The sequence below is a fragment of the Flavobacterium piscis genome (assembly GCF_001686925.1).
GTDB lineage: Bacteria > Bacteroidota > Bacteroidia > Flavobacteriales > Flavobacteriaceae > Flavobacterium > Flavobacterium piscis.
On sequence record NZ_LVEN01000001.1, the window covers coordinates 1 to 115343 of the forward strand.

Sequence of the window (115343 nt, forward strand, 5' to 3'; positions counted from 1 at the left end):
CCTAACAGGTTTTTAAAACCTGTTAGGTTTTGCTATTAACGACTTTCAATTTTTGTAAATGATAAAACCGTTTGGTTTCAGACTTTTTCCTCCCATTAATATTTTAGCATTAGTCGGTACTTTTATTTCTTTTTTGGTTCCAAAATTAATTATAATAGTAATTTTTTCTCCTTCAAAAGATCTGGTAAATGAGATTTGATCTTTTGATAATTCAAGAGTTTCATATGTACCGTATTGTAAAACTTTTTCATTATTTCTTAAAGCTATAAGTTTTTTATAATCGTTAAGAATGGATTTTTTTTGAGATTCCAAAACCTCAACATTTGTTTTTTTAGAATCCGGATTAATTTTAATCCAACTTCTTTCTTTAGAAAATCCCGCAAAAATAGCTGAATTCCATTGCATTGGGCTGCGTGATTTATCGCGATTGTGTTCGTTTCCTTCCAGAAGTGCTTCTTTTTGAGTTGTACCTTTTTCAAGTGCTAATTCATAATGTGTTCTTCCTTGTATATCGACCATTTCGTCTATGTTCTGAGCAATAATATTATGCATTCCAATTTCTTCTCCATAATAAATAAACGGAACTCCTTTTGCGGTAAGTATTAATGTTGCCAACGCTATCGCTCTATCTGGATTGCCGTTGGCCAATCGATCGATCATTCTGGGCATATCATGACTGCCAAAAAATAAGGTTGGATAATTGCTCATGTTTTTTTCCATGCTTTGCAATTCATCAAAAATACGCTGGCTCGAAAATTCTTTGATACTTCCAAAGTTGAAATTAAAAATAACATCTAATAAATCCTGCGATTGATATTGTTTTAAAACCTCAATTTTATCGCTTCCAATTTCTCCCACAATAAAACGGTTGTCATATTCATTTACGGTAGATTTTATTACTCGCATGGCGTCTTTTACACCTTTTTGATCAATATCGTTTATATGTTCTTGTTGTCCGTTTTTTACCGGATTATCTTTTGTGATTCCGTTGGTGTTTAAAAAATTGATTACATCCAATCGAAAACCATCTACACCGGCATCGAGCCAAAAGCGCAGTACATTTTGAACCTCAACAACTACTTTAGGATTCGACCAGTTAAGGTCGGCCATTCTTTTATCAAACTTATGATAGTAATATTGATTGGTCAAAGAATCTTTTTCCCATGCTGTTCCTCCAAAAAAAGAGTCCCAATTGTTGGGATCGTCTTTCCAGATATAATAATCACGATAAGGATTGTCTTTTGATTTTCTGGATTGCTGAAACCATTTGCTATCTGTAGAGGTATGATTAAAAACCATATCAATAATAACCTTTATTCCTCTTTTATGGGCTTCACTTAAAAATGTATCAAAATCGGCTTTATTACCATAAGTAGGATCTACCTCGTAATAATTAGCGATATCATAACCGTTATCAACTTTTGGTGAAGTAAGAAAAGGAGTCAGCCAAATACCTTTAATACCAAGATTTTTTAAATAATCTAATTTGTGAGTCATCCCTTTAAAATCACCATATCCGTCGCCATTACTATCGGCATAACTTGGCATATAGATTTGATAAAAAACAGATTCTTTCCACCATTTTTCATCAGCTACTTTTTTTTGAGCAATCGCCATGTTTGCATTTGTGATTAGGATAAAAAAGAATATAGAATTCAATACAGTAGATTTCATAAGATTATGGTCTGGTTATTTCTCATCAAGTATGTCATTTCGAAGGAGAAATCGCACTTGTAATTCGACAAAGATTAGAGTCTTTCTTTGCAGAGTTTCGAATGTGATTTCTCCTTCGTCATTGACAAAAAATGAGAATTTAAATTCAATAATTTACTTTTTTTGTTGAAACTTATAATCGACCACAATACCATTAACCAGCATTTTTTGACCTTCATAAGTTACTTTTCCATTAGCAGGAACACATACAATCACTACAGATTTTAAAGCTCCAATGTTTATTTTGGAAGAAGAAGAAACATTTCGAGCTATAAAACTCCCCGAAACAGTATTGTATAAATCTAATTTTTTACCTTTTTCAGTTTTTATAGTTACTGTTTTGCTTGCTGTATATGGATTGTAATATAAGTAAGTAGGATAGGTTTTATCGCTAAAAAAATCAGTAGCTAATAAATTCAATTGTAATATTCCGGCAACATTAGTTTCACGGATTATACTACCAAAGATCCCTACATGTCCGCTTCCGTAAACGCTAAACTGAGATTCTTTAGGATTTTCTCCAAGTACCCAAAGGGGACCATCGCCTTGCGCTACAGGACCTTTTAAGTCTTCATATTCTTTGTAACTTGATTGCTTAATAATACCTTCATATCCAATTACTCCTTTAGTAACTTCTGCAAGTTCAGGAATAGTCTGGTGTTCTTTTGGCATATATTGCGGATAAAAAAAGCGAGAAGCGTTTGCTGCATTCAGCATCCATTTTCCAATTGCAGTTGCATACGATTGATCGTATCGAACCATTGGTATCATTGGCCAGGCCATATCATAAGTATTCATCAAAAAACCATAGCCACCATGATCTACGGTACTACCAACAGTTCCAGAAATATCTATTCCGTTCCAATTGCCTACTAATACTCCCCAACCTTCACGACAAATGGCCGTTCCGTCAAAAGTCCAGTCTAACATTTTATCGGTATTAAATTGCGTTCCTTCTTCAGCATTTATTCTGGCTGCTAAATAGGCACCAAAGGGCATTAATAATTCGTAGGTTGGATTTGTTTTTTGCGATTCTAATGCAGATAACGCGCTCTTTGCGCCTTTTAAATATTTACGATCTCCAAATTTTTTATAAGCCATATATAAAACCCACGCATGTCCTGCCGCAGCATCTGGTTGTGCACAGATGTTATTTTTCATTGGCATCATTTTGTTATAATCAAAATAAGAATGATCATAGTTCCCGTTTAAGATTACATCAGCCTCATAAAATTTATCCGCAATACTTTTAGCAATTTCGGTAAAACCGGGTTCGTTTGGATATTTATCATAAACGGCATAAAACAAAACATTAGGATAAACATCATACCACCAATCGCGTCCATAACCGCCACCTAACAAAGCAACTTCCGGACAAGTATTATTCATCATAATATTCCAACCAGTATCTTTGTTGAAATAATTCTTTAACATGCCAACATAATTCAGATTTTGTTGTTTGCTTTTGTCAATTCCAACTAAACTTGCTCCTAAAGTGGCTCCCATTGTAGCCAATGCTTCATGAAACATTCCTCTATTATTTGATCCTTGTCTCACATCGGCTACAGCAGTGTACATTCCCACAACATCTTGCGGAAAATTTTTTTTGCTATTGTCCATCCACACCATTGGCCAGTATTTACCCTTGGCATTAAAATCAAAAACTGTTTGATCAAAAACTAACGCCAGTTTTTTATAATCGATAATTTTTAAGGGCTGTGGCAAATTAGGCATTTGATCGACACGAGATATCTGCTGCTGCTTTACTTGCGCTGTTGCTGCTAAACTTAAAACGAACAGGCACGAAGTTGTAATTTTTATAAATGTATTCATTTTGTAATTTTTATTTTTAAAGCAGATTTGCTGCCGTTGCTTCTAATACTTTAGGTTCTGTCTCTCCTTCTGGCGAAAGTTCTAATCCTTGTTTGATGATTTTTTTACTGATAAAAATTGAACATAATTGTAGTAAGGCGATGATTCCGATGGCATATCTTAAAGCAAAATCTTCAGAAACCAGATAGTATAAAGTTAAAAAGGTTCCTGCACCTAAAAGCCTGCCAACATACAATCCTGCTTCATGATTTAAGATATAAGTAAATTCGCCTCTTTTTTCTATACGAGATACAATATCAATTACTTTAAGTTGAATAGGGAAGTAGGCCAAATCCATTAAAGGTTTTGCAATAAGGAGTAATAACAAAAAGATTATCACGCCTGTTTTATCAAATAGTATTCCATTGAGACAAGCTCCCACCGCAAATAAAATTAGCCCTACTGAAAAGGTTTTGATTCTATCTGAAGGCTTTGAGAATCGGCCAATAAAATAAATGATGATGGCCGCCAAAATAGCACCAATCGATTGAGCTTGTCCCAGCGCACCTTCTTCTCCTAATATTTTAAAAATAAGCATTGCGGGCGCTGTTACCAGAAAACCTTGTGCTAAACCTTTGAATGTTGCAAGTGATAATAGTTTGTACCATAAAGGATGAAACTTGAAAAAGATATACTTTTTTTGCGCAGGATTTTCAAATTTACCTCTATAACAAACTATAGAAGCAGCAATGGTTATTAGAAAAACGATTCCGGTGATGATTAGATAAGCCTGATGTTTGTCTGCTTCGCCTGTTTTTGACTGTATAAACCAGCCAATTGTTGCAGGAACTGCAATTGCGATTATAGTATAGATAAATGTTTCTAAACCATAGTAATAATTTCTGTTTTGATCGTTTGTTATAAACAAAGCCAGATAATCTCTATTAGACCAATATAGACCAAAAGAAAGTCCCATAGTAATACCAGCGATACCAATTCCGGTTAAATCGAGTGTTTTTAATGACATCATGATAATCATGGAAACACCACTAAGCATCATTCCAACTGAATACAATTTTCGGATATTAAAGTGTTTCAACAAAAAGCCGTTTAGCAAAAAGGTAAGCGGAATCCCGGTATAAATGGCCAACTGATAAATCACAACTTTAGAAGTGTCATTTGAGTTTCTCATAATGTATGCGGCAACAAAAATGTCGATTACAGGTAATACCAGTGCATAAACCAAGTTGGTAAAAATCAGTATACGGAAATTATGGGTTTGGCTTTTAAAATGGTCAATTTCTGATATAAGTTTTTTTAACATTAGTTAGTTTTTAAAAGTAAAAGAATCTTTTTGATCGAAAATTGTGCACCACAAACAAATTCATCCGAAGCTCCGTAATAAATGCTAAGTGTATCTCCTTCCGGTTCTACAATATGGCCGTTGGTGAATACTACATTTCCAAAAAATCCGCTTAATTCATATTCTGTTGTAGGAACCATTATCGGCTCTTCGGTTCTTGCAATTACTTTCGAAGGATCATTCAAATCCATTAAAAAAGCACCTAAACAATATTGATGATTTTCATTGGCACCATGATAAATTTCTAACCAGCCTTTATCTGTTTTTATAGGAGCAGCTCCTGCACCAACGCGTTTACTGTCCCAAAGTCCTTTTCTGGTTTTAATAATGCAATGGTGATTTCCCCAGTGAATACCGTCAGGAGACGAGGCCAGCCAAATGTAATTTCCACCAATATCTACACTACTTGGGCGATGTAAAGCATAAAACAATCCGTTTATTTTTTCTTCAAAAATGGCGCAATCCTTATTGTGTGCGGGTAATATCATACCATGTTTGGTAAAGTTTTTCCAATTTGTAGTAGTACGTAAACCAACACCAACACCATTATCTGATACAGACGTAAAGGTTAAATAATATGTTCCTTCGATTAAAGCGACACGACAATCCTCTATTCCAAAAGTTTCCAACATGCCTTCACCAACCAGAGAAGGATAATTTTCAGGTTCATAAAAATGATGCCCGTCTTCGCTGCACAACAGGCGTAAGTGAGAAAGTGTTGTTAAGTAATCAACGCCTTTATAATTAATAACTCTTGCATCTGTCGCGATTAATTCAGGATCATCTTTTGGAATTTCAATGATTTTAATAGCGCCGGTTTCTGTTAATATTGGAAAAGAAATTATATTGTCTTTTTGCTCTGGTCTTTCGGCTACACGTACTACTAACCAGGTTTTATTTTCATATTGAAATACTCCCGGGTTTAATAAACAGGTAATTTCTAATCCTTCTCTGCTTGCAGGAATATCTTTAGGTGATAATAATGGATTATCTGCAAAACGTTTTGCTATATCTTTCATAATTTTAGATTCTGTTTTTATTATAGTTAAAGAGTAACCTAATTTTTATTAAAGTTAAAAAGGTTACTCTTTATAAATGTTTAGTAGCCAAGATTTTGTGTTAAAGTTCCTGCAGATGCATCAATTTCTGATTGAGGAATTGGATATAACATGTGTTTGTCCTGGAAATTTTTTCCGTGTGCAGTCATAACTTCTTTAGCAATTCCCCATCTTTTCAAATCACCCATTCTGTGGCTTTCAAAACCAAGTTCAGCTCTTCTTTCGGAGATTAACCAGCTTTTTATAACTGTTTTATCCCCAGAATTAGGTCTGTCCGGCAATGTTCCGGCAGGCGGCGGCGGTCCAACACTAGTAACTACAATCGTTTTGGTTGGGTCACTTGGAAAATCCGGATCTTGGCTCCTAACCGTAACAGTTGTTACTGTATTTCTTGCTCTTGCTCTAATTTGGTTTACAATGCCAATTGCCTCTGAATAATTGGTGGTTTCATTAAGTGCCTCAGCTTTCCAAAGTAAGACATCGGCATAACGAATTAATACTTTATTGTTTGGTGCGTCATCATCGCCTTTGTTTCCTCCATTTGTAGTGCCTAAAAGCTTATTGATCCATTGTTCAGGAACATTTACTGTATATAATTTTCTTGGATCATTTGGCTCAAATGACGCTAAAAAACCGGTGCTTGGAGCAAAAAATCCCCATCCAAGAGGTGCACAAATTCCGTTTCCTCGTCTTGGATCAGCTTGTTTAATGTGGTTGTAAGAAAAAATAACTTCGTTATCTGTGTATTCCGTATTCATATTAAAGTTATCAAAATAGTTGGCATCTAAATTATAAAAACCAGCTGTCTGTAATTCTGATACCAAGTTTATTACACCTGTCCAATCCTTGTTGTATAAAGCAGTTTTTGCCAGTAAAGCAATAACTGCTCCTTTTGAAACTCTCCAGGGTTCTTTATCAGATGAATATTTTGAATTTGGAAGAAGCTTTTTTGCTGTTTCCAAGTCGGTCTTAATTTGGTTCCATACTATTTCTTTAGGAGCTCTAACAGCTTTTTCGAAAGCTTCCTGATATGTTTTTATTGGAGACAGTATTAAAGGAACATCACCAAAATTAGTTACCAATGAAAAATAATAATAAGAGCGTAAAAAGTAGGTTTCACCTAATAATTGATTTTTTCTTTCGGGAGTGATTCCTGTTATAGATTCAATATCTGGGTTTAATAGAAAACTTAAAGCAATGTTTGTTCTTTTTATACCTTCATAATTATATTTCCACAGTCCGTTTGGACCTCCATTGGTAGAAGTAAAAGTAAAATTATTGATTTCATCCATCCATGGCTGATCTCCGTCAGGAGACCATTTCTTTTCCATATCATCAGATGCGATATCTTCTATTATAATATCATTTTGAAACACTAAACCCGCATTCCAATCCCAATTTGCTAACTGGTTTAACTTATTGGATAACATATCGTAAGATGAAGTTACTGAGGTTTCTACAGATTTTAATGTTGGTCTGGAATTAGATTGTTCCATAGTCTGTCCGCCTACAGGATCTGTAGTTAGTTCATCTTCACAGCTTGTGAATGTAAATAGCGAAATTATGATCGCTGTTATATATATGTTTTTCATGGTTAGTTTATTATATTTTAAATTTTAAACCCATTAGTATTGAAGTAGATTGCGGGTAAGTTCCCTGATCTATTAAAGAAGTTGATTCTGGATCTAAACCCGTATATTTTGTAAAAGTTAATAGGTTTTGCCCAGAGACATATAATCTTAAATATCTGTCACCAATTATTTTAGGGTCTAACGTATATCCAATTTCAAGATTTTTTAATCTTAAATACGACGCATCTTCAACAAATACGCTTGAAATTTGACTTCCACCATTATCATTCATTGTATTTCGGGGAGTTGTGTTACTCGTGCCTTCTCCATTCCAAGCGCTTAATACTGCGGTTGTTGAATTGAAAGGACGGCTGTCATAATCTAAAATTTGTTTTAAATCATTGTAGCGATCTACACCTGAAACTCCTTGAAAAAGAAATGACATATCAAATCTTTTATATTCTGCATTAAATGAAAATCCGTACGTTATTTTTGGAATCGGACTTCCTATAAATTTTCTATCATCTGCATTAATTTGTCCGTCTCCGTTTATATCTTTAAATTTAATATCACCTGGTTTTGCTCCGTTTGTATTTGAGTACAGAGTAGAATTTATTTCTGCCTGATTTTGATAAATACCATCAAATTTTAGTCCGTAATAAGAACTTATTGGTTGTCCTACAACTGTTTTGGTATGTGTTTTATCATCGGTAATCTCGGTAACATATTGCTGTAGTTTTTCAACATTATTTTTTAGAGTTGCAATATTTCCGCTGATTCCGTATTTAAATTCGTGATCATTGTTTTGAAAATTAGCTCCATACTCAAATCCTTTATTACTTACAATTCCTGCATTAACATATGTTTTATCAATTTGGCCAACTGTTGAAGATGGTAATCCTACCGCTAATAAAATATCATTTGTAGTTTTGTCAAAATAATCAACAGTAAAAGTCAGTTTATTTTCGAAAATACCTAAATCAAGACCTAAGTTGGTTTGTGTAGTAGTTTCCCATTTTAAATCTGGATTACCATAACGAACTACTTTAATGATTCCTCCAGTTTCAGTAATCAGAGTTTCGTAGGCATTGTTAGGGATTTCCTGATTTCCTGATTGTCCCCAGCTGGCTCTCCATTTTAAATTAGAAACCCATTTCGTATTTTCCATGAATTTTTCTTTAGACATTGCCCAGCCTCCAGATACCGAAGGAAAAAATCCCCATTTATTATTTGGTCCAAAACGGGAGGAACCATCTGCTCTTATAGTTCCTGAAACAAAATATTTATTGTTATATCCATAATTCGCAGAACCAAAAAAGGAAATAAGATTCCACATTTGGGCTGATCCTGAACTGTTTTTATCAGTATCACTTCCGTAATCAAGATAACGGAAAGGGTCTGTTGTATTATTATAATTTGTTCTGCTTCCGCCTACAGCAGATTGATTGTAACTAACGGTTTCTTCTCCTAATAACGCATTGATGCTATGCTTCTCTGCAATAGTTTTAGTGTAATTTAATGTATTTGTGAAAGTAAAAGTTGTAGCTTCTCCACGATTTTCGTTTAAGTTAGAAGGTCTGTTCTGCCTGCCTTGTCCTGGATACAATTCGTTTGGATCATTGTCATTATCATCGCCATAATTTTCTCCAAAAGCCTTGTTGTGGTCAAAAGTGATTTCTGCTCCAAAATTACTTCTGAATTTCAATGATTTATCAGCTAAAAAAGTATATTCTCCATATACATTACCAAATGTTTTAAATAAAGATCTTACATCATCTGTATAATTGACTATCGCAATTGGATTTGAAGTTAGTTCATAATTACGGCTCCAACCCCCATTAGGATTGTTGTTTAAGTAGAAAGGAAGATCGGTATAAGGATTATTTTCTTTATATGTTGGATCATTTACATCTTTATAAACTCCTAATACAGGAGGACGTAGTAAAGCATGTCTAATTACTCCCGGAGCGTCTCCGCTTGAAGACATTTTATCTTGTTTGCTGCTTGTAATTTGAAAGTTTGTTCCAACTTTAAAGCGATCAGTAACATCGGTATTGATATTAGCTCTAAAATTAATACGCTTATAAGTATCTTTATCGCCCACAACAATACCATTTTGCCCAAAATAACCACCAGATATTAAATATTGTGTTTTTTCTGAACCTCCACTAAAGGAAAGCTGTACATTGTCTGTTTTTCCTGCTCCAAACAATTGAGTTAACCAATTCGTATCTGATAATGGTATTCCGTTAACATTTCCGTTTGCTCTGTCGATACTATAAGGACTTGGACTATTTACAGGATTATTGTTAGTGTTATGCCAAGCTTGATCCATTACTGTTAAATACTGATTTGTATTTAGCATTTTAGGTAAGTTTGTGGCAAAACTGGTTCCAGAATAGTACTCTACATCAATATTCGATTTTCCTTTTAGACCACTTTTGGTAGTTAGGATTACTACACCTCCTGCAGACCTAGATCCATAAATAGCAGTTGCAGCAGCATCTTTTAAAACGGTCATCGATTTTACATCGGACATATTCAAGAAAGAAATATCGCGCGTGGCGACACCGTCTACAACGTATAATACTTCATTGTTTCCTAAAGTTCCTTCGCCTCTAATACGTATTTTAAGTCCATCCCCAGGCGCACCTGTATTGGCTGAAACCGAAACACCGGCAACCTGTCCTTGTAGTGCCTGACCAACATCAGATACTTTTGTTTTAGATAATTCAGCCATATCTATTGTGGCAACTGCACCTGTTATTGCCGATTTTTTCTCACTGGTATACCCTACAACAACCACCTCGTTTAAAGTATTTGTATCTGTAATAAGAGTAATATTAAGTTCTTTTTTACCCGCTACAGGCACTTCTTGAGTCTGATATCCTATGTAACTGAAAACCAAAATAGCATTTGGACCTACATTTGTAAGGGTATAATTACCATCAAAATCAGTTGTAGCATAATTGGAAGTTCCCTTTTCGTTGACATTTACTTGTGGCATTAAACCGTCGACATCCGAGACCGTACCTTTAACAGTTTGGGCATGCATAATGCTGCCCAACATAATCGTTCCGAATAGGAATAATTTGAATATAAATTTTTTCATCATCATAAAGAATTGTTAATTGAATTACTAGTTAGATTGTTTTTTTTGAGGTTAATTTTGTTTTGTGGTTTTACGATAACGTTTGAATTAATTATCAGTTATAAAATTAGCTTGTGGATATAAGAAAACGTGTACACTATTTCTTCAAAAGTGTACACTGTTGTTTTTGGTGTTGTTATTCAGTGTTTTAGGTAATTATTGGCTCTTTTATTTGTATTTGAGCTGATAATTTTTGGGAGTTAAATCATATAGTTTTTTAAACTCACGATAAAAATAAGACCGGTTATTAAAGCCCGATTGGTAGCATACTTCAGAAACTGTTAATTTGTTTTTTCTTAACAATTCAGCAGCATATTTTAATCGAATGGTACGAATTAAATCACCCGGCGTAAAACCAAAAAGTTGTTTGGTTTTACGATACAATTGCGAGTTACTGATGCCTAATTCTCTTTCGATAAATAAACTTTGTAAGTTTTCATTATCGATATTGTTACGAATAAGTTCAATTACTTTTTTTATAAAATCCTTTTCTTCCTTGTTTATATCAAGATGGGGCAGATTTTCTGTAAGAGTATCTTGTTTGAAATATCTTGAAATCAACTCCTTTTCTTCCAGTAACTTTTGTATTCTTATCAGGAGATGATCTGGGTAAAATGGTTTTGGGATATAGGAATTAGCACCGCTCTCTATCCCTTCAATTCGGTGTATAACCGAATCTTTTGCCGTAAGCATAATAAAAGGAATGTGGCAGGTTTTAAGATTAGTTTTAATTTTTTTACAAAGCTCAACGCCATCCATAAAAGGCATCATTACATCACTAATAATGATATCCGGCAATACATCCTCAATGATTTGCATCGCTTCCAGACCATTATAAGCAACAATAAGTTTGTACTTTTCACTAAGCAATTCATTAAGGAGAGTATGAATGTCTTTTTCGTCTTCTACAATTAAGATTACTTTTCTATTATCGGCAAGCTCTTCCAGCGATAAAACCTTATTTGGAGTATCTTCAATTTTAATTGTATTTTCTTCCAGAATGTTTTTCAAATGATGCGATATTAAAATTGGACTTATTGCAGTATCCAATTCTTTTTCACTATAAGCTTCTTTATTGCAAGGCAGCAGTATAGTAAAGGTTGTTTCTTTATTTAGAGTACTCGTAACCTGTATTTCACCTTTTAGTACACCAACTAATTTTTTTACATAAGCCAGGCCTATACCGGTTCTAAACATATTGTTATCTGTTTCTTTGGCATTTGTATCTGCTAAGAAAAATTGGGTAAACAAAGAGTCTAATTCCTCTTTTGGAATTCCTTTACCAGTGTTTGTGATCGTTATATTTAATTTTTTAGAATCCTTGTCCTGAATATAAAATTTAAGATCTATTTTTCCATTTGAAGGAGTATATTTAAAAGCATTCGACATTAGATTAAATACTATTTTTTCAATCTTATCCTTGTCGAACCATCCAGGCAACGTAGTGGGAATCTCGAGATGGTATTCAATATTTTTATCCAAAGCCCATTCATCAAATAATTCGGCAATTTGTTCGATTAGATTTACCAAATCAAATTTTTTCACCGTTACTTCCAGATAATTGTATTCGGCTTTTCTAAATTCAAGTAATTGTTGTGTTAAGAATAATAAACGAGAAGAATTTCGCTGAATCATTTGTATGAATTTCTGGTTTCTTTCGTTGAGGTTTGTTGCTTCAGAAAGTTTTTGGATGGGTCCAACGATTAGCGTTAGCGGAGTTTGAAATTCATGGGCAATATCAGTAAAAAAGGTAAGTCGGTTTTCGTGAAGCTCTTTTTCTCTTTGTCTAAAAAGAATATTTTGGGTTAATGATTGACGTTTTTTGTAATAACTAAGAACAAATAGTACAAAGCCCAGAAACAACAAAGAATAGATTATTAGAGCAAGATTCGACTGCCAGAATACAGGTTTCACACAAATATCAATCGCATGAACGGGTTTGCTCCAAACGCCATCACTATTAGACCATTTTATCCACAAAGAATATTTTCCTTTAGGCACATTGGTAAAAGAAATAATGCGTCGGTTATTGATGGTATTCCAGCCTTTATCAAAATTCATTAACCGATAAGCATATTGGCATTTTTCAGTATTAATAAAAGTTAACGCAGTTAACTTGATATCAAAAAAGTTCTGATTGTATTTTAAAACAATCGACGGGTGAGTATCTGAATTTGGAGTTATTACCAATCCTTGATAATAGGGGATTGGCTGATTTTGCCCACTTATTTTATCAATAAAAAGATCCGGAATTATAGTAGATTCTTTTATTTTTTGAGGCAGGAAATAATTAAAACCTTTAATTCCTCCCATAAAAATAAAATCAGATTTTAAGTCCTGATAAAAGGCACCATCTGCAAATTCATTATTTTGCAAACCTTCATTTCGGCTATAATTGGTAAATTTTAATTGATTAGGATTGAAGTTTGATAAACCAAAATTGGTACTCAACCAAAGATTGTTTTTTTTATCAGCAACAATTCCGTGAATTGTATTGTTAGGAAGTCCGTTTTTTACAGTAAAGTTTTGAAAGATTGCTGTTCTGCCATTTTTTGCAGGATCTAATAAATTAAGACCAAAACTGGTGCCAATCCAAAGTCTGTTTTTAGCATCAGTTTGCAAACACAAGATGTCATTATTAGAGAGACTTGTAGTGTCATTAGGATTGTTTTTATAGATATTAAAATGCTCTGATTTTTTATCGAATAAATTCAAACCTCCCAATCTGGTTCCTATCCAGAGTTGGTTTTTGTCTTTAGGAATAACAGAAAAAACAATATTACTACTTAAGGAGTTTTTGTTGTTGTTTGTTGCAATATATCTCTTAAAATCAGTAATTTTTAAATTCTCGCCAGACCGTTCAATCTTGCAACGAATCATCCCGTATCCGTTCGTTCCAAGCCAAATAAATCCATCAACGTCCTGATAGATAGAGTAGGTCGATTTAAAGTAGTCGTAAGCTTTATTTCCTGTAATAGCTGCCCAGTTTGTTAATTTATTTTTTTTTAGATCAAAAACAGAGATCCCTTCACCATCTGTTCCCACAAAAATTAAGTCATCCTGTCCTTTACATAGAGAAAATATGGCATTGTTAATGGCGCTATTATTTTCATTATAATTTTTATATTCCAGTGGTTTTTCAGGATCAAGATAAAATTTCGAAGAGAAATGGAATAAGCCTTTTCCTTTTGTCCCCACTAAAAAGGAATTTTCATCAACCTGAAGAAATGTTCTTACAATTGCTCCGTCTAATTCAGGAACCTGTGCTTTCGTAATAAGATTAAACGATTTCTTGAGCGGATATATTTTTATAATTCCGTCACCATCTGTTCCTGCCCAAAGAATATTTTCATTTCCTTTTATTAATGTGGTTGTTTTCTGGTTGTTCAAATATTTTAACCAATCGTTATTGATTACAGTACCATTTGTATCAATAATAAAATATCCGGATTTACTTGATACAATAAGCCCTTCAGGAATATTCCCGATTGTATTTTCAATATCTTTTTTGGTAAGTAATGTTTTCTTTTTAGTAGCAAGAGAATATAAATTACTATTTCCGGCGACAGATACGGTGCATATTTTTTCTTTCGAAATGATTCCAAATGTTCGAATATTATCTGATATTAATGCTGTTTTAGAGACAAAAAAATTTTCGCTTGGTTTGCTTTTAAAAGATAAACAATAGAGTTTATTATCTTCAAATAATACCAGTAATTCACCACTTAAAGTGAATTCCATTTTTTTTACTGCTTTTTTAGAAAGTTTTTCTGTGTTTAGTAATTGAAAATGATCACCATCAAAATAACCAATTCCCCAGTCTTTTATAGCGCAAAATACATTTTTGGAAGAATCAAGAGCCATATTAAATTCAGATTCAGATAATGGTGGAATGTTTTCTCTTGAAAAGTTATAATGTTCGAAGACACCGGTTTTTTTATCATAACGATTGATCCCGTGTATCGTCAATATCCAAATTCTGCCTGTATTGTCCTCATCTATTTTTAGGATTACCTGGTTACTCAGACTATTTTTATTGTTTAGTTCAGGTCTGAAAATTTCGAAGCTATTTCCATCATATCGATTTAAACCATCCCAGGTTCCTATCCAGAGTAAGTTTTCAGAATCTTGAAATATAGTATTGATAGAACTATTAGAAAGTCCTTTTGTATTGTCTAATTGTTCTAATGAATATTTTAAGTCTAATGATTTATAAGAATCCCAAATCAAATTATAATTTGCATTGTTAATTTTAGGTTGTTCACTTTTGGTTAACAGTTCAATTGTTGCAGTATTAACAGAAGCATTTTCTTCTTTAGTATTACAAGCAAGGAGAATGATAAATATCAAATAACAAAATATGTTTTTAATTTTCAATGTGATAATTCTTTAATAATTCTAAAATGAGTGTTGTCAATGTTCCGCTTCTATAGCATAAGTTATTTTATCCTTCCTAACATTATATTCCTCATTTTTTGGAATTTAAGAGATATTTGAATGTTTGCTAAGGTATTGTTATACAGCGTGTAAGGTATAAAAAAGGATATTGTTAATATGTGATTTTTATCATATTTTTTTTAAGATAATGAAAATTTATCTATGTATTTATTTTGAAATTTACAGTAAATGGCTTTAAAATCAATATATGTAAGAGAGGAGGTGTAAGGTTTAATTCTTTTAAAAATAGGCGATGAAGTAGGAGATCGAAAAAATAGGGATAAAAAAAAGCTGATACTTTATTTGTATCAGCTTTTTTGTTTATACCTTCTTGACCTTTTTGAGTGCTTCGATATAATATTCGTTTACTTTTTCCCAATTAATGTGTTCGTAAAAAGCATCAATATAATTTCCCTTTCTGTTTTGGTAATCCAGATAATAGGCATGTTCCCATAAATCGATTCCTAAAATTGGAGTTCCGGGAATCAGGGCATTTTTCATTAAAGGATTGTCCTGGTTTTCGGTTGTAGTGACTTGTAATTTTCCATATCGGTCTACTACCAGCCAAACCCAGCCAGAACCAAATTGTTTTGTTGCCTGACCTTTAAATTGAGTGGTAAGATTGTTAAATGAGCCAAATTCTTTGTTTATAGACCCTGACAGGGTGTCTTTCGGACTTTGTTCTTTCGGAGTTAGAATATTAAAATACAAAGTGTGATTGTAATATCCACCTGCATTTTGGCGAAGTTTTGCATTGCTGAGATCCATTTTTTTCAGGATGTCTTCAAGAGGCATATTTTCAAATTCGGTATTTACAATTTCTTTATTAAAATTGTTCGTGTACGTTAAATAATGTTTAGAGTAATGTGTTTCTAGAGTAAGTGTTCGTATTGCTGGAGCCAGCCCATCATACGAATAAGATAGCTTTGTCATCTCAAAAGAACCGGGATCTGCTTTTACATCATTTGGCGATCCTATAGTTATTTTTTCTTCTTTAGTTGGTAAAGGAACTTCTACAACTTCGGTTAGTTTGTTGCTGTCATTACATGAAAATAAAAGAAAAAATGAAGCTAAAATGCTGAAACGAACAATGTATTTCTTCATAATGTTAGTTATTTTGATGTTAGTGAATTAATGATTTCAATATAGCATTCTTTGGCCTCATCAACAGATATATGGCTAATTTGCATCCACGCATTTGTTTTGAATGCATCTCTCAAATCAAAATTTTCAGATTGATTGTAGACTGCAGTTCCAAAAGTAGCCTGTTTGTAATAAGCATACAGGCGTAGCTGCACATCTTGCGGCAATGAGGCCTGAGTCATTTTTAAAGCAGTTTCGACTGCCTCAGAAAAACGAGTATCTAAATCTTTTTTGCTCATTAAGCTTTTGTAGCAATAATGGTTTTACCGCCAATTGCTTTTTGGTTTAATACTACATTAATAGGAGTACCTAAAGGTAAAAATAAATCTACTCTTGAACCAAATTTTATAAATCCAGCATCAGTACCTTGTACTACTTGCATACCTTCCTGAGCATAATTTACAATTCTTCTTGCAAGGGCACCTGCAATTTGTCTGTATAATATTTGTCCAAAAGTTTCATTTTCGATAACAACCGTAGTTCTTTCGTTTTCTTCGCTTGCTTTTGGATGCCATGCTACTAAAAATTTTCCAGGGTGGTATTTACTGAATTTGATAATTCCATCCATCGCATAACGCGTAACATGTACGTTTATTGGTGACATAAAGATAGAAACCTGTAAACGTTTATCTTTAAAATATTCCCCTTCATAAACTTCTTCAATAACCACAACTTTTCCATCAACCGGAGCAAGAATCTGATCGCTGTTTCTAATTGCAATTCTTTTAGGATTTCTAAAGAACTGTAAAATAATAATCAAAACTACCACACCAGCAATCTGAACAAGCATTCTTAGCCAGGTAATATCAATAAATTTGTCAGCAATTAAAAGTACAGCTACTGCAAATGCAGTACCTAATAAAATGGATGGTCCTCCTTCTTTATGAAACATAGTATAAAATTTGATAAAATAAAAATATAATTGGTGCTACAAATATAACACTATCTAATCGATCTAGAATACCTCCGTGTCCAGGCATTATTGAACCACTGTCTTTTACGCCCGCAATTCTTTTGAATTTAGATTCAATCAAATCTCCAATTGTGCCAAAAACACTTACAATTAAAGCGATTATGGTCCAGATTAAGATTGACTTGCTGCTAAATTCAGGATTAGGCTGTATGTAAAATTTAGAAATTAAGAAACCGGCAAGAGCTGCAAAAACAACACCACCCAAAAATCCTTCGATAGTTTTTTTAGGAGAAACACGTTCAAATAATTTATGTTTTCCAATCGATTTTCCAACTAAATAGGCAAAAGTATCATTGGTCCAGATTAAAATGAATAAACCAAGAATAATCTTTGGATTGTAATTGTTTGTTCCGAAAGAAATTTTAACGATAAATATAAATGGAAGTGTAATGTATCCTAATAGATATAGGTATTTTGAAGAAGTGCTTACTTTTTGAACAGAATCATAAAATAAAAATAGAATACATTTTATTGATATAACAATAGTTACGGCAAGTAAGATTAGGTCTAATTCCTGAATATTGGTATTTAAATTTAATTCAGTATTAAATGTTTCATTTAAAAACTGAGTAGTCTGTTTGTTATAGTGACTAACTAATAAAGTTGCAGAATATAACAATACTCCAAAAAGAATTGAAAACACTTTATTAAGATTCGCTAAATTGCAAAACTCGTATATCGTAATAATTAGAAAAATGCCAAAAAGAATAATAAAGCTTTCGGTAGAAAACAGAATAGAAGTTAATAATAAAGCGATATAAACAGCACCAGAAATGGTTCTCTTGAGTGTTTCGTTCATCTTAAAGATCTTCTAGGAGCAATAAATATAGATTTTTTGCAACGCTTCCGTATTGTGTAAAATCTTCTTCCTTAGCTTTTTCGAAATATTTTATAGTGGTAATATTGGTTGGATAATCTCTTTCGTATTTTCTTTTGATAGCACTTAGACCATCACTCTTAATTAATTGCAGTTGACTTGTAGTGGCAATAATTACAATATTCGCCGGTAATTCGTTTGGTTTGTCCTGCCTGATTTGTTTTGATGAAAATAAAATAGAACCTTCGTCTGCAATTAGGTTCTCGCAGGTAGCCAATAAGAATTTAGGGTTTTTAGGCGAAATATAAATTAATTTATTTTCTTCTAATAAATGAAAAAGACCAGGCTCGTAACATAAAACTTCGCTTTCGAACCAATCATTTTCTTCTAATATGTTTTCAAACTGTTCAGCAACTTCTTGTTTGTTTTCACAGTATAAAAATTTACCGCCATTTTTTTTGAAATTAAAAATGAATCTTTCATCTATAGATAAATGACTATCAGCAGTATGATTTCCTCCATACTCGCTTTCATTTTCTTCATCAGAAGCGGCATCGCCAGACCCAAATATTTTTTTGAAAAAATTCATTTTATATGAAATACTTTACATGTTAATTGAAAACGTTCAAAGATAAAAAAATCTTAATTCAAAAGGCTATTTTGAATTAAGATTTTAAAAAATATTACATATTTACTGAATATTTACGAAACCACTTCTTCTAAATTTTTATCAAAAGTACGTTTTCCGAAAATAGTTTCTAAGTCATCTTTAAAAATAACTTCTTTTTCAATTAATATATCAGCTAGTTGATTTAGCTTGTCTTTGTTTTCTTCAAGAATTTGAATCGCTCTTTGGTATTGACCTTCAATTAATTCTGAAATTTCTTTGTCAATTACTTTGGCAGTTTCGTCAGAATATGGTTTAGAGAAGTTGTATTCGCTTTGACCGCTTGAATCATAATAAGTAACATTTCCGATTTTATCATTCAAACCGTAAATCGTTACCATAGCACGAGCCTGACGTGTAACTTTTTCTAAATCGCTTAATGCACCGGTGGAAATTCTGTCAAAAGTTACCTTTTCAGCAGCTCTTCCTCCCATAGTAGCACACATTTCGTCCAGCATTTGGTCAGTTCTCACGATTTGTCTTTCTTCCGGAAGGTACCATGCAGCTCCTAAACTTTGTCCGCGAGGTACAATAGTTACTTTAATAAGTGGTGCAGCGTGCTCTAACATCCAGCTTACAGTCGCGTGACCAGCTTCATGAATAGCGATTGCTCTTTTCTCTTCTGGAGTAATAATTTTATTTTTCTTTTCAAGACCACCAATGATTCTGTCAACAGCATCAAGGAAATCCTGTCTGTCTACTGCAGTTTTGTTGTTACGTGCAGCAATCAATGCAGCTTCGTTACAAACATTTGCAATGTCAGCACCAGAGAATCCCGGAGTTTGTTTTGCTAAGAAATCAAGGTCAAGACCTTCAACTTTTTTAATAGGAGCTAAGTGTACTTTGAAGATTTCAGCTCTTTCGCGAATGTCTGGTAAATCAACAAAAATTTGTCTGTCGAAACGACCTGCGCGCATTAAAGCTTTATCAAGAACATCAGCTCTGTTTGTTGCAGCCAGAACGATTACGTTAGAGTTTGTACCAAAACCGTCCATTTCTGTTAGTAATTGGTTCAATGTGTTTTCTCTTTCATCATTTCCGCCTGACATATTGCTTTTTCCTCTTGCTCTACCAACAGCATCGATCTCGTCGATGAAGATGATAGCAGGAGATTTTTCTTTAGCTTGTTTGAATAAGTCACGAACACGCGAAGCACCAACTCCTACGAACATTTCTACGAAATCAGATCCTGATAACGAGAAGAAAGGTACCTGAGCTTCTCCCGCAACTGCTTTTGCCAATAAGGTTTTACCAGTTCCCGGAGGTCCTACAAGTAAAGCTCCTTTAGGAATTTTACCTCCAAGATTCGTGTATTTTTCAGGATTTTTAAGGAATTCTACAATTTCTTGTATTTCTTCTTTAGCACCTTCTAAACCAGCAACATCTTTAAAAGTAGTTTTAATGTCTGTTTTCTCGTCAAACAATTTAGCTTTCGATTTTCCAATGTTAAAGATTTGTCCGCCACCGCCACCAGCGCCACCTGACATTTTACGCATAATGAAAATCCAAACACCAATAATGATGATGATAGGAAGTAAGCTAATTAAAATATCGCTCCAGTTATTTTTTTGCAAGAAATTAAAATCTTTCAGTTTGCCTTCGCCCACTGCTTTTTCTAATTTAGTTTGAAAAATCTGGTCGTTACCAATTTCTAATGTATAATGAGGGCCTTTGTTAGGTCTTTCAAAAATATCATTAGCTACTTTTTTATTTGCCGGGTCTTTAAGAGCGGCAGTATTTAAGTAAACTTCTGCTTCTGCTTTATTGTATACAATAACTTTTTCAATCTGACCTTTTTCTAATAATACATTGAATTTAGAAGAAGTTAATTGAGCAGGTTCGCTTAAGTTTGATCCTCCTGTTGCAAAACTTATAAATAAAAAAACTAGAAGTATTGCGGTATATATTAACCAAGGACTTATTTTAAATTTACTCGGATTTGGATTATTATCTTTAGCCATTAGAGAAAGTTTCTTTTAGTATTTGTTTTCGATTGTAGTTATTTTGGCGTCACCCCAAAGGCTCTCAATGTTATAGTATTCGCGGATATGTTTCTGGAAAACGTGTACAACAATGTGCACATAATCCATAAGAACCCATTCTGCGTTATCGGTTCCTTCTACGTGCCAAGGTTTATCTTTTAAGTCTTTAGATACTGTTTTTTGTATTGAGCTTACAATGGCGTTAACTTGGGTGTTGGAGTTTCCGTTGCAAATAACAAAATAGTCACAAACTGCCGTGTCTATATCTCTTAAGTCAAGAATATCGATGTCATTTCCTTTTACTTCTTCAATCCCTTTGATTATGTTCGCCAATAGAACATCATTATTAATAGTCTTTTTCGCCATGAATTATTTTATATGATTTTGTAAAGTTACCAAAATTTGTGATTATTTTTGAACCTTAACAAAATATTAAATTAAGTTAATTAAATTCGTTTAATGAAACTAATCAAACTCGATGCCATAGATTCAACAAATGACTTTCTTAAAGCATTAGCAAGTCAGGACGAACTCGATAATTTTACCGTAGTAACTGCTGAAAATCAGACAAAAGGAAAAGGGCAGATGGGCTCTAAGTGGCAATCAGAATCAGGTAAAAACTTAATTATGAGTGTCTTGGTGAAGGATTTTCTTTATGATAATGAACAAGTTTTTAACCTTAGCGTTATTGTCTCATTAGCAGTTATTGATACTTTAAAATCATTAAATATTCCTGATTTACGTATAAAATGGCCTAACGACATTATGTCATATAATAAAAAGGTTGGTGGCATACTTATCGAAAATACCATCAAAAGTGATGGCAGGATTGTGTCAGTCGTAGGAATAGGTTTAAATATAAATCAAACCAATTTTGATTATTTGCCCAATGCTTCTTCATTAGCTGTAATTTGCAAAAGAGAATTTGATAAAAATTCCTTAGTGTTACTCATCCGTGAAAAAATACAAGAAAAGATTAATTCATGGGAAAACAGTTCAGCTCATTTATGGAAAGAATATTTTAATTCCTTATTTCGTCAGGGAATACCAATGCCGTTTAAAAAACTAAGTGCTAAAGATTCCGGACAAAACTTCATGGGAATCATTAAAGGTGTATCTCCTGTTGGAAAAATACAGATTTTGTTAGAAGATGATTCAGTTTCTGAATTCGAAATCAAGGAAATTCAGATGTTGTATTAAAAAGTTGCTAAGATTCTAAGCTGCTAAGATTCTGAGTTTTTTTTATTTTGCTTTACGTGACATAAAATATCAGTGTAAATCCGTTGCATCCGTCAAATCCGTGCGCCATCACATTAATTTACATTTTGTAATGTTTGCGTATTTGGTGTTATTTTTTTGTTCCAATACAGGATGTAAATTGTTCCAAGAATCGAAGGAGTCATCCAGGCGATTACATTTCCTATACCAATTCCAGCGACAATAAAAGCAGTTATTGATGCAATTAAGGCTCCAATCATTTTACCAATGTGTTTAGAAAGCCACTGTTTTTTCATTTCCGAAACATTTTTATAGAATATAAAATCTTTAATTGTCATATAAAGTCCAAAACCTCCAAAGAAAGTAAATAATATTCCGTTTTCGATATTGGTCAGCTGACAATAAATACCCAGTGAAACCATTATAATTGAAAAGAACAACATACTTCCCGAAATTATAAAATCAGTTATGTCAGCTTTTGCTTTGGTTTTAAATGTCAAAACCCTGTTTCCTGCAATCACCAGATAAATGGTAAACAAACCTATTAAAAATAAAAATATGTTTTGATGTTGAGGCATCCAGCAAATAGGTAAAGAAATAAGAGAGCTCGTAATCATTCCGATAGAGAATAATTTACCCATTCTTTTGTGTAGTAAACCTCCCTTTTTTACAAAAATACTTCCAATTCCTGTAAGTAACCCGATTCCGCCAAAAAACGCGTGAATGTAAATTAAAATTTTAATAGTTTGTTCCATTTTGGTGTTGTTTATTTTTGATGGATCAAACTTCGGCGAATAATTTTGGGTGTAATAATTTATAGTTCTGAACTGTTATTTTTTAAGGATGAATTGGTGATTTTGCCACTAAGAAACTAAGATATAAAGCTTTTTTTTTTTGAATAACCTTGCAATGACGCAGAGCCACAAAGTTTTATTTTATTTGTGGCAAAAAAAAAGGCCTGATCGTAAAATCAGGCCTTTAATTTATGTAGTTCAGGAATTAATAATTTACAATTAATAATTAAAGCTTCGTCATATTAGTGGCTAAAGTTTCAATAAACTTACTAATAGGTCCTTTGATCATCATTGCCATCATTGGATTGAATTCACCTTCGAATTGCAATTGTACGGCGCTTTCAGTAGCAGAAATACTATCGATATCCGAAACCAAAGTAAACGGAAGTTTATCACTGGCAGCTCCCAAAACAATTTTGTTTGGTGCTGTTTTCTCTTTCATTTTTAGTTTTATTTCTGGCATACCTTTCAATCCAAAAATAAAAGCATCTTCGCCAATCACTTCAAATTTAGCGATATTATCCGGCATTAATTTTTCAAAATTCTTAACATCAGTCAATAAATCAAATAAATCTTGAGCTGATTTCTGAACAGTAACTTTTGGACTTTCTAAGTTCATATTTATATTTTTTTATAATATCTAAATTTATTTTTAAACCGCAATTGTTTTTACCGCAAAGAGCGCAAGGTTTTTTTTGATTTTGATTGTAAATCTTTACGAATAAAAGTTCGCAAAGCAGGATTCTAATAAAATTCCAATTTTTTTAAATCCCAAATTCCAAAAAAGAGCGAAGCGATTTTTTGGTAAAATCTAAAATCTAAAATCTAAAATCTAAAATCTAAAATCTAAAATCTAAAATCTAAAATCTAAAATCTAAAATCTAAATTTCCTCTTTCCCCCAAGTCGATGGACTTTCGTTCCATTCGAGTAAAGTCGATTGTTGGTCTTCGGTAATATATTGTTTCTGAACCGCTAAGTCTAATAAGTTTTCGTAATTACTCAACGTATACAGATCGATATTAGCATTTTTAAAGTTCTCTTCGGCAACATTAAAACCGTACGTAAAAATCGCAGCCATACCTTTTATGTTGGCTCCTTCGTTACGTAAAGCTTCAACAGCCATCAAACTACTGTTTCCTGTACTAATTAAATCTTCAACAACAACCACATTTTGGCCTTTTTGTAAAAAACCTTCCACCTGGTTTTGTCTTCCGTGTTTTTTTGCTTCCGGGCGCACATATACAAATGGTAATCCAAGGCTTTCAGCAACAAGAATCCCCACTCCAATGGCTCCAGTGGCAACACCGGCAATAACATCTGGTTTCCCAAATTGTTTCTCAATATTTTTCGCAAACTCATCACGAACATAGTTTCGGATGCTCGGAAATGAAAGAATTAACCTATTATCGCAATAAATAGGAGATTTCCAACCAGAAGCCCATGTAAAAGGATTTTCGGGATTCAATTTAATTGCATTTATTTGCAAAAGCAATTCGGCTGTTTTTTCGGCAGTATCTTTATTAAAAATCATAATACAAATGTATAAAGTTTTTGTGAACGACAAACCACTTTTTTTGACAAATGAGATCTCGAAAGAGACTGATTTTCAATTGTTCTTGTTAGAGAGTATTGATATCGAGCATCTTATAGTCAAAATGTTTCAAAATAAAATTCAAAAAGCTTATTTGTATCATCCTGACGAAAAGGAAATTATGAAGACGCTAAAAGCCAAAATTCCCGTAAATAAAGCGGGTGGAGGGCTTGTGTACAATAAAAAAGGCGAAGTTTTATTTATTTTCAGAAACGGAAAATGGGATTTACCAAAAGGTGGAATCGAAAAAGGTGAAGAAATTGAAGACACCGCCATGCGCGAAGTCGAAGAGGAAACCGGCGTAGGTAAACTACGAATCACCAATAAACTCGAAAAAACCTATCATGTTTTCAAACGTAACGGAAAGTATAAACTCAAAATCACACATTGGTTCGAAATGCAATCAGATTTTGAAGGAATACCTCAGGGGCAAGCTGAAGAAGGTATCGAAAAAGTAGCATGGCTAAATCCGGAACAAATCAAAGAAGCGCTAAAAAACTCTTACGAAAATATCAAATTGTTATTTGAAGTTGAGGATATTTAGCTATAAGAGAATCTAAAAATTCAATAAAAATAGGGCTAAAAATGTAACTATTTCATTGATGATTTAGAATATTCGGTCTGCAATGCAGTATTGAATTTTCGGGAAAAAGATGTCTTGATTTACTTTCCTTGAAATTTACGTTAATTAAAATCATAAGATGGGCTTGCCAGCATCCTGATAAAAGGTCAAAAAACACTTTAGGCGTACACGCCTTCTTATCAGGATGCTGTTGGGCTATCCGCTCCTCCGCAGCGGATTTTTTCTATAGCTCACGCGCACAGCCGGTTCTAAAGTCCTTTATAGTTTTTTAGTTGTTTTTAAGTCAACCCTTAAAATTTAAGAATTAGTGCCATTTAATTGTGTCAAAAGATTATCATCATTAAAAACAGCATTAATTACATTTTCATTTTTCTCTGCTTTAATTTCATTTTCATTCAGTGTCAGCTGGTACCCTTTTTGAGATAAATAATTTGTAAAAGCATTTTTGTGGTTTTGAATTTCAAATGTTGCAATAAGTTCTGGAAAAACAGTTAAAATTCGGGACAATTCTTCACTTTCAGAGTTGTCTATCGCATCCGATTTAATTGTGAGAACCATTGTTCCCTGACCATAATTTCCCAGATAGTAGCCACTTGAATTAAACATCTCAACAGCAATCATTCCTATTAGATGCAAATCATTTTGTACAGCGTCAAATTTTCCAACTGTCAATAAATCAATATTATTTTCCTCTCCATATTGCTTTAATAAAAGAGCCTGTTTCATAACAGATTCAGCATAACCGCCCGCTTTATTCTCCCAGATCCAAAGCCATGTTTCTGAAGAATGAGAAAACGAACCCAAAACCTGCATGGGAAAAGTAAGATGGTCTCCAAAAGTAATTTCTTCTTTATCCATATCAACATTCCATGAAAGTCCATTGGTAACAGTAAAAAGATTTCTTTGTTTTTCTAAAGCAATAGCTCCAAATTTTTCCAGAAAATCATTTTCAGATGTAAAGTGTTTATTATTGCTTTGTTGATTGATAACTGCTTCTGTATTTTCTTCTTTCTTTTTAAAAAGATTATTGAATATTCCCATTCTTTTATAGATTTTTAGTTAGTATAAAATTGATGTTTGTGTTTTGGTTCGTCGTGAAAAAGTTTACAAATCGATTTGATAAATCCTGGATTCTTCTTCCCAGGGATGATATCCTTGTCCGATGTATTTAAAACCCATTTTTTCGTAGAAACCAATATGATCTGTGCATAGGTATAAGTTTTGAAATCCAGCTTTTTTAGAGTCTTCTTTGGCTTTTTCAATGAGTAATTTACTGTAATTGTTTCCTCTGTATTTTTCCTCAATAAAAATGGCGCAAACCCACGGATATAAATCCATTCTACTAATAAAATCATTTGTAATAAGCCCTGCACAACCTATAAATTCATTATTATTTTCCAGTACATACCATTGTGGTAGAGAGTCTTTTGCATTTATGCTATGGCTAATGCAATCTTCATAAATTATTGGTGCTATTTCAGACCAGCTATTTTGAAAGTATTGAATGATTTTATCCTTGTATTCTGGGTTTTCCCTTACTGAAATTATTCTCATATTATGTTTTTAAAATTATCGTACAAAAGTTTAAAAAGATGCACTTATTTTACTCACTGTTCTCATTTTTTATGCCTTTAAGCAGCGCATAAATCGCCATTGAATGTCCCTGACCTAAGTCAAAATCTTCTTTAAGCCAATTTACAATTTCTCCGGCTTTTACTTCAGGTTTGAGCTTACCATCAATGGTAAAACCTTTTTGCTCCGCTAAAGTTCTAAACTCAGCCGGACCATTGCCTGTTTTCTTTTTAATGGTTTTTAAATATCCTTGAAATGACATGAAATAGTGGTTAGTGGGTTAGTTTATGAAGTACTAAAATACAAATTAATCATTCTGACTTTTCAAATGTTTAATATAATTGCAAATCATGATTGTCTGAACCTCTAAAAAATGGGCTGAAAGCCCTAAAAAGCAATAGCGTATTGCAACGCGCTACGAGTAAATTAAAATTGGAAATTGCCCTGAAGGGGCAAAAGAAAATGGAGGATAAAGATTCAAAGAAAAAGGTGTTTTTCAAGAGAACATCATGTAAAATAGGGTAACGGTGCTTTTGAAATTAGGCTTGCGCCCTTACAGGGCTTAAAATTATAATTGTTTTTATTCATAGTGCTTCGCACCATGCTATTGCTAGGGCTCTTTCAGAGCAACATGTTGAGGACACTTATATAATTTCAAATCCACACTATAGGGTATATAATATGGTTATCGAGTTCTATATCTATTCCAAAATGTGCAAAGAATAACCCATTTCGTAAGAATGTCTGCTCGCTAGAATTAAATTTAAATTATGGTTTTGCGTTCCGTAGGAACGTTTGATTAATGGATTAGATGTATTATTTCCGCAAAAAACAGGTGTCCCTACAGGACACAACGCCAAACTATATTATCTTTTTTCTACCGATGAGATATTCCTACGGAATATTAAATAGCTACAAGGCGAATTTGCAATCTGTGCCCACAACTTGAGATAAGCATTATAATATAATATTTAGTTTACTTTGCGGGCAAGTATTGCAAATTCTTGCTATCGATTAACGATTCAGCTTTGACAATGACTTCCACGCACAGCTTTGCGAACTTAACTTATACACAAAGCATTCAAAGTAAAATAAAAAAAACTTAGCGAACTTTGCGGTAAAAAAAAGCGCACAAAAAAAAATCTACAAAATACGATAAACAGGATACTGCATATGTGCCTTTTCGTAATGCACAGAATTTTTATAAATCCAGTTCAATTGTGCTTCAGAATTTTTAGCAAATTCGCGATCGTTTTGTTTTTTAGTTTCAAATTCAGCTTTTAGTTGCGGAGTCTCTTTTAGCAGTTTCGAAGCTGTATCTTCAAAAATATATTCCGAATAATGTTCTTTTTGCTGTAAAATAGGATCGAAGAAATTCCAGTTAAAGAACGAATCAACACCTTCCGGTTCAAAAGCTTCTACTAAATATTTCACTCCTTTTTGATTTGTTGGAACAATGTAATCACCTTTGGCGAAAGCCATTTTTATAACTTTAGAAGTTAAGGACGTATTATAGTGCAAGTAATGTCCTTCATAAGCATTTGGAACCGTTTTAAAATCGGCAATTTTATAGCTTTCAACCTCGATAATCGTATCATTTTTAAGTTGAGAATAAGTAATATTGTTATTTTTCAGGAGATCAATAATATTCCAGTAACCACGCGGAATAATATAAGCACTTGGAATCACCACTTCTTTAACCGATTTGAATTCTTTGATGTATGGAACGTCTTTTTTATACGGCTTGCTTCGGTCGTAATACAGACGATTTCCTGTTGTAGCATCGCTTTTTTTGTAACTTGCTTCATATCCTAGAAACGAAAATGTGGTCGCTTTTGTGCTGTCTAATTCCCATTTTAGTGTATATGTTTTTTTAGGCTGAAATTGCTCAAGATTTTTCACTCGAAGCGCTTTGATTTTCTGGTAATTCGCATCGGTAAAATCCAAAGTCGATTTGGTGTATTCGTAGGTCATTTTTACACGTTCGGCATATTTTTTCAGCATATGAGTTTCAACTACAAAACCAATTGTGTTAAACAATGAAGTGTAACCGGTCGTGTATCGCGGGCTATCTACAAATTGTCCAAAACCTTTATCGGGAGTATCTTTAAACGAATCTACATACGGCGTTGTTTCAATTTTCTTTTGCTGTAAATCTTTTACCAGCGCTGGCATCATTTCGTTATTCAAAAAATCACCCAAAACGGTTCCTAACTTATTATGCTGCGTCATGATGTAGGTTAGTTTGTATTGATAATCAGATCCGTTGCTTACATGATTATCAATAAAAACATCAGCATTTATTTTTTGAAAAATTTCAACAAAACTTTTGGTGTTTCGGGTATCTGATTTCATTAAATCACGATTCAGATCATAGTTTCGGGCATTTCCTCTAAAACCATAAATTTCCGGTCCATCCTGATTCGCTCTTGTAGTTGAATTTCTATTTAAAGCTCCGCCAATATTATAAACAGGAATAGTAACCAGAACAGTATTTTTGGGTGATTTTATTTTGCCAATGGCCAAATCCCGATAGAATTGCATCGTTGCATCGATTCCGTCAGGTTCGCCGGCATGAATGCCGTTATTGATAAAAAGAACCGCTTTGCTTTTCTGAATTTTTTCAAAATCAAATTCCTTGTTAGGATTATAAACCACCATATGCAAAGGTTCGCCAGAATCTGTCAATCCCATTGTTGTAATCTGAATCGTTGGAAAATCTTTCGCCAAAAGTTTAAAATAAGCAATTGTTTCTTCATAAGAAGCCGATTGATTTCCGTTTCCTTTCTCAAAAAAAGTATCGTATTTTTTATTGTTTTGAGCGAAAATTGAGATTGTGAAAAGTGAAAGGACAATGGTAAAAAGTTTCATGAATTGGGGTTTTAATAGGAATCAAATATAAAGTTTTTATTTGTTTCAGGTTTCAGGTTTCAAGTTGAAAATTGGAGTAGAGTAACTTTGGCATTTTACCGCAAAGTGCGCAAAGATATACGCAAAGTTCGAAAAGCTTTGCGAACTTTGTGTTTGTCAACACATTCTAAACACAATTTATTTTAAAAACCTTTGCGGACTTTGCGGTAAAAATTTGAGACAAAGTTTGGGAAACGTGAAACGTGAAACAAAGAAAACCTGAAACAACTTTTTTTGCCTACTTTTGCAAAATGAATAAAAATCACCATTCCAACAACATACTTTCGAACTTAGGAATTGAAACCCTAAACGAAATGCAGGAAGTTGCTCAAGACGCAATTTTAAACGATAATAATGTATTATTACTTTCTCCTACTGGATCAGGAAAAACATTGGCTTTTTTGCTTCCGGTTTTAGAATTATTACAGCCCGAAATTCTTTCGGTTCAATGTTTAATATTAGTGCCTTCGCGTGAATTAGGTTTGCAGATCGAGCAGGTTTGGAAAAAAATGGGTACGCCATACAAAGTAAATATTTGTTACGGAGGTCACTCTATAGATACTGAAATCAAGAATTTAAGCAATCCTCCAGCAGTTTTAATAGGAACTCCAGGAAGAATTGCAGATCATATTGACAGAGATACTTTTAGAACTGATAAAATTCAGACTTTGATTCTGGATGAATTTGATAAATCATTGCAATTGGGTTTCCATGAGCAAATGTCATATATCATTGGGAAGTTGACAAAGCTGAACAAACGTGTTTTGGTTTCAGCCACTTCAGATATTGAAATTCCAAGATATACACGAGTTGTAAATCCTACGATTTTGGATTTTATTCCGGAACAGGAAGAAAAAACAAATCTTTCGATGAAAATGATTGTTTCGCCAGCCAAAGACAAATTAGGAAGTTTGTTTAACTTGATTTGTTCGTTGAAATCTCAATCGGCTATTATTTTCTGTAATCATCGTGATGCAGCTGAGCGTATTAGTGATACTTTGAACGAAAAAGGAATTTACGCTACTTATTATCATGGCGGAATGGATCAGGACGAGCGCGAACGTGCTTTGATTCAGTTTAGAAACGGAAGTATGAGTTACCTCATCACAACCGATTTAGCGGCTCGTGGATTGGATATTCCGGAGATGAAACACGTAATTCATTATCATTTACCGCTTAAGGAAGACGAATTTACGCATCGTAACGGTCGTACGGCGCGTATGCAGGCTTCGGGTACGGCGTATATTATCATTCACGAAAGTGAAAAACAATTGGATTATATCGACTACGGAATGGAAGTTTTAAAGGTCGAAAATACTACTACTTTGCCAAAACCACCTGAATACCAAACTATTTATATTAGCGGCGGAAAGAAAACAAAACTGAATAAGATTGATATTGTTGGTTTCTTTTCTCAGAAAGGAAAATTAGAGAAAGGCGATTTAGGATTGATCGAAGTAAAAGATTTTATTTCGTTTGCGGCAGTAAAATTCAATAAAGTAAAAGATTTACTGTATAATATTAAAGACGAAAAAATGAAAGGTAAAAAATTTAAAATCGAAGTTGCCCGTAAAGTGGTAAAGAAAGAAGAGGAGAAGTAAATTTTTTTCTTTCAGGTTTCAAGTTTCAGGTTTGTTTTCGATCAGATTTTCTTTTAATTAAAGAACTATATTAAAATCAAGAAGTAATTATTGTAGTAAAATATTTATAGTTATAATCTGTTTTGATCCGTGGCGATCACTGGATTTAGATGGTTTTTAATATATTTTGAGGGATTATGGGTGTGTTAAATTATTGAATTTCAATATTTTAATTTAAAACCGCACAGGTTTTGGTTGATTTTAAACAACAATCTTAATTTATTGTTAATAAATTAACGGATAAGGCTTTAATTTATCATATTTTCTGCGTTTCTTGTGCCCGTAAATAATAAACCCCAAATTAATTATGAAAAGAATTATTACGATTGCCATTTTGATGTTTAGTTTTGTCTCTTTTGCACAAATTAAAGTTATTGAAACTGTACCGGTTGAAAGATTAGGAAAAGTAAATAACAATTATATTCAAAAAATTGGAGATGAATATACTGTTTACTATACAAGTATTCAGAACGATGACGAATCATCAAGCTTGAGAAAATTTACATTCAAAAATGTAAATAATGATTATAACAGTCTTTATAATATCATTGTAAACGGTTTTACTGCAACTCCTTTATACGATATCAAATTAGAATTACCTAACAACTATATCTGGTTACACTACACAGGAAGCGTTATTCCTGAGAAAGCTACAGTTCAGTTTATGGTTTCTTCTAAAGATGCTTCTTCTGCAACAAGCAATGTTTCTGAGCCATTATTAAAAGATCAGATCAACAAATTATTCCAAAAATAATTTACTCTAAATACAGCATAAAAAAAGGGCTATTCATATTTGAATAGCCCTTTTTTAGTTTACAGTTTTCGGTCGTAGTTTTCAGTTAGCAAATAACTGAAAACTGCAACTGTGACTGAAAACTTATATTTTCTTCACGTATTGAGTGATAATCACAATTTGCTGACCATCGACTTTTCCTTCGATGTATTCAGCGTTTTCGTGGTCCAAACGGATGTTACGAACTGCAGTTCCTTGTTTGGCTACCATGCTCGATCCTTTTACTTTAAGATCTTTGATTAAAACTACAGAATCTCCGTGTTCTAAAATCACTCCGTTGCTATCGCGGTGAATAATTTTATTCTCGTCGTCTTCACCTTCTCCGGTTGCTTGTGCCCATGCCAGCGTATCTTCGTCTAAATACATCATGTCTAATAATTCCTGAGGCCAGCCATTTGCACGTAAACGGCTTAACATTCTCCAGGCTACCACTTGTACCGCAACGTTTTCATTCCACATACTGTCGTTAAGACATCTCCAGTGATTTAAATCGACATTATCCGGGTTTTCAATTTGGTCAATACACGTACTACACGCTAAAATACTTTCGTCAAGACCGCCTTTTTTAGTCGGTAATACTTCATATACTTTTAGGTTTTCTTCGGCGCCACAAAGTTCGCATTTAGATCCGCTACGTTTGTTTAATTCTCTTTCGATGCTCATTATTTGGTTTTTATTTTAAAAATGCGAAATTACTTATAATTTGTTTCGCTTGCAAGTTTATGTTTTTTTGGTTTATTGGATCACAGATTTTGTGTTGTGAAACGGAGTATCGCGTATTTTTGTCTTTGCGAGGAACGAAGCAATCTCACTTAGTTTATCTTCTTATAAAGATTAGTATGGTTGCTTCGTTCCTCGCAATGACTCGCTTTGTGTTATTTCTGTACTCGAACCGCATCCGGAACCAGCATTTCGTATTCGCCGCCATGACGCAGTACATCGCGGACAATGCTTGAGCTAATAAATGAAGTACTTGCTGCTGTTAATAAAAATACAGTCTCTATTTTAGAAAGTTTTCTATTGGTATGGGCAATGGCTTTTTCGAATTCGAAATCGGCTGGATTGCGCAGTCCTCTCAGGATGAAATTGGCTTTTTCCTTTTTGGCTAAATCGATGGTCAATCCTTCATAAGTAATTACCGAAATTTTCGGTTCGTCTTTGAAAGTTTCTTCTATAAAGCGTTTTCTTTCTTCGAGTGAAAACATATATTTTTTTTCGGCATTGACACCAATAGCAATTACGATTTCATCAAATAAAGGAATTCCTCTTTTGATGATATCTTCGTGTCCTAGTGTTATAGGATCGAATGATCCGGGGAATATGGCTTTTCGCATTTTTTTTAGGTTCAGAGGTTCAAAGTTACAAAGGTTTTAATTACTAAAACCATTAGCTTTTTCTTGAGTAATTTTTAATATTTCATTTTCCTGATAAAGTTTAATTAAATCTTTTCTTGAATAATAAACTTTTCTGTTTGAATAGTTTTCAGGTTTATTTAAATCATCTATTTCATTTGGCATATACGCCTGAAAATCATTCAATGTGGCGTAGACACTATCTGCGGTAATTTTATCTATTCGCATATTTGAATAATAGCCATTATTTAATTTTAAATTATAAACATCACCTTGCATTGGATTTTTTATTAGAACTCCTGCTTCATCTTTATTTTCAAAGTATCTATTAATTGTAAAAATAAGGAATAAGGCTATTATGATAGAACCGGAAAACATCCAGATTGAATAATCTAATTTTTCATTTCTTAGTTGTAATTGAGCACTTTCAGATAAATCTTCATAATCAAAGTTTTCTTCGCAATTACTACATCTTATGTAAACAGTTTTTCCAACCGGAAATAATGGAATGAGAGTAACGTGTGTGTATTTTTTATAAATGCTAAAATGCAATGCATCTTGTGTATTACATTTTGGGCATTTTTCGTTTAAAATCACACCGTTTTTAATATTTGAATCTCGAGTCCCAACAAGAAATAGCATATTTTTTTATTTGAAAGTTTCTGGTTTACAAAGCTACTGTTAAGTGATTCTTTTTGTATTTAAAGCCGGAACCCATTCGTCTTTTTTACAGACTTCGCATTGTGCGGTTCCTGGTTTTTGCTCTTCGGTATGACCGCAAAAAGTGCAGGCGTGAATGCCCTCTTTTTCTATTGTTTTGCTTTTTTTATTGAATGCAGCGGGTAAGATAGGTAATCCGTATTTTACTTCCTGATCTTCATAAAAAAATACGCTGATTTCTCCGCTGGTTTCTATAAAAGCATGTTTTATTTGTCCGAGATGTTCGATAGATTTTATTCGAAGTTCAGAGAAAAATTCGTCTTGTGCCAGACTTTCTTTTTTGAAAGTAGTAATAGAAAATTTTCCATTATTGATTAAACATTCGGTTTTGCCTTCTATAAATTCTTCGAATTTTTTGCTTTTTCCGGTAAGCCAGGTTACAGAACGGTACAAAATAATGATTACAGTAAATACAATTGCAGCGGGAACAATACCAACATCTTCATAAAACATTGGATCTCCTGCTGCAGAACCTAATGCAATAATGATTACGGTTTCGAAAATCGATAATTGTTTTACACCTCGTTTTCCTGCTAATTTTAAGGTGAGCAGTAAAATGATAAACATTACCGTAGAACGAAATATCACTTCGAGCGCAAAGTTTGCGGGAAGATTGTTGTAAAAAAGTCTATTCCATTCGAAGATTTCTTTCATTTTTTTTAAGTTGCTAAGGTTCTGAGATGCTAAGTTGCTAAGGTTTTTGTCTTTAAAAAAAAACTAAGGTTCTGAAATCTTAGCATCTCAGAACCTTAGTATCTTAGCAACTTATATAAGTGCTAACTCAATTGCGTTTGTGAATAAATCCTGAAGCGAAATTCCGGCTGCCTGTGCTTGCTGCGGAATCAGACTTTCGGTTGTTAAACCAGGAATTGTATTCATTTCTAACATATACGGTTCGTTGTCTACAATGATGAATTCGCTTCTTGAGAACCCTTTCATTTTTAAGACTTCGTATGCACGTTTTGCTGTTTCACCAACTTTTTGTGTTAGCTCGTCTGAGATTCTGGCTGGTGTTATTTCTTGCGATTTCCCTTCGTATTTGGCTTCGTAGTCAAAGAAATCATTGTCGGAAACAATTTCGGTGATTGGTAGAACTTTAATTTCTCCCTGATAATTAATTACTCCAACAGAAACTTCGGTACCGTCAAGGAAACTTTCTATGATGATTTCGTTGTCTTCTTTGTAGGCCACTTCGATGGCAATTGGCAATTCGGCTTCAGATTTTACTTTTGAGATTCCGAAACTGGATCCTGCTTTGTTTGGTTTTACGAAACATGGTAAACCAACTTTTTTAACGATTTCGTCTGTATTGATAATATCACCTTTATTTAGGTAATAAGAAATTGCCGTTTTGATTCCATATGGTTTTAAAACTGATAATAAATCACGTTTATTGAAAGTCAATGCAGCCTGGTAATAATCGCAAGAGGATTGCGGAATTCCTAGTAATTCAAAATAAGCCTGCATTAGTCCATCTTCTCCCGGAGTTCCGTGAATGGCGTTGAAAACACAGTCGAAAGTAATTTTCTGATCGTTTATAGTTACAGAGAAATCATTTTTGTCGATGGTATATTCAGCATCTTTTTCGTCTACGTACACCCATTTTTCTTTAAAGATATGAATTCGGAATCCGTTGTATTTTGTTTTGTCAAGATATTGGTAAACGACGTTTCCGCTGATAAGCGAAATTTTGTATTCGCTTGAGTATCCGCCCATGATGATGGCTATGTTTTTCATTCTATGATTTATTTTGTTATGTTTAATAGTTTATTTGTTTAATTGTTTCAGGTTTCAGGTTTTTTGCCACGAATTCACGAATTAAATTTAAAAAAATCTGTGTTTATCTGTCTAAATCTGTTAGATCTGCGTGCCATTTTCGATCTGCTTGTCATTTCGACGGAGAAGAAATCACACATGCTTTTCGGTAATGTATGGCAATTCTCTTTGCGGGGCTTCGACTTCGTTCAGCCTGACAAATAGTACTGAAATCTTCTAATGAATCCTAAAGCCCTAGCCCTGATGGGAGCGGCATCCTTTTATGGTGGGGTTCACCATAAAAGATACAGCGGACAGCAGGAAATAGCTCCTGAAAATTATCCTTCGACTTCGCTCAGGATGACAATCAGAACACTTTCTTGCTTAAAACAAAATTATCATTTTTTTTGAAACGAAATAGCTTTATCTTTGCGACAACTAAAAATAAATTTATGACTTTACGTAAGTATTTAACAAGCCGGGTGTTTTTTTTACAAATCTTGATTGCGGCTGCTATTATTGCTGTTTTGGGTTATCTGTTTATGCATTGGCTGACTTTTACAACTGATCATGGACATGAAATTGCGGTTCCGAATTTGTCTAAATTGACGGAGGAACAAGTTGAGGCAAAATTGGATGAACTTGACCTGGATTATGTGCTTTTGGATAGTGTTGATTACAGAAGTGAATTTCCTAAATACAGTGTTGTTGAGCAAGATCCTTTGCCGGGAACGAAGGTAAAAGTGGGAAGAAAAATATATATTAAAATTAATGCGTCGGGATTTTCTTCTGTTAGAATTCCTGATTTGATCGAGAAAACGTATCGTGAGGCAGTTCCGACTTTGAAGGCTTTAGGGCTTGAGCAGGGAACGATTACTTATATTCCAAATCTTGGAAAAGATATGGTGCTGGAGATGCGTTATAAAGGTAGAAACTTAAAAGTAGGAGACCGCGTGCTGAAAGCGTCTAAAATCGACTTGGTTTTAGGTGACGGAAAAGCAAGTTATGTAGATGAAAGTCAGGTCGTAGACAGTACAGCTACGCCAACTACTGAAACCCCAAAAGATGAACAATAATAATGAAAATTTAGATCTGGAAGACGAATTATTCGAACATTTCAGGTTTGAAGTCCCTAAAGGTCAAGCGTTTTTGCGTATTGACAAATATTTAATGAATTTGATTCAGAATGCGACGCGAAATAAAATTCAGAACGCAGCAGCAGAAGGGAATATCTTTGTAAATGATATTCCTGTAAAATCAAATTATAAAGTAAAACCGTTTGATGTTGTGACGGTTATGTTAACACATCCTCCATTTGAAAATCATATTCTTCCGGAAGATCTTCCGCTAAATATTGTTTACGAAGATGATGCTTTGTTGCTGATTAACAAGGAGCCGGGAATGGTGGTACATCCGGGTCACGGAAATTACACCGGGACTTTGGTAAATGCTTTGGCACATCATTTTGATAATTTACCAATGAACAGCAGCGAACGCCCAGGTTTGGTTCACCGAATTGATAAGGATACATCCGGACTTTTGGTGGTGGCTAAAACAGAAGCGGCGATGACGCATTTAGCGAAACAATTTGAAGCTAAAACTTCTGAACGTGAGTATATTGCTCTTGTTTGGGGAAATGTTGCCGAAGAGGCGGGAACGATTGAAGGAAATTTGGCGAGACACTTAAAAGACCGCATGCAAATGGCTGTTTTTGCTGATCCTGAAATTGGAAAACCTGCAATTACGCATTATAAGGTTTTGGAACGTTTTGGTTATGTTACTTTGATTTCCTGTAAATTAGAAACGGGTAGAACACATCAGATTCGTGCACATATGAAACATATCGGGCATCCGCTTTTTAATGACGAACGTTATGGCGGTCATTTGATTTTGAAAGGAACGACTTTTACGAAATACAAACAATTTATTGATAATTGTTTTAAAGCATTACCACGTCAGGCTTTGCATGCTAAAACACTTGGTTTTGTGCATCCCACAACTGGAGAAATGATGCGTTTTGATACTGAACTTCCTCAGGATCTTCAGGATTGTATTGAAAAGTGGCGTAACTATGGTAAGACGCATAGTATAGAAGAGGAGGAGTAAAATTTTAGATTTTAGAGATTAGATTTTAGAATAAAGAAAATAGAGAAGAGATTTTCTCGTATAAAAAAAGCTCCAATTTGGAGCTTTTTTGTTTTCTATTTAGGATTTTCTTTTTACCATTAAGATATTAAGTTAGTTAAGCGTTGAACTTAATTTTCTTAATATCTTAATGGTTAAATAATAAAAAATCTATTCAATGTTTTTAATGGTTAGGTCTATAATTTTTGCTTCTCCGTTGGTTAGGAAACCTAGTTTGCCTTGTTGGCTTAGTTTGGTTTTTTCAAGGGAACATTCTAAAAAGGTTTCGTTATCGACTGAAAAGAATAATTGATTATTTGAAACTCTAATTTTTACCTGGTACCATTTGTTGTTTTCTAATTTCATTGGTTTTTTATACAACGTTATTCCTCCGCGTTTGCCGTGCTCATCGCTGTTTTTATTGTAAACACCTCTTCCTATTACGATATTCTGATCGATTTGGTAGAGATAGGTTCTGATGTAATTTTCTTTATCGATGTTAAGCATGACTTCAAAAAGAGATTCTTTGGTCATATTTACTTTAAAATCGATCTCATAATTTTCAGGCAGTTGTTTTTTTGATTCTATTACGCCCCAATGCATCGGACCTCCTTTTCCTATTAGAGTGTCTTTTTGGAGCAGCCATTCTTTTGAATTAAAATTCCAATTGGATTTTAGTGGAGTGGTTTCAGATATTTGATATGTTTTTTTTGCTGTTGAAATGCTACCGCAGCACGAAGCGATTATTAGTGGAATTGCTAATAATAAGATATATCTAATTTTCATTTTTTGTCTTTTTAGTTGAGCTCAGAGTGGTATTTTATTTTACCAATAGATCCTGTTGGCGATGGTAAAAGTTCAAAAACCGAAGTAGGAGCAAGGCCGGTTTCGATACGATGCGATACGTACAAAATACTCACATTTGTTTCTTGTTTGATGGTATTGATAAGCTGAATGACCAAATCGACATTTTCGTCGTCCAAACCTTCTACGGGTTCATCTAAAATTAATAATGGCGGGTGTTTTAAAACGGCACGAACAATCAATGCAACTCTTTGCTGACCGATGGAAAGATCTATGAAACGCTTTTTTCTTAAAGATGTCATTTCGATTACTTCAAGCCATTGCGCAACGATTTGTTTTTGATGTGTGGTTGGCTCAATATACAATCCGATAGAATCAAAGAATCCCGAAAGAATCATTTCTTCCAAAGTATGTCCTTTTTGGAATAAATCGGTCATGGAAGTGGTGAAAATTCCAATTTGTTTTTTGATATCCCAAACACTTTCACCGGTTCCTTTTTTTCTTCCAAATAAATGTAAATCCTGTCCAAATCCTTTTGGATTATCTCCTGTAATCAAAGATAAAATAGTGCTTTTTCCGGAACCGTTTGGCCCGATTAATTGCCAAAATTCGCCTTGTTTTATTGTCCAGGAAATATTATCTACAATTTTTCGGTCGTCATAACTTACCGAAACATTTTCCATTTTTATTAATACACTTTCGTGAAAGGAATGCGGTTCAATCGCTTTTGGAATTGCCGCTGTATTTAAAGTTTTAAAGTGATTTTCGCTTTTTGAAATCGGATGCAGTTCAAATGTATTGTCTTTGATTTGTGCTTTATTAGGTACAAAGTATAATACGTCAACGAATCTGTTTACTAATTGAATAATGGCAATATCTGTTGTTAAATCTTTTAATGATTCTGCCAAAACTACACGCGAAGCCTGGTCTAAATGATCGAACGGATTATCGAAAATGATGAAATCAGGTTTTTGATTGATGCAGTATTTTAGAAACTCTTTTTTGCGTTCGCCTGACGAAAAGGTTCTCAATTGTCTGTGTGATTCAGGAGAAGCTTCTACGGTGTCGTATTGGTATTCTTTTTCGATGAATTTCTCTATTGCAATATCTGAAAACAGAATGCCTTTTTGGGTGTTAAAAACGGCTAATTCTCCCTTGGCTTCGCCGGAAAGCAAAGTGTCTATAAAAGCTTTTTTATTTACCTGATTCGATAAAAGTATATCCCAATGTTGCATTTCGTATTGTATTTAAACTGTTGTCTCTATTCTTAACACATAGAAACATAGCTTTTGTAAATTTAAAAATAGGCGTTTCACTTATTTAAATACACATAGCTATGTGTGAGAAATATGTTTCTTTTTTGTATTCTTTTTTACACATTTGAAATCTATGTTTCTATGTGTTTAATTTTTATTGTATCCAAATGAGTTATTTGTTTCTTTGGTCGCCAATTCACGATCATTTCTCGACCATTCGCTCCAGGAACCTACGTATAATTTTGGAATTGGAATTCCGGCATAATCCATTGCCAATAAAGTATGACAGGCGGTAACTCCTGAACCGCAATGTACAATTACATTGTCAGGTTTTTTATCGCCTATAATTTCATTGTATTTTTTTGCTAAAACTTCAGGCGATTTGTAAAATCCATCTTCGTTTAAATTTTCACTAAACGGAACATTGATAGCGCCCGGAATATGACCTGCAATTAAATCCAGCGGTTCTGTTAAGCCATCAAAACGGTTTTTATCTCTTACATCAATTACAATATTTTCTTTGTTATTTCGGGCCTTTTCGACTTCTTTCATATCGGCCTGAGCCAGACTCCATTTCGAAATTGGATATTTTTCAGTTGGTTCAACAGTTTCTAATGCAGAACTGACAGGAAAACCCACTTTTATTGCTGCTTGCAAACCTCCGTTTAAGACCTGAACTTTTTCATGGTTAATTGAGCGTAACATCCACCAAAATCTTGCTGCTGCATTCGATCCGTTTTTATCATCGTAAATGATTACATGGCTTGAAGGTGTAATTCCGATTTTTGAAAGTACTGCTGCGAATTTTTCTAATGAAGGTAAAGGATGTCTTCCTCCGTTTGCAGGATCTTCAACAGTTGCCAGATCTTTATTCAAATCTACAAAACGAGCGTCTTTTAGATGTTCGTTTTGATAATTTTCTTCGGCATTGATTCCTGCTCTGGCATCAATTAAAACAACGTTAGAAGTATCTTTTAATTTTAAAAGTTCTTCTGGATTTATGATGGGAGAAAGTTTTGACATTTTATTTTATTTTTTTAGAATTGCCTAACCAAAGTAATCCGTTTAAGATTAATTGGCTTTGTGGTTCATTTTCAAAAGTATACGAAAGCGTTTTATTAGTTCCGTGTTCATAATCTATATCATTATGCCCCATGTTTACATAGAGCATTTTGTAGTTTTTATTGGTCCAGACGACAGGATAATAACCTTCATGCCAAATTTCATTCTGTTTTGGGCCAGTTCCTAACGGAAAACTGCTCTCATCAATCGCTACAAGGATTTTGATATCCGGATTTTTTCTTAAATCATTGCTCCATCTGTACCATTCGTTTGGTGCTGATTTGAATGTTTTAGGAATGTTTTTCGTTGCAGGATGCTGATTTTCAATTCGTAAAACTGCCGATGTTGGTCGCCACGTATTGCTTGCATATTCTCCTGAACCTAAAAAGGTATTATGGTACCAATTCCAGTTTTGCGGATAAGCAGAATCGTTTAGCGCAAATGCCGAAAAATGAAATCCGATAAAACCACCGCCATTTTCCATATATTTCTGAAAAGCTTCTTGCTGACTTGACGTTTCCGGTCTCGTGTCTAAAAATAAAACAACCTGATATTTTGATAAAAAATTAGCGTTTAAATTATCCCAATTGCTTGTAGAATCGTATTCAAAATGATTTTGTTCGGCTATTTTTGGAAACCATTTATTGGCTTCATGTACAAAACTGATATGTGCCTGATCGTTTTTAGCCGTATAAAAAGCAATTACTTTAAATTTAGATTTTGCTTTTTTATCTTGGGCAAAACCTATAAAGCAAATAGACAACAACGCAATCAGAATAATTTTTTTGTACATGAAGTTGTATTTAGATTTTGATTAACCAGGGATTTTTTCGATTAGTATTTCATTATTAGCTTTGTCGAAATAAGTGCAAGTCATTTCGATGATATCAACGCGCCATTTTGCAATTCCGGATTGGGCAGCATGATTACAGAAAGTTAGATAATCGGTTTGACCGTCCTGATGCATGACCAAAAATTCGATAAAACGTTCTTTATTGGCTACCGGAGCCACCTGAATTTCAGGATATTTTTCGTCAGTGGAAACTTTGTAATTATTTACGCCGTAATATTCTACATTTCCGTTATTAACAAAGGTATCATATCCTTTTACGCCCAAAATAATCAGGTCTTGTATATAATTTGGAAAATCTGCGCCGCTTTGTACTTTAGCATGAGCTTCTTTTATTTGTTCGATTGTAAACATAATATTTGATTTAGATTATTAAAAGGTTTGTCGTGAATTACACTAATTTCCACGAATTAAATTGTAGAATCTGCAGATAAAAATTAGTGTAAATTAATGTAATTTGTGGCGAAAAAAAATTATTGTTTCAAAAATGCTATTAATGGTTTTATAAATTGATCGAAAGATTCAATATGCGGTAAATGTCCGGTATTTGGTACTTCGACTAGTTTGGTATTCGGGATTGCTTTTTGTGTTTTTTTACCCAATTCAAGATAATTTCCCATTGTTTTTCTGACTTCTTCAGATACCAAAGGTTTTCCTATAGCTGTTTTGTCTCTTGTTCCGATGATTAAAAGCGTTGGACTTTTGATGTTTTTAAACTCGTATAAAACAGGTTGCGTAAAAATCATATCATACATTAGAGCCGAATTCCAGGCTACTCTTGCATAATCAGGAGCTGTTGTCCAGCCAGCGCCAAGTTCAGCCCATTTCTGGAAATCGGCATTCCATTTTCCGTCATAATAGTTCGCCATTTGATAGCTTTTTATATTCTGATAGTTTTGTTTTAATTCTGATTCGTACCACCAATCTACGGGTTTATAAGGTACAACCAGTTTCCAGTCTTCTAAACCAATTGGGTTTTCGAGAACTAATTTTTCAGTAGTTTCAGGATACATGAGAGCAAATCTTGTGGCCAGCATTCCACCCATCGAATGTCCTAAGATGGTTGTTTTTTCGATTCCTAAATGATCCAGTAATTTCTTGGTATTCTCTGCCAATTGCTGAAAAGTATATTGAAAATTATCGGGTTTAGATGATTTTCCAAAACCTATCTGATCGGGAACAATTACCCTGTATCCTTCTTTTGTCAGGGCTTTTATAGTAGTTTCCCAATATGCACCATTAAAATTTTTACCGTGAAGTAAAACAATAGTTTTGTTGTTGTAATGATCAGGTTTGATATCCATATACGCCATCTTAAGATTCTGACGCTGATTGCTCAATTCTAAGAATTGTACAGGAAAAGGATATTCGTAATTGGTTAAATTGATGTCCAGTGCCTTTATGTTTTCTTGCTGCGAAAAGCACAAAAAGGGGAGTAGTAACAGTATGAATTTAATCTTTCTCATTTTTTTGATGGATTTTCGTTTAAGAGTATTTATAAAATTAAAGTTAACGATTTTAAAATCAAAAATTAAAATCTTAAAATTATCAGAAATTAAAGAGGAAGGATCACTCTTGATTTTTATTGTTCTTAAAAGTTACCACCTGTTGCGGATACGGAATATCAATATTATCCTCATCAAAACGTTTTTTGATACTTTGCAGTAAGTCACAATACATTATAAACGCATCTGTAGAATTTTTCGCCCATGCCCATGCTTTTAATGTTACGCTTGAATCTGCCAGGGCTACAACACGAGCTGTCACCAATGGCTTTTTTTGTTTTTTATCTTCAGCCGTCCTGTTGTCTATAAATAGGGGATGTTTGGCTACTTCTTCTTTCATGATTTCCAGCGCTTTTTCGATATTAGAATCATAACCAACGCCAATTTCTATTATTTTACAGGATTTTGTGTCGTGCATATTGGTATTAACAATAATCTGATTGCTAATAACAGAATTTGGAATTATGATTCGGTTATTTTCTGCATCTTTCAGGACTACTTGTCTCAAATTAATATCTTCAACTGTACCAACAAAATTGTTGATGGTGATCTTGTCATTAATTCGAAAAGGTTTAAAAATAACGAGAAAAATGCCGCTTACAATATTGCTCAAAGCTTGTTGAGACGCTAAACCAGCGACTAACGAAATTACTCCGGCACCAGCTAAAAACGAATGACCAATAATTTTAAATTCTGGAATTTGTATTAAAGCAAAGGCAAATCCTAATATATAGATTACGGTAATGATTAAGTGTTTTAAAAATCGAAAACCTGTCGCATCATATTCTTTATCGGTTAATTTTCGATACAAAAAATAACGAAGTACTTTGTCTGTAACAGCTCCCAAAACAATTGTAACAAGCCCAATTATAGTGATAATAATAAGTATTCTGAAGTCTTTTTCGTAATCGATCATGAGTTTTAAATTTTAAAAAATCCAAAAAACATATATTTAAAATATCGTTTTTTGGATTTCATAAAGTTAAGAAAAATGAAGTTTGTTTTATAAGCCTACGAAATCGTCACTTTTTGGGAAAATACTCAAAGCTTCAATGGCAATTGCTGGCGTTGGAGAAGCTAATTTGCGAAGTTTAGTATCCATCCAGGCACCATCAACTGTAATAACAGCACAAAGTGTATCATCTTCTCTTCTGAATTCGTGAACTATTGACCAACGAGAGGCATCAGCTTTCATTTTTGATGTTTTGGTGTGAAGGAATATCTTATCAGAAAGTTTTAGTTCTTTCCTGAAAACACATTCTTCTCTAAATAAAACAGGTCCAAAACTTTGTGTTTGCATTACCTTTAGTGTCAGGCCCAGTTCTTCAAGAATTTCGATACGATGTTGTGCTCCAAAATCGTAATAAGCACTATGACGAACGTGAAAATTTGGGTCAAGATCAGACCAGCGAAAAGATATTTCTTTAATAAATGAAGCCATTTTATATTTGTATTTTAATGAAAATCGAAATTACAAATAAATTAGGAAACTGTTTGTTAGAAATATATAAAGTACTATTAAAATAAGAGCATAAAATTAATATCCTTTTTTAGAATAAATATTGAAGTTTTGAAATGAAATTTCGCCAAAATCCTTCACTGTTTTTAGTTTATCAACATCCGCAATAAGTGCTTCTGCATTAGGATCGTTACTTGTATTAAGAACATAATTGATAAAATGATCTTTGTATAAATACCAATTGTTTTTGGTTTTGTTGAATTTGAATGTAATAATTTGTTCCCAATGATGACCGCCGGCGATTTTGTGTTCAATAGAAAAGTAACCGTTTTTTATGGAAATTCCGCTAAAAGGATCTCCAAAAACGCCACCGCAATCTATGCAATCAGCAACATTTTGGTTTTTATAAGCCAATTTATAACTTCCGTCTTTTTGACCTAATAAAAGCAATACGATTCTTTTGTCTGGTTTACCTTCATCCATATTTGAAGTCGTTTCTTCAGTTGTTTTGCGTATAACCAAAATACAATCTTCGGTTTTGTCGAGGTTCAGGTTACCTTTTTTTTCTGCAATTGCTTCGTAACCTTTAGGAATAAATGACTTTAGTTTTTCGTTGCTGCTATTGATTTTTTTATTAAAAGTAACGTGTTTTTTAACTATTGTTTTTTGCTGTGAATTTACATTCAAACTAAAAGCGAGTAATAAAAGTAGTATTGGCGATTTCATTTTTTTTAAATTAGATTACATTCACAAGATTTCTAAGTTGTCCCATTCGTATTCGATTTTGTTTAATCTCATATAGTAAGGAATAAGTAACAAAATTTCTAAACGAAACATAAAATGACTATTATTATTCATAAAAGGCAACACAAACATTGATGCTATGCAAATGACTACTCCGCAAATAGCATCAATTTTACCAATTGAGATTGCATTGGGTTTTTCGAACCAAAGAGAATAAGCCGCAAAACCTTTGAATATCATAATCGCAATAATAAATGCTCCAATTCCTGAAAAAGCAGTATTGCTGGAAAAACCATAAAGAGATAGATTTACGTTTGGGGTAAAAATATTGATAATGGCAGATGCAACAGCGCAAATTGCCAAAACCATAAAAATCCAACAAAAAGTTTTAATCCACCATGGTAAAAGTTTTCTTCTTATTACGGGTACTTGGTCAAATTCATCAAAATGACTTTCTAATTCCTGATTCATTGTATCGGTTTTGATAGTTTTTTATTTAAAATCTTAGATCAATCGGGTAAGAATCAATATTAAGATAACGATTTGGATTCCCAAAATGATCCAGAAAAAATTTCTGCTTGGTTGTGATGTATTTTTTAAGCCTGTAATCATTTTTTCTTTTACAATATCGGTAAAACTTACATTTTCATTGGTAAAATCAACATCATCAAGACTTACTTTTTTAAAACCATATATGATGATTTTCTTTAACCATTTGTTCTCGTTAGAATCTTTGAGTTCCTGAATTAATTTTAGTTGTAATTTGGTTTTATCAGTTCCTTTTTTAAATAAATCAGGTTGCTTAGATTTTACTTTGTTAAGGACTTTATCAATGATCGGGAATAATAAAACCTCTCCTTTGTCTGATAATAATTTATGAATGGTTTTTGACATTATGTATTTATTACCCAAAGCAAAAATTAAGAAAGGGCCGGCTAACAGAGTAATCATTGTTAAACCAAAACCAATTGGCCTTAAGGCGAATAACAGCATTACTGCAGCTGATGCAGTTACGTGTCCCATTCCATGACCTGATTGATAAATAATAGTAAATAGGGTAAAAACACCTATAAGGGCATATAAAAATTGTCCGAGGATATTGATTTTAAAAAAGCTAAATGTTGCGCTGCTGAATAGTTTTGCAGCGTATTTTAAATTGTCATTCATTGAGTTGGTTTTTTGGGTTTAGTTAAATTAGATGTTTTTTTTATGAGGTAAAAATATAGAAAAAATAGTACAAAGATTTAAAAGGTTTTTTATTTGTTAAAATGGTAATATAATCGAGGTTTTAGGATATTAAATTAAAAGTTATAAGTTTGATTCATCCTCTTTAACACTCAATTTTTTTACAATCCAGGGTAAAGTAAGACCCTGCCCAATAAGCGTCATCAAAACAACTGCTACAGAAATAAATATAATAACGGTTCGTTGCGGAAAAGGAGTTCCGTCCTCAAGTTCTTTTGGAATACCAATTGCAATGGCGAAAGAAACAATTCCACGCATGCCTGACCAGCCCAGGATAATACTATTGTTAAAGTCTAAAAGGGCATCAGCACTAATTTTTCTTTTTCGTTTGTTATTTTGAAATGCTTTTTGAAGATTTATTTTCTGAAGAAAAATCCTGACCATCCTAATCAATAAAGCTACAAGTGTAATTATAAAGGCATAGCCAATGTAAGGTAAGATCATATCATTGTCGATACCTTTTAGGATATATCGAAAATTAAGTCCGATTAAAATAAAGATTAAGCCATTCAATAAAAAAATAATAATATCCCAAAGACTTCGGGATTGATTTTTTAAGGTTTCAGGGAATATTTTTTTACTGAAACGAGCTATTGCTAAACCTAAAACAACTACGGCAATTACTCCCGAAACATGCAAATGTTCCGCAATAAGATACGTTACAAAAGGCATTAACAACATGAAGCTAATCGTAACATTTATATTTTTATGGACTCTGTTTAATATAGAACTCAGAATTTTTGCCATAATAAAACCTACTAGAAAACCTCCACCTAATAAAAGTACAAATTGTAAAGTAGCTTTCCAGATTATAAATGCAGAACCCATTGCTGTGGCAATGGCAAATCGATATGCAACCAATGCCGATGCATCATTAATAAGGCTTTCACCTTCGAGTATGGTAATGGTTTTATGAGATATACCAAGTCCTTTTGTAATGCTTATGGCAGCAACTGCATCAGTAGCAGAAAGTATGGCTCCCAAAACGAATGCCAAAGGCCATGTCATATTAGGGATTGTGTAATGTGCCACGACAGCGATCCAAAACGTGGTAAGAAAAACCAAAGGGATTGCCAGTGTACTTATTGTACTAAGATTGGTTTTGAAGTGTTTTGGAGAAATATTAAAAGAGGCATCGTACAATAATGGCGGAAGAAATATCAGGAATATGATTTCAGGATTGATTTCAATTTCGGACATTGTTGGTATAAAACCAATTGCAACTCCTACTATAATAAGTAAAATGGGTTGCGGTAATTTTATAGTATCAGCAAAGGCTGACAATCCAATTACGATAGCAAGAATAAAAATAATAATGCTGTAATTTTCCATTTTTTGGATTTAGAAAAATGCTAATGTAATTAATTTCAATGTGTACAAAAAAATATTCTGGATAGAAGACTGTGAAGTAAGATTACTTGTTACAGAATCATTCTTAACTGTCTTATTCTTTATTTTGGATACGTTTTTATTATTTGACCTTTTTTGTTTAATAAATAATGTTTTTTATCTTTTGTCCAGGCTTCTCTTTTGTTGTTTTTTAGTTCGGTAATCGTTTCAAATTCCTGGCCGTATTGGTTTAAATATCCATTTTCTGTACTATTTCCGCCCCAAGTCCAATGTTTGTCAATTAATCCTTCGTATCCGCTTTCTTTTAGGATTTCATTTCTGGTTTTACCATTTTCATAAATTTTTTCTCCACCTATTGCAAATTCAGAAATGCCATTAGAAAAAGGTGTTGCGAAATCATATTTGGCCTTAATTATTTTTTGACCATCTAAATTCGCAAAACCAAGTTTATCATTTTCTACAAATCTAAATAAACCTTCTTCTACATAATCAGGACCGTTGTCGTAAATGTATGGTTTTAGTATAACAAGGTCGTTTTTATCAATACCTATAAACTCAAATTCTGAATTTTGCATAATTGCCATTTTGTGTAAAGTGTCAGAACCATTTTGATATTTTGCTTTAATAACGATTTTGCCATTCAAAGATTTATAACCGATTAATTCCTTTCCGGAAGTAGAATCCACATAAGAAATTAAATAATCCTTATTGCCTTTTTTTTGACCAAAAGTTGCAATCGAGAGTAGTATTAATATAAGTGTAAATGCAGTTTTCATAATTATTAAAAAATAGGGGAGAGCTTTTTGTTTTTACGTTTTTCTGAATGTAAAACTTTTTTAAGTCTATGGGTTTTTAATTCAGGTTACTATCATAAGCTCTAAAACTAGTAATTAAAGGCAATGGCTTCACTATGATTTTTTTTGTTGTCTTTTTTATAATTTTTTCAGAACCTAAAGCTTTTGTTATTTCAGTTTTTACTCCCGTTAAAAGATTAAATTCAGTTTCAGTAGTTAAATTATTACCGTCCCACACGACGTTTGATATATGTCGTAATTCAAAATTTCCATTGTTGAATTTGAATGTATGTGTAAAATGATTTTTTTTGATTTCGGAATACAAGTATAAACCGCCATTTTCAATAGTAAAATCAGGAATTTGATTTCCTCCATATTTTCCATTTGGATATTGAGGTTCTATTAAATTTTTTGTGGATACGCTTAATTTATAGTTTCCGCTTTTTTGTAAAAAATAGATTTCTAATTTTAATGGCTGTGTTTGATTTATGGTATCCATTTTAAGCAAAACTTTATCAATTAGGCCATCATTATTTAGGTCACCTTCTTCGGTTCTTATAGTGATAGTGAAATTATCCTTTAACTTTTGTGTTTGTGAGTAAAGATTGATTTGCGTACCAATAAATAACAACAAGAGTAGTTTTTTTGTTGCTGTTTTTTCATAGTGTTTTATGGAGATATCGTATTTTAAAATATCTTTAAATACAAAAAGTCCTGTAATGATGATTGAAATAAAAATAAGGATGCTGTTGTCTTCCATGGGAATTAATTTTTACTAAGTTGTTTTTCTAAATTTTCAATTTCAGAAGGACCACTAAGATTTTTTTAATAATATTTCCGTTTTCATCAGTTAGGAAATGCCACGGATTCCCATAGATTCATTTTCGTATGAAATTCTTAAATCTGCATCTAATTTTTCATTTGTCCTGATATGATTTCCTTCGAGATTGTAAAAATGGATCATTTCGCGCCATTGTTTTTCCCTGTTTTTCATCGGTTTTGAGTTTTTCAAATATATAGTATTTTCCCGATAAAGTAATGAGTTTGGGCCAACAATGGTTTATTTTGAATTATAAAGTTCTTATAAATGCAATTGCCCTAGCCCCGATAGAAGCGGTATCCTTTTATGTCCGCCTCAGCGGCATAAAAGATATAGCGGATAGCGGGAAGCAGCTCCTGATAATGACACGTAACGTACTGATATGCCATGAATGTCAGATTTTAAAAATGTCATGTTGTCAGATTGTTTTTGTTGTGCCGACATGAAAACTGACAATTTACTTTGGTTTTTTATATTGGCACAAAGATTGACTTATGCCACCTGAGTTATAAATAGTATATCAAAATTAAATATATAAAAAATGGGTAAAATAATCGGAATTGACTTAGGTACGACGAACTCTTGTGTTTCTGTAATGGAAGGTAACGAAGCAGTTGTTATTCCTAACGCAGAAGGAAAAAGAACAACGCCATCTATCATCGCTTTTGTTGAAGGTGGAGAAATTAAAGTGGGTGATCCTGCAAAAAGACAAGCGGTAACGAATCCTACAAAAACGATTGCTTCTATTAAACGTTTTATGGGACACACTTTTGCTGAAACTCAGGAAGAAGCAAAAAGAGTTCCTTACAGTGTTGTAAAAGGTGACAACAATACGCCACGTGTGGATATTGACGGTCGTTTATACACTGCACAAGAATTGTCAGCAATGACACTTCAAAAAATGAAAAAAACTGCTGAAGACTATTTAGGTCAAACTGTAACTGAAGCGGTTATTACTGTTCCTGCTTACTTTAACGATGCACAACGTCAAGCTACAAAAGAAGCTGGAGAAATTGCTGGTCTTAAAGTTATGCGTATCATCAATGAGCCAACTGCTGCTGCACTTGCTTACGGATTAGATAAAAAAGGAACTGATCAAAAAATTGCTGTTTACGATTTAGGTGGAGGTACTTTTGATATCTCTGTTCTTGAATTAGGAGACGGTGTATTTGAAGTATTATCTACAAATGGTGATACTCACTTAGGTGGAGATGATTTTGACCAGGTTATTATTGACTGGTTAGCTGACGATTTCAAATCTGAAGAAGGTATTGATTTACGTTTAGATCCAATGTCATTGCAACGTTTGAAAGAAGCTGCAGAGAAAGCTAAGATTGAATTATCATCTTCTGCTGAAACTGAAATCAACTTACCTTACGTAACTGCTACTGCTTCTGGACCAAAACACTTAGTGAAAAAATTATCAAGAGCTAAATTTGAGCAATTATCTGATACTTTAGTAAAACGTTCTATGGAGCCAGTTGCTAAAGCATTAAAAGATGCAGGTTTATCTACATCTGATATCGACGAAGTAATCCTTGTTGGAGGTTCTACTCGTATGCCAAGAATCGCTGACGAAGTGGAGAAATTCTTTGGTAAAAAAGCATCTAAAGGAGTTAACCCTGATGAGGTTGTTGCTATTGGAGCTGCTATTCAAGGTGGAGTTTTATCTGGAGATGTAAAAGATGTATTGTTACTTGACGTAACTCCTCTTTCTTTAGGTATCGAAACTATGGGTGGTGTATTGACTAAATTAATTGAGTCTAACACAACTATTCCAACTAAAAAATCTCAAGTATTCTCTACTGCTGCTGATTCTCAACCATCTGTTGAAATTCACGTATTACAAGGAGAAAGAGCTATGGCTGCTGATAACAAAACTATCGGTCGTTTCCACTTAGATGGTATTCCACCAGCACCAAGAGGAGTTCCTCAAATCGAGGTTACTTTTGATATTGATGCAAATGGTATCATCAAAGTTTCTGCAACTGATAAAGGAACTGGAAAATCTCACGATATCCGTATCGAAGCTTCTTCTGGATTAACAGCTGAAGAAATCGAAAAAATGAAAAAAGATGCTGAAGCTAACGCTGACGCTGATAAAATAGCTAAAGAAAGAGCTGAGAAATTAAACGAAGCTGACAGCATGATTTTTCAAACAGAAAGTCAATTGAAAGAGTTAGGAAGCAAATTAGCTGACGACCACAAAGTTGCTGTAGAGTACGCTTTAACTGAATTGAGAATGGCGCACCAATCTCAAGACATTCCAGCTATTCAAACGGCTCTTGACAACATCAATGCAGCTTGGAAAACAGCTACAGAAGCTATGTACGCTCAAGGAGAACAAGGTCAACAAGCAGCTCCACAACAAGAGCAATCTGGAGACAATGTTGAAGACGTTGAATTCGAAGAGGTCAAATAATTACTGATTAACATCAGTTAATAATAAGTGTTAAACCGCTGTAAACGAAATGTTTACAGCGGTTTTTCTTTTTTGTTCTTTTTCGTTTCTGCTGTTTTTTAATCGTTTTTTGCCATATATTTGTACCATATTTGTACCGGCACTTAAAAGGAGACAAAGTGGCACTTATGTCTACTTATGGTACCTTAAAGGGAGACAAAGATGATAAAAAGAATAAATAAACAATGTCTTAACTGCGGGGAGGATTTCCTGCCTAAAACCGTGGCTTCTCTTTACTGCTCACATAGATGCAGTAAAAAAGCATACAAACTCAAGATGAGGCGGCTTAAAATTGAAGACCAGGTCAAGGCGCTGGCAGATAAAATACCCCAGAGCAGGGCATTTCTTTCTGTCCCTGAAGCTGGCATGCTTTTTGGCATTGCCAAAAGAACCCTCTACAGGCTTGTCGGACAGGGAAAAATTCCGTCAGTTAATCTTGGAACCCGCCTTGTAAGGATAGACCGAAGCATCATGGAAGAGATGTTCGGCCCTGAGCGCAGCCTTGTGCAGGCTGAGAGTGCACCGAAGAAAAAATTATACAGCCTTGAAAAAGAAGACTGCTATTCCATCGGTGAAATAGCTCAGAGATTTCAAATATCTGAAGGTTCTGTCTACAATCATATCAGGAAATATTCAATACCTACCAGGCAGATCGGAAAGCATGTATATGCTCCAAAAAGCGAAATTGATAACTTGTATAACGGAAATGATTTTATATGAAACAATTAGCAAAAACCAAGGTGACTGTGCGTCTTCGAAAAGCAGAAGACCGAAAGGAATGGTATGTCTACATAGAAAGCTATCCTGTTGAGGTTTGTGGAAAGGAGACGCCCCAGAGAATCCGTGAATATTTAAACAGATCCGTAACAACAGTGGAGTGGGACAAGAATAGAACTGCCCGCACGGATGCTGAAGGCATAAAATCCTACAAACCCAGACGCAGCGATAACGGAATAATAATCTGCAGAAGCGAGAGCGACCGCGAGATAATGCTCTATGCTGACGCAGTGCGTAAAATCCGGCAGAAAGAATACGATAATACAGATCTGTACAGTGATGCTGAGAACCTATTGGCTGAGCAGAAAGAAAAAGGGAAAGAGGATTTTATTAAATACATTGCCGCTGTGGCGGCTAAAAGACACGCCCGAAGTTCAAAATCCATTATGATCAATTGGCAGCGGACCAGAGAATTTTTAAAAAGCTATTCAAAAGGCAGGCTGATGTTTTCCCAGATTGACGGCAGAATGGCGGAAGATTTTAAACTGTTTCTGCTGGCCGCTCCGCTCGGAGGAGGCAAAAAGGGAACCCTTTCCCGCAACACTGCCGGAACGTATTTTTCCATATTTAAAGCCGCTTTGAAACAGGCTTTTATTGATGGATATTTAACTGTTGATTTATCTTCAAAAGTAAGAGGCATACCTGAGCAGGAATCAAGACGCGAATATCTTACCATTAAAGAATTGAACGGGTTGGTCCAAACGCCCTGCGAAAAAGATGTCCTTAAAAGAGCCGCGCTTTTCTCAGCGCTTACCGGCCTGCGGCATTCCGACATTCAGAAGCTCCGCTGGAAAGAGATAAGCCTGGAAGACGGCATGGCCAAACTTCATTTTACGCAGAAAAAGACAAGGGGTGTCGAATATATGCCTATTTCCCAGCAGGCTTTAGATCTCTGTGGAGAGCCAAGGCTTCCCGGGCAGCTTGTGTTTGAGGATCTGATGGACCCGTCGTGGATTTCACGTCCTCTGAAAAAATGGGTTGAATCTGCAGGAATTAAAAAAAACATTACCTTCCACTGCTTCCGCCATACATTTGCAACACTGCAGCTGTCCAGCGGGACAGACATCTATACGGTCAGCAAAATGCTGGGGCATACCAACGTAAAAACTACTCAAATCTACGCCAAAGTAATAGATGAGAAAAAAAACAGAGCTTCGCAGGCAATACAATTGGAATCTTTAAAGAAAAGAGCGCAATGAAAATAAAGTACTTCGAATATATTGCAGTTTACCTGTCTGTTTTTTTAGTCTGCGTCTTTGTCGGTGCAATCGGAAGACTGGTGCTGCTGGAAAAAGGTGCGGATGAATATACGGCCGGCGTTTTCTTTTGGATCAGCACTGGATTTGGAGTTTTAATGTTTGCAATTCTAAGTTTATTTCTAAACGATTTGGCTGAGAGATTGGTGAATCGTTTTTTGAAAGCTGAAAAAAATGAATTGCCTGAAAGTCGCATTCCAAATGAAAACCTTGAAAAAATAGAAGAGGAGCTTCAGGATGGTTTAATTAAGCCCGAAATGCCCGAAAATACAAATGCAGCCATCGATATTCAGCAGTTAAGGGAGGAGCGGCAAAATGCAGCCAGAAATCAAAAACAGGAAAGGATTGATACAGCCATCCGTTATGCACAGCAGGAGTTCGCGCTTTACGCGTCGGATGATGATTTGAAACAATTGGGAAAGAATATAATTATATATGCTGAAGGAATAAATTTTGAAAAGATTAAACCGGTAAAAGTAAAAGATCTGTCCAATCTCGATCTGTATCATTTTGGCTGGAATATCTGGAATTGTTTTAAAGTCAGCAGGCAGGACAGAGCTGCACAATTTTTAAAACTGACTTTTGCTGACGCTTTAAAAGATGTTGAGCAGAACAGCATTAAAACGCATCTCAAAGATGATGAACAGAAAGGTCTTATAAAGATTATGGAAGATTTTACCGATTTTTAAATGCCGATACTGGTAAATCACTGTGTTTTTTAGGTGTTTTTGTTGTGAAGAAGGACACAGCAGAAACACTTTTTTCATTTGCATCATAACTATTAAAAACGACGGCTATGGATATAAATGAAATCTCTTTTGAGAACCTACCCAAAGCAGTAGCGCACTTAGTGAAAGAAATTGCCGAGATCAAACTTCTGATTCAGAATGTGCAGGTATATGAATCTAAAGAAAAAAGTATTCCTATCGATATTGAACAGGCAAGCCGGCTGATAGGAAAAGCAAAGCCTACAATTTACGCTCTTGTAAGGCAGAGAAAAATACCTTGCTATAAGTATGGTAAAAAGCTGTATTTTTTTGAAGAAGAACTTTTAGAATGGATTTCTAAAGGGAAAAAGAAAACAATACAGGAAATCGAATCAGATGTATTGAAGTATAATCATAATCGAAATAAATAGAGGGATAACAGCCAGTAGCAAAACTTGTTTCACTCTGGTAGATCATCAAAAACATTTAATACAAAGCGATGCGTTATATGTAAATGGGTTCTGTCGCATCTAGCTGCGTTTTAATTTTGTCTTTTTTAAATTCTTAATCTCATCAATACGAAAGGGTATTGCTATCCGAAGTCTGTTATACTACAGGTAGTATATTTAAGCTTAGGTTTACATTAAGCTATCGGGATGTTGAACAAATAATGAAAATTAGAGGAGTGCTTGTGGATCATGCTACGATTCAGCGATAGGTTTATAAGTTTACACCTTTGATTGAGTCAGAGATGAAGAAGAGAAAAGTCAGAGTGGGTGCGAGTTGGAGATTAGAAGAGACCTACATCAAAGTAAAAGGTATTTGGTGTTATTTATATCGAGAGGTAGATACGTTAGGCAATATAGTAGACTGTCTAGTGACCCGTAAAAGACAGAGAATGATTGAACAGTCATTTTTAATTAAAGCAATTAATAATAACTACAGGCCAAGAGTAATAAACATTAATAAAGTGGTTCTGATACTGCCGCTATCAAAGTCTATAACAAACGTTCTTTCTCAAAGATTAAAATTCGACAGTGTAAATGTCTCAACAATATTGTCGAACAGGACCATCGTTTTATCAAGTGGCGCATACAAAACGGATTAGACTTTGAGTGGAATGGAAGGTATCCATATGCTAAGGAAGAATCAGATGGTTAGACCAGCTATAACTATGTTTAAATCATTATGTAAATTGGCGGGCTAACTTTTAAATGACTTAAATTTTTATATTTGATTCTGACAGATGCGACAGAACCTAAATTATTAACTATGCTTAATTCCTAAAAGGGTAAATAACTATCTCTTAATTAATAGTTTATTATTTATTTACTTACTTTTGATGTTAATATATGTACTTAGTATTTAACAGTAATAATTAATTATGATATGCGATTTGTATCTTTATTTCTAGTCTTATGCTCTATTAATTCTTTTTGCCAGGAATATAAAAAGAATAGTAAAACAAAAGAACAAAAGGAGGATTCATACAATAAGTATCAATCTGAGCAGATCACCAAGACAGATTTACTAAAAGCACTTGAAATGAGTGGGGTTGGCATTTTTAAATTCCCATTAGACTCATTTGACAAACCATATAAAATGTCAATAAATCTCGACGAATACGTAAATAGTGAAAAGATAAATTCGAAACATATTTATTCTTTCAAAAATACTTATTCATATTATGAAAACGTTGCTGGAAAAGCTAAACCTTATTTAGATTATATTGACCAATTGGTGTTTTTTTCCAAAGAAAGTGATATTCTCTGTGCTTTAAAAATTGAAACTTATGGAGGCGGCATCGGTGGATTTAAATTAAAAAAAAATAATGAGAGAAGAAATCAATATTACAATTGGAGAAGTTACAGCAATATTAATTGGGAATTAAATAAAAATACTCCGTTACTAATTTACGCCTCATCCTGGTTTGATAAGAAGAATAATTTTGAAAGATTTTGTGGAGTAGTGGACTTGTCAAAAGATGAAAACGGGACCAAAGAACTTCTGGAAAATTCACCACATTATTACATTATTAGTTATGAGGTTACGAACTAAACCAAACCTAACTAACCATACAAATTGACCCGCTCTCCGAAGTGTTCCATTTAAATTACGCAAATTTGTTCGAATTTGCTTAATTTTTTAATGCTGTTGTACATATCCATCAAACTTCGATAGAAACACCAAAGCTCAAATATAACAAAAAAGTTCAATAGGATTTCTTCAGCCCCGCTTTTGACAATACCTTGTTAACTGCTTTCCATTTTTAATGTTCTAAATACTCAACTGCATATTTTACCCAATCGCCCACATTGGCATCCATGTAAATATCTGGCTGGATGCCAATGTTGTCGATAGGGTAGTCGGACACTCGCGATACACGATAGGTAGGTAAGAAAACCTGATAACCAGAACAAGCTAGATCAACCAAATATGCATTTCCATAATCAAGAGCGCCATAACTAGGTTTGCCTAAAATTTTTACTTTATAACTTTGTTTGGCAATAAATAAAAAATATTCTGCTGAGCTTCCAGTAAGGCCATTGGCTAAGATAACAATACGCTTAGGGCTATTGGGAACCACATTTATCGTCTGAATTTGCTCATCAGGTGAATTTGTTTCACTTAGGGATACAAAATTTCCTAAATTTTCTTTAAGTTTTTTTATACTATTATCTATCCCTTCTGTTGATGAATTTTTGTCTAATGTTTTTTTATAGGCTTCAAGATTGTTGATATAGGTTTGGGTAGCAAGAAATTCTGTTCTCGTATGCTTAATCTGTTTTCCAGAAATATACGGTAATAGTTTTGGGTAGGCATCTGTGGTACCGCCAGGATTTCCTCTAAGATCAATAATGAGGTTTTCACTTTCTAACAATAATTTATTGTTTTCTAGCAAAGTATCAATAATTTGTAAATGTTGATATTCAAAACTAGGTAATTTTAAAAGTGCAGTCTTGGGTGTGATTTTTTTAAAATAAAAGTTATTCATTTCGTCTAGCTTTGCATCTATTTGCGCTTTGCTTAGGGCGGGGGCTGGCACATTTTTTACCATTACTACACTTACATCTTCCAAATGAATGATAGAGCCATCTAATATTTCGTAGCTACCCGTTTTGATAGTACGATCCAATAGCGCAAATACAAATTTACCATTAAGAAATAGTCTAAACTTTATGTCCTTAGGTTTCCATTGTTCATATTTCGAGTTAATAATAAATCCAGTGTATTCATTTGAGTTGGTCTTTTTTACTCCGAATGTGTACATTTCATTTGAGTAGATACCCTCCAGTTTATCTTTACTGTTTTTGATTGTTTTTTCGAACATTGCAATGTCGATGTTTATGGTAGGAGGTTGTTCATTTTTGGAAGCTGGATTTGAAAACGCAACACCATTGGCACCCACCCATAAATGTGGATCTTTAAAAAAGTTAGTGTATGATTTTAGAACACCGGGACAGTCAGTATTTGTTGTTTCCTTCGCTTGCTTGAGGATATTGTTCTTAAATTTTTCGTATAAAAATTTGTCTTCTGTTTTGTCGGCAAAGCCAGGATATTCTTTTTCTATCTTAACAATTAAATTTTCGAGAGCCTGATTGCAATTACAATTCTGTTGCTGTGCAAAAAGGGAATTAGTGAATAAAAGTAAGAGGCTATAAATAATGATTTTCATAAAAACAATTTTACAATTAAGATTGCAAAAGTATTTGAAACCTCGATAAATAAATTGTAAGAATGTAAACCACTATATTAAAAGCCAAACAATTTCTTTAGCTGTATTTACATTTTGGAAAAATGAATTGGGCTTATTATTGGTAAACTGTTTAAAATCTTTTATAAAATGAGATTGGTCGTAAAATGAGTTGCCGTGAGCTAATTCTGTTAAATTCTTGGTTTTTCGCTGATTAGTAATTGAACTTCTAAATCTATGAATTTTCCGATACTCTGTAGGTGATTTTCCAATACTTTTAAAAAATAATTTATGTAAATATTGCCTTGAAAAATTGTACTTTTTCGCAATATCGTCAATTCGTAAATCGTTTTCTACGTCTGTCAAAATACTTTCCATTATGGATTGCTGCTTATTTAATAGTTTAGATAGCCAATAGGTTTCCAATGCTTCAATCTGTTCCGTTTTATTTTCAAGTAGAAGTATTTCTTTCATTTTAAATGTAAAATCAGCAAATGGAATGAAATCGGATGCGCTTTTGTTTTTAAAAATTATTTCTGTATTTTTACTAAACTGACTAATGCCCAAAGGCTTAAAGTAAATAGTGATTTCATTAACAGGCTTTTCATACAAAACTAATATGGGTTTTGTGTAACTGGCAACATAGTTTACCACAATGTTATCTTGTGCACTTGGTTTTACAATCAATTTACATTTTTCAAGTATAATTTCAGTATTTTGGCTAATGGAAAGGATAAAAAAATTATTGGGGAAAGTCCAATAATTCAATGGGTTTGAATTTGCATTTTGGGAAATAAAATAATAGCCCTCAATGTATTTTTGTAAGGTTTTGTTTGTCGGTACAAAAAAATCAAGTTTCATAAAGCTTTGTTGGATGTTTGTTTTGGTTTGCAGCTAACGTCAGTCTGTGAAAAAACTTCCATTTTATTGTAAACAAATATAGGGAAGTATTATTTTTAAAAACAGGATTTTTCGTAGTGTAGAAAACTCACAACTCTACCGAAAGCGACAAGCAATCAGCGAGCCTGTATTTGGGACTGTCAAAAGACAATGGGCTATAACCACACCAACTTAACGGGACTCGAAAACGGAAACGGAGAATACAGCCCGATCATGCTGCTGTATAAGATTAAACGCAGTATCAATATACTGGGTATTGCTGATCTGATAGCCAAACGTCAAAAATGGAACTCACCCTACAAGGCAAAAGCCTTGTTTTTACTCATAACGGGTTTTAATTGAAAAATCAGTTCAATTTATCACTATCTGTCGAAATGAAATGACCATCTAAATTCGGTTTAAATTTGTCTTATATCTAGTAGAACTTTATAATATGACAAACAAAACATTAGATCTTCACTAACAACAATTTAAACTAGAATTTAATTCAGAATTATCATGATCAATTTAAATTGAATAATGATGATCAATGCATTCCGAAACTACTGGTCAAATTATGCTGAAAGTAGATGGTCTGACTGACCAATTTTTCCACTAAATGCAAGGCACAATTTTTATTCAATGGAATTAGCAGCATAAAAAAGAAGACTTCTCATAAGGCTTTATTTGAATAGTAGTATCGTAGATTTTAATAGTGAAAAGAGGTTTTTCACAGCCTGACGTTTCGCATCGCATACGCAGTTGGCTGTATTTTGAAGACAATTGCGCGTAGCTAATGTTAGCTTCAGTATTAAATTACCAAAGTTAGAATTTTTATCAGGTTTGTGTGGGATTTGGGCAAGTTTTGACGTTAGTGTTTTTGCTGCTGTAGGGTTTTAAAAAACACCTCATTTTTTTTCAGATATTGGTAAAAGAAATTTATTTACATTTTATTTCTTTGTTAGTGATTCAAGATAAATTAAAGGCAAACATTTTAAGTTATTAATTGATGCTTTTTTACTGAAACACTCAGATTTAATTCGCGCATATATCTCAGTACTGTATCAGAAGAAAATTGGTATCCAGATCTTTGTAGTTCTGCTGTTATGCGCTTTGATCCATAACGCTTTTGCGACGATATAAATATAGATGCTATTTCTTCCTTGACCATATTTTTCCATTTCTGTCTTTCAGAAACATATTCATTTTTCCATTTGTTGTAGCTTCCTAAGTTTATACCCAGAATTTTGCACATCATATAACTTGAATAATTTTGTTCATTTTTAGCTATATATTCAAATATAAAAGGTGGTCCTTTTTGAAGGTAATCTGCGGCTGCTTTAATAATTTTAAATTCAGTATTTAACTTTCTAGTTTTTATTTCAAGATCATATATTTTTTTTTCCCGGGCAGTTAATTTTGTTTTTCCTACAGAGAAATTTTCTTCGCCGTTTATAATATAGATTTGTCGCCAGTTCCACAACGTTCTGTATGTTATGTTGAATTCTCGAGCGACATCTTCCAGTTTAACTTTTTCAAAACTTAACTTGACGATTTTGAGTTTGAAATCACGGTTGTAATGTTTTTTAATTGCTTCCATAAATGTAAGTAACCATTTTATTTTTTGACATTAGATATCTGCATTGAACTCTTCAATTGTTTTATATTTAAGTGCTGAATGTCTTCTTTTTTTGTTGTACCAGTTTTCTATATAGTCAAATATCGCCACTCTCATCTCTTTTGAAGTTAATAATGTTTTTTGACTGTATATTAATTCTCTTTTTAATGAATTAAAAAAGCTTTCAGAAACAGCATTATCGATGCTGTTTCCCTTTCTACTCATGCTTTGTACACACTTATGTTGGCTAAGAGTACTTGTAAAGAGTTTGTTCGCATACTGTGTTCCGCGATCCGAGTGGAATATTAAGCCTTCTTGGACTTTACGATTGCTCATAGCCATATTCCAGGCAGGAAGAATGGTTGTTGTAGTTGAAAGCATAGAGCTAAGGTTCCACCCAACTATTTTCCGGTCATATAAGTCTATTATGACCGTAAGGTATAAAAAACGTTTTTCGATCTGCAGATAGGTGATGTCGGAAACCCAAACCTTGGAAGGTTTGTTTGTCGTAAACTCCCTGTTAAGTATATTTGGCGAAATAAACAGCGTGTGATTGGAATCTGTTGTTGCTTTGTATTTCTTTTTGACTTTACGTTTAAGACCCAGCTGCTTCATGAAAAATGCAACCTGGTCTTCCGATATCTGTATTCCTCTTTTGCAAAGCTCTCTTGCAATTAAAACACAGCCATGGTATTGTCTGGATTCATAAAATACAGAATTTATTGCATCCTTGAACAGGCGGACCTGCATTTCTCTCTTTGAGAGGGGATGCTTCATCCTTAAATTATACATTGAAGTTGAAACCCCTAACACCTGGCACATTATACCAATGGGGTATTTATTTTTATTCTGATGGATAAAATTGTACAGCTCTTGTTTGCTCTGAGGTTTTAATTTTATACCTTCTCTTAGTATCACTAATCTTAATTGCGATTCTACACGTTTCTTTTCTGATTCATAAATCTCTGAATCATCATAATAAATTCTTTTTTTGCCTCGTCCGGGAAAGCTGCCCGCTTCGTATTTCCGATAAAGTGACCTCCATTTAGAAAGCAGTTTAGGCGATATTTCAAGTTCTGTGGCGGTGGCAAGAACATTTTTTCTTTCATAACTCAGCAGGACTGCATTCTTTTTAAACTCAGGTGAGTGGCGTCGTTGTATTTCTTCCATACTATTCTGGTTTAGTTTAAAAAAGGTAAAATATAAAAAAAGTCAGGTCATAAGTCAGTGTTAGTACTTGGTTAAAATTATGTTATTGTAGAGAAACTAAAATTTCTTCGTGACGCTTGATGAAGTAATAAAAAAAAAATAATCGCGAGGTCATGTACCGAAGTATTGCTTCTTTCAAAAGAAGATCGAATTCCGTAGATTCTTATTGTTATATAGGGCCTTGTCCTTACGGTTAATATCATACTTATATTTATTCCCGGGGTATCAATGGCGGTTCCCGGACTTTTTCTGCGCAGGTTAATTGCACAATACTGTATGATTTATTTTGATCAGGCCTTTGATTGTGATGCAGCTTTCATCTGTAGCCCGATTAATGACAATATACCCCTGATCCTCGAGCGCGATCAGCGCATCGAGTATTTTTGCCTGGTTTTGCCTTTGGTCAGACATATTTTTAGCAAATGTTCTAAGGACATTATAAGGGGGGATTACAACTGCTGTGAGCTCTTCCAAAGGGCAGGTCCCGGGAAAATTCCCGGCAAGTTTCTGCAGTATGCTGTGAAGATAAACCGATGATTTCTCCAAGATGTACTAGTTTAGATAATAACACAATAGCTTTTAATAAAGATAAGGAAATTTGTTTATTATTTAAATAATTTTAAATATTCTGGCTGATCTCCGATTTGAAATGTATATCCAAAAGGGACTGATTATTCCATAACACTGAGATTTAATTCTCCGGATTTATTCTTTATTTTTCCTTGTGGTACTGGCGGAGGCACTTTTCTAGCCGCCTGCAATTGCTGTACTTCCTGTTGCGCTGTTATTGCTCTTGGCTGTTTTGTACGGCTCATCCCAAAAGGGCAATTAGGGCATTACCGTGCTTGTTTCGTTATATAATTTACAGCCTGGATTTTTTTGATTGTTTTTTAATTATTTCTGAAATCAAGTTAATGAAGTATTAAGAATTGTTGCCCGAATTTTGCTTGAGTGATCGTCATTCAATTTTATATAATGCTGTTTTTAGCTTTAGGAGTAATATTGTTTTTTAGGAACTTTTCCCGCTATCCGCTGCACTATTTTTGTGCCGAAACCCGGCACAAAAGGATTTACACTATACACGAGCGAAGCGCTCTGGCGAAGCAATCGGGGCCAGGGCTGCTCGAGAGTGCTGTTCTTGACTAGTAAAAATAAGATGTTTATATAAAAAATGGCGTCAATTGTCTTAATTGGCGCCATTTGGCTTGTTTGTGACCGCGACAGGACAAATTTCTATAAATTTCATGGAAGATTTCAAGAGATTGGCTTACTACTGGTAGAGCTTGTCTTTGAATGGCTTCAACAATTTGGTTTGGATGTCCTGTTGCGGATCAATTAAAATTTGTTGACTTTTAATTCTCCTATAAAAGATCTTCCGAATAAAAAAGCGTGCTGATTGCTCAAAAACGTTTTTTTATTTATTGGTTTGGATGGCGGTTTGTTTTACTATCGTTCTCAAGGCTTGTATCATCTTGATCTCGATCGCCTAGATCTTCATCATCATAATTTTCATCGAGGCCTTCATTGTCAAATTCGTCATCCAGCCCATCATTATCTAATTCTTCTCTGCCAAGCTCATTTTGATCCTGGCTTATACTACCCAGATTTTCATTGTCGAATGTTTCTTTGTCAAATTCTTTATTTACTAAATCATCCCCGTAGTCAGGTTCAGAATTATTGGTGAAAGAGTGATCGGTTGGTAATGCCTTGATGACATCGTTTTTATCTTGAAAATTCGTCTCATATTGAGGATAATTTTCTTTTTCATTGTCTAATTTCATAATACTTTTTTTTAAAATTAATTTAGTTTTTATTCTTTATCTTGATTCTTTAATTGCACGACTTATTTTGAAAATTTGAAAACTGCCTTTGTTTCTGTTATTTATAAAACGTAGTCTCGCTGTAAACGTTCATACAAGCGAGGATTCCTTATTTGCATACTTAATAGATCCTGGGATTTATTTTATGCTAGATGGCAACCTTCCCCCATAAAACCACATCAAGCTTTTCTGCATATTGAACTTTGTCAGGTAAGATGCTGGCACTATATTTTCCTGCTTTGTAACAAATATTATTTACAGTAACATCCAATTCCTGCAGGTCCCATTTTGTATGATGTATATCAAATCTGAAGAGTTTATTGGACATATAATCATACAGAGCATGTCTTTCAGTAAGCCAGAAGTCTAATGCCGTTTTTTCTTTTTGAGGCCTGATTTTTCCAATTGTAAGATCCAGGCTTTGTTTTAGCGTTTTATTATTAGAAACAAATCGGCTTGATGTTCTCTTTATTTTAGACTTTTGGTAGGGAAGCCCAATAAATATTCGTGTAAGTAAGACTTCAGCTAGTTTGTCTGTTTCAATTGAAAACATATAAATACCGGGTTTATCATCTTTAATGACATAAGTTCTTAGGTTTACTTCCTTAAAATTAGATATAAAAGGGAAAGGAGGAAGGTTTCTCAATCTCATGTTTTTTACTTCAAAAGCGACCAGAGAAACCCACGCCATGTTTTGATAAGTGTCCAATTCAATTCCCTCTGGAATATATTCTTCTAAAAAGTATACCGGTACTTCCCAATGTAAGAAAATGGTTTTATGCCATTGCTGAAAATATTTCCATTTCTTCTTTGGCAGCGGATATTGTCTGTTATGAATATTTGTTAATATTTTATCAGGATTTTTCATATCGGGCAATTATAAGGATCAGAATAAATTAATAGCAAAGACAATCATGATCACATGCTTTTCAGTTTGTTTATATTGACAAGATGGCAAGTGTAATGATATACTCCGTGAATATTGGTCAAACCAATCAGAACTATAAATCCGTTTTGTGGACTTTTAGCTTCAGCGATCCATTGCTTTGTAACTTACCTTGGTTATTTTTCCCTATTATGGATTACCTTCACCTCCGCTGGAGCCATAGATCTGACCGGTCGCGTAGCTCGCATCATTGGCGGCTAGCTGTACATAGATAGAAGCTAGTTCGGCTGGCTGTCCGGGTCTTCCCATTGGGGTTTGTGAACCAAATTCTTTTAGTTTTTCCATAGTAGCCCCTCCGCTCACCTGAAGGGCAGTCCATATCGGTCCGGGCGCAACACCATTGACCCTGATTCCTTTTGGAGCCAACTGTTTGGCGAGAGACTTAATATAGTTGGTCGTGGCAGCTTTAGTCTGAGCATAATCGTAAAGATCCTCCGTAGGAGCATAGGCTTGTACCGAACTTGTTCCTATTATAGAAGCTCCGGGCTTAAGATAGGCCAGGGCAGCTTTGATAATCCAGAATGGTGCGTAAATATTGGTTTTCATTGTCCAGTCAAATTCTTCGGTGGTGATGTCTAATATTGATGCGTGTGTTTGCTGCCTTGCAGCATTGTTCACTACAATATCAAGTCCGTCAAGTGCTTTTGCAGCTTGGTCTACAAGTGATTTACAAAATGCCTCATCTCGTAAATCACCGGGAATTGCAACAGCTTTACGTCCCTCTGCTTTTATTAATTGAATCACTTCTCTGGCATCTTCTTCCTCAGTAGGATAATAATTTATAGCCACATCAGCGCCTTCTCGGGCGTAAGCAATTGCAGCAGCTCTCCCCATTCCGGAATCACCACCTGTGATAAGTGCCTTGCGTCCTTTTAGTCTTCCGGTTCCCTTGTAGCTTTTTTCTCCATGGTCTGGTCTGGGGTTCATTTTACTGACAAGACCGGGCCAAGGTTGAGACTGTTCTTTAAAGGGAGGTCGCGGATATTTTGTATTTGGATCTTCCGTCCCATTTGAAATATAAATTTCATTCGAGTTTAATGCATTGGCCATTAGAGGATTTATTGATGCAGTTGCCAATACAGCTCCCATACCAGTAAGCGCGGAGCGGCGCGATATCGTGTTTTCTGTTTTCATGATAATTCAATTTTACGGTTCTAAAAAAAGTGATTTTAATTGCTATTTGTTGATAATGAGTCAAATATAAAAACGTGCTAAGAAAACATTTTATAGAATTATTAGATTTTGTTATAAAAAGATACTCACATAAAGTATAAAGTCGATTATAAAAAAAACCAAAGAGCTTCTTGTTTAAATAAAGACATAAGAAAACATGTTATGTCATTTTTTAAGGATACAAATTATATTCTTGGGTAGTTAAAGGATTTACTGTTTTTTGGATAAAAAATCCTCCCTAGTAGAAGAGCACCCGTTAGCGCAGTTGTAATGGTGTAAATGCTGAAATAAATCAACTAATTTTTATATTTGATTTATGAGATTTAATCATATTATAGTGGTAATTTATTTCCTAATAACTGCAATAAGCGAATGATGACCATCAAAAGAATTCGCTGCTTCACATTCCGGCACCAATGAAAACAATAGTTGCCAATTGTGAAGGATTGTTCCTGAGAAACGTTAATCATCACTGTTTTTTAATTTTTCATCGTCAATTTAAGCGATCCAGAGGTTTTTATTTAAAAATAAATAAAGCATTATACGTGGAAGAAAAATAGATTTTGATTCAAAATGCTAAAGGAAAACGACCTGAAGATTTATTTTATAAAACGCAAAAAAGATACCATCGCTGATATCTTTTGTACTTGTTTAGGATAATGGCAAATAAATAAAGAAAGTTGTTCCTTCATTTACTTTGCTCCTGACAGTTATATAACCATTATGGTTTAATACAATCTTTTTAGATAAGGTAAGTCCAAGTCCGCTGCCCTGATATTGGTCATGGTTGTGCAATCGGTAAAAGGGATCAAAAATTTTTGATTCAAATTCCTGGCTAAAACCAATACCATTATCTCTTACCAGAATTTTTACATAATTAATATCTTTATTACCTCCAATTTCCAATATTTCTTCTGTTGAAGGCTGTTTGGTCTCAATTTTTATGTCAGGCGTAATTCCTTCTTTGGTGTATTTTATAGAGTTAAGGATTAAATTAGTAAAAAGCTGCTGTATTTGGTAAGGTATTATATTTAATTGTGGAAATGGAGAAATTGTTATAATAGCGCCCGTCTCTAAAATGGTGTCCTTTAGATCTGCAATAATTTTTTTGAAAAGTGCATTCAGGTCTGTTTTTTTATATTCCTTTTCTATAAAATTGATACGCGAATAATCAATAAGATCAGCAATTAGCTGGCTCATATTGGTGACAGCAAATAGCATACGTTCCAGATTATGCCTGCTGGATTCGCTTAAATTTTGCTCATTATCGATAATCCGCTTACAAAACATATGAATTTTGCGAAGAGGTTCCTGTAAATCATGACTTGCCGCAGAACTAAATGTCTCAAGCTGTTCGTTATAGGTCTGAAGTTGAGAATTTTTGATCGTTAAAAGTTCATTTGCAGCAATAAGATCTGTCATGTCTTCAATCGCCAGTAAAATCATTCCGGCAGGTTTTGCATTTAAAACCCTTCGTGCATTTACCATCATGATTTTTTTACCAATGCCTTTGCACATTGTCTCGACCTTAAAATCTTCAATCTCCGTTTTCTCGCCAACCATTTTAAAGATCAGTTCTTTAAAATCCGGAATATCCCATTGGCAATCTCCGATTTCAAAAAAAGAATGACCTTCTGTTTCTTTTTCAGTGGTTTGAAAGTATTTGTAGAATGATGGATTAGCACTTTTAACAAAAAAGTCCCTGTCGATAATCACCAAAGGCTCCCGAATAGTTTTAAAAACAGATTCTGAATAATTTCTCATCGAGGTTAATTGATCCTGGCGATCCATTAATTCATCGTTGACACACATCAATTCTTCGTTATTAGACTGAAGTTCTTCTGTAGAGGTTTCTAATTCTTCATTCATGGCCTGCAATTCCTCACTGCTGCTTAATAGTTCTTCATTTGTAGTCTGAAGTTCTTCAAATGCTGTCTGCTGTTCTTCCGTTACACGTTTAATATCTTCACGAAGCTGTGAGAGTTCATTTTCAAGTTCGATTATACGCTGCTTATCAGATCCTTTCGAGTTTGCTTTAGCAGGATCGAACTCGGGAAGCGGTTTTTTATAAAAAAGAACCAAAATATGCTCATCATCATTGGGTATAACAACTACTTCAAAAGAAGCCAGGTAAGGTTGGTCTTTTACTACAATATTATCTTTTGCCACGTTCTTATGGTCTTTTTTTACTTTTAAAATAGCATTACGGAGTTCAAAACTAATTCCTTCACGAGCCATTTTCAAAACATTAAAATTGGGCTTTCCCGGTGATGGCAATAAAAAGAAACTTGTATCTCCATGAAAATGAACAATTTCCAGATGTTCATTTATAATGACACTTGCAGGAGTATATTTCAAAAATAATAGATCAGATGCAATTTTTCTAAAGTCTGTTTCAGGAGTATTTTTTTTATCCTTTAAATTGACTTTCTCGCGCGCATTTATATTAGCGGGCTTAAAAGCTTCAGGCACATAGCGTCCCGCAGCAAATTTGCGAACATATATTTTTTCGTTTTTACCAATAGGCTCAAATAAATTTTGTGCATTTGTGGTCGTTTCAGATTTGCCTAAAAACAGAATTCCTTTTTCTTTTAAGGAGTAATGAAAGGAGCTCAATACTTTGTTTTGTAAAAAGGGATCAAAATATATCAGTACATTTCGACAGGAAACCAGATCAATTCGGGCAAATGGGGGGTCTTTGATAAAGTTATGGACGGCAAAAATGCACATGTCACGAACCGCTTTATTAATGTGATAATGCCCATCGCGTTTTGTAAAATAATTTTGTAGCCTTGCCGCAGAAACATGCTGTACATCCTGTGCCGAATAAATTGCGGTACGGGCTTTGGTGATACATTTTTCAGATATATCCGAGGCAAAAATCTGCACTTTAATATCTTTATTATTCTTATCAGAAAGATATTCATGCAGGGATATTGCTATAGAATAGGCTTCTTCGCCGGTGGCACATCCTGCAATCCAGATACGCAGTGTATTATTGACTGTATTTTGTATTAATGACGGAAAAACAATATGGGGTAAGGACTCAAAAAACTTAGAATCCCTGAAAAAATAGGTAACTGGTATTAAAAAATCATTAAATAACAAGTCCTGTTCAGCCTTATCATTTCTAATAAAATTAAAATAATCTTCAAATGATTCTCTGCGGACAATCACCATTCGTCTGGCGATGCGCCTCCTGATTGTAGGTTGTTTATAATGGCTAAAGTCATTTCCGGTTCTTAAAAAAACAAGGTTTAAAATTTGATAAAGTATTTCCTCTTCATTTTTTGGTATATGTTCCTCGTCGCTAAAGGCATGATTGGTTCTGTAATTTTTCTGTATTTCAAGTAATCGCGGGGCTATAAGTTCAGGAGCCAGAATATAATCTACTACATCTGCATCAATGGCATTTTGAGGCATTCCCTTAAAGGCTGCCGAGTCGGGATCTTGTGCAATAGTTGTACCGCCAGATTCCTTTATTTTCTTGAAACCGTTCGTGCCGTCAAAAGCAGTACCTGATAGAATTACGCCTATAGCAAAGCTTTTATGCACATTGGCCAGAGATTCAAAAAAGGTGTCAATAATATTATTGTTTCTATCATTACGAGTTCTGGTGTAAAGTTTTAAAACGCCATCTTCTGCAATGAGGTTATTATTCTCGGGAATAATATAAATATGATTGGGAGCCAGATTAATATCATTAATAATTTCATGAACAGGAATGGTTGTGCTTTGAGAGAGAATTTCGGTCAGATTACTGGGATGATCCGGCGATAGGTGCTGTACAATTACATACGCCATTCCAGAATCCTCTGGTATAGATTTAAGTACTTTCTTAAAAGCATCCAATCCTCCTGCGGAGGCTCCAATACCTACTACAGGAAAATTTTGTTCGGTTTTTTCAGGTTTTATTACAGGAAGTTTCATTAAGAATGCTGTTGTTTAATCAAAGGTAAGAAGTCTTTTCCAATTTTTAAAAATGTTTTTTTTAAATGGATAACATAAAGGTATTATTTAAGAGCATGCTTTTTAAAGATGGCAGAAACTTTAAACCTGAAAGTTGTCAATCATTATTTTTTAAATAATAAATTTTTTAAAAGTTTTTTAAGCATATTAAAATCATTTGGTTTTGTGTAATAATCCTCGGCCCCCAGATTTTTTAAAATGGTTTTTATTTCAGATGGTATGGAGGTTGAAAATATGATTATTGGAATGTGTCTTATATTTTCTTTTCTTTTAATCTCAGTCAGCACCTCGATACCATTCATCACGGGCATATTGATATCTAAGAATATAACATCAGGATTTATTTGCTTGTCAGTAAGCTGCTTTAAAGCATTTACAGGATTATGAATAGCAGTATATGCGGCAGATGAAACTTCGGCAAGTGCCTCAAAAAAGAAATCGCAGTCATCATAATCATCATCAATTTGTAGAATGTTTTTATATTTCATAATGTTTGTTTTAAAGTGGGGTTGCTTTTTTTAATTTAATATGAAATTTAGATTTTATGGTAAGTGGTATTGATGTTTGAATTTTGCTTTTGCAAATTAGAAAATAGTTTTCATATGTAAGATTTTTTGTATAATTAAGCAATGATTAGTGTCAAAAAAAGCTTGTTTGTAACAACAAGCTTTAAAAAAAAAAATTGAGTATGTTAAAAAATTAGTCTGTTAATGACACATCCAGTGTATCTGTATGAATAGTATAAGCTTTCTTTTCATCGCGTCTATAGTCTTCATCATCACAATGTGGAGCGTAATTTGCATTTAACATTAAGATTAGAAAAAAAGAGAAATATGTAAGTATGTTCGGTGTTTTCATGACACTTTGTTTTGGAAATGGTATTTTGTTATTTTGTAAATTTAAAATTGACATGCATGACGAATTTATATAATTTTCATAATTTGTTACATAATTATCATGTTTCTTAATTCGTATTTCTTTTTAGTAAACTTTAGGCATCTGTGAAATCTTTTAATAATATAAAATTAAGATCTTGATTTTGTAATGATAGCCGTTTACTTTTCCTAATATTTATCCAGAAAAATTGATTTTATATTTAATCAATTTATTGATCGAATTATGTCTAATTAAAAAAGTCTTATTATGAAAATACCCAAGGAAATAATTAATGGTTCTTTTATATTTTTAGGAATCGCTGCTTTTTTTCTTCTAATGGAAATTTTAAATCTGTCGCATCTATTTTATTTACGCTTACTAAATGTTCTTTTCATTTTTTATGGTGTAAACCGAACGTTAAAAATGAATCTTGCAGAAGGCAAAAATAGTTTTGTTCCAAATGCAATATCAGCCATGGTAACTTCCTTTACAGGGGTTGTGCTTAGTATTTTGGCATTGCTTATTTATAGTTACGCAAAAGGCGGAGACACATATGTAAAATCATTGTCTTCGGCTTTTATGTTTGGAGGAGAACCTTCCGTACCCACATATTGTTTGTGTTTACTTTTTGAAGGTACCGCTTCTTGTATCATTGTGACCTTACTTTTAATGTTGTATTGGAATAATAAATATGCTGCAGATTAATTTAATTTTATAAAACAACTTCTTTTATTTGAAATTTAAAGCAAATAAAAATGAAAGCCGTTAGAATTTTTTCTAACGGCTTACTAATTAAAATCTTTGAGGTGCAAAAGGGTCCAGATCATTGATATTTGGATTTTCTAAGTCCTGATCTAAAATGTTACCGCTGTCCTCATCATCATCATCATTATTTTCTTCCAAATCATCATCCGAATCCTCTTGATCCAAATCATCAAGATCTTCCTCTAAATCATCATCATCGTCATCAGGATTATGATCATTGGCATTATACTCATCTAATGTCCTTCTGTCGGGATCATTATCATTTTGCAGTTCATTATCAAGATCCTGGGCTATTTCTGCATTTTTCTGAAAATAAGGATTTGTTTGATCATTATCATTTAAATCATCTTCGCTTTGGTTGCGATCCAAGTCATACTGATCAGTATTTTGAGATGTGTTCAAAGAATCGTTGTGCTGTTGATTTACTGCAGGATTTCTTTTCTCGATTCTTTCAGAAGTCATACTTTCATTCTCCGATTGAGAAATATGATCACTTTGACCATATTTTTCGTTGTTGTCATTTATCATAGCAAATAGTATATAAGGTTGAAATTATTTTCCAGACGAACCTGAATCCTTATGTTCATTATCTGATTTTTTGTTATTCCCTGATGAAGGCTTTCTTTCGTCTTTTGATGTCACTGCTTTGTGGTCTGTACTTTTTGTACTTCTTTTTTTATCAGTACCACTTTTGGTAGCGCCTGAAACTGCATTTTTTGTGTTCATAATTTAAAAGTTTATAGTTAATAAAGTAAAATATTAATAAACCAAATTTAGACTCATAAAGGACTTGGTTTTTATAAAATTAAAATTACCAATTATATAATTATCAGTACTTAACGTTGTTGTGATAAGAAAAAAAAGCTTTTTAAAACCCATTCATACACTTTAAATATTTCTGAAAAAAAAATAATTGGTTTTATGTGGGAATCATGATAAATATGAATTTATAATTATAAAAAAAAGTTCGTTTTCTTTTCAAAATTTGCAACATAAAGGAGGTAAAATAAATGGCTACTGTCCTTATAATCAAATTATTAATCGATAAAATGTTATTATGAAAAATTTATTTTTAACATGCGCAATGTTTCTAACTTTTGGTACTGCTGTAGCAGTTGCACAGGAAGTCCCGAGAAAAACAACGCAAACCGACACAATTACTAAGAAGAAAAGTACAAAAAGTACAAAGCATTCATCGACTCACAAAACAGATACGGTGAATAAGCAAAAAAACAATAAAAGGAAATCATCCACGACAAATACTCCCCGTAGAGATTCTACCGGTACAAGACCTTAACTTGTTTTTTCTCTCATCTCTAAGTAAACATGGCGTTTTTAATTTAAAAAAAAAGCCACCTGAATTTCTAAAATTCTGGTGGCCTTTTGATTTTTAAAAATAGGAATTTTTGCCGAAGGCGGATTGTAATTGCGATGTATTTTCGAACTATTTAATTTACACTACTATCACAAACTTTGAAAAGTAAACGGATAGGCAGCTACAATTAAATAAGCTATTATGATAATACTCATAACAAAAATAGTTACAGTGAGAATGGTCAATAATAATGTTGAATACAAATATTCACCTTTTTGAAGCAGTTTATGCGTTTGTTTGTATTTATAATACGACAGAACTATGGTAAGTGCGCCTGTAAAGACTAAACTTATACCTATAAGAATAGTAAAACCATTTTTGGAATATGAGAATCCTGAAAAAAACTTGCCGGCAGCTGATTGACAAACAATGAGAATTTAACGATAACAAAGCCAAATACCATGATGCCAATACCCGTTCTGACCCAGGAAAGGAATGTCCTTTCATTGGACATGTGTTCGTTGATTCTTTTTTTATTCTCTTCTTGCATGTTTAATTATAATAATTGTCAATTTCTTTATTTGCTTTTCCCGCAACCCAATTCATTGCTTCGTGAAAAGCGTCTTTTTTGAATCCTTTAAATTCTCCGGGAACCACATAGCTGAATTTGTCTGTGAAGGAGATTGCTTTTTCAGAATCCGTTACAATTGCGGCTCTATTCCATTTACCTAAATTTTTAAGGCCAATCAAAGCATCTTCCATCCAGGCAGCCATAGTAAAATTTTCAATTTCTGTATCTATTAAAAACAAGAAGTTGATTTCGTTTATTTGCTTTACCAATTCTTTAACAGCCGGTCCTACAACAGTGGTATAATCATTTGCGGTTATTTCACCGATTGCCTTAAAAGCAACTACGTTTTGGGGCGATTCAATTTTCTGTATCATGTTTAAGTAATTTAAATTTTTCCTAATTAATTTTTTTTGAACGCTTATTATCAAAAATAGAATGACGCATGTGAATTTTTTTATACAATTTTCATTTCAATTTTATAGAATCCCAACGCTTTGATTGTTTTTAGAATCCTATGTTAATTTTATAAATTGAGATGGTAATTTTATAAAAACCTGATACAATGAAAGTTATATTTTTAAGATTATTAATTTAAAATAAAACTATCATGAAAACATCAGAACAAACTAAAAAAGCATCAGCAAGCAAAAACCAAACAGGTAAAAAGCAGTCAGGAGCAAAAAGTAACGGAACAGTAAAAGCCAAATCTTCAGCAGCTGACGGATTAAGAGAACTATTTGTCGATTCTCTAAAAGATATTTACTGGGCAGAGAAAGCATTAACAAAAGCATTGCCTAAAATGGCAAAAAATGCCACATCGGAAGATCTTATAACTACCATAAATGATCATTTAACAGTTACAGAGGAACAGGTAACAAGATTGGAGCAGATATTTGATTTGATTGGCGAGAAAGCGTCGGCAAAAAAATGCGAAGCTATGGAAGGTCTTATCAAAGAGGGTGAAAGCATTATAGAAGAAACTCAGCAAGGCCCTGTGCGTGATGCGGGAATTATTGCTGCCTCACAAAAAATTGAACATTACGAAATTGCTACTTACGGTACATTGGCAGCTTTTGCGCATACTTTAGGAGAAGATGAGGCACTGGATTTATTACAGCAAACTCTAGACGAAGAGAAAGAAGCTGATACGCTCTTAACTGAAGTGGCTTACAACAATATCAATTTTGAAGCTTCTGATGAAGACAGTGAGGAAGGGGAAGAGTAATCTTTTTGAAATATGATGTCGAAAAAACCTGTAATCTTTGCTAGTAGATTACAGGTTTTTTTTGAAATAATTTCATTCAATTATAAATTAGGCGATCCTTAGTTGGTTTAGATATAAAAATACTTGTATTATTAGCAAGTAAGAATACTTTATTACGGGACCCTGGAGAATGCTTCCAAAATATTAAAAGGTGTGCAGTGTATAATTTTTGCAAATAATTATGTAAGTAAAGAGTCATCTGTTATTTTATTTTTAAAAATATAACTATAAAATAATTACTATGAAAACTCTATTTAAAACCAAAGCAGCATTACTTATTATGGTAGCCGGACTTGCACTTTCATGCAAAAAAAATGAAACTGCTCCGGCAGATAATTATTCTAATGAAGTGGACACCATGCAAACAACCGTAGACACTATAAATTCTACAAGCGACACAACAAAGGTTAATTCCGGCGGAACTACAGGTGCAACTGGCGAAGGTTCTACGGGATCCGGCGCAGACGGGACCACTCAAAAAGGAAATACATCTGTAAAGACAGATTCGACCGCAACAACTCCAAGACGATAGTAAATGTCGGAGAAAAAATAAAAACCTGTAATGCCAAAATTACAGGTTTTTTATTATTAGAATATCATGTTTGCTATTAGTAGAGAATGATTGGTTTCGACCAGAAAAGTAATTTTCACAGTGGAGATATAAATTCAAAAAGCCTGTAACGAATTACAGGCCTTCCTTTTTTAAGAGAAAAAGTATCTGAAACCAAGTTTAACGAGATTCCAAATAAGTTTTAAAATTCATGATGTCATCTTTTACCAGTTTCTCAAAATACGGATTAAAAAGTTTTGCGGCATTTTCGCCAGCAATTCCCAATGGGGCATGGTAAGAAATTGAAATTGTAACAATGATTTCCGTGCCTTTTCCGCTTGGTCTAAAAAGAACTTTTCCGGCGTTTTTTAATTGAGGCATCAGGGGAAGTGAACTCCAACTGATCAGCCTTTCTTTTTCATCTTTCAAAATTCAGCTTTCCAGGTAATTTTTCCAATTCCGCCAGGGCCATTAGCTGTCCATTGCGGCGTGGGTATAACTAATTGGTTTTACAGCTTCAAGGTGGTTCGTGAATTTTGGCAGATTTTCAAAGTCACGCCAAAAAGAGTACACTTCGCTGATAGGTTTATCATTACACCGTTTATCCTGATATTTATGATCGACAGCATCATAAACGGGACAATATCCAGAAAAACCTCTTAGAAGCATTGCTGTGCCAGAACCTATCCTGGCGATACTTTTATCATTTTGAGATAATCCTTCATATAATAGATAACCGCCGCTGGTGATCATAAGGATTCTTTCTAGTGCTGAAACATTTGTTTTAATTTTGGAAGTTCCTGAAATGGGAGCTATTGGCGGAGATGTGGTTGTTGTCATTTTTTTTTTAGTTATTATATTATACCCGATAAAGCGTACTTCCAGAGCGTTAATCCTGAAGAAATAGTAAAAACATTATCAGCATGATTCCGCAGGATCTAAAACAAGGAAGTACGGTGTTTTATCAGGTATTTAAGTAAATAATAGTGTGTAAAAAATGAGATTAGTAATCACCTTTAGTAGCTTTTTTACAGGAGTTAATTGATTTCACGTTCGCGTAAGGAAGTCCCATGAACCGGCTTTAACCGGCCTTCTTCTTTATCGCTTATTTTCATTTGTTTTTCCATGTTATTGGCAATACAACATCCGAAATAATATTATTGATCACGCCCCTGAAATTTATTTTTAAATCCGGGCTGAACGACATAATTTTTTCTGTTATTTCATATTATTTGAAATTTTTTTCATTTCAAGTGCCCTCTTTTTCAAATTTTCCCTGTTGCGCGCAATCAGTATAAGATTATATTTTTTTTTAGCACATATTCATAGCCTATTGCGCTTGTAGCACCGATAATAAGTACATTTTTATTTTTCATTTCGAAGGCAATTATATCAGAACTTTTATAAACTCTATAAAACCGCTCGAATAGGTTTTATAGACTTAGAGAGACGGGCTATAAAGTGTTTTATTTATGATCACTTTTTAGCAGGGCTTTTTTTGACTGCCGTTTTACTTCCAACTTTTTCTGATTTTTGATCCGTACTTTTTGAACTTGTTTTTTTATCATTGCCACCATTTTTAGCAGCTTGTGATGTAGAATCTTTTGTGTTCATAATAAGAAGTTTTTACAATTAATACAGTCAAATTTATGTGGGTCAAATGGCTAAATCTTATATAATTTTAATTCATAATTGTATAATTATAAGGTATTTAGGGGTGTATAGTCGGCAGTTTTATTGGCTGGCTTTTTTTAGTGATTCAGCCATTGCCTGTGCATCCTTTTCGTAATTGGTTTTATAATATTTCAGTATTTGAGCTTTAGTTATTGTCGTGTTTTTGGCGTGGCCTTCCCAAATAACACCCAGCGATGTATAGGGAGGCACTGTAACACCTATGCTACAGAAAAAATTGGCAATGTTTCCCGTAATATGCTCCACACCATCTGAATCTCCGGTAACAATTACGCCGCCAATTTTCCCGTCAAGCGGGGAATCTTTTCCTGCCAGAATAACATCATATACTTCATCCAGTCGTTCTATGCAGCGTTGCAGTTCAGATGAATGACTGTTCCACCAGATAGGCGTTGCAAATAATAGTATTTTAGCTTCAATTATTTTATTATAAATATCAGGCCAATCGTCTTTGATATCCATATGTGTGAAGGTTCCCGGAACAATAGTATGATTAGCCAGCCTGATTACCTCAAAATCAATATTTTGTTCCTTGAGATATTCACCAAGAAACTCTACAAGTATTTCTGTATTCGATCGGCCTTTATTCTTTAAAGTTCCTAAAAGTATAATCGCTTTCATAATGGTTTTATTTTATATGAATTTTATTCAAATCGCTTTGGGCAGGTCCATTGATAACCGTTCCGTCCGTTGTAAATCGTGAACCGTGGCACGGACAATCAAATGATTTTTCGTCACCATTCCATTGTACAATACAGCCCAAATGCGGACAAACGGCAGAGAAAGCCTTTAGCGAATTATCGTAATCGCGATAAACGGCAATTTTTTTTAACCCGGACGAAAGTATAGAGCCTTCTCCCGGTGGTAAATCGGATGTATTTTTTAAGTCAGATCCGCTAATCCAATCCAGATATTGAGACGCCATATTAGTCGCTTCCTTAACAAAATCTTTTGCCGTATTCAAGGATATTCTTGAAGGATTATATAAATCCTCCCATTTATTTTTGTTGCCCATTATACTATCACAGATAATCATGGCACCAATTGTGCTATGCGTCATACCATTACCTGAATCTCCTGTAATGATATAAATTGTATCATCGCCGGGATTTTTTCCCATAAAACCCAAAGAATCTACAGGTTCTATCACCTGACCAGACCAACGGTAGGTGAGATCATTTTCTAACATCGGGAAATAATTTCGGGTCCAGGCTTCCAGTCGATCATAACGTGATGTTTCCGGAATTCCTTCTTCATCGGCCTGACCGGTTTTGTGATCTTCGCCACCGGAAATAAGCAAATCGTATTTTTCGTTGTAATTTTCTACACGTACATAATGGTAGGGCTGGGATACCCATTTAGATTCCTGATCGCCGGTATCCCACCAAAGCGAGTAGGGAAGCTGTCCTTTAGGAATTTTGCCTGCAATGACATAAGTTCTGTACGCATGCTGTTTAGTATGCATTGTAACCACATCATTTATTGGAGTATTTGTTGCCACAACGATATGCTCTGCAGAAAAAGTATAACCGTTTACTTTTGCGCCTTTTTTGGTAATATTTTCTGCATGGGCTTCTGTATAAATAATTCCACCAAGCGAATCAACGGCTTTCGCAAGTCCTTTTAAATAATGAAGAATATGAAATTGAGCCTGATTACTGAAAGCCAGACATCGTTGCTTTTCGGCATTGGCCAATGCAGGAATTCCTTTTAAAATTGTAGTTCGTATTCCTGCTTTTTGCGTAGCCTGAAGTTCTTTGTCGAGGTTTTCTTCTTTATCACTTTCGTGAAGGAATAGATATCCGTTAACTCTTTTAAAAGCACAATCAATATTTAAATCCGTTACTATTTTCTCAATTTCGTCAATTGCTGCGGCATGACTTTCGGCGGCTAATTTTGCAGCTTCTTCTCCAAATTTATTTTCAAGATAATAATAACGATCGTCAAGAGCGCAGGTTAAATGTGCTGTTGTGCGTCCGCTTTCACCGCTGCCAATAAAACCATCTTCTACAAGCACCACTTTTTTACCAGCTTTAAGTAATTTATAGGCTGTTGTAAGACCGGCAATTCCGCCGCCTATGATAAGTACTTCAGTTTGTATATCCTGATCGGGTATATTGTATGAAATAATTGAGGTGGTATCTATCCAAAATGAAACATTCTCGCCAGAAGTAATACTGGCGCTGTTTGCAGTATTGTTTGATTTATTCATGATCTAATTTTTTAAGATGTTTAGCGAAACAGATTATTGGTATAACTTTCTAAAGCACTATCTGTCAAAACTATAAAGTTATATGATGGTATATTTACAATTTTAATTTTGAAATTTATAGGATTGCCAGTTGTGTTTTATATGTAAGATTTATAGTAAATAATATAAGTATAAGTCCTTTAATTGTAATTAATTAGGTTTTTGTTAATTGAAAAATCTAATATATGAAAGCAGCAGTTATCCATGGACCTGGATCTGTACAATATGATACAGTAGATGATCCTAAATTGAAAGAGAAAGATGATATAATTTTAAAAGTTACTTCCACAGCCATTTGTGGATCTGACCTCCATATTTATTCAGGCGGATTACCTCAGCCCAGGCCTATGGTTCTTGGGCATGAGTTTATGGGCATTGTCGAGGAAACAGGATCAGCGGTAACACACCTGAAAAGAGGTGATCGTGTCGTAGTCCCTTTTCCTATTGCTTGCGGAAATTGTTTTTTCTGCAATCATGATGTCCCGGGAAATTGCGAACATAGTAATCCCGAACATTACGGACCTGAAGGCGGAATACTCACCGAAAAAGGCGGGGCGCTTTTTGGCTACACAGATCTTTATGGAGGATATGACGGAGGGCAGGCGCAATATGTCCGGGTACCCTATGCTAATTACGGACCAAGAGTAGTTCCCGAAAATTTATCAGATGAGCAGGTTCTTTTCCTGACTGATATTTTTCCAACCGGATATACAGGTGTCGATTGGGGAGAAGTAAAAGGCGGTGAAACCGTTGCAATTTTTGGTTCAGGTCCCGTTGGTTTAATGGCTGCTAAAAGTGCCTGGCTTCGTGGTGCTGATCAGGTTATAATTGTAGACACTTTGCAATATCGATTAGACAAAGCCAAAACAACAACAGGAGCTACAACCATACTTTGGGAAGATGGAGCAAAAGATGTTGTAGAACAAATCAGAGCTCTTACGCAAGGTCGGGGAGCAGATGTTTGCATCGATGCGGTAGGCTTTGAACCTGATCGAAGTTTTGCGGATCGTGTAAAGGCAACCGTAAATTTTGAAAAAGGATCAATAAAAGTATTAGAAGCCTGTATGAGTGCTGTGAGACGAAGCGGAATTGTTTCGGTATTGGGTGTTTATCCGGTTAATTATGATAATTTTCCTTTGGGTCAGTTTTTTGATAAAGGGATAATTCTAAAAGGAGGGCAGGCACCTGCGCACAAACATATCGACAAACTTTTAGAATACGTAATTCAGGGGAAAGTAAAGCTTGATGATATTATTTCACACAGACTGCCCTTGTCTGAAATTTCACATGCGTATGATATTTTTAAAAAGAGGGAAGATAATTGTGTCAAGGTTGTACTGGATCCCTGGCGATAATTTTTTGTTTAAAAATAAAATTCTAAACCAGACTCTATCTTATTTAGGATTTTATTAAACAATAGAAGGTTATCAAATGTAAATTTTTGAATTGAAGAAATAATTATGAATCAAGTAAAAAACCTAATTGTCATAGGTGCGTCTGCAGGAGGCATCAGGGCAATTGCAAAAGTAATTGAAGGGTTGCCCCAAGCAATCGATGCTGCTGTAATGATCGTACTTCATGTGTCAAGAAAATCCAGCGCTGATAATATTGTTGAGATATTTCAAAGAAGTACCCCGATAAAATGTGTTGTTGCTGTGGATAAAATGAAAATAGAAGCAGGCAAAATTTATCTGGCCCCTCCCGAAAATCATTTATTAATAAGCGACGGAATGATGCGTCTTAATCAGGGGCCGGAAGAGAATAAACATCGTCCTTCCATTGATGTTCTTTTTCGTTCCGCTGCCGTTCATTTTGGAAACAAGGTGATTGGAGTTATTCTTACCGGTATGCTCGCCGATGGAACATCTGGAATGTACGCCATAAAAAGCTGTGGCGGACGCTGCATGGTACAAAGTCCATCTGAGGCTGAATATCCGGACATGCCATTTAATGTTTTGCGTAAAATAGAAGTAGACCATGTAGCAGATCTGGAGCAAATTCCAAATATCATACAAGACCTTTTGCGCCAGCCTCTTCCTCCACAGATAGCTATTCCTGACGAATTGAAACTAGAAGCTGATATAACCGAAAAAATGATGAGCGATATAAATCAACTTAAAAAAATTGCCGTGCAAAGTGATTTTGTATGTCCGGATTGTGGCGGTGGATTATGGAAAGTAAAAAATGATCCCGCAGATAGATACCGATGTTATACAGGGCATGTCTATACAGAAAAATTATTGCAGGATATTCAGGATTTAAAGATTGAAGAATCTATTTGGGTTTCTATCAGAATGTTGGAAGAAAAGCGAAATATGCTCCAATTACTGGCATCACGAAAAAATAGAAACAACGATGATTCAACTATTTTTTCTCTCAATAAACGAATTGATGATATTGGCGAACATATACTACGCCTAAAGAATCTGGTGATAAAATTATCTGATAGTACCAATGATAATCAAAGCGCATAATTTTACCAGTTGTATTGACCAATCCAAAAATGTTTTGATCTGTTTGTGTAACCTGCTGATAATAATATAATTATTGCTGTAAAATAGTATAAGTTTATTGCTTTTGGTTAGGGTAAATTTGATAATTATCATCAAATAAAAATATTATGAATGTAGTAAATCACAATAATAATGTTTCGCTGAGTGCAAGGGCATCAGCTAAAAAAACGGAATCAAAACCCACTTCATCCAGAACCAACGAGAAATCGACAATTGAAATCAAAAAAACACTTTTCAAAAAATAATAATTATAAAAAATTAAAATCATGACAACAGATGAAAGTTACGGTTTTGAAAATCGTAATTCTACCAGAAAAGAAGATCAGATAAATTCCGAAACTATGGAGAATAAAGATCCGGCGAATAACCAACATGAAAATAGCGGTGCTGATACCGAAGAAGATTATGATATTCGACATAAAAGAGATGAAAGTAATGCTGAACAAAGCGATTCAGATGAAGATTTTGATCAAAAGGACAAATCTGATCTCTAAGATTACAAAGCAATTTTTAACTTTAAAATTTAAATAGTATGCCAGGTAAAAGTCCGGGTCCCCAAATAAAAGATAAGGACCAATATGAAGCATTGCGCGATAAAGGCTACAGCAAACAAAAATCTGCGCGAATATCAAATAGTCAGGGAGCTGAAAAAAGAGGCGGATAAAGCTCTGATTATAAGGAAAGAAGTAAACAAGATCTCTATGCCGAAGCAAAAAAAGCAGACATTAAAGGAAGATCCAAGATGAGTAAAAAAGAATTAATGCATGCACTGCGCAACAATTAAGATTCTAAAAAGTATTAGAAAAAAAAATCGGAATAAAATTAATTTTATTCCGATTTTTTTTTATTGCTATAAACGGGATTTTATTTACTTTTTTGATTGTCTCTAAAATGGAGATAGAATATTTCCTAAAGATAAATTTTAAGCAAATTGATATATAAATATTTAGAATTTTGACGCTTAATCTATTTGTGTCCCCGCAGCAATAAGACGGAATAATGGTTCGTATTTTTTTATCTCAGGTTGTAGATTTTTCTTTATATCAAAAGGTCCTATACTTCCTTGCAGGCAATACAGTTTTTGTTTTTGAGTAAACATAAATTGCAGCATTCTTATTTTTGTTTTGTCCTGATTCACGGTTTCTTCAACTTCTACCATAATTGCCGGCTTTTCGTCAATTTTTAATGTTTCTGTCCGGATAAGTTTAGTTTGGGGCGGAATCATCTCTGTGATAGACTTTGCGTTCAAAACAAAGTTTTCCTCAGGAAGATCATAAATGACAAGGAGTATTTTCTCGTTACCATTTCCAAAATGACTTGTAAACTGCTGAACCGTTTCGGGCATTTCTGCTTCTTCTGCCAGCCAGCTTTTGGGTACGGGAATCTTTAGGGTTTCCTGCTCTGCCTTTGGATTTCCTTTTGTTGTATAAGTCGCTACGTGGCCATCTGTAATTTCCTGATGCGGGGCATCCTGGTAGGCAAATGAGATAATTCCTTTTGCTACCAATGTATCCCCAAGAAAGAGTGCTCTTTCTTTGACTTTGTCAAGAAAATCCTGTGCATACTTTTCCTTTTCAATGGGGTTTCTGAATTGTTCTTTTAAAAGAAAGTTAATACGGTTTTCGATAATATTAAAATCAGCATCACTGAGTTCATCTTTTAAAAAATCTTCTATATTGCGTTGTGCCCGTTCAAATAAAACGGTCTTTTTTGCTATGGCAGTCAAATCAGGTCTTAGTTTTGGGAATTGTAAGGATACCATTTCAAGAGCAGTGCTTTGGCCTTTAAGAAATGCATAAGTTTCAATAGCAAATTTTACCTTTGGTGTATATTTTTGTACTTGTGAATAGCTAAGCACAGGAATAGTTATGCAATAAATAAACAATATAAACTTTCTCATTTGTAATAAAAAATAGATATAATCTTTGGGTATGTTTTAAAATGCGAATTAGGGAAAATGTCAGTTTCTATGCGTTAGCGCAATTTTATTATTCCATAAAGTCGGGCTCTCGTCTAAAAATAAAAATTCAGTAAACCGGAAAGTATATTAAGCTTTTGAATTTTTAGTACCGTTTTCTTTTGGTTTGCTTTTACTGCTTTTGTTTGGAGCTTCATCCCAGTCTCCCCAATCGCCCTTATACTTGGTAGTGTATATTAGTTCACAGCTCTTCTCTCCATATACTGAAACATGATAGGGACATTTTTTAAGCTGGTCGTAAGATTTATTGTTTGAATTTTTCATGATGAATGATTTTAGGGGTTCTGTTAGGCTAAAATTAAATTTTGCTTAGAAATTAATTTTATATCAACAATCGAATTTGTTATGATATCGACATGTTTTAAATCTGTGCGAAACATTATTTCTTTTAAATTGATTTTATCAAAGTGCATTTTTTTGACGCAGCTTATTTTTTTATCTGTGCGTTTCTTTAAAGAGTTGTATTTGATTTTGTACTTGTCAGTAAACCGGCGCTGATCTCAAATAAACCCAGTATCAAATGAGGGAGGTAAACCCGATCTGAAAAACCAAATATCCATGGAGAGGCAGCAAGAAAAATTCCTGAAGCTATATCTAGTAAGAGATGGGTCTTCATGGGGATGATTTTAAAAAGGCCTAATTCATAATTGGTTATTATGCTGTAAAAAAGCAATCCGGCACCCAGTATAAAAAACAGGATACCTTCAGGCATTTTAGGATCCAATTTTAAAATAAAAGGCGCAACTAACAGAAAGATTCCCACAATATAGTCAAGATATGCATGTGTTTTTGTCGTGATTAATCTCATGATTTTTGTGTTTTAATGAATAGGGGTTCAAATTTCTTTTTTGAATTACGGTTTAAGAAAAAATAGACTCCTCTACAATTAAATGAGTGTATTTCTTATCAAATTTTTAAGCTCATTAAAGGTATTGGGTTTAATAAGGTAATCTTTAGCTCCCGATACCTTGCCATGATTTTTGGAGATGATAGCAGATGTCGACAATAAAATTACCGGAATATTCTTTGTGACTTCCCTTTTTTTAATTTCTGTCAATAATTCAGGACCCGACATGAGAGGCATATTGACGTCCATAAAAATAAGATCGGGCTTTATCTCTTTATTGATTAATAGCCTTAATGCCTCCAGAGGATTAGTCACTGCAGTATAATGCGCATGCGAGACAGCTTTTAAGGCTTGCTCAAAAAATTCGCAGTCATCACAATCATCATCAATTTGTAAAATATTTTTATACTTCATAAGATAACATTTTAGCAGGTTAAAAATTTGTTTATGGGGTCTGTGGTAATATTGATCTATTTTGTAAGCTTACTTAATTTTAATTAACAACAGTCAGTCACTGCGAAGTTTTAAAGTGTTATTTAGCGATGAAATAAGTATTTAATCGATGAAATTTAATGTTATTAGATTTTATTGTAATTTTTTTCTTTCTATTTGGTGTTTTCAAAAATATAATGAGCACTGCAGGTCATTTTATATAATTTTTGGTTTTTATTATATAATTTCCATGTTATGATTAAAAAATGTTTTTTAGAAATGGGGATTGTTTTTTAAATTAACAAGGTTGTTAAAATATAATATTTATGCTTAAATATGTAAAAATCAATGTATTATTCGTTTTAAGTTTGAGAAATATCATAATAAGAAAATTTATGAAAGTCACTATCACAAGAGATTTGGGAGCCACAAGTCCATTATCGAGGGATTCCAGTTTGCATAATTTATTTATGAACCAATTAAGAGAAATGATTTGGTCTAAGAGATTATGGAGTAAGACCATTCCCAAACTGATCAATAATGTATCTTCTCCAAATTTAATTTTTATCATGAATGATCATGCTGCTGTTACAAGTAAGCAGATCATAAGACTTCAAAAGGCTTTAGAACTTACTGATGTAAAAGGCAAGGGTAAAAAATGTGTTGTCATTCAGGCCCTTATAAATAAAAGTAAAAGCACCTTGGAATACACCCAACAGGGCCCTGTGAGAGATGCGGCTATTATTGCCAATGCTCAAAAAATTGAACACTATTGCATTGCGGCCATTACAACACTTATTGAATTCGGTAAGGTATTGGGTAAAAATACTATTGTTGATATACTCCGTAAAATACTTATTGAGGAAAAACAGACAGATACTGTATTATCTGAGGCAGCTTATAATACTATAAATTTTGATGCAGCTATTGATGAAAATAAATTTTTAGCATCTCATTATTATAGGGGAAAAACTCTGTAAGTGTAAATGGATAAAATTATTGTACATCATGTTCGTAAATAAACTGTAAATAAAAGAAGATGAAAAAATATAAAATAGGAATAATTGGCTATGGAGGATTTGGTAAGTTTCTTCACCATTGGTGGAGTAAACTTGAAAATGTAGAAGTTTTGGCTATTGCCGATTCTGGGAAGCACTCTCAATATAATATTGAGATTTTTAAAATGTATCACAATTGGCATGACCTGATCAACGATCCGGAGATAGATATTGTAAGTATCGTGACCCCTCCCAGCCTGCATGCTGAAATGGCTTGTGCGGCCATGAAAGCCGGCAAACATGTATTGTTGGAAAAGCCGGCAGCACTAAGCGAAGAAGATGCCCGACTAATATTAAAAACGCAAAAGGAAACCGGAATGATCATTACAGTGGATCATATGATACGCTATAATCCCATTATCCAAAATTTTATTCAATTAGGACAAAGCGGCCTGCTGGGTAAGCTTAGACATGTGGTTGTAAATAATTATGCGCAGGATGAAGCTTTGCCTTTTGATCACTGGTTTTGGAAAGAGGAAATGTCCGGTGGTATTCTAATAGAGCACGGGGTTCATTTTTTTGATATTGTTAATGCACTTAGCGGTCAGAAATATAGTGAAGTATTTGGAGCTTCTACTCGTCGTAATGAGTTACAAAGAGATCGTGTCTCAGCGATGGTACTGTACAATGAAGGACTGATCGCCAATTATTACCATGCTTTTTCCGGGCCGGGTTTTTTTGAACAAACGACTATTAGCTTGGCCTATGATCTGGCCAGGGTAGAAATCGAAGGCTGGATGCCAATGAAAGGAAAAATAACAGCAATGGCAAACCAATCAATAAAGGATAAATTAAAAGATATCCCCGGCTGGAGCATTACTAAGACTCAGGTACTTGACAATATCAAAGATAATTCAAGACCGGAGGGATGGGGCGCCTCTGATCCTTCGATTATTGATACTAAAGAGCTGACATACTGTGGAGGTATAGCATATGATATCGATGAAATGTTATCTGGGACTTTTGAACTTTCGCAAACAAAAGGTGAGATATATGGTAAATGCGTACAAGCTATTCTTCTCGACATGATTCAAAAGATAGAAAATAGTGACCACAAGTTAGCTATTACTATTGATGATGCTATTGAAGCTTTGATGATTGCTATTTTATCATCGGATAATAGATAAAATAGATTATTTTTTTCGCGGAGAAAAAAAGTAATTACTTAAAGAACCTGATTTTTTTTGTTTAATTTTTTTTGCAATTCGTTAAACATTTTGTATGTTTAATTTTAAATTTGGTTTAAAATTATGTTGAAATGGAAAAATACATAATCTTATTGGATTGCGAAGACTTCATTATTGATTTACATTGTGAGTTTTTTCAGATTAATAATATCTGTACCGTTACAATAGCCAACCCCTTTGATTCTACTTTTGTTATTAGTGAAGATTTAGAATCCCGGATTTATGCTCAGGCGGCTAAATATATCCTTGATAAAGGCAGGATAATCTCCATAATACCAGCCGTAGAAAAACATCCTCATAATTTTTTCTCGGCTTATATCAGGGTTGAACAAATAAACAGGCATTTATTAAGGTTCAAAGAAGAATCTCATTAAGTTTTTTCAGCTGATATTTATTTCAACTCAAATGATGTATGGGCATATAAATATTTATCATGGTGCCCATATTTATTTTACTGGATGCCTTTATAAATCCTTTGTGATCATCGACAATTTTCTTTACTAAAGTTAATCCCAGGCCGCTGCCACTGTATTGATTGTTGTTATGGAGCCTGTAGAAAGGATCAAAAATTTGGCTTTCGTATTGTTGGTCAAAACCAATTCCGTTATCACTGATACAAATCTTTACAAACTCGATGTCCGTATTCCCACCCAGTTCACCAATTTCCTGAACAGAAGGCGACTTGGTTTGGATTTTTATTTCAGGAATAATATCTTCCCTGCTATATTTTATTGCATTATCAATTATCTGATTAAACATTTGCTCTATTTGATAAGGTATAGCAAGTAAGTTAGGCAATGGAGAGGCTGTAATTACAGCCTTTTTTTGCTTTTTATTTTTCTTGAGTTCATTAATGTTCTTTTTAACTATCAGGTTCAAATCTGTTTTTTTGTATTTTTTTTCTAAAGAGCTGATCTTTGAGTATTGGATTAAATCTGCTATAAGCTGTCTTATATTATCCACGGTAAATAATATTCGTTCCAGATTGTGTTTGCCCGCTTCGCTTAAATTTTTTTCGCTCTCAAAAAGCCGGGTGCCGAACATGCGGATTTTATCAAGCGGATCCTGCAAATTATCGCTTGCCGCAGAAGCAAAAGTTTGCAGTATTGTATTGTATTTTTGCAGTTCCAGATTTTTATATTCTAATAGATCATTGGCTGTAGCTATTTCCGTAATATCTTCCATTGCAAGAAGTATCAGGCCTGAAGGTTTGCTTTCCAGAATTTGACAGGCATTAATATTAAAGATTTTTTTTCCAATATCCTTACAAACTGCTTCAACCCTGAACTTTTTAATGCTTTGTTGATTATGCTGCATATTGAGAACTTGCTCTTTTAAGTCAGCAACGTCCCATTGACAGTCGCCTATAGCAAAAAAGTCAAAACCTTCTGTTTGATCCTCACTGGTTTTAAAATAATCGTAAAATGCAGGATTTGCGCTTTTAATTATAAAATTTTCATCCATAATCAATAGCGGTTCACTAATAGTATTTATAATAGATTCAGCATAATTTCCCATTGTTATAAGTTGCAGCTGGCGGTCGAGAAGTTCGTCATTGAAAATAGTTAATTCTGCATTTTTAGACTGCAGTTCCTTTGTTAAAGCTTCCAGTTCTTCATTCATTGCCTGAAGCTCTTCGCTGCTGCTCAATAATTCCTCATTGGTGGTTTGAAGCTCTTCTAAGGCCAATTGCTGGTTTTCCGTTACTGATTTTATATCTGCCCGTACCTGTTGTAATTCACTTTCAAGTACTTTGATTCTATTGAGGGAGAAATCCTCTTGATTTAATTCAATTTCTTGGTCATTGATTGCTTTTTTATTAAAGATAATGAGCAAATAATCGGTTTGATCATTAAGAGGCTGTATATCAAAAGAAACAAGGGACGGATGTGGAAATTCATTTATTTTAATATTTTGTTTTTGAACTCCTTTTTTATCTTTTTTTACTTTTATGATGGCATTATGCAGTTCAAAGCTGATGCCTTCATGTACCATTTTCAAAATATTAAAATTCGGCTTACCTGTTGCGAGAAATAAAAAAAGACTAGTATTGCCTTGAAAATGAATTATTTCCAGATTTTTATTTATAATGACATTACATGGCATGTACCTTGCTGATAAGAGATCAGTTGCTATTTTAATAGCGTCCTCGTTAGAACCAACTTTACATTGAGAAGCTGATTTTATTGTATCGATTGTGATATTGCCTGCATTTTTTGATGATTTTCCTTTCTTTGCCGGAATATCCTGAGGTGTGTAAATTTTTTCCTCTTTTTCTTTAATCTCAAATAAATGATGTCCATTTATGGCCGTTTCAGACCTGCCCAATAATAGAAATCCGTTTTCATTAAGTGCATAATGGAAACTGTTCAGAATTTTATTTTGCATCAATGCATCAAAATAAACCAGGACATTGCGGCAGCAAACCATATCAATTTTAGCAAATGGCGGATCCTTGATCAGATTGTGGACTGCAAAGATGCACATATCCCTAATGACTTTGCAAACATGATATTGCCCTTCTCTTTTTACAAAGTAGCGCTGTAGTAATGCGTCGGGAATTTGTTGCACTTCCTGAGCCGAATAAGTAGCAGTTCTGGCTTTTGTAATGCTTTTTTCAGATATATCAGAAGCAAAAATTTGAACTTTTATTTTGGGTAGTTTCTTTTCCGATAAATATTCATAAATGCAAATGGCCAATGAATAGGCTTCCTGGCCACTTGAACATCCCGCTGACCAAATACGTATTGTATCATTTATATTATTTTGAATTAAGTGGGAAAAGACATGTCTGGGCAAGGAATTAAAAACATCTTTGTCCCTGAAAAAATAGGATATTGGAATTAATAAATCATTGAAAAGATATTCGACTTCTCTTTTATCATTTCTTAAATAATTATAATAATCTTCAAGAGACGTTTTTGAGCAAATTACCATTCGATGCGCAATACGTCTTCTGATTGTGGGTTGTTTGTAATGGCGAAAGTCATTCCCTGTTTTTAAAAAAATAAGATTTAGAATCTTAAATAGTAATTCTTCCTGATCTTCTTCTGTGAGATCTTTATCACTATGGGAGTGGCTAATACTATAAATTGTAGCGATTTGTATGGCCTTACTGATAATGTTTTCCGGTATTTCAATATAATCCGCAACCCCGGCATCAATGACATTTTGAGGTATTCCTTTATAGATCGCGGTTTCGGGATCCTGTACAATAGTGGCACCACCTAATTCCCTAACTCTTTTAAAGCCTGTAGTTCCGTCAAAAGAATTGCCCGAAAGAAGGATTCCAATGACCCAACTTTTATAAACTTCGGCTAGTGATTCAAAAAAAGTATCAATAGTTTTATTGGTCTTGTCGCTGCGGTTTCTTAAGTATAATTTTAAGGTACCATCCTGCAAAACCAGATTGTTATTTTCCGGCATAACATAAATTTGATTTTTACTCAGATTAATATCACTTACAATTTCATGAACAGGAAGGCTGGTATACTTCGAGAGTACCTCTGCCAGGTTAGTAGAATCATTACACGATGTTTGCTGAATAATATAAGCCATCGACGAATCATCAGGTATCGCAGAAATTATTTTTATAAGGACATCAAGACTGCCTGCTGCTGCACCTATGGCAACTATAGGAAAATCTGATATTGCTCTTTGCAATATAGTTTTAGCTGTATTCATTAGTATGGGTTTTAATGAATGAAATACACTATCTTAACAATTAGTATTAGAAAGTGCATAAAAAATGTAGAAAAAATAGTCTCTCGCATGTAGTTGATTATGCTACATTCAGAGTTCAATAGTGCCAGTAAAAGAAACAGGTATCAACTCGCAGTGTTAAAGAATCTATATAAAACCTTTTGCTGTTCCATAAAAACGTATGATTTACATGGTGCATAATAAAATAGTATAGCTGATAATTAAGCGCTATTTTTAAAAGTGAGGGTATCGGCTTTCTTTACATTTAAATTTTCCTTTTTTTCTTTTGTGTAATCTTCATCATCACAATGTCCACAATTAGCACTTATAAGGGAGACGAAGAAAACAAATAAAATTATAGTTACATTAGCTTTATACATAAGGATTATTTTACAAATTCATGTGATTTAAACGAAAATAAAGCGCTTTTAAACCTTTATTTTATATAATTACATAGAATTGTTATATAATTTCCATATAAGGTAGATGTTTTATAGCATTTTTTGATGTATAAAATGATCAACAACCCGCTGTGTAGATGCTGCCACATCTGCTGCTATTAAGTTTGTTTCCAGTAAATAGCTATCTACAAAATCATTGACGGTTTTTTCTATGTCATCTATTTTTTTGAGTTCATCCTGGTCATTAATAATAGTATACGTACTCTCGAGGTGAGCTCTTAAACCTATTTCAAATTGTTTTATTATATCGTCCATTTTTTGAAATTATTATAGTATGAAATGTTTTTTTGAATTGGTATTTGATTTCACAATCGCACAAGAATTGTGGGTTTCTATTTCAAAAAGATGCTTTGAGCCTTTGTAAGTGCTTGGGCTATATCAATGCCTTTTTGCAGGGTACCTTTAAAAAGGTCACCTTCACTTTTAATACGCTCAATTGAATTCCGGATGGTAAAATCTTTCATAGTAAGCCCTTTTTTGACTTCATCCCAATGCAGCGGCATTGATACCGTCGCGCCTGGCTTTGGTCGAAGTGAATAAGGACTTGCAATTGTTGCACCGGGACGATTTTGAAGAAAATCCAGGTACATTTTTCCTTCCCTGTTTTTGATCTGTCGTTCCATGGAAGTATATTCAGGCAGCTGTTCATGAACAATTGATACAATAAGTTTTGCGAACATCTGCGACTGGTCATACGAGTATTTTCCACCAAGGGGTATATAGATATGAATTCCTGTAGATCCTGATGTTTTAACAAAACCGGGAATCTCAATAGCATCCAGTACTTTTTTTACTTCCTGCGCAGCTTCTATGACCTGATCAAAGGTGTTTTTATCAGGGTCAAGGTCAATCACACAATAATCAGGATTATCGGGATGCTGAATCCGGCTGAACCACGGATTCATTTCGATGCAGCCCAGTGAGGCCATATACAAAAGAGTAGCTTCATCCCCGCCAACAAGAAATTCCTTATCCTCGCCATCACTTGTGGTATAAGGAAATGTCTTTGCCCAATCGGGAGCTTTTCCCTTTACATCTTTCTGATAAAAACCCGGACCGTGTATGCCACCCGGAAAACGATTAAGAGATAAGGGACGATCTTTAAGATAAGGTAAAATATATTCAGCAACCTGATAGTAATAGTTGAACATATCACGTTTGGTATAACCGTCTTCCGGCCAATATAGTTTGCTTAAATTATTGAACTTTAAGCTGTGTCCTTTTATCTTTTTTACCTGAGATTCTTCGGTAGGATTCAGCAGGGTTTTTCTTCCTGTATTTTTGGGGGCAGCAACCAGGTTAGGTTTATCTCCTGTATTTTTCTGAAGATCTGCTATAATTGCTGTAGTTGGTGCCGCAGTTTCACGCACCACTTCAATAGCTTTTTTGTCTGATCGCATTCCCTCAAAGGATGGATGTCGAAAAACACCATCGCTGGTCACTTCGGCAAAACTAACTTCACAAACCAATTCAGGTTTTAGCCATGTTGCTACTGCATTTGGCGGATTAGGACGGAATCTTGAAGGTTTATTGATATCAGGTTCATCAGCAAAAGGATTTTTTTTTGTAATTAATGGTGCAAATTGAAGCATCATTTCCTTTTGAAGTTTATCACTAAAGCCAGTACCCACTTTGCCAACATACTGAAATGTACCATTCTCAAAAACGCCAAGTAATAAAGAACTGAACTCTTTAGACGAGCCGTCATTTTTTGTAAAACCACCAATTACTACTTCCTGCCGCAGGTTTGCCTTGACTTTTAGCCATTCCTTATTACGACTGTCCGGACTATAAACAGAATTGGCTCTTTTAGCCATTATTCCTTCAAGACCCATTTTTTTTGCAGCGGCAAAAAAGTCAAGTCCATTGCCGGTAAAAGACATGCTCAGCCGAATACGATCATCACTTGCAGGAAGGATTTCTTTTAGAACGGCTTGTCTTTCAACAAGAGTAAGTGACATAATATCGATTCCATTATACCAAAGAAGGTCAAAAACATAATAAATCAGATTGCCGTCGGCTTCACTTCTCCAGTTTTGCAGGGCACTGAAATTGGCTTTGCCATCTTTGCCAATAACAACAATTTCACCGTCAAGAACCGCATTAATTGGCCACTGTTCCATGGCAGCTGTAATAGGATAATATTTTTCTGAAAAAGATTTATTATTTCGCGATGCAATAGAAACAGAACCCTTGTTTATATAAGAAACTGCCCGATAGCCATCCCACTTTACTTCATAGATCCAATCAGGATCATCAAATGGGGCATTGACCAATGTAGCAAGCATCGGCTTTATACCAGAAGGAATTTTAGCCAAAACGCCCTTTTTTAACAATACATCTGTTTTTTTTGAAATAGTTCTCTTTGTTTTATTATTTGTTTTCATCTTCTTTTATCATTTTATATCAAAAAGATATCCTCTCTGCGTTTATAGAGATTATGGTCTTATTTCTTTTTATTTTTGAAAAATTCACGTGCACGCTTGAGTCCCGTTGCAATTGCAATACCTTCTTCCGTACCTTCCTTTAGTAGTGCGTTGGCAATTTCTACGGCCTTGCCCCGGAGTTGTACGGGCTGATTCGTATAAGATGGAGGATAATCCCCGTTATACCAGGGGCATAACATTTATCTTTTACGTTATTGTATACCCAGTGTCTTTTCAATTGCTGAAACAGAATTGGTACCTGTTCTTTCAATTGCTTTTTGAAGTTCCTCTTTGGTAACTCCAAATTTATCAGTCCAGTATGTGACCTCATGTGGTTCATTCATATTGATTTTTGATCTGTCCTGCATTCCTTTTTTGTTTAAATCGTCGCTCATGATTATTAAATTATAGTAAGTACATTTTGTAAGAATTAACTATTTGTTGCCGCGCTTCCACTGCTTCCTGCGCCGCCGGAGTTATCGTTACCGGCTCGCTCAAATTTACCAGCGTTATAGCCGTTAGGATCCGTGCCGGTATCATCACGTTGATCATCCCAGTGAGCGGTATTTGCATTTTCGCGTGAGTCTTTTATTAGATGTGTGGGTATGCTGACTTTTAAAAATGATATTTTTGTTTGTTGTTGAAGTTTTTTAAATTTTCCATTTGTTTAGTTATTAAAGGATTAGCGTTTAAAATTAATGTAATAGATCATGTTCTTTTTATAAAAAAACTTCAATTTGTTATTGAATTTACATCTACAATTACCGTTAAATAAATGAAAACGCGAACTGTACTATAACATAAATTATATAAGGATGGCATAAAATAGTATAAGAGAATTTCAAAAAAAGATTAAAACTTTAAAAGATATTATAATTTAATCGAAACGATGAAAACAATACTATTCAGGCACATAAAGCATCTGTTGACACTTTTTTGTATTTGTTCATTAGCAAGCTGTACAACATGGAAATTGGGTTCTGCGGGACAAAAAAAGATTTGCGGCAAAACATATGTCATTGTTGGAGCATCAAGTGGTTTGGGGCGGGGAGTGGCACAGGAATTAGGAAAGTACAAAGCAAATGTGGTTTTGGCTGCAAGAAGAACGGATCTTCTTGAGGAAATTGCAGATACTATTCGATTATCTGGAGGCACTGCAATAGTGGTAACAATGGATATAAGTAAACCAGAAGACCTGCAGCGGGTTGCTGAGGCCGCTGTAAAAGAACACTCTAAAATTGATGTATGGATAAATATGGCAGGAGTCGCCGCTATTGGCCGGTTCTGGGATGTTCCGGTTGAGGATCATGCCCGCGTCATAGATGTCAACTTAAAAGGATTTATATATGGAAGTCGGGTAGCGGTGCAGCAGTTTATGAAACAACGCAAAGGTGTATTGATTAATATGGGATCGGTAGAAAGCGAAATACCACTTGCTTATCAGGTTAGTTATTCGGCATCTAAAGCCGGAGTGAGAAGTCTGGGTCTAGCATTAAATCAGGAATTGCGCCTTAATGATTATAAAGATATTAAAGTAGTTACTATAGAACCCTGGGCTGTCGATACACCTTTGTGGCGGCATGTGGCAAACTATAGTGGTGTAGCACCTAAAATGCCGCTTATGGACGAACCTGCTAAAGTGGTCAATGCAGTTTTAAGAAAATCGCTTCGGCCTTCAAAAATAGTTCCGGTAGGATGGAAGGCGAAAGGATCTTCTTTTTTTGCCAATGTCTTTCCGCGTTTTTCTGAATGGCTAGCCGGAAATATATCACATAAATATCAAATTGAAACAGGACCGGAAGCACTCGACACTAAGGGTTCCCTTTATCAGCCCATACCTGAAGGACGTGGCGTAGATGACCGAGCTGATGATAGAATGAAACAGTATAAAAAGAAAAGTAAAAATAATAAATAGTACTAATTTATTGACTATATGTGGTTTATGTTTATAATGTTGTAAGTTTTGAAATAAATTCTGTAAGATAACCTTACCTGAGGTGCTTAATTTTCCAAATATTAATTTTAAATAATCTATTATGATATCAGAAAATCAAAACACAGAAGGCGCTACGGCAAAAGCAATTGAGGAACAAACTTCAAAACTGCCGTCGGATTTATTTTTGTATGCCTCATTGGCTGCAATGGGAACATCACTTACCCTAAAATGTTTGGGCAGAAGCCACAATGCATTATTTGTAGGTCAATGGGCTGCTCCTTTTTTACTGCTTGGAATTTATAACAAACTAGTAAAACTGGAAGGTCATGATGCTGAAGATAGAAACCTAAATGAATAATTATGGAAAAGCAAAAAAAAGTAAATTCGAATAATGAGCAATTTAAGGATACCGATCAGGGATTTAATGCAAGAAATCAATATAGCGGATCTGGCGATTTCAGCCCCGATGAGCAGGAAAAACCGAATGAAAACGACCAGGAGACTTTGAGATCATCATTAAATGAAAATGATGAACCTGAATCTCCAACAGATTTACAACAGGACGAATCAGGAACCCTGAAATCAAATAATTAATAACAAGCTGTAAAGCATTTAAAAAATATAAGCTGCCCTTGGGCAGCTTATATTTTTTCTAAATTTATGAAATAAAAACCTGTTCCCCAACATTTGATACAGTTTTTTATTTAAAGACCGGCAATACTCTCTGTTATTAGCTGTGCTGTCTTATCAATTGCCTGCAAAACAATTTCTTCCGGCGTGCCTTTAAAGACTTCGTGGTGACTTATTTTATCATGGGGCGTTATGATATGAAAAAACATTGTACCAACTGGTTTTTCCTTGGTTTCACTCCCACCGGGAGTGGTGAGTCCGGTAATACCTACAGCTATTTTAGAATTGAATATTTTTAAGGTTTGCTGCGCCAGTATTTTGGTTACATCTGCAGACTCCGGAGTGCATTTTTCAATCATACTGTGGGGAACATTTAAAATCTGCTCCTTTACAAATACTTCATAACAAACAATTCCGCCACGCAAAATAGCTCCCGATTTTTCGGTCATAGAAAATTCAGCAGCCATTCTTCCTGCGCTTGCGCTTTCGGCAAAAGCAATATTCCATCCTTTGGCAGCAATTGTATTGCTGCATTTTATAACAATATTTGAAGGCATAAAATAAACTTTAGTTAAATTATTAATCTACAAACTAAGACGCACTTTTTACGGCAACATTACGCTGATAATGACACTCCAGTATTGATTTCATTGAATGGGCATCATAAACAGCATTGACAAATTCACCCCAGGTTTTCTCAGCAATAAGCCTTTGTAGAGGTTGCTCGACTTTTAGTACTTCGGGGGCATTTTCTTTAATCAGGGCATCCCATTGCTCGTGAAAAGTAAGAATGTCATCCGGATAAACGGTTTTTCTTTCGGTGCCTTCATCAATAACATGAAAGGGTTTTTCGACATTCAGATAACCGTAATCATCTGTCAGTTCCTCCCCCGGATGGATATCTCTGATCGCAATTTCAAAATCGTACGGTGTACTGAAACAGCTTGGCCTAAAACTATGATTGACAAATTTGCCATTATCCCAGCACAAAACCATTTCGCCGTTTTTATTGGTGAAAGAGTAAGTGTCCAGGTATTTTTTTATATAGGGATTCAGATTAGCGGTTTTCTCCCTGCTAAAAACCTGATCCAGCTCGTCCTGAACCCAGGTTATTGTTCCTCTGGGAATTAGTTTTGTGGCCACAACGCCATATCCTTTTTCTTTGCTTATAAAGCGTACTTCTGTATCGGGATGTATCATCTTATACTAGTTTTAAACATTCATGTTCGTAAACTTCTTTTCGCAGTCCGCTGCTGGAGAAACGGTGCCTGCGTTTGTTGTAAATGAGCCGTATACCCATTTTTTCACAATAGTCACGTCCAGTAAAATTGGTGTCTTTGTATTCTTCTCCAATAATTCGAACATCAATAGCAAATGACTGAAGGATATCCTGAAGGTCCTGCTCTGTGGCATACGGAATAATTTCATCTACAAATTTGCAGGCTTTGAGTTGTATATATCTTTCTACGACAGTCTGTGTGGGTTTGTTTTTTTCAGGCCGGTCAATTGTAGGGTCAGTCTGCAGCCCTGCAATCAGATAATCACAATGCATTTTGGCTTCTTCAAGCATTTTTACATGACCTGCATGCAATAAATCAAAGGCACTAAATGTAATTCCGGTTATTGTTTTTGTTAATTCCATTTTATATTTTTTTAATTAAACATCATTTAAAAAAAATCAACAACTTGATTGAAAAAGTTCTTTTTCTTAAAATTGAGCTGTGCTTTGAGCAAAGCATCTATATAAGGCTGGTGTGGAATCCGGTTGCTGTTTTGGTCCAGGTCCCAGATGCCGCATTCGCAATATTTGGTAAGATCATCCCAATCTGGCCGGTCTGTTACGGGATAAATGCAGATCCCTTTTAAATCGACGCCATTTTTTTGGGCTAATAAACATTCAGATGAAATTTCATTTAGCCATTCAACGCGACCTGATCCAAAATGTCCTGTTTCTGAAACAAACAATGGTTTGCCATAGCGTTTGTATGCCTGCTGCAGTAATTCTGAAAAAGGAATTCTTTTTTGGCCTGAATCCGGCCAGTCTAATGGCTGCCCGTTTACTTCCCACTGGCAGTTCCAGTAATAATTAAAACCCAAAATTTCGAGGAGTTCCTCAGATCCGCCAAGTTCCGGGCACATTCTGCCGGCAATAATATCCATGGCCTGAAACTGATTTTCGTTTAAATCAATGGCTTCATTCACGGTTTCAGCACCAGAAGGATGAATGCTGACCAAAGGTTCTACCAAAATAATGTGCGATTCAGGATCTATATTTTTTATTTTTTTTATGCCCAGAATTGCAGCCTTGCACAAATGGTATTTAATGTCCCAGCCACTGTTTACGGCAAAAGGAACAGTCCCTCTCACATCTCCTGAATGCCAGGACAAAAAGCTGATTTCGTTTATAGGGACAACAAATAAAGGCTGTTTTGAATGCTGTTTATAAAACAGGGTAAAAGCCTCGCATAATTTTTCAAAACGACTGCAAAAATGAGGATGCGTAGGGTAAATTCCGTCGGGATATCCAAAATGAATCAAATCCCAAATCTGCTGAATCCCGAATTTTTCTGCGGCAAGCATTCGATTATGAACTTCAGAAAAGTCAAAAACTTCAGGAGATTGCTCCACTACACTCCAACAAATCCCTTCGCGCACCGTTTTAATACCAATGGAAGCCAAAGCCTGATAATCATCAGAAAAACGGATATCATGCTGTGTTTCTTTCAAAAGATTAATTCTTTGACCAGAGCGGTTAATATGATCTGCACATTCGTAACCGCCCATAAAAAAAGTAGTGAAAGGTTCCATCTAAACAGCAGTTTTATAAGTAAGTTTACTTTCTTTTTCTAATTTATTAAAGAGATCAATTGCATTTTTAAAAGCCTGATCCATATTAAAATATTTGTAATTGGCCAGTCTTCCCACAAAGTGAACATCCACAAGTTTTTCGGCTTCTTCTTTATAGCGCGCATAAATTTCCTGATTACGCGGGTTGGGAACCGGATAGTAAGGTTCTCCCTCATCTACAGTGAATTCTTTTACAATAGTAGTTTTATCTGATTTTTGGTTTCCAAAGTATTTGTATTCGATAATTCTGGTAAAATCCACTTCGGTTCCCGGATAATTTACCACGGAGTTTTCCTGAAAAAATTCAGCGTCGATGGTTTCACTTACAAAGTTGATAGAGCGGTATTCGAGTTTTTCCAGAAGACTGTGCTTAAACTCAAAAAAGCGATCTACAGGCCCTGTATAAAACAGTTTTTCGTAATTTTCATACTGATCCTTTACATTAAAATAATCCGTTTCCAGTACAACTTCGATGTTTGGATGATCCAGCATTTTTTCGAATAATTGTGTATAACCGCCTTTTGGCAATGCCTGATAAGTATCTGAAAAATAACGATCATCAAAATTGGTCCTAACCGGAATCCGCTCTAAAACTGAAGCATCAAGTTCAGCCGGATATTTATCCCATTGTTTTTTCGTATAATGTTTAAACATTTTTTCATACAAGAATGGTCCAACACGGCTCAAAACGGCTTCTTCACCGTTTGAAGGTTTGGCAATTGGCGAACGATGTTCTTCGAGCCAGGTTTTCATTTCTTCTTCGTTAGAAATCTGAATGCCAAACAACTCATTTACAGTAGTGATATTTACCGGAATTGGCACTGTTTTACCATCTACTCTGGCGATTACCTTATGTTCCCACTCATACCAGTCAGAGAATTGGTTGACATATTTCCAAACCTCTTCGTCATTGGTATGAAATAAATGTGCTCCGTATTTAGAAACCAGTATTCCGTTTTCATCCCTGTAATCATAACAGTTTCCTGCAATATGATTGCGTTTCTCGATAATTAAAACTTTTTTTCCAATCGAAGCATAGCGTTCTGCAATTACAGCGCCCGAGATTCCGGCACCTATAATTAAAATGTCTATTTGTTTCATTTTGCAAATTTTTTAATGATTGATTCCATTTTATCTGCCGTTGCATTCCACGACGTTTTTTCCAGAATTTTGTTGTACTCCATTTCCATCTCCAGACGATTTTTTGTAAGCAAAGTTCGTATAGCATCACAAAATTCACCATCGTTTTCGATTAAGGTTACACTTTGGCTGTAATCGCGTACTACATCTGTAATTTTGGTAGAAATAATTGGTTTTCCCGCGGCCATGTATTCCAGGGTTTTGGTAGGGCTTATGTATTTTGTAGCGTCATTCAGGGCAAATGGCATCATGGCAATATCAAAAGCTTTTAAGTAATGAGGAAGTTCATTATAAGATTTCATTCCTAAATAATGAATATTGTTTTCTTTGGGAAGATCAGCATCTTCAATTTTAGCCAGGGGACCAATCATAACAAAAGAAACGTCGGGCAGTTTTTTGGCACACTTATGAAGTAAATCCAAATCAATACGTTCATCAATTACGCCATAATAGCCCACAATTGGTTTTGGTAAACTGGCAATATCGGCTGCGGGGGAAATCCCGTTTAAGGCTTGTGCAAAATGTTCCTCATCAACAGAGCTTGGAAAACAGTATACATTTGAATGCAGCTGTTTTTTAGATTCATATAATGATTTTCCGCCGGTAAAAACAATATCGGCATGCGCCATAAGGTATTTTTCCTGATTGATAAGATGAACCGGGGCACCTTTAAAAAGTGAAAGTTCATCCATACAATCATAAACCACAGTTTCAAAATTGATTTGTTCCAATAAAGGAGAAAATGAAGCCGAATAGAACCAGCCAACCGGAATAGTTTTATTTTTTATGTAAACAGGAAGAATGGCTATTATGGATTCAATATCTTTTACATACGGTTGTAAAACATGTAATTTCTCGGTTATAACCATTAGATTTCCACATGAATTATTATCCTGATGATGATGAACTGGCTCCTCAATAAATAAAACTTTCATATTAGATGCTAGCCTGCTTATGATATGCTGTGGTCGCTGGTATACAAACTGCCATCTAAGGTGGCAAAATACAATCATATCATAATATTGTGGCGCACCACTGTCAAGTAAATCTGTTTTTGTAATAGTTTTTTTTTGGGTATTTGTTAAATTATTTATCATGGTATATAGTGATTAAAGTAATTTGTTTGTAATGGGTTATAGAGTTTAAATGATTGATATTATAGCAAATGTATTTTTGAGAGTTGTCATTTTCTTACAAAAAAACATGGATTGCTTACATAATCTACAGGTGTTTAGTCTGTAAATTTTGTAAGTAATTATATAAGTAAATAAGTATGTAATTGTTTTTTTAAATGTAAAAATTGATAAAAAAACATTATTGTCAAAGCTTTGCTTAAATCGAAAGCCACATTGCTTCTGGTCACTGCCGAGCCTGCATTTCCTCACGAAAAAAGCTGATCTGTCAGATAATTAGGGTAACACCACTGCATTACAGAAACAGCACTGGAAATAATAGACACCAGTATTGATACTAATAAGTACAAATACCGGAACAAAGCGAACTACTGGCTTTGGTGCGGCAAGAACTACACAAATGGAACTAATTCTCTGGGAACAGATTTCACTACAACTGCTCCTCAACGATAAAAAAAGTGTTGAAAAAAGTAGAAAAGCTGTACTAATGTTAGTACAGTTTTTTTATTTTTGATGTGGCAATTAATTATCCAGAAGTTAATTCCTGTAGTTTTAAGGCATTAAAAGCCGCGTAGCCTTTTTCGTCGTTGTCAAAGTACACAAAGACCTCTTTAGTTTCTGCCCATTTTAAGCACTGGTCTGCCCATTGCTGTAAAGTTTCATCAGGATAACTTCCCTGATATTTATTGCCCGGACCGTGCAATCGAAGGTATACAAAATCTGCCGTGATTTTAACCGGCGACATGTGCCCCGCTAATTCATAAATGCAAAATGCACAATTGTATTTTTCCAGTAAAGCAAAAACTTCTTCTTTATACCAGTCGGCATTTCTAAACTCAAATACAAACCGATACTTCTTCGGTAAAGCCTTTAAAAATTTTTCTAAGAGTGCTATGTTTGATTTCATGACTGGCGGAAGCTGAAATAAAACGGGTCCCAGTTTTTTGCCTAATGATTGTACAAGATCCATAAAAGGAGGAAGTGTTACCTCAGGATCGTGCAGTTTTTTGTTGTGCGTAATATATTTATTGGCTTTGATGACGTAGACAAAATTATCCGGTGTGTTATTTTTCCAATTCAAGAAAGTGTCCTCTGAAGGCATACCATAAAATGTATTATTGATTTCGACGGTACTGAATTTTTCAAGATAATAAGCAAATCTGTCTTTGACCTTTGTTCCTTCAGGATAAAATGTTCCCATCCAGTGCTTATAAGCCCAGCCCGAAGTACCAATATAAATTCTGTGATTTTCCATAATGATTTACTTAAATTCGATATGATAATCCAATTTCTGCAAATCTGTCTGAATACGCATGCATAATGCCCGTTCCGGCTATAAAGTCTAATTGCAGATTATTATTTACAAGAAATAACAGGGCTGCATCGGCCTTATTTTTAGCATGGTGATCAGGTTCTGCAAAACCATAAACTTCAACGACGAGTTTAATTTTTCTGGTTAAAGAATGATCTGCTGAAATGGTATAAATATATTCCGGATTAGACCTTTCAGGCAGCCAGTGAACCCCTGTATTATAGCCCAGATGAGAAGATTTAGAAAGTTCATGTTGCACTAAAATCCGTAATTCAGGACTGTATTTGGGTTCCTGGTAAGCATTATCTGCTAACCACGGAATACTTGTACGTCCAAATAATGCAATATCAGGAATTGCACCTTTATGATCTGCAATGTGGTATTTTAAACCCACAGCAATAGGGTCTATTCCGTAATGATTATCATTTTGCTCCTGTTCTGTTTTTAAGGCACTTTCAATGCGAAATTCAAGATTCTTTACCAGTCCGTAACGCAAAACGATTTGAGGAACTTCAAATATTTTTTTGTTATCTTCCTGTTCAAAGATAAAGCCGGATTCTATTTGTAAATGATGCCTGGCAACAGCATTTGGACCTTCGGTTTCGTTTGGCCTGTCTGTCTGTATTTGTTGTGCGGACGTTATATAAGAGATGCTAAACAAGCTTAGCGTAATAAATTTTCCTAGTAATTTCATAATAACATTTTATTTTAAAACAAACCCATTTGCGTTTAATATCTCAGTAACCTTAATTGCAATTTCAGACCTGTATTTACCGTCGGCTGTGATATGTCATGCAATAATTCTTCCATATTTTGATATTTAAATTTGAATGCAAAAAACATCTGCACGAAGTACAGATGTTTTTCAGGTAAAATGAAAAGAAGTAGTATTATTGTTTTTTATTCTGCCGCAACGACATTAACTGTGTTTAAGGCAACATCATTAAGAATGCAGTCAGCTTCTTTTTCCTCGGCAAGTGTTTGTGTTAATAATTTTGCAGCATCATTCTCGCCTAATGCCTTTGCAAAAGCGACTAAAGTACCATAAGTTGCAATTTCATAATGTTCGATTTTTTGCGATGCCGAAATAATTCCCGCATCTCTAACAGCACCCGGAGCCGTTTCAAGCAAAATACTATCGCCTTCTTTTAATAATCCGGCCATAGCCTCGCATTTTTTTCCTTCGGCTTTTTCTCCAAGTAAATCAAAAACTTTTTCAAGTCTTGATACTTGATTTTGTGTAATTAGAAGATGCTCTATAATAGCGCTCGAAAGACCTGAAGCTGTTGCATTTGCAGACATTTTAGGCAAAGCACCAACAAGTGCATTTTCGGCCCAGTAAATATCTTTAAGGCTATCGATAAATAAAGCTCTCAAATCTTCGGCTGCATCTGCTGCAGGTTGTACAATATTACCACTAGTATGTGGTTTGCTGACTTTCGCAGCAACTTTGCTTTCTGTTGGTTTTTCCTGATTTTTCATGTTTTTATATTTTGAATGTTAATTGTATAAGTTTGGTTCTCGGTCCCAAAAGCGGTGCTGTGCCATAGCCGCTATAAACTCTAATGCAAAGGATTCTTTAGCAGCTTCTCCGGATAAAATAATTCCGGAATCGTCATTCGTTATTTTTGAGGCAAAAGGTGTATCGTTCAATAATCCCGTTGCCTTGCCATCGGCACCAATAACTTTGCAATGTTTATAAGCGTCGTTTAAAAATTCCATTACATCGTCGTTTTCAGCTAAAGTGTTAAGTCCTAATCCATGCGGAATGTAAACGGCATCAAATAAAACCGATGATGCGGTTAAGAAACTAAAATCTGCTGCAAGCGCCCCGTCCTGATCTGTAAGTACAGAACCTAGATGTGGTGCAACAATTAAGCCTTTTGCATCTTCTTTTAAAAGCGCACTTTTTATGTTTTGGACAGCGGCTTCAGAAACTCCGTCAGAAACAATTATCGCTACTTTTCGAGAAGCAATGGTAGGGGAATTGGTTGGGTTTTTAAGCATGGAGAGTGCATCAGAGCTATCAACAGAAGAATCCACAATCTGAGGTTCCTGATTTCCGTTTTCGTTTTCCGGAGATACGCCATGATTAATTGGAGTTTCTAATATTGGCGGAACTGTTGCGCCAAGTCCCATGGCTACTTTTTCTGCCAGTTGTGTATCTACCTGAGATAAAAGCCCCAGCATTCTGACTCTTACCGCTGTCGTTTCTACTTTTCCAAGTTCAAAGCGCAATGCTTTTACGATGTGGCTTTTTTCTACATCGGTCTGGCTGTTAAAAAATAGTCTTGCCTGGCCAAAATGATCTGCAAAACTTTCACTTCTTTCCCTCACTTTATGAGCATCTACGCGTTCGTTGAAACTTGCAAATCCGCCTTCGGCAATCATAGCCTGATAAGGGCATCCTCCGCCTAATGAATTGGGATGATAACTTACGCGTCCTTTATTAATTTCCTGACGCATATGTCCGTCACGTTGATTGTTGTGAACCGGTGCAACACTTCGGTTAATTGGAATTTCATGAAAATTTGGACTTCCTAACCGGGATAATTGCGTATCTGTATAAGAAAATAATCTTCCTTGTAAAAGGGGATCATTCGAAAAATCAATTCCCGGCACCACATGTCCGGGATGAAAAGCGATTTGTTCTGTTTCTGCAAAAAAGTTATCCGGATTTTTATCCAAAACCATTCTTCCTACAATTGTTACTGGAACTAATTCCTCAGGAACGATTTTAGTTGGATCAAGTAAATCAAATTCGTATTTGTGTTCATCCTCTGCAGGAATGATCTGCACGCCTAATTCCCATTCGGGAAAATTCCCCATTTCGATGGCTTCCCATAAATCTTCACGATGAAAATCTGGATTTTTTCCTGAAATTTTCTGAGCCTCGTCCCAGGCTACGGCATGGGTTCCTAACTTTGGTTTCCAGTGAAATTTTACAAAAGTAGATGCTCCGGCTTCATTAATAAGTCTAAAAGTATGAACGCCAAATCCTTCCATCATTCTGTAACTTCTGGGAATGGCGCGGTCAGACATTATCCACATAATCATGTGCATCGATTCGGGCATTAGCGAAATAAAATCCCAAAAAGTATCGTGCGCAGAAGCAGCCTGAGGCATTTCGTTGTGAGGTTCCGGTTTTACGGCATGAACAAGATCCGGGAATTTTGAAGCATCCTGAATAAAAAAGACAGGTATGTTATTGGCAACCAAATCGTAAATACCTTCCTGGGTATAAAATTTCACAGCAAATCCTCGAACATCCCTGGCCAGATCAGTAGATCCTCTTGAACCCGCAACTGTAGAAAAACGAGCAAAAACCGGCGTTTTTAATCCTGCTTCCTGCAAAAATCCTGCTTTTGTTAACTCAGGTATAGGGTTTGTGACTTCAAAAAAACCGTGAGCTCCCGAACCGCGTGCGTGTACAATTCGTTCCGGAATACGTTCGTGGTCAAAATGTGTGATTTTTTCTCTTAAGATAAAATCTTCGAGTAGGGAAGGCCCTCTTTCGCCTGCTTTTAGCGAATTGTTGTCATCATTAATGCGAACACCCTGATCGGTAGTCAGAAACTTATTTGTTCCATCAGATTTGTTTATCGACAAATCACGCTGTTTTTCGTCTTGATAATTTTTCATATAATTTTTTGATTTGTGAGATTAAATAGGTTTTGATTTGTTTTTATCATTCACATTATGAAGTGTTTGTGGGTAATAAAACCAAATTTAGTTTTGATAATTAAGTTGAAATTATACTATTATTCCTGAAGATTATACAATTACCATCCTGACATTTCCATCGTTACAATTTTTTATATACTTTGAAGATGTGGGCGAATTTGCATCGAAACGATATCGCATCTTTTTGGCTGAGACAAACAAAACAAAGTACTCATGGCAATATCATACGCTTCAAGCATTTCCATTTTGTCTACCTTTTCGTGCTGTACTTCTTTCGGGTCAGTCTGCATATCGCTTGTTACGGCTCCGGGTTCGATGAGAGAAACTTTAATGCCAAGCGGATTTAATTCCTTACGCAGCGAGGTGCTAAACCTCTTATGGCTGATTTGGTTGCGACATAAATAGTACTTTCGGGATTACGGCTTTCTGCGCTCATTGATCCGATATTAATAATATGTCCGGATTTCTGTTCTTTCATTCTTGATGCGGCTTCCTGAGCAAAGGCCAGATAACCGGTAATGTTGGTATCTATAATATACTTGTAATCTTCGTATGTTTCCTTTGTTATTCCGGGAGATGCAAGTGCTGCGTTGTTGATCAAAATGTCGATTCCGCCCAGTTCACTATCTGCAATTTCCAATATTTTATCGATGTCTTTTTTTTGGTCACATCGGCCGGAGTGCCATAAACCTCGCTGCCGGGAAATTGCTTTTTAATATCCGCAACAGCTTTTTTAAAATCTTCATGGTCCCTTCCAAAAATAAGCACGCGACCGCCAAGAGAGACCAAAACATCAGCAATCGCTTTTCCAATTCCGGTCGTTCCGCCGGTTACTACAATTCGTTTATCTTTAATGTTTTGTCCAAAGTAATTTGTTAATTGTTCCATTATTTGTTTTTTTTATAAGTGATTACTATTGTTGTGCTGTAACATTTTTCACAACATTTGATTCTTCTTTAATTTTAGAAATAAGTACAATCATGATTCCGGCAAGAAATGTTATAATTCCAAAAGAAACCCTGATACTGGTGACTTCAGAAATAAAACCAATTAGCGGAGGTACAGCCAGAAACCCGAGATAACTGATACTTGAAATGGAGGCAAGTGAACTCGCGCTGCTATGTACGGCAGACTTTCCTGCAAGACCAAAAACAAGTGGTGAAATACAGGATATTCCGAATCCTATCAGGATAAAACCAAGAATTCCCGTAAAAACAAAAGGTAGCGTTACCACAATTAAAAAGCCTGTTGCCAGCAAGGCGGCACTGTAGAAAAGCATTTTTTTGACGCCGATTCTGTTGACAATTCGATCACCTGCAAACCTGCCCACTGTCATGGTGATCATATAAACTGCAAACGCGCCGGTTGCCAGTGGCTGTGAGGCTTTCATGGCTTTCTGAAAATAAACGCCACTCCAGTCATACATCGTATTTTCGCAAGCCATGCAAATAAAAACTATGATGGCATATCCCAATATAGATTTCTCTGGCAATGCAAATAATGTTTTGTGTTTTTTTGAATCGGCCGGAGCGTCTAATGTATATTGATACTGATGAAGTGTTAAGGCAATCATGGCAATTCCAACCAAAGGAAAATGCCATTGAATACCAATTCCGAAACTAACCAAAACATAACCTAAAGCCGCTCCCGAAAATCCCGCGATGCTCCAAATTCCATGGAAAGTGGTGATAATTGATTTGTTTCTATAAAGTTTTTGTACACTTACAGCCTGCGCATTCATACTGATATTTAAAAGATTTCGAGACGATCCGAAACAAAACAAGATGACAAAGAGCTGCCAGACTTCTGATACAAAACCGGTTAAACATAAAACAGCATTAAAAGCAATTGATCCTATCAGCATTATTTTTTTGCTGCTGTTTCGGCTTAGAAGATAATTTGTAATTGGCAATGTGCAAATCAAACCTATTGGCATTGCAAATAATATACTGCCAAGCATGCTGTCACTCAATTGAAATTCAGTCCGAATGGTTGGTATTCTTGAAGCCCAGGCTGCGTAACCATATCCGGAAATAAAAAAGAATACCGCATTGGCAATTCTGCTTTTTCGTCGTTGTAAGTTTTCTGTATCGTACATACTCTAATTTTTTCTTTCACAATTATCGTATTTACCATTGCACTTTAATTACGGCCTGACCTGAAATTCTGTACTCGTGTATTTTGGCACTTTCGTAAAAAGCCTTTAGAAGGTCCTTATCCTGAAATACTTTCATTTTAATATTTCGGTCGTCCAATTTTAAAATCTTCAAATTGCAGCACATATCTTTATCCCCCTGCAGATGTATGGTTAGTGATTTTCCTCTTTTGGTTTGCTGAATAACCGGATAGTCAACAAAAACAAGAAAGTCATCTTCTATTTTAATATATTGCCTTGGCACAACACCAAATGGCATTCCTGCACCGTAAACTTCCTGACCAACCTGACCGCTTTGTTCCCAGCCGTTGTATAAATCTTCTAAAGGAATCCACAAATCAGCTTGTATTTCTCCTGTTTTTACTTCTTCAGAAAGCATTTCTTTAGGCAGCATCGTTGGATAATAATAAGCAATTCTACCCACCGCATATTTAATGAACTCCGGTAGCAGTGTTTTTAGAGCCGGTAAAATTTCAACATCCTTTGCCTGAATCATATATTCTGATAAGGCAGCATATACCTCTAACTCTTCATATGCAGCAGTATAGGGAGCATCATTGAGAGGAAAGATGGAAAAGAAATTGGTGTAATTTTTTCCATATCCGTATCTGCAATCATACAATTGAATATTTTTAAATAATCCCGTAAGGCAGGTATAACTTAGATCCAGGTACAATTTTTTGTTGGTAATTTTATACAGTTCTAATAATGCGCCTGCTGCAAACGCGGTGTTATTGGCCTGATATAAAATATTAAGTCCGAGATCTGCTAATTTTTTTGCTGCTTTTTCAGCTTCGTTTAAATAACGTTTTTCTTTGGTCAAGTTAAAAACCAACAGCATTAAATGCGCATAAGAACCGGGAACATCATTTTCACCCCCGGCGCCCGGAGCAGTTTCTTCCTTGATTATTTCAAGTGTTTCCATATTATAAAATACCGGCCACTCATATTTAAAATGATGTGCCACCTTTATGACAAAATCAATGGAGTCCAATAATAGTTTTTCAGCTGTTTTGTCGCCATCTAAGGCCAGTCTTGCCAAATTCATTAGCGGATGATGCAGATACCAGGAATCCATCACCATCTCTTTTTTTTGTTCTTCGGACTTGTCCAGTTTGTCCACCATTGAAGGAAGCCAGCGATTAATGCACTTTATTTTTGGATCGTAAAAAGCGGGCAGTCCTTTAATCAAATCATCGCAAACAGGTTGTTTTTGGGCACTCCATTTTTCATATTCCTTGAATGGAGTTAGTACAGCAAGCTGCACCATGCTTTCAGGAGGTGTTTCGTAGTCGCACAAGTAGGCGCTTAAATACGGAATCCCGTCTTTTTGTGTCCAGGCGCCTTTGTTATTGGTTAAATCTGCAACCACTTTTTGAGCGATTTCGGGCCAATGGTGATATTCAATTCGTGGCTGTTCAAGCGCTTTATATATTTTGACAAGGTTATTTAAAAAATGTTCACAAATAGAGGTTGTTTCTTCGAATATCTCAGTTTCCAGAACTACATAAGCATCTGATATTGTAAAAGATTTGTCTGCCGGAAGAGGTTGTTTATCAGTAGAGGGCAATTGAAAACCAATTTCTGGCCAGGTTCCTCCAACAGTATTTTTAGATTCAGATTGAGTTACTTCGCAATATTCAGAAAGTGACGTAAGATTTTGAAAATAAAAAAACGATCCGGTTGCTGGTTTTGTAATACTTGCAAATAATAATCCGGATCGGGATCCAAATTGTTCCATATGAATTTTTCCAGCGGTATTCTCTACACTTCCATTTTGTGTCAAAGGAATTATATCTCGTGGCCAAAACGGAATCATCAACGGCATATTGGCCTTAAAAGTGGTGGTGTAATGTAGTATAGGCGTTTCCTTATCCGGAAAATCTACACGGACTTCATAACTTCCAAGTTTGGTATTCAATTGGATTACAATTGTTTGGTTGTCAAAAATATTCACAACTTCAAAGCAACTGTTCATTGCAAATGCCGCCCGAAACGCTATTTTTCCGTTATCGGGCAGGAGAGCGACGATCCATAATGAATCGCCCGTATTATAAAATTGATACGTATAATCAAGGATTTTTCTTTCTAATAGCAGTTCACTATTTTCAATATCTTCCTGAGCCGTTGCGCTCCAAGGTGTTACTGTATTCATAAGATAAGTTTTTATTAATAAAGAATCTTTGCTATCTGAATTGGATATTTCAGCTATTCTCCTGTCTCCATATGCGGTGCATCAACAGGTTTGGATTGTGAGGAGCCAATTTGTCTTAAATAGATAGAAAGCATTATAATGGCAAAAACAGAGAGAAATTCGCTTTGCCAGTTCTGAAAAGATTCAAACCAAAATCTTGAATCCCCAATATAATCAGTGGCAGATTCCAAAGGCATTCCTTTTAATGCTAATTGTTCATTTTCATCTTTTAAGCTTCCGTAAAAGTGGGCAAAAAAGGAAAGTAGAAACAATAAGAACAAAACAATGGTGAGTGAATATTTGTAAATTTTCAGCATCCACCCGCCTCTTTTTACGGGCCATGGTGCATCTTGTCGGGTAGGTGAGGGTTCTCTGTCGACTTCTTCCTCCTGGTCAAGATCTTTAGATTCTGAAGAACCTTTCTGCATTAAAAAAATGGTAAAAACTACAAACAATGCCATTTGTAAAAATTCGCTTTCCCAATTTTCAAAAGTAGACTGGATAAAATGACCAGAAATAAGATAAGCAGAAAGATTGATAGCTGTGCTGCCTTCTTCAATTAACTCTTTATTATGTTCTTCAAATCCAAAGATTATCTGACCAATTAATGTTGCTATAAATAGTGCTAAAAAGCAGATACATAGTCCGTTATTGCGTAAGTAATTTTTCATTTGTTTTTTGTTTTGAAACAAATTTCAAAAACGGGATGCATATTTTCTTATAGAATTACAATGAAACTTTACATTATTTTATTAATTGCCCTCGCTAAGATTCATAAACGGAAACTGGATTTAAACAGTTTTTAAATGTATTTGCTTTAGTGTTTTCAAACCGCTCAAAAAAAGGGACTATAAATTACAAGTGTATATTTTCAGTTAATTATAAAACTTACTTTTTTTTGAGCTACGAAAGTTATCATGAAGCTGACTGCCTTAGTTTGAGAAGTGTAATTTGTGTCTGCACTGGGGAGTAATTATAATGCAGTTTTTTTAAATTTTAAAACAGCCCTAAAATAAATGCGCTAAATATAGCTGCAACTCTGTTGAATTATTTTTAGAGTTTGACCAGTATCAATAAAATTTTATAATTCCAAATACAATTAATTTGACTCTCCTTAATAGTAAGTTTAAAGTAAAGGATTATAAAATGAAAAGTAAATTATATAAAATCCAATCCAATGTTAATTTTAAATTTGAAGTATTAAGAACAGAAAACTTACTACTATGAAAACGCTATTTAAATTAAAAATGATTTTCTTCATATTGGCAACAGGGTTTTTACTTTCCTGTAAAAACGACAAAGACGGATATAGTGATGAAATTAATACAACAAAAACGCCTACTGATACCTCTTCAGCAGCTACAACAAAAATAGGCACCGGAACAAATTCCACCCCTGCAAGCGCAACTGAACCTGAAGGTGTTACTGGCGCAGAAAGTATTTCATCTCCAGAAACACCCGCTGCCAAACAAAACACTTCGGATAATAAAGGAACAGGTCCAGGACCGGATGCAAAAGATGGCTCGGTATATGATATATCTTCACAAACTAAAAAAGATACCGCAAAACTAGGGCCTAAGGCTAACGCTAAAGTTTCAAAAGAAAAAGAAACCAAAAAGTAATTGTCTTTTGTATTGTTACTTTATTTAAAGAAAAATTCAGGTGGGCGGGTTTGATATTTTTCTATCAGCCAAAGCGACTGCTGGAAAAACAAGGCAATTGGATTCTGACCAGGCAAATAAGAAGATTTGAAGTATTATTTTGTTTTTACGATCCTGAAAAATCTATTTTTGATAAGAGCTGGAAATGACCTGACATAGAAGAATTCCAATAACATTCAACAGGCATCGTTTTGGCTTTTTTTTTGATATTGGGCCTTAGAATCAAATTATGAATTATATCTTTTTTATATTTGATACTGATTTTACATCATACACTACTTAAAGTTATTTGCAATGGATAAGGGGGTGAGGCTGAAGGTTCGCAAAGAACTGGACGGCAAACAGCAGTTCAAAATTATTAAATTAAAAGGACGCCTGATCTCAAAGGGCTACACCCAGATCATACACATTTTGGATCATGACGCAGAGTTCCATGTCAATTCTTTTGATATTGGGAATGGAACGGGCATTGAAGTGCGTGAATTTATTGCGGCCTTTATAGCCAGGGAGGAGCTTGAGGATAGTATATCAATTTTAAGCTAATGGCAGCGAATTGAAATTTTAGTTGCCTGAAAAAAGAATTATGAAAAAAAGCGCCCTGTTTCAATGAAAGGGCGCTTTTTGATTTGCCGGTAATCTTTAAAAAGCAGTATGGGCTGTTTGATATTGTTTTTTGGAAGCTTTTCCCGCTCTAAGTTGCAATCTTTTGTGCCAAATCCCGGCCAAAAGGATTTTCACTACACACGAGCGAAGCAATCGGGGCTATGGCTCCTGAAAAGCCCTGTATTATCCCGGAGAACTGTACATTCAAACCCAAAAGACAAAAATTACGTAATATAATAATCAGTAACTTTTTGAATAAAAAATAGCGCCCATTGTCTTCAATTGGCGCCATTTGGCTGCAGTGACCCATAAGGACAAATTACGCAGCAATTTAGGAGGATTTAAAGAGATTGTCTTAACTGGAAGCAGAGGGTTGCCTTTCATTGGCTTTATGAATTTGGTTTGGATGTCATGTTGGGGATTGGAGCGAAAGTTTAATATTTTTCACATCAAAAATCCCCTAAACACAAAGCAAGTTGAACTAGTTGTATCATTCGATAATAAACCAATTTTGAGCACATTTTTATTTTGTAGAATCAGACTGATCGGCAGGCTTCTGTTGCTTATCCATCATAGCAGCAACTGCGGTATCGGGCAATATATTGCTCATACCGATCATAGCCTTGTTCTTAAAACCGGAAATAATTTTATCCTTGCCGGTCATTAATGCCTCATACCCATCTTTTGCCACATCGGCCGGATCAGAAAGTGAGGATTTGTCCTGCACCATTGCGCTTTGCTGCATATCAGCCTTATTAAAGAAATCGGTATCGGTCGCGCCTGGTAAAAGCGCGGTAACCGTAATGTTATTTTCTTTAAATTCATGCCTGATAGCTTCAGAAAAAGAGTAAACAAAAGCTTTGGTAGCGTGGTAAACCGACTGCCATGGTCCTGGGGTCTTGCTGGCTATTGAGGCAAGATTCAAAATTTTACCATAGTCGCGGGCTATCATTTGCGTTGCAAAATGTTTTGTCAGGATTACAGTGGAGGCAATGTTCAGGTCAATAATTTCCAGCTCGCGCTGGAGTTCAGTATCCTTGAAAAGTCCGTAAACTCCTTGTCCGGCATTATTTACAAGCACGTCAACCTGTATGTTTCTTGACTGCACTTCCGCGCACAGTGCAAAGGCGTCCTCTCTCTTAAACAGGTCTTTTGCAATGGCTATGACCTCGACACCCTGCTTGCTGAATTCGGCAGCCCTGTTTTTCAATTCATCAATATGCCTTGCCACAATAACAAGGTTATAGCCGTCGCTGGCAAAGAGCTTCGCAAGCTCGTAACCGATTCCTTCGGTAGCTCCGGTAATTAGCGCATAATTTTTATTATTTTCCATGATGTTTTTTATTAAAAGTTTAATTGTTTTATCGACCAATCATTTGGGATATTTATATATTTATATAAATAGTATTCACTTTTAAAATTTTATTTAAAAAAATACTATTCTAACAACTGCATAAAGAAGGGGCATTCTATCTCTAAATAGTAGGATATCCACCCGTCACCTGTACAGTTGATCCTGTCATATAACTGGACTCCTGTGATGCCAGGAGTACGTATGCTGGAGCTAATTCAGCAGGTTGGCCTGCACGTTTTAGCGGGGCATCTGCGCCAAATTCTTTTACTGCTTCTGCCGGCATAGTTGAAGGTATCAGTGGCGTCCAGATTGGACCGGGTGCCACGCAGTTCACTCGTATTCCCTTTTCCCCCCACAGCTGGGCCAGGCCTGATGTAAAATTTTGTATCGCAGCTTTTGTTGCAGCGTAAGCGAGAAGGTTCGGCGATGCCTTATAGGCTACGACAGATGTGGTATTGATTATAGTGCTTCCGGGAAGCAGATTCTTTTCAGCTGCCTTACAAATATAAAACATGGGATGAATATTGATTTTGAATGTTTTATCCCATTCATCCGAGGGGATTTCCTGAAGAGATTCCCTTGACATCTGAAAAGCGGCGTTATTGACAATGATATCTATGCCTCCCAATTCCTCCACCGTTTTTTCCACTATTTTACTGCAATGGTTT

Annotated in this window: 117 protein-coding genes and 2 pseudogenes (1 of these 119 running past the window's edge); 33 read left to right on the top strand and 86 right to left on the bottom strand. The window is 34.6% G+C overall.

Translation table 11 applies throughout. The annotated features are described in order from the left end of the window. Positions 1 to 45 precede the first annotated feature (45 nt). The 14 genes from FLP_RS00005 to rsfS all read right to left on the bottom strand — a co-directional run bounded on the left by FLP_RS00005 (position 46) and on the right by rsfS (position 21053). Entirely contained in the window at positions 46 to 1674 is a 1629-nt protein-coding gene (locus FLP_RS00005) for an alpha-glucosidase (protein WP_083195749.1), read from the bottom strand. Between the two features lie 153 nt (positions 1675 to 1827). Then, positions 1828 to 3546 carry a glycoside hydrolase family protein gene (locus FLP_RS00010; RefSeq protein WP_083195750.1) on the bottom strand — a complete coding sequence of 573 codons (1719 nt, stop codon included), beginning with the start codon at positions 3544 to 3546 and terminating at the stop codon, positions 1828 to 1830. A 16-nt stretch (positions 3547 to 3562) separates the two neighbouring features. Next, positions 3563 to 4849, bottom strand: coding sequence for an MFS transporter (locus FLP_RS00015; RefSeq protein WP_065447455.1), 1287 nt, complete (start codon positions 4847 to 4849; stop codon positions 3563 to 3565). Then, positions 4849 to 5907: a glycoside hydrolase family 130 protein gene (locus FLP_RS00020; RefSeq protein WP_065447456.1), complete on the bottom strand. Its 1059-nt coding sequence runs from the start codon at positions 5905 to 5907 to the stop codon at positions 4849 to 4851. Before FLP_RS00020 ends, FLP_RS00015 begins: the two co-directional genes overlap by 1 nt. Before the next feature lie 80 nt (positions 5908 to 5987). Further along, positions 5988 to 7538: a RagB/SusD family nutrient uptake outer membrane protein gene (locus tag FLP_RS00025; RefSeq protein ID WP_065447457.1), complete on the bottom strand. Its 1551-nt coding sequence runs from the start codon at positions 7536 to 7538 to the stop codon at positions 5988 to 5990. Positions 7539 to 7548: 10 nt separating this feature from the next. After that, a complete protein-coding gene (locus tag FLP_RS00030) occupies positions 7549 to 10635 on the bottom strand; it encodes a SusC/RagA family TonB-linked outer membrane protein (RefSeq protein WP_065447458.1) in 3087 nt (1028 codons plus the stop codon). 201 nt (positions 10636 to 10836) lie between these two features. Beyond that, positions 10837 to 15018, bottom strand: coding sequence for a hybrid sensor histidine kinase/response regulator transcription factor (locus tag FLP_RS00035; protein WP_243397578.1), 4182 nt, complete (start codon positions 15016 to 15018; stop codon positions 10837 to 10839). 408 nt (positions 15019 to 15426) lie between these two features. Next, positions 15427 to 16209: a superoxide dismutase gene (locus tag FLP_RS00040; RefSeq protein ID WP_065447460.1), complete on the bottom strand. Its 783-nt coding sequence runs from the start codon at positions 16207 to 16209 to the stop codon at positions 15427 to 15429. 8 nt (positions 16210 to 16217) lie between these two features. After that, positions 16218 to 16487, bottom strand: a complete 270-nt coding sequence (locus tag FLP_RS00045) for an acyl-CoA-binding protein (RefSeq protein WP_065447461.1) — start codon at positions 16485 to 16487, stop codon at positions 16218 to 16220. Next, positions 16487 to 17140 (bottom strand): phosphatidylserine decarboxylase family protein, encoded by a 654-nt coding sequence (locus FLP_RS00050; protein ID WP_065447462.1) that lies wholly within the window; start codon positions 17138 to 17140, stop codon positions 16487 to 16489. Before FLP_RS00050 ends, FLP_RS00045 begins: the two co-directional genes overlap by 1 nt. Continuing rightward, positions 17130 to 18020, bottom strand: a complete 891-nt coding sequence (locus FLP_RS00055) for a phosphatidate cytidylyltransferase (protein WP_065447463.1) — start codon at positions 18018 to 18020, stop codon at positions 17130 to 17132. The genes FLP_RS00050 and FLP_RS00055 overlap by 11 nt, the downstream gene beginning before the upstream one ends. A 1-nt stretch (position 18021) precedes the next feature. Then, complete coding sequence (locus FLP_RS00060) at positions 18022 to 18627, bottom strand: lactate utilization protein B/C (RefSeq protein ID WP_065447464.1); 606 nt, start codon at positions 18625 to 18627, stop codon at positions 18022 to 18024. A 113-nt stretch (positions 18628 to 18740) separates the two neighbouring features. After that, positions 18741 to 20666 carry an ATP-dependent zinc metalloprotease FtsH gene (gene ftsH / locus FLP_RS00065; protein WP_065447465.1) on the bottom strand — a complete coding sequence of 642 codons (1926 nt, stop codon included), beginning with the start codon at positions 20664 to 20666 and terminating at the stop codon, positions 18741 to 18743. A gap of 15 nt (positions 20667 to 20681) precedes the next feature. Further along, the gene (gene rsfS, locus FLP_RS00070) at positions 20682 to 21053 is read right to left on the bottom strand and encodes a ribosome silencing factor (RefSeq protein WP_065447466.1); all 372 of its coding nucleotides are present in this window, start codon (positions 21051 to 21053) and stop codon (positions 20682 to 20684) included. 93 nt (positions 21054 to 21146) lie between these two features. Here rsfS and FLP_RS00075 point away from each other — a divergent pair, with 93 nt between their 5' ends. Next, positions 21147 to 21887, top strand: a complete 741-nt coding sequence (locus tag FLP_RS00075; protein WP_065447467.1) for a biotin--[acetyl-CoA-carboxylase] ligase — start codon at positions 21147 to 21149, stop codon at positions 21885 to 21887. A gap of 113 nt (positions 21888 to 22000) precedes the next feature. Here FLP_RS00075 and FLP_RS00080 read toward each other — a convergent pair whose 3' ends face one another. From FLP_RS00080 to pyrE, 3 genes are all read right to left on the bottom strand, one after another. Next, positions 22001 to 22660 (bottom strand): hypothetical protein, encoded by a 660-nt coding sequence (locus tag FLP_RS00080; protein ID WP_065447468.1) that lies wholly within the window; start codon positions 22658 to 22660, stop codon positions 22001 to 22003. Positions 22661 to 22925: 265 nt separating this feature from the next. After that, complete coding sequence (locus FLP_RS00085) at positions 22926 to 23318, bottom strand: orotate phosphoribosyltransferase (protein WP_065447469.1); 393 nt, start codon at positions 23316 to 23318, stop codon at positions 22926 to 22928. A 262-nt stretch (positions 23319 to 23580) separates the two neighbouring features. Further along, positions 23581 to 24231 (bottom strand): orotate phosphoribosyltransferase, encoded by a 651-nt coding sequence (pyrE, locus tag FLP_RS00090; RefSeq protein ID WP_065447470.1) that lies wholly within the window; start codon positions 24229 to 24231, stop codon positions 23581 to 23583. 7 nt (positions 24232 to 24238) lie between these two features. Here pyrE and FLP_RS00095 point away from each other — a divergent pair, with 7 nt between their 5' ends. Further along, on the top strand, positions 24239 to 24835 hold the full coding sequence (locus tag FLP_RS00095; RefSeq protein WP_065447471.1) for an NUDIX hydrolase: 597 nt from the start codon (positions 24239 to 24241) through the stop codon (positions 24833 to 24835). Positions 24836 to 25171: 336 nt separating this feature from the next. Here FLP_RS00095 and FLP_RS00100 read toward each other — a convergent pair whose 3' ends face one another. The 4 genes from FLP_RS00100 to FLP_RS00115 form a co-directional block, all read right to left on the bottom strand. Next, complete coding sequence (locus tag FLP_RS00100; RefSeq protein ID WP_065447472.1) at positions 25172 to 25915, bottom strand: DUF6882 domain-containing protein; 744 nt, start codon at positions 25913 to 25915, stop codon at positions 25172 to 25174. A 63-nt stretch (positions 25916 to 25978) separates the two neighbouring features. Next, entirely contained in the window at positions 25979 to 26428 is a 450-nt protein-coding gene (locus FLP_RS00105; protein ID WP_065447473.1) for a GNAT family N-acetyltransferase, read from the bottom strand. Positions 26429 to 26477: 49 nt separating this feature from the next. After that, complete coding sequence (locus FLP_RS00110; protein ID WP_065447474.1) at positions 26478 to 26708, bottom strand: DUF4287 domain-containing protein; 231 nt, start codon at positions 26706 to 26708, stop codon at positions 26478 to 26480. Positions 26709 to 27589: 881 nt separating this feature from the next. Further along, entirely contained in the window at positions 27590 to 29317 is a 1728-nt protein-coding gene (locus FLP_RS00115; RefSeq protein ID WP_065447475.1) for a M14 family metallopeptidase, read from the bottom strand. A 290-nt stretch (positions 29318 to 29607) separates the two neighbouring features. Here FLP_RS00115 and FLP_RS00120 point away from each other — a divergent pair, with 290 nt between their 5' ends. Together FLP_RS00120 and FLP_RS00125 are read left to right on the top strand one after the other, a co-directional pair. Beyond that, entirely contained in the window at positions 29608 to 30957 is a 1350-nt protein-coding gene (locus FLP_RS00120) for a DEAD/DEAH box helicase (RefSeq protein ID WP_065447680.1), read from the top strand. 346 nt (positions 30958 to 31303) lie between these two features. Further along, positions 31304 to 31750, top strand: coding sequence for a hypothetical protein (locus FLP_RS00125; protein WP_065447476.1), 447 nt, complete (start codon positions 31304 to 31306; stop codon positions 31748 to 31750). 123 nt (positions 31751 to 31873) lie between these two features. On the opposite strand, the gene FLP_RS00130 is transcribed toward FLP_RS00125, so the two are convergent. From FLP_RS00130 to FLP_RS00150, 5 genes are all read right to left on the bottom strand, one after another. Beyond that, positions 31874 to 32452, bottom strand: coding sequence for a PhnA domain-containing protein (locus tag FLP_RS00130; RefSeq protein WP_065447477.1), 579 nt, complete (start codon positions 32450 to 32452; stop codon positions 31874 to 31876). Positions 32453 to 32664: 212 nt separating this feature from the next. Beyond that, entirely contained in the window at positions 32665 to 33123 is a 459-nt protein-coding gene (gene coaD, locus FLP_RS00135) for a pantetheine-phosphate adenylyltransferase (protein WP_065447478.1), read from the bottom strand. Between the two features lie 36 nt (positions 33124 to 33159). Continuing rightward, a complete protein-coding gene (locus tag FLP_RS00140) occupies positions 33160 to 33783 on the bottom strand; it encodes a zinc-ribbon domain-containing protein (RefSeq protein WP_065447479.1) in 624 nt (207 codons plus the stop codon). A 39-nt stretch (positions 33784 to 33822) separates the two neighbouring features. Next, a complete protein-coding gene (locus FLP_RS00145; protein WP_065447480.1) occupies positions 33823 to 34515 on the bottom strand; it encodes a DUF421 domain-containing protein in 693 nt (230 codons plus the stop codon). A gap of 111 nt (positions 34516 to 34626) precedes the next feature. Then, positions 34627 to 35598: a D-alanine--D-alanine ligase gene (locus tag FLP_RS00150; RefSeq protein ID WP_065447481.1), complete on the bottom strand. Its 972-nt coding sequence runs from the start codon at positions 35596 to 35598 to the stop codon at positions 34627 to 34629. 258 nt (positions 35599 to 35856) lie between these two features. Here FLP_RS00150 and FLP_RS25355 point away from each other — a divergent pair, with 258 nt between their 5' ends. The 3 genes from FLP_RS25355 to FLP_RS00160 are packed head-to-tail and all read left to right on the top strand — an operon-like array spanning position 35857 to position 37722. Next, a complete protein-coding gene (locus FLP_RS25355; RefSeq protein ID WP_158596292.1) occupies positions 35857 to 36027 on the top strand; it encodes a hypothetical protein in 171 nt (56 codons plus the stop codon). Between the two features lie 41 nt (positions 36028 to 36068). Continuing rightward, positions 36069 to 36692: a PASTA domain-containing protein gene (locus tag FLP_RS00155; protein ID WP_065447482.1), complete on the top strand. Its 624-nt coding sequence runs from the start codon at positions 36069 to 36071 to the stop codon at positions 36690 to 36692. Next, positions 36682 to 37722 carry an RluA family pseudouridine synthase gene (locus FLP_RS00160; protein ID WP_065447483.1) on the top strand — a complete coding sequence of 347 codons (1041 nt, stop codon included), beginning with the start codon at positions 36682 to 36684 and terminating at the stop codon, positions 37720 to 37722. Before FLP_RS00155 ends, FLP_RS00160 begins: the two co-directional genes overlap by 11 nt. A gap of 189 nt (positions 37723 to 37911) precedes the next feature. On the opposite strand, the gene FLP_RS00165 is transcribed toward FLP_RS00160, so the two are convergent. The 15 genes from FLP_RS00165 to FLP_RS25360 all read right to left on the bottom strand — a co-directional run bounded on the left by FLP_RS00165 (position 37912) and on the right by FLP_RS25360 (position 49821). Next, complete coding sequence (locus FLP_RS00165; RefSeq protein ID WP_065447484.1) at positions 37912 to 38526, bottom strand: hypothetical protein; 615 nt, start codon at positions 38524 to 38526, stop codon at positions 37912 to 37914. A gap of 11 nt (positions 38527 to 38537) precedes the next feature. Beyond that, complete coding sequence (locus tag FLP_RS00170) at positions 38538 to 39779, bottom strand: ATP-binding cassette domain-containing protein (protein ID WP_065447485.1); 1242 nt, start codon at positions 39777 to 39779, stop codon at positions 38538 to 38540. A gap of 168 nt (positions 39780 to 39947) precedes the next feature. After that, positions 39948 to 40823: a sulfurtransferase gene (locus tag FLP_RS00175; protein ID WP_065447486.1), complete on the bottom strand. Its 876-nt coding sequence runs from the start codon at positions 40821 to 40823 to the stop codon at positions 39948 to 39950. A 1-nt stretch (position 40824) separates the two neighbouring features. Further along, complete coding sequence (locus FLP_RS00180) at positions 40825 to 41655, bottom strand: ThuA domain-containing protein (protein WP_065447487.1); 831 nt, start codon at positions 41653 to 41655, stop codon at positions 40825 to 40827. 21 nt (positions 41656 to 41676) lie between these two features. Further along, on the bottom strand, positions 41677 to 42066 hold the full coding sequence (locus tag FLP_RS00185) for a DUF1398 domain-containing protein (RefSeq protein WP_065447488.1): 390 nt from the start codon (positions 42064 to 42066) through the stop codon (positions 41677 to 41679). Between the two features lie 119 nt (positions 42067 to 42185). Next, positions 42186 to 43178, bottom strand: coding sequence for an alpha/beta fold hydrolase (locus tag FLP_RS00190; protein ID WP_089477462.1), 993 nt, complete (start codon positions 43176 to 43178; stop codon positions 42186 to 42188). A gap of 103 nt (positions 43179 to 43281) precedes the next feature. Beyond that, positions 43282 to 44133, bottom strand: coding sequence for a mechanosensitive ion channel family protein (locus tag FLP_RS00195; RefSeq protein WP_065447489.1), 852 nt, complete (start codon positions 44131 to 44133; stop codon positions 43282 to 43284). A gap of 87 nt (positions 44134 to 44220) precedes the next feature. Beyond that, complete coding sequence (locus FLP_RS00200) at positions 44221 to 44658, bottom strand: acyl-CoA thioesterase (protein WP_065447490.1); 438 nt, start codon at positions 44656 to 44658, stop codon at positions 44221 to 44223. Positions 44659 to 44754: 96 nt separating this feature from the next. Further along, a complete protein-coding gene (locus tag FLP_RS00205; protein ID WP_065447491.1) occupies positions 44755 to 45402 on the bottom strand; it encodes a hypothetical protein in 648 nt (215 codons plus the stop codon). A gap of 21 nt (positions 45403 to 45423) precedes the next feature. Further along, a complete protein-coding gene (locus tag FLP_RS00210; protein ID WP_065447492.1) occupies positions 45424 to 45891 on the bottom strand; it encodes a hypothetical protein in 468 nt (155 codons plus the stop codon). A 33-nt stretch (positions 45892 to 45924) separates the two neighbouring features. After that, positions 45925 to 46587, bottom strand: a complete 663-nt coding sequence (locus tag FLP_RS00215; protein ID WP_065447493.1) for a hypothetical protein — start codon at positions 46585 to 46587, stop codon at positions 45925 to 45927. Between the two features lie 141 nt (positions 46588 to 46728). After that, on the bottom strand, positions 46729 to 47997 hold the full coding sequence (locus FLP_RS00220; protein WP_065447494.1) for a Na+/H+ antiporter: 1269 nt from the start codon (positions 47995 to 47997) through the stop codon (positions 46729 to 46731). Positions 47998 to 48116: 119 nt separating this feature from the next. Continuing rightward, positions 48117 to 48791 carry a WG repeat-containing protein gene (locus FLP_RS00225; protein WP_065447495.1) on the bottom strand — a complete coding sequence of 225 codons (675 nt, stop codon included), beginning with the start codon at positions 48789 to 48791 and terminating at the stop codon, positions 48117 to 48119. Between the two features lie 76 nt (positions 48792 to 48867). After that, positions 48868 to 49569, bottom strand: coding sequence for a hypothetical protein (locus tag FLP_RS00230; protein ID WP_065447496.1), 702 nt, complete (start codon positions 49567 to 49569; stop codon positions 48868 to 48870). 90 nt (positions 49570 to 49659) lie between these two features. Then, positions 49660 to 49821, bottom strand: a complete 162-nt coding sequence (locus tag FLP_RS25360; RefSeq protein WP_165606626.1) for a hypothetical protein — start codon at positions 49819 to 49821, stop codon at positions 49660 to 49662. A 349-nt stretch (positions 49822 to 50170) separates the two neighbouring features. Between FLP_RS25360 and dnaK the strand changes: the two genes are divergently transcribed. The 7 genes from dnaK to FLP_RS00270 all read left to right on the top strand — a co-directional run bounded on the left by dnaK (position 50171) and on the right by FLP_RS00270 (position 56888). After that, positions 50171 to 52051, top strand: coding sequence for a molecular chaperone DnaK (dnaK, locus tag FLP_RS00240; protein WP_065447498.1), 1881 nt, complete (start codon positions 50171 to 50173; stop codon positions 52049 to 52051). Between the two features lie 201 nt (positions 52052 to 52252). Then, positions 52253 to 52810, top strand: coding sequence for a helix-turn-helix domain-containing protein (locus FLP_RS00245; protein WP_065447499.1), 558 nt, complete (start codon positions 52253 to 52255; stop codon positions 52808 to 52810). Then, positions 52807 to 54066: a site-specific integrase gene (locus tag FLP_RS00250; RefSeq protein ID WP_065447500.1), complete on the top strand. Its 1260-nt coding sequence runs from the start codon at positions 52807 to 52809 to the stop codon at positions 54064 to 54066. The genes FLP_RS00245 and FLP_RS00250 overlap by 4 nt, the downstream gene beginning before the upstream one ends. After that, positions 54063 to 54812: a hypothetical protein gene (locus FLP_RS00255; protein WP_065447501.1), complete on the top strand. Its 750-nt coding sequence runs from the start codon at positions 54063 to 54065 to the stop codon at positions 54810 to 54812. Before FLP_RS00250 ends, FLP_RS00255 begins: the two co-directional genes overlap by 4 nt. A gap of 107 nt (positions 54813 to 54919) precedes the next feature. Continuing rightward, on the top strand, positions 54920 to 55261 hold the full coding sequence (locus FLP_RS00260; RefSeq protein WP_065447502.1) for a helix-turn-helix domain-containing protein: 342 nt from the start codon (positions 54920 to 54922) through the stop codon (positions 55259 to 55261). Between the two features lie 320 nt (positions 55262 to 55581). Next, positions 55582 to 55938: a DDE-type integrase/transposase/recombinase gene (locus FLP_RS25880; protein WP_083195751.1), complete on the top strand. Its 357-nt coding sequence runs from the start codon at positions 55582 to 55584 to the stop codon at positions 55936 to 55938. A 281-nt stretch (positions 55939 to 56219) separates the two neighbouring features. After that, positions 56220 to 56888: a DUF5041 domain-containing protein gene (locus tag FLP_RS00270; RefSeq protein WP_083195752.1), complete on the top strand. Its 669-nt coding sequence runs from the start codon at positions 56220 to 56222 to the stop codon at positions 56886 to 56888. A gap of 211 nt (positions 56889 to 57099) precedes the next feature. On the opposite strand, the gene FLP_RS25025 is transcribed toward FLP_RS00270, so the two are convergent. After that, complete coding sequence (locus FLP_RS25025; RefSeq protein WP_083195753.1) at positions 57100 to 58506, bottom strand: S41 family peptidase; 1407 nt, start codon at positions 58504 to 58506, stop codon at positions 57100 to 57102. Between the two features lie 72 nt (positions 58507 to 58578). Continuing rightward, positions 58579 to 59385 (bottom strand): helix-turn-helix domain-containing protein, encoded by an 807-nt coding sequence (locus tag FLP_RS00280; protein WP_065447504.1) that lies wholly within the window; start codon positions 59383 to 59385, stop codon positions 58579 to 58581. Between the two features lie 189 nt (positions 59386 to 59574). On the opposite strand from FLP_RS00280, the gene FLP_RS00285 reads away from it, so the two are divergent. Next, on the top strand, positions 59575 to 59766 hold the full coding sequence (locus FLP_RS00285; protein WP_065447505.1) for a hypothetical protein: 192 nt from the start codon (positions 59575 to 59577) through the stop codon (positions 59764 to 59766). Positions 59767 to 60397: 631 nt separating this feature from the next. On the opposite strand, the gene FLP_RS00290 is transcribed toward FLP_RS00285, so the two are convergent. The 9 genes from FLP_RS00290 to FLP_RS00325 all read right to left on the bottom strand — a co-directional run bounded on the left by FLP_RS00290 (position 60398) and on the right by FLP_RS00325 (position 70626). After that, positions 60398 to 61003, bottom strand: coding sequence for an IS3 family transposase (locus FLP_RS00290; RefSeq protein ID WP_065447506.1), 606 nt, complete (start codon positions 61001 to 61003; stop codon positions 60398 to 60400). Between the two features lie 30 nt (positions 61004 to 61033). After that, positions 61034 to 62191, bottom strand: a complete 1158-nt coding sequence (locus FLP_RS00295; RefSeq protein WP_083195754.1) for an IS3 family transposase — start codon at positions 62189 to 62191, stop codon at positions 61034 to 61036. A 297-nt stretch (positions 62192 to 62488) separates the two neighbouring features. Next, entirely contained in the window at positions 62489 to 62776 is a 288-nt protein-coding gene (locus FLP_RS00300) for a hypothetical protein (RefSeq protein WP_065447507.1), read from the bottom strand. A gap of 125 nt (positions 62777 to 62901) precedes the next feature. Next, entirely contained in the window at positions 62902 to 63045 is a 144-nt protein-coding gene (locus FLP_RS25365) for a hypothetical protein (RefSeq protein ID WP_165606627.1), read from the bottom strand. A gap of 603 nt (positions 63046 to 63648) precedes the next feature. Next, positions 63649 to 64011: a hypothetical protein gene (locus FLP_RS00305; protein ID WP_065447508.1), complete on the bottom strand. Its 363-nt coding sequence runs from the start codon at positions 64009 to 64011 to the stop codon at positions 63649 to 63651. A gap of 187 nt (positions 64012 to 64198) precedes the next feature. Beyond that, on the bottom strand, positions 64199 to 64918 hold the full coding sequence (locus tag FLP_RS00310) for a YqjF family protein (RefSeq protein ID WP_065447509.1): 720 nt from the start codon (positions 64916 to 64918) through the stop codon (positions 64199 to 64201). A gap of 207 nt (positions 64919 to 65125) precedes the next feature. Continuing rightward, positions 65126 to 65923 carry an SDR family oxidoreductase gene (locus tag FLP_RS00315; RefSeq protein ID WP_280513355.1) on the bottom strand — a complete coding sequence of 266 codons (798 nt, stop codon included), beginning with the start codon at positions 65921 to 65923 and terminating at the stop codon, positions 65126 to 65128. 897 nt (positions 65924 to 66820) lie between these two features. Beyond that, the gene (locus FLP_RS00320) at positions 66821 to 70099 is read right to left on the bottom strand and encodes a CheR family methyltransferase (protein ID WP_065447511.1); all 3279 of its coding nucleotides are present in this window, start codon (positions 70097 to 70099) and stop codon (positions 66821 to 66823) included. 143 nt (positions 70100 to 70242) lie between these two features. Then, positions 70243 to 70626: a response regulator gene (locus FLP_RS00325; RefSeq protein ID WP_065447512.1), complete on the bottom strand. Its 384-nt coding sequence runs from the start codon at positions 70624 to 70626 to the stop codon at positions 70243 to 70245. 655 nt (positions 70627 to 71281) lie between these two features. Between FLP_RS00325 and FLP_RS00330 the strand changes: the two genes are divergently transcribed. Continuing rightward, complete coding sequence (locus FLP_RS00330; protein WP_065447513.1) at positions 71282 to 71719, top strand: hypothetical protein; 438 nt, start codon at positions 71282 to 71284, stop codon at positions 71717 to 71719. Between the two features lie 87 nt (positions 71720 to 71806). Here the strand turns inward: FLP_RS00330 and FLP_RS00335 are convergent, their stop codons facing one another. Continuing rightward, the gene (locus tag FLP_RS00335) at positions 71807 to 72307 is read right to left on the bottom strand and encodes a hypothetical protein (RefSeq protein WP_065447514.1); all 501 of its coding nucleotides are present in this window, start codon (positions 72305 to 72307) and stop codon (positions 71807 to 71809) included. A gap of 24 nt (positions 72308 to 72331) precedes the next feature. Continuing rightward, the gene (locus FLP_RS25370) at positions 72332 to 72505 is read right to left on the bottom strand and encodes a hypothetical protein (RefSeq protein WP_165606628.1); all 174 of its coding nucleotides are present in this window, start codon (positions 72503 to 72505) and stop codon (positions 72332 to 72334) included. A gap of 358 nt (positions 72506 to 72863) precedes the next feature. On the opposite strand from FLP_RS25370, the gene FLP_RS00340 reads away from it, so the two are divergent. Further along, positions 72864 to 73076: a hypothetical protein gene (locus FLP_RS00340; RefSeq protein ID WP_065447515.1), complete on the top strand. Its 213-nt coding sequence runs from the start codon at positions 72864 to 72866 to the stop codon at positions 73074 to 73076. Between the two features lie 373 nt (positions 73077 to 73449). Here the strand turns inward: FLP_RS00340 and FLP_RS25030 are convergent, their stop codons facing one another. Then, positions 73450 to 73644, bottom strand: coding sequence for a YidH family protein (locus tag FLP_RS25030; protein WP_083195755.1), 195 nt, complete (start codon positions 73642 to 73644; stop codon positions 73450 to 73452). Positions 73645 to 73646: 2 nt separating this feature from the next. After that, on the bottom strand, positions 73647 to 74039 hold the full coding sequence (locus tag FLP_RS00345; protein ID WP_065447516.1) for a SpoIIAA family protein: 393 nt from the start codon (positions 74037 to 74039) through the stop codon (positions 73647 to 73649). Positions 74040 to 74272: 233 nt separating this feature from the next. On the opposite strand from FLP_RS00345, the gene FLP_RS00350 reads away from it, so the two are divergent. Both FLP_RS00350 and FLP_RS00355 read left to right on the top strand, forming a co-directional pair. Then, a complete protein-coding gene (locus tag FLP_RS00350) occupies positions 74273 to 74890 on the top strand; it encodes a YciE/YciF ferroxidase family protein (RefSeq protein WP_065447517.1) in 618 nt (205 codons plus the stop codon). A gap of 280 nt (positions 74891 to 75170) precedes the next feature. Continuing rightward, the gene (locus FLP_RS00355) at positions 75171 to 75461 is read left to right on the top strand and encodes a hypothetical protein (RefSeq protein ID WP_065447518.1); all 291 of its coding nucleotides are present in this window, start codon (positions 75171 to 75173) and stop codon (positions 75459 to 75461) included. Positions 75462 to 75659: 198 nt separating this feature from the next. Here FLP_RS00355 and FLP_RS25675 read toward each other — a convergent pair whose 3' ends face one another. The 5 genes from FLP_RS25675 to FLP_RS00375 form a co-directional block, all read right to left on the bottom strand. Continuing rightward, a complete protein-coding gene (locus FLP_RS25675; protein WP_065447519.1) occupies positions 75660 to 75908 on the bottom strand; it encodes an SRPBCC family protein in 249 nt (82 codons plus the stop codon). A gap of 42 nt (positions 75909 to 75950) precedes the next feature. Continuing rightward, the gene (locus tag FLP_RS25680; protein WP_065447520.1) at positions 75951 to 76319 is read right to left on the bottom strand and encodes a YgaP-like transmembrane domain; all 369 of its coding nucleotides are present in this window, start codon (positions 76317 to 76319) and stop codon (positions 75951 to 75953) included. Positions 76320 to 76955: 636 nt separating this feature from the next. Beyond that, positions 76956 to 77093 carry a hypothetical protein gene (locus tag FLP_RS25375; protein ID WP_165606629.1) on the bottom strand — a complete coding sequence of 46 codons (138 nt, stop codon included), beginning with the start codon at positions 77091 to 77093 and terminating at the stop codon, positions 76956 to 76958. 120 nt (positions 77094 to 77213) lie between these two features. Next, complete coding sequence (locus tag FLP_RS00370) at positions 77214 to 77792, bottom strand: flavodoxin family protein (RefSeq protein ID WP_065447521.1); 579 nt, start codon at positions 77790 to 77792, stop codon at positions 77214 to 77216. A 7-nt stretch (positions 77793 to 77799) separates the two neighbouring features. Further along, positions 77800 to 79383 (bottom strand): FAD-dependent oxidoreductase, encoded by a 1584-nt coding sequence (locus tag FLP_RS00375; protein ID WP_065447522.1) that lies wholly within the window; start codon positions 79381 to 79383, stop codon positions 77800 to 77802. Between the two features lie 224 nt (positions 79384 to 79607). Between FLP_RS00375 and FLP_RS00380 the strand changes: the two genes are divergently transcribed. The 6 genes and pseudogenes from FLP_RS00380 to FLP_RS25865 form a co-directional block, all read left to right on the top strand. Further along, a complete protein-coding gene (locus FLP_RS00380) occupies positions 79608 to 80777 on the top strand; it encodes a zinc-dependent alcohol dehydrogenase (protein ID WP_065447523.1) in 1170 nt (389 codons plus the stop codon). 105 nt (positions 80778 to 80882) lie between these two features. After that, positions 80883 to 81896, top strand: a complete 1014-nt coding sequence (locus FLP_RS00385; RefSeq protein WP_065447524.1) for a chemotaxis protein CheB — start codon at positions 80883 to 80885, stop codon at positions 81894 to 81896. Between the two features lie 146 nt (positions 81897 to 82042). Further along, on the top strand, positions 82043 to 82180 hold the full coding sequence (locus FLP_RS25380) for a hypothetical protein (protein ID WP_165606630.1): 138 nt from the start codon (positions 82043 to 82045) through the stop codon (positions 82178 to 82180). Between the two features lie 21 nt (positions 82181 to 82201). Further along, the gene (locus FLP_RS00390; RefSeq protein ID WP_065447525.1) at positions 82202 to 82429 is read left to right on the top strand and encodes a hypothetical protein; all 228 of its coding nucleotides are present in this window, start codon (positions 82202 to 82204) and stop codon (positions 82427 to 82429) included. Between the two features lie 38 nt (positions 82430 to 82467). Then, positions 82468 to 82599: a DUF7218 family protein gene (locus FLP_RS25860; RefSeq protein ID WP_317044559.1), complete on the top strand. Its 132-nt coding sequence runs from the start codon at positions 82468 to 82470 to the stop codon at positions 82597 to 82599. Between the two features lie 21 nt (positions 82600 to 82620). Next, positions 82621 to 82719, top strand: a pseudogene (locus tag FLP_RS25865) (Rho termination factor N-terminal domain-containing protein); the annotation flags it as partial. A gap of 177 nt (positions 82720 to 82896) precedes the next feature. On the opposite strand, the gene FLP_RS00400 reads toward FLP_RS25865, so the two are convergent. The 4 genes from FLP_RS00400 to FLP_RS00415 all read right to left on the bottom strand — a co-directional run bounded on the left by FLP_RS00400 (position 82897) and on the right by FLP_RS00415 (position 85174). Further along, positions 82897 to 83835 carry a hypothetical protein gene (locus FLP_RS00400; protein ID WP_065447526.1) on the bottom strand — a complete coding sequence of 313 codons (939 nt, stop codon included), beginning with the start codon at positions 83833 to 83835 and terminating at the stop codon, positions 82897 to 82899. 147 nt (positions 83836 to 83982) lie between these two features. Next, on the bottom strand, positions 83983 to 84177 hold the full coding sequence (locus tag FLP_RS00405; protein ID WP_065447527.1) for a hypothetical protein: 195 nt from the start codon (positions 84175 to 84177) through the stop codon (positions 83983 to 83985). A gap of 187 nt (positions 84178 to 84364) precedes the next feature. Continuing rightward, positions 84365 to 84721 carry an SPW repeat domain-containing protein gene (locus FLP_RS00410; protein WP_065447528.1) on the bottom strand — a complete coding sequence of 119 codons (357 nt, stop codon included), beginning with the start codon at positions 84719 to 84721 and terminating at the stop codon, positions 84365 to 84367. A 78-nt stretch (positions 84722 to 84799) separates the two neighbouring features. Next, entirely contained in the window at positions 84800 to 85174 is a 375-nt protein-coding gene (locus FLP_RS00415; RefSeq protein WP_065447529.1) for a response regulator, read from the bottom strand. A 344-nt stretch (positions 85175 to 85518) separates the two neighbouring features. Between FLP_RS00415 and FLP_RS00420 the strand changes: the two genes are divergently transcribed. From FLP_RS00420 to FLP_RS00430, 3 genes are all read left to right on the top strand, one after another. Continuing rightward, the gene (locus FLP_RS00420) at positions 85519 to 86172 is read left to right on the top strand and encodes a YciE/YciF ferroxidase family protein (RefSeq protein ID WP_083195756.1); all 654 of its coding nucleotides are present in this window, start codon (positions 85519 to 85521) and stop codon (positions 86170 to 86172) included. A 59-nt stretch (positions 86173 to 86231) separates the two neighbouring features. Beyond that, positions 86232 to 87377 (top strand): Gfo/Idh/MocA family protein, encoded by a 1146-nt coding sequence (locus FLP_RS00425; protein WP_065447530.1) that lies wholly within the window; start codon positions 86232 to 86234, stop codon positions 87375 to 87377. 131 nt (positions 87378 to 87508) lie between these two features. Then, positions 87509 to 87811 carry a hypothetical protein gene (locus FLP_RS00430; RefSeq protein ID WP_065447531.1) on the top strand — a complete coding sequence of 101 codons (303 nt, stop codon included), beginning with the start codon at positions 87509 to 87511 and terminating at the stop codon, positions 87809 to 87811. Between the two features lie 22 nt (positions 87812 to 87833). Here the strand turns inward: FLP_RS00430 and FLP_RS00435 are convergent, their stop codons facing one another. From FLP_RS00435 to FLP_RS00455, 4 genes are all read right to left on the bottom strand, one after another. Beyond that, a complete protein-coding gene (locus FLP_RS00435; RefSeq protein ID WP_065447532.1) occupies positions 87834 to 91121 on the bottom strand; it encodes a CheR family methyltransferase in 3288 nt (1095 codons plus the stop codon). A 509-nt stretch (positions 91122 to 91630) separates the two neighbouring features. After that, positions 91631 to 91855 carry a hypothetical protein gene (locus FLP_RS00440; protein ID WP_065447533.1) on the bottom strand — a complete coding sequence of 75 codons (225 nt, stop codon included), beginning with the start codon at positions 91853 to 91855 and terminating at the stop codon, positions 91631 to 91633. A gap of 77 nt (positions 91856 to 91932) precedes the next feature. Beyond that, positions 91933 to 93987 (bottom strand): DNA ligase D, encoded by a 2055-nt coding sequence (gene ligD, locus FLP_RS00445; RefSeq protein ID WP_065447534.1) that lies wholly within the window; start codon positions 93985 to 93987, stop codon positions 91933 to 91935. Between the two features lie 251 nt (positions 93988 to 94238). Beyond that, a complete protein-coding gene (locus tag FLP_RS00455) occupies positions 94239 to 94421 on the bottom strand; it encodes a DUF3606 domain-containing protein (protein ID WP_065447536.1) in 183 nt (60 codons plus the stop codon). Between the two features lie 530 nt (positions 94422 to 94951). On the opposite strand from FLP_RS00455, the gene FLP_RS00460 reads away from it, so the two are divergent. The 3 genes from FLP_RS00460 to FLP_RS00470 all read left to right on the top strand — a co-directional run bounded on the left by FLP_RS00460 (position 94952) and on the right by FLP_RS00470 (position 96556). Further along, the gene (locus FLP_RS00460) at positions 94952 to 95941 is read left to right on the top strand and encodes an SDR family NAD(P)-dependent oxidoreductase (protein ID WP_207797828.1); all 990 of its coding nucleotides are present in this window, start codon (positions 94952 to 94954) and stop codon (positions 95939 to 95941) included. A gap of 121 nt (positions 95942 to 96062) precedes the next feature. Then, complete coding sequence (locus FLP_RS00465; RefSeq protein ID WP_065447538.1) at positions 96063 to 96320, top strand: hypothetical protein; 258 nt, start codon at positions 96063 to 96065, stop codon at positions 96318 to 96320. A 2-nt stretch (positions 96321 to 96322) separates the two neighbouring features. Then, on the top strand, positions 96323 to 96556 hold the full coding sequence (locus FLP_RS00470; protein ID WP_065447539.1) for a hypothetical protein: 234 nt from the start codon (positions 96323 to 96325) through the stop codon (positions 96554 to 96556). A 110-nt stretch (positions 96557 to 96666) separates the two neighbouring features. Here FLP_RS00470 and FLP_RS00475 read toward each other — a convergent pair whose 3' ends face one another. The 15 genes and pseudogenes from FLP_RS00475 to FLP_RS00545 form a co-directional block, all read right to left on the bottom strand. Further along, positions 96667 to 97149, bottom strand: a complete 483-nt coding sequence (locus FLP_RS00475) for a CinA family protein (protein ID WP_065447540.1) — start codon at positions 97147 to 97149, stop codon at positions 96667 to 96669. A 34-nt stretch (positions 97150 to 97183) separates the two neighbouring features. Beyond that, positions 97184 to 97792, bottom strand: coding sequence for an SET domain-containing protein (locus FLP_RS00480; RefSeq protein WP_065447541.1), 609 nt, complete (start codon positions 97790 to 97792; stop codon positions 97184 to 97186). A gap of 1 nt (position 97793) precedes the next feature. Then, complete coding sequence (locus FLP_RS00485) at positions 97794 to 98234, bottom strand: adenylyltransferase/cytidyltransferase family protein (protein WP_065447542.1); 441 nt, start codon at positions 98232 to 98234, stop codon at positions 97794 to 97796. 26 nt (positions 98235 to 98260) lie between these two features. Further along, the gene (locus tag FLP_RS00490; protein WP_065447543.1) at positions 98261 to 99400 is read right to left on the bottom strand and encodes a glycoside hydrolase family protein; all 1140 of its coding nucleotides are present in this window, start codon (positions 99398 to 99400) and stop codon (positions 98261 to 98263) included. Further along, positions 99401 to 100540 (bottom strand): UDP-galactopyranose mutase, encoded by a 1140-nt coding sequence (glf, locus tag FLP_RS00495; RefSeq protein ID WP_065447544.1) that lies wholly within the window; start codon positions 100538 to 100540, stop codon positions 99401 to 99403. It abuts the gene before it with no gap. Continuing rightward, positions 100537 to 101676, bottom strand: a complete 1140-nt coding sequence (locus FLP_RS00500; protein WP_065447545.1) for a glycosyltransferase — start codon at positions 101674 to 101676, stop codon at positions 100537 to 100539. Before FLP_RS00500 ends, glf begins: the two co-directional genes overlap by 4 nt. Before the next feature lie 562 nt (positions 101677 to 102238). Continuing rightward, positions 102239 to 102967 (bottom strand): DUF72 domain-containing protein, encoded by a 729-nt coding sequence (locus tag FLP_RS00510; protein WP_065447547.1) that lies wholly within the window; start codon positions 102965 to 102967, stop codon positions 102239 to 102241. A 10-nt stretch (positions 102968 to 102977) separates the two neighbouring features. Then, a complete protein-coding gene (locus tag FLP_RS00515; protein ID WP_065447548.1) occupies positions 102978 to 103718 on the bottom strand; it encodes a transporter in 741 nt (246 codons plus the stop codon). Positions 103719 to 103924: 206 nt separating this feature from the next. Beyond that, positions 103925 to 104506: a YciE/YciF ferroxidase family protein gene (locus FLP_RS00520; RefSeq protein ID WP_065447549.1), complete on the bottom strand. Its 582-nt coding sequence runs from the start codon at positions 104504 to 104506 to the stop codon at positions 103925 to 103927. 18 nt (positions 104507 to 104524) lie between these two features. Further along, positions 104525 to 106666: a catalase gene (locus FLP_RS00525; RefSeq protein ID WP_065447550.1), complete on the bottom strand. Its 2142-nt coding sequence runs from the start codon at positions 106664 to 106666 to the stop codon at positions 104525 to 104527. 173 nt (positions 106667 to 106839) lie between these two features. Next, positions 106840 to 106998, bottom strand: a complete 159-nt coding sequence (locus FLP_RS25685; protein ID WP_243397569.1) for a hypothetical protein — start codon at positions 106996 to 106998, stop codon at positions 106840 to 106842. Positions 106999 to 107051: 53 nt separating this feature from the next. Continuing rightward, positions 107052 to 107596 (bottom strand): annotated as a pseudogene (locus FLP_RS25885) (SDR family NAD(P)-dependent oxidoreductase). Positions 107597 to 107621: 25 nt separating this feature from the next. Next, positions 107622 to 108806, bottom strand: a complete 1185-nt coding sequence (locus tag FLP_RS00535; protein WP_065447551.1) for an MFS transporter — start codon at positions 108804 to 108806, stop codon at positions 107622 to 107624. Between the two features lie 31 nt (positions 108807 to 108837). Next, positions 108838 to 111018 (bottom strand): hypothetical protein, encoded by a 2181-nt coding sequence (locus FLP_RS00540; RefSeq protein ID WP_065447552.1) that lies wholly within the window; start codon positions 111016 to 111018, stop codon positions 108838 to 108840. A 53-nt stretch (positions 111019 to 111071) separates the two neighbouring features. Further along, positions 111072 to 111728, bottom strand: a complete 657-nt coding sequence (locus tag FLP_RS00545) for a DUF6766 family protein (protein ID WP_065447553.1) — start codon at positions 111726 to 111728, stop codon at positions 111072 to 111074. Positions 111729 to 112280: 552 nt separating this feature from the next. On the opposite strand from FLP_RS00545, the gene FLP_RS00550 reads away from it, so the two are divergent. Then, on the top strand, positions 112281 to 112679 hold the full coding sequence (locus FLP_RS00550; protein WP_065447554.1) for a hypothetical protein: 399 nt from the start codon (positions 112281 to 112283) through the stop codon (positions 112677 to 112679). A 333-nt stretch (positions 112680 to 113012) separates the two neighbouring features. Further along, positions 113013 to 113261, top strand: a complete 249-nt coding sequence (locus tag FLP_RS00555; protein ID WP_065447555.1) for a hypothetical protein — start codon at positions 113013 to 113015, stop codon at positions 113259 to 113261. Between the two features lie 583 nt (positions 113262 to 113844). On the opposite strand, the gene FLP_RS00565 is transcribed toward FLP_RS00555, so the two are convergent. Both FLP_RS00565 and FLP_RS00570 read right to left on the bottom strand, forming a co-directional pair. Next, on the bottom strand, positions 113845 to 114654 hold the full coding sequence (locus FLP_RS00565) for an SDR family NAD(P)-dependent oxidoreductase (RefSeq protein WP_065447557.1): 810 nt from the start codon (positions 114652 to 114654) through the stop codon (positions 113845 to 113847). 142 nt (positions 114655 to 114796) lie between these two features. Then, positions 114797 to 115343 carry the 3' portion of an SDR family oxidoreductase gene (locus FLP_RS00570; RefSeq protein ID WP_065447558.1) on the bottom strand. Its footprint extends 338 nt past the window's final position, so only the last 547 of its 885 coding nucleotides appear in the window; its start codon lies beyond the right edge, outside the window; it ends in the stop codon at positions 114797 to 114799.

Coding starts and splice junctions, on each gene's coding strand:
- FLP_RS00230 (WP_065447496.1), bottom strand. CDS start 49,569: ATGGAAGACAACAGCATCCTTATTTTTATTTCAATCATCATTACAGGA.
- FLP_RS00430 (WP_065447531.1), top strand. CDS start 87,509: ATGGAAAAATACATAATCTTATTGGATTGCGAAGACTTCATTATTGAT.
- FLP_RS00525 (WP_065447550.1), bottom strand. CDS start 106,666: ATGAAAAATTATCAAGACGAAAAACAGCGTGATTTGTCGATAAACAAA.
- FLP_RS00315 (WP_280513355.1), bottom strand. CDS start 65,923: ATGAACCCCAGACCAGACCATGGAGAAAAAAGCTACAAGGGAACCGGA.
- FLP_RS00155 (WP_065447482.1), top strand. CDS start 36,069: ATGACTTTACGTAAGTATTTAACAAGCCGGGTGTTTTTTTTACAAATC.
- FLP_RS25380 (WP_165606630.1), top strand. CDS start 82,043: ATGAATGTAGTAAATCACAATAATAATGTTTCGCTGAGTGCAAGGGCA.
- FLP_RS00340 (WP_065447515.1), top strand. CDS start 72,864: ATGTTTCTAACTTTTGGTACTGCTGTAGCAGTTGCACAGGAAGTCCCG.
- FLP_RS00400 (WP_065447526.1), bottom strand. CDS start 83,835: ATGAGAAAGTTTATATTGTTTATTTATTGCATAACTATTCCTGTGCTT.
- FLP_RS00040 (WP_065447460.1), bottom strand. CDS start 16,209: ATGAAGAAATACATTGTTCGTTTCAGCATTTTAGCTTCATTTTTTCTT.
- FLP_RS00150 (WP_065447481.1), bottom strand. CDS start 35,598: ATGAAAAACATAGCCATCATCATGGGCGGATACTCAAGCGAATACAAA.
- FLP_RS00520 (WP_065447549.1), bottom strand. CDS start 104,506: ATGAAAAATCAGGAAAAACCAACAGAAAGCAAAGTTGCTGCGAAAGTC.
- FLP_RS00285 (WP_065447505.1), top strand. CDS start 59,575: ATGGGCTATAACCACACCAACTTAACGGGACTCGAAAACGGAAACGGA.
- FLP_RS00290 (WP_065447506.1), bottom strand. CDS start 61,003: ATGGAAGCAATTAAAAAACATTACAACCGTGATTTCAAACTCAAAATC.
- FLP_RS00170 (WP_065447485.1), bottom strand. CDS start 39,779: ATGCAACATTGGGATATACTTTTATCGAATCAGGTAAATAAAAAAGCT.
- FLP_RS00075 (WP_065447467.1), top strand. CDS start 21,147: ATGAAACTAATCAAACTCGATGCCATAGATTCAACAAATGACTTTCTT.
- FLP_RS00260 (WP_065447502.1), top strand. CDS start 54,920: ATGGATATAAATGAAATCTCTTTTGAGAACCTACCCAAAGCAGTAGCG.
- FLP_RS00330 (WP_065447513.1), top strand. CDS start 71,282: ATGAAAATACCCAAGGAAATAATTAATGGTTCTTTTATATTTTTAGGA.
- FLP_RS00415 (WP_065447529.1), bottom strand. CDS start 85,174: ATGAAGTATAAAAATATTTTACAAATTGATGATGATTGTGATGACTGC.
- FLP_RS25680 (WP_065447520.1), bottom strand. CDS start 76,319: ATGACAACAACCACATCTCCGCCAATAGCTCCCATTTCAGGAACTTCC.
- FLP_RS00210 (WP_065447492.1), bottom strand. CDS start 45,891: ATGAATCAGGAATTAGAAAGTCATTTTGATGAATTTGACCAAGTACCC.
- FLP_RS00545 (WP_065447553.1), bottom strand. CDS start 111,728: ATGAAAAATTACTTACGCAATAACGGACTATGTATCTGCTTTTTAGCA.
- FLP_RS00105 (WP_065447473.1), bottom strand. CDS start 26,428: ATGAGAATAATTTCAGTAAGGGAAAACCCAGAATACAAGGATAAAATC.
- FLP_RS00050 (WP_065447462.1), bottom strand. CDS start 17,140: ATGTTTCATAAAGAAGGAGGACCATCCATTTTATTAGGTACTGCATTT.
- FLP_RS00510 (WP_065447547.1), bottom strand. CDS start 102,967: ATGGAAAATCACAGAATTTATATTGGTACTTCGGGCTGGGCTTATAAG.
- FLP_RS00185 (WP_065447488.1), bottom strand. CDS start 42,066: ATGTTTACAATCGAACAAATAAAAGAAGCTCATGCTAAAGTACAAAGC.
- FLP_RS00390 (WP_065447525.1), top strand. CDS start 82,202: ATGACAACAGATGAAAGTTACGGTTTTGAAAATCGTAATTCTACCAGA.
- FLP_RS00475 (WP_065447540.1), bottom strand. CDS start 97,149: ATGCCTTCAAATATTGTTATAAAATGCAGCAATACAATTGCTGCCAAA.
- FLP_RS00100 (WP_065447472.1), bottom strand. CDS start 25,915: ATGGGAATATTCAATAATCTTTTTAAAAAGAAAGAAGAAAATACAGAA.
- FLP_RS00160 (WP_065447483.1), top strand. CDS start 36,682: ATGAACAATAATAATGAAAATTTAGATCTGGAAGACGAATTATTCGAA.
- rsfS (WP_065447466.1), bottom strand. CDS start 21,053: ATGGCGAAAAAGACTATTAATAATGATGTTCTATTGGCGAACATAATC.
- FLP_RS00305 (WP_065447508.1), bottom strand. CDS start 64,011: ATGAAATTAGACAATGAAAAAGAAAATTATCCTCAATATGAGACGAAT.
- FLP_RS00180 (WP_065447487.1), bottom strand. CDS start 41,655: ATGTACAAAAAAATTATTCTGATTGCGTTGTTGTCTATTTGCTTTATA.
- FLP_RS00030 (WP_065447458.1), bottom strand. CDS start 10,635: ATGATGATGAAAAAATTTATATTCAAATTATTCCTATTCGGAACGATT.
- FLP_RS00055 (WP_065447463.1), bottom strand. CDS start 18,020: ATGAACGAAACACTCAAGAGAACCATTTCTGGTGCTGTTTATATCGCT.
- pyrE (WP_065447470.1), bottom strand. CDS start 24,231: ATGATTTTTAATAAAGATACTGCCGAAAAAACAGCCGAATTGCTTTTG.
- FLP_RS00535 (WP_065447551.1), bottom strand. CDS start 108,806: ATGTACGATACAGAAAACTTACAACGACGAAAAAGCAGAATTGCCAAT.
- FLP_RS25860 (WP_317044559.1), top strand. CDS start 82,468: ATGCCAGGTAAAAGTCCGGGTCCCCAAATAAAAGATAAGGACCAATAT.
- FLP_RS00380 (WP_065447523.1), top strand. CDS start 79,608: ATGAAAGCAGCAGTTATCCATGGACCTGGATCTGTACAATATGATACA.
- FLP_RS00435 (WP_065447532.1), bottom strand. CDS start 91,121: ATGAATACAGCTAAAACTATATTGCAAAGAGCAATATCAGATTTTCCT.
- FLP_RS00220 (WP_065447494.1), bottom strand. CDS start 47,997: ATGGAAAATTACAGCATTATTATTTTTATTCTTGCTATCGTAATTGGA.
- FLP_RS00215 (WP_065447493.1), bottom strand. CDS start 46,587: ATGAATGACAATTTAAAATACGCTGCAAAACTATTCAGCAGCGCAACA.
- FLP_RS00080 (WP_065447468.1), bottom strand. CDS start 22,660: ATGGAACAAACTATTAAAATTTTAATTTACATTCACGCGTTTTTTGGC.
- FLP_RS00060 (WP_065447464.1), bottom strand. CDS start 18,627: ATGAATTTTTTCAAAAAAATATTTGGGTCTGGCGATGCCGCTTCTGAT.
- FLP_RS00465 (WP_065447538.1), top strand. CDS start 96,063: ATGATATCAGAAAATCAAAACACAGAAGGCGCTACGGCAAAAGCAATT.
- FLP_RS00085 (WP_065447469.1), bottom strand. CDS start 23,318: ATGAACTTAGAAAGTCCAAAAGTTACTGTTCAGAAATCAGCTCAAGAT.
- FLP_RS00125 (WP_065447476.1), top strand. CDS start 31,304: ATGAAAAGAATTATTACGATTGCCATTTTGATGTTTAGTTTTGTCTCT.
- FLP_RS00005 (WP_083195749.1), bottom strand. CDS start 1,674: ATGAAATCTACTGTATTGAATTCTATATTCTTTTTTATCCTAATCACA.
- FLP_RS00225 (WP_065447495.1), bottom strand. CDS start 48,791: ATGAAAACTGCATTTACACTTATATTAATACTACTCTCGATTGCAACT.
- FLP_RS00345 (WP_065447516.1), bottom strand. CDS start 74,039: ATGATACAGAAAATTGAATCGCCCCAAAACGTAGTTGCTTTTAAGGCA.
- FLP_RS00470 (WP_065447539.1), top strand. CDS start 96,323: ATGGAAAAGCAAAAAAAAGTAAATTCGAATAATGAGCAATTTAAGGAT.
- FLP_RS00480 (WP_065447541.1), bottom strand. CDS start 97,792: ATGATACATCCCGATACAGAAGTACGCTTTATAAGCAAAGAAAAAGGA.
- FLP_RS00320 (WP_065447511.1), bottom strand. CDS start 70,099: ATGAAACTTCCTGTAATAAAACCTGAAAAAACCGAACAAAATTTTCCT.
- dnaK (WP_065447498.1), top strand. CDS start 50,171: ATGGGTAAAATAATCGGAATTGACTTAGGTACGACGAACTCTTGTGTT.
- FLP_RS00325 (WP_065447512.1), bottom strand. CDS start 70,626: ATGAAATATAAAAACATTCTACAAATTGATGATGATTATGATGACTGC.
- FLP_RS00405 (WP_065447527.1), bottom strand. CDS start 84,177: ATGAAAAATTCAAACAATAAATCTTACGACCAGCTTAAAAAATGTCCC.
- FLP_RS00205 (WP_065447491.1), bottom strand. CDS start 45,402: ATGAAATCGCCAATACTACTTTTATTACTCGCTTTTAGTTTGAATGTA.
- FLP_RS25375 (WP_165606629.1), bottom strand. CDS start 77,093: ATGAACACAAAAGATTCTACATCACAAGCTGCTAAAAATGGTGGCAAT.
- ligD (WP_065447534.1), bottom strand. CDS start 93,987: ATGAAAACAAATAATAAAACAAAGAGAACTATTTCAAAAAAAACAGAT.
- glf (WP_065447544.1), bottom strand. CDS start 100,540: ATGAAACAAATAGACATTTTAATTATAGGTGCCGGAATCTCGGGCGCT.
- FLP_RS00335 (WP_065447514.1), bottom strand. CDS start 72,307: ATGATAAATGACAACAACGAAAAATATGGTCAAAGTGATCATATTTCT.
- FLP_RS00045 (WP_065447461.1), bottom strand. CDS start 16,487: ATGAGCAAAAAAGATTTAGATACTCGTTTTTCTGAGGCAGTCGAAACT.
- FLP_RS00095 (WP_065447471.1), top strand. CDS start 24,239: ATGTATAAAGTTTTTGTGAACGACAAACCACTTTTTTTGACAAATGAG.
- FLP_RS00420 (WP_083195756.1), top strand. CDS start 85,519: ATGCTTAAATATGTAAAAATCAATGTATTATTCGTTTTAAGTTTGAGA.
- FLP_RS00410 (WP_065447528.1), bottom strand. CDS start 84,721: ATGAGATTAATCACGACAAAAACACATGCATATCTTGACTATATTGTG.
- FLP_RS00025 (WP_065447457.1), bottom strand. CDS start 7,538: ATGAAAAACATATATATAACAGCGATCATAATTTCGCTATTTACATTC.
- FLP_RS00175 (WP_065447486.1), bottom strand. CDS start 40,823: ATGTCAAAACTTTCTCCCATCATAAATCCAGAAGAACTTTTAAAATTA.
- FLP_RS00425 (WP_065447530.1), top strand. CDS start 86,232: ATGAAAAAATATAAAATAGGAATAATTGGCTATGGAGGATTTGGTAAG.
- FLP_RS00555 (WP_065447555.1), top strand. CDS start 113,013: ATGGATAAGGGGGTGAGGCTGAAGGTTCGCAAAGAACTGGACGGCAAA.
- FLP_RS00115 (WP_065447475.1), bottom strand. CDS start 29,317: ATGAAACTTTTTACCATTGTCCTTTCACTTTTCACAATCTCAATTTTC.
- FLP_RS00020 (WP_065447456.1), bottom strand. CDS start 5,907: ATGAAAGATATAGCAAAACGTTTTGCAGATAATCCATTATTATCACCT.
- FLP_RS00140 (WP_065447479.1), bottom strand. CDS start 33,783: ATGCTATTTCTTGTTGGGACTCGAGATTCAAATATTAAAAACGGTGTG.
- FLP_RS00565 (WP_065447557.1), bottom strand. CDS start 114,654: ATGGAAAATAATAAAAATTATGCGCTAATTACCGGAGCTACCGAAGGA.
- FLP_RS25355 (WP_158596292.1), top strand. CDS start 35,857: ATGAATCCTAAAGCCCTAGCCCTGATGGGAGCGGCATCCTTTTATGGT.
- FLP_RS00440 (WP_065447533.1), bottom strand. CDS start 91,855: ATGGACGATATAATAAAACAATTTGAAATAGGTTTAAGAGCTCACCTC.
- FLP_RS00195 (WP_065447489.1), bottom strand. CDS start 44,133: ATGATCGATTACGAAAAAGACTTCAGAATACTTATTATTATCACTATA.
- FLP_RS00120 (WP_065447680.1), top strand. CDS start 29,608: ATGAATAAAAATCACCATTCCAACAACATACTTTCGAACTTAGGAATT.
- FLP_RS25365 (WP_165606627.1), bottom strand. CDS start 63,045: ATGAGCCGTACAAAACAGCCAAGAGCAATAACAGCGCAACAGGAAGTA.
- FLP_RS25025 (WP_083195753.1), bottom strand. CDS start 58,506: ATGAAAATCATTATTTATAGCCTCTTACTTTTATTCACTAATTCCCTT.
- FLP_RS00250 (WP_065447500.1), top strand. CDS start 52,807: ATGAAACAATTAGCAAAAACCAAGGTGACTGTGCGTCTTCGAAAAGCA.
- FLP_RS00110 (WP_065447474.1), bottom strand. CDS start 26,708: ATGTCATTTCAAGGATATTTAAAAACCATTAAAAAGAAAACAGGCAAT.
- FLP_RS00010 (WP_083195750.1), bottom strand. CDS start 3,546: ATGAATACATTTATAAAAATTACAACTTCGTGCCTGTTCGTTTTAAGT.
- FLP_RS25030 (WP_083195755.1), bottom strand. CDS start 73,644: ATGCAAGAAGAGAATAAAAAAAGAATCAACGAACACATGTCCAATGAA.
- FLP_RS00385 (WP_065447524.1), top strand. CDS start 80,883: ATGAATCAAGTAAAAAACCTAATTGTCATAGGTGCGTCTGCAGGAGGC.
- FLP_RS00490 (WP_065447543.1), bottom strand. CDS start 99,400: ATGGAACCTTTCACTACTTTTTTTATGGGCGGTTACGAATGTGCAGAT.
- FLP_RS00485 (WP_065447542.1), bottom strand. CDS start 98,234: ATGGAATTAACAAAAACAATAACCGGAATTACATTTAGTGCCTTTGAT.
- FLP_RS00245 (WP_065447499.1), top strand. CDS start 52,253: ATGATAAAAAGAATAAATAAACAATGTCTTAACTGCGGGGAGGATTTC.
- FLP_RS00310 (WP_065447509.1), bottom strand. CDS start 64,918: ATGAAAAATCCTGATAAAATATTAACAAATATTCATAACAGACAATAT.
- FLP_RS00455 (WP_065447536.1), bottom strand. CDS start 94,421: ATGAGCGACGATTTAAACAAAAAAGGAATGCAGGACAGATCAAAAATC.
- FLP_RS00270 (WP_083195752.1), top strand. CDS start 56,220: ATGCGATTTGTATCTTTATTTCTAGTCTTATGCTCTATTAATTCTTTT.
- FLP_RS00375 (WP_065447522.1), bottom strand. CDS start 79,383: ATGAATAAATCAAACAATACTGCAAACAGCGCCAGTATTACTTCTGGC.
- FLP_RS00145 (WP_065447480.1), bottom strand. CDS start 34,515: ATGAAAGAAATCTTCGAATGGAATAGACTTTTTTACAACAATCTTCCC.
- FLP_RS00280 (WP_065447504.1), bottom strand. CDS start 59,385: ATGAAACTTGATTTTTTTGTACCGACAAACAAAACCTTACAAAAATAC.
- FLP_RS00355 (WP_065447518.1), top strand. CDS start 75,171: ATGAAAACTCTATTTAAAACCAAAGCAGCATTACTTATTATGGTAGCC.
- FLP_RS00540 (WP_065447552.1), bottom strand. CDS start 111,018: ATGAATACAGTAACACCTTGGAGCGCAACGGCTCAGGAAGATATTGAA.
- FLP_RS00255 (WP_065447501.1), top strand. CDS start 54,063: ATGAAAATAAAGTACTTCGAATATATTGCAGTTTACCTGTCTGTTTTT.
- FLP_RS00515 (WP_065447548.1), bottom strand. CDS start 103,718: ATGAAATTACTAGGAAAATTTATTACGCTAAGCTTGTTTAGCATCTCT.
- FLP_RS00015 (WP_065447455.1), bottom strand. CDS start 4,849: ATGTTAAAAAAACTTATATCAGAAATTGACCATTTTAAAAGCCAAACC.
- FLP_RS00200 (WP_065447490.1), bottom strand. CDS start 44,658: ATGGCTTCATTTATTAAAGAAATATCTTTTCGCTGGTCTGATCTTGAC.
- FLP_RS00350 (WP_065447517.1), top strand. CDS start 74,273: ATGAAAACATCAGAACAAACTAAAAAAGCATCAGCAAGCAAAAACCAA.
- FLP_RS25880 (WP_083195751.1), top strand. CDS start 55,582: ATGAAGAAGAGAAAAGTCAGAGTGGGTGCGAGTTGGAGATTAGAAGAG.
- FLP_RS25370 (WP_165606628.1), bottom strand. CDS start 72,505: ATGAACACAAAAAATGCAGTTTCAGGCGCTACCAAAAGTGGTACTGAT.
- FLP_RS00295 (WP_083195754.1), bottom strand. CDS start 62,191: ATGGAAGAAATACAACGACGCCACTCACCTGAGTTTAAAAAGAATGCA.
- coaD (WP_065447478.1), bottom strand. CDS start 33,123: ATGCGAAAAGCCATATTCCCCGGATCATTCGATCCTATAACACTAGGA.
- FLP_RS00190 (WP_089477462.1), bottom strand. CDS start 43,178: ATGAGAAAGATTAAATTCATACTGTTACTACTCCCCTTTTTGTGCTTT.
- FLP_RS00500 (WP_065447545.1), bottom strand. CDS start 101,676: ATGATAAATAATTTAACAAATACCCAAAAAAAAACTATTACAAAAACA.
- FLP_RS00130 (WP_065447477.1), bottom strand. CDS start 32,452: ATGAGCATCGAAAGAGAATTAAACAAACGTAGCGGATCTAAATGCGAA.
- FLP_RS00370 (WP_065447521.1), bottom strand. CDS start 77,792: ATGAAAGCGATTATACTTTTAGGAACTTTAAAGAATAAAGGCCGATCG.
- FLP_RS25685 (WP_243397569.1), bottom strand. CDS start 106,998: ATGCAGACTGACCCGAAAGAAGTACAGCACGAAAAGGTAGACAAAATG.
- FLP_RS00165 (WP_065447484.1), bottom strand. CDS start 38,526: ATGAAAATTAGATATATCTTATTATTAGCAATTCCACTAATAATCGCT.
- ftsH (WP_065447465.1), bottom strand. CDS start 20,666: ATGGCTAAAGATAATAATCCAAATCCGAGTAAATTTAAAATAAGTCCT.
- FLP_RS00550 (WP_065447554.1), top strand. CDS start 112,281: ATGAAAACGCTATTTAAATTAAAAATGATTTTCTTCATATTGGCAACA.